This is a genomic window from Pseudomonas halotolerans (genome assembly GCF_039581215.1).
Lineage (GTDB): Bacteria > Pseudomonadota > Gammaproteobacteria > Pseudomonadales > Pseudomonadaceae > Aquipseudomonas > Aquipseudomonas tehranensis.
This window is the reverse complement of sequence record NZ_JBCNTJ010000013.1, coordinates 57672-170149: the sequence shown is the minus strand read 5'-3', so window position 1 is coordinate 170149 and position 112478 is coordinate 57672. Positions and strand designations below refer to the sequence as shown.

Sequence of the window (112478 nt, the reverse complement as noted above, 5' to 3'; positions counted from 1 at the left end):
TAGAAACCGACATAGATGACAAAACCGATCACCGCGAACAGTGCGGCCAACGGATTGGCTACCCAATACAGCAGCGCCACACCGGCCACACCCAGTACCGAGGCGAACGCCAGGGCCAGTTGCACCGGGATCAGGCCCTGGACCAGGGCGCGGTTCTTGGTGCGCTCCATCTTGATGTCGATGTCGCGGTCGATGCAGTTGTTGAATACACAACCGGATGCCACCACCAGGGAAGTGCCGATCATCGCGGCCAGGAAAATGGCCAGATCGACATGCCCTTTCGAGGCCAGGAAGAACCCGCCTGCCACTGAAAGCACGTTACCGAAAATGATCCCCGGTTTGGTGATTTGGATAAAGTGCTTGAGCGACATCGGGTCTACCTCACTTCGCCATCATGTTGGTGTGAATGCTGAACATGATCCACAACGACAGGCCGACCAGCAGAACAATCACAATCGCGGCAAAGACAAATGCGACCACGTTGTTACGCTGGGCTGCAGAGCGGTCCAGGTGCAGGAAGTACACCAAGTGCACCAATACCTGGACCACGGCGAAGATCAGGATGATCCACAAGGTCAGGCTCTTGGGCAATGACGGGTACATCACCAGGCCGAACGGGATAACCGTCAGGATCACCGACAGAATGAAGCCGATGGCGTAGGACTTGACGCTGCCGTGGCCGGCGTCGTGGCCATCGTGGGAATGTGCGTTAGCCATTTACAGGGTCCCCATCAGATAAACAACGGTGAATACGCAGATCCACACCACGTCCAGGAAGTGCCAGAACAGGCTCAGGCAGCTCAGGCGCGTCTTGTTGGTGGCGGTCAGGCCGTTTTTGTGGACCTGGTACATCATGATCGCCATCCAGATCAGACCGCTGGTCACGTGCAGACCGTGGGTGCCGACCAGGGTGAAGAACCCGGACAGGAAGCCACTGCGGCTAGGGCCGTAGCCTTCGGCGATCAGGATGTGGAACTCGTTGATCTCCATGGCGATAAAGCCGGCGCCCAGCAGGAAAGTCATGGCCAGCCAGCCCAATACCTGGGTTTTCTTGCCCTTGAACAACGCCAGCATGGCGAAGCCGTAGGTGATCGAGCTGAACAGCAGCAGTGCGGTTTCACCCAGCACGTACGGCAGCTCGAAAATGTCGTGGCCCGACGGGCCACCGGCGACGTTGTTAACCAGCACCGCGTACACCGCGAAGATCGACGCAAACAGAATGCAGTCGGTCATCAGGTAGAGCCAGAAACCGAATACGGTCATCTCGCCCGAGTCGTGGTGATGGTCATCGTGCCCATGGTCATGACCATGGGCGTGTCCAGCAGTGGTCACTAAATTCGACATGGTTTAAGCCTGTTCCAACGAGGTTTCAACACGGGTGGCGGAGGCTGGGACTTTCCCGGCCGCGACCAGACGTTTGTGCTGCTCGGCTTCGATGCGTTCGATGACATCCACCGGCACCATGTAGCCCTGATCGTCACGGGCAGCATGAATGGTGAAATACACCACGGTGCCGACCAGACTGGCGATGGCCAGCCACCAGATGTGCCAGATCATCGCGAAACCGAACACCGTCAACAGCGCCCCCATGACCACACCGGTCGCGGTGTTGTTGGGCATGTGGATCGGTGCGTACTTGGTCGGAGTCTGGTACGCGGTCCCGTTTTCCTTGGCTTCGGTGAACGGGTCGATAACGTCCGCTTTCGGCAGCACGGCAAAGTTGTAGAACGGTGGTGGCGAGGAGGTCGACCATTCCAGGGTATGGGCATTCCACGGGTCGCCGTGCTCGCACATGTTCTCTGGCTTTTTGCGGTCACGCACGCTGACGTACAACTGAATCAGTTGGCAGGCGATACCCACGGCAATCATCACCGCACCGAACATGGCGACGTACAGGTACGGCACCCACTCAGGGTTGGTGGTGGCGTTCAGACGACGGGTCATGCCCATGAAGCCCAGTGCATAGAGCGGCATGAACGCGACGAAGAAGCCCGAGATCCAGAACCAGAATGCAGCCTTGCCCCAGCCCTCGTGCAGCTTGAAGCCGAACGCTTTCGGGAAATAGAAGGCGAAGCCGGCGATGTAGCCGAAGACAGCGCCGCCGATGATCACGTTATGGAAATGCGCGATCACGAACAGGCTGTTGTGCAGCACGAAGTCCGCACCCGGGATGGCCAGCAGTACGCCGGTCATGCCGCCGATGGCAAAGGTCACCATGAAACCCAGGGTCCACAGCACATGGCTGGTGAAACGCAGACGGCCCTGGTAGATGGTGAACAGCCAGTTGAACAGCTTCACACCCGTCGGGATCGAAATCAGCATCGTCGCCAGACCGAAGAAGGCGTTGACGCTGGCACCCGAACCCATGGTGAAGAAGTGGTGCAGCCAGACCATGAAGCCCAGCACCGAGATCGCGCCGCTGGCGTAGATCATCGAGTGGTGGCCGAACAGCTTCTTGCCGGAGAACGTTGAGATGACTTCGGAGAAAATCCCGAACGCCGGCAGAATCAGGATGTACACCTCGGGGTGACCCCAGGCCCAGAACAGGTTGACGTACATCATCGGATTTCCACCCAGTTCATTGGTGAAAATGTGGAAATCCATGTAACGGTCAAGCGTCAGCAAAGCCAGGGTCGCGGTCAGGATCGGGAACGAAGCGACGATCAGGACGTTGGCCCAGGTGCAGGTCCAGGTGAAGATCGGCATGTCCATCAGCTTCATGCCCGGGGTACGCATCTTCAGCACGGTTGCCAGGAAGTTGACCCCCGTTAGCGTTGTCCCAAGCCCCGATAGCTGTAGCGCCCAGATGTAGTAATCCATCCCCACGCCCGGACTGTATTGCAGACCCGACAGAGGCGGATAGGCAACCCAACCGGTCTTGGCGAATTCGCCAACGCCCAGGGACAGGTTGATCAGCACCACGCCGGACACCAGCAGCCAGAAGCTCAGGGAGTTCAGGAACGGATAGGCGACGTCACGCGCGCCGATCTGCAGCGGCACTGCAAGGTTCATCAGGCCGGTGAAGAATGGCATCGCCATGAAGATGATCATGATCACGCCGTGGGCGGTGAAGATCTGGTCATAGTGTTCAGGCGGCAGGTAGCCAGGCGAACCCTCGGTGGCCATGGCCAACTGGGTACGCATCATGATGGCGTCGGCAAAACCACGCAGCAGCATGACCATGGCAACGATGATGTACATCACGCCGATTTTCTTGTGGTCGACCGACGTCAGCCACTCGGTCCACAGGTAGGTCCACTTCTTGAAGTAAGTGATCCCGGCGAACAATGCCAGACCACCGAGCGCGATGATGGCGAGGGTCACCATGACAATCGGCTCGTGGAACGGAATCGCTTCCCAACTTAATTTACCAAACATCGTTTACTCCTCTGCCCCGGCAGCTGAATGCGAACTCGAATCCAACCCTTGCGTGTTGTGGGCCACTTCTTTCTCTTTCTTCTCGTGGATCAGCTTGCCCGGTTTCATGCCCTCATATTTGTCGATGATGGTCTGGAACAGGTTCGGCGTGACCGAGGAGTAGAGCTCGACTGGGTTGTTCTGGCTTGGCTTGGAAAGGGCTTCGTATTCAGCTTTTTCAAGCTGTTTAGGTGCCTTCTTCACATCGTTGACCCAGGCGTCGAACTCTTCCTGGGTCGTGGCGATTGCTTTGAACTTCATGCCGGTGAAGCCCGCGCCGCTGTAGTTGGCGGAGATACCGTCGAGTTCGGCGTTCTGGTTGGCGATCAGGTGCAGCTTGGTCTGCATGCCCGCCATCGCGTAGATCTGGCCACCCAGGCCCGGGATGAAGAACGAGTTCATCACAGTGTCGGAGGTGACTTTGAAATTGATCGGCGTGTGGGCCGGGAACACGATCTTGTTGACGGTGGCGATGCCTTGTTCCGGATAGATGAACAGCCACTTCCAATCCATGGAGACCACTTCAATGGTGATCGGCTTGACGTCGGAATCCAGCGGACGATACGGGTCAAGGGCATGGGTGGACTTGTAGGTGATGTAACCCAGGGCAATGATGATCAGTACCGGGATCGTCCACACCGCCACTTCGATCTTGGTCGAATGCGACCACTTGGGTGTGTACGTGGCACTGGTGTTGGACGCGCGGTATTTCCAGGCGAACAGGAAGGTCATGACGATAACCGGCACGACGACCAGCAACATCAACAGCGTAGCGGTGATGATCAGATTACGTTCATCCAGGCCGACCTGACCCTTGGGATCGAGCAAGGTCATGTTGCAGCCTCCCAGCAACAACGTGCCGAGCAAAGGCAACAAGCCTAGTAATCGGGGGTACCTGTTTTTACTCATCTCACGACCTCTAAAGCAGCTTGCGCAATGCAGTTGGGTTTTGATCGCCAACACTTCACCCTGCCAAGGGTTGGCATTTTTCTTGGATTGAATAAGGGCTGACCGTCGCAGCGTCAGACGCTGTTCGACACATCCCGGGCCAGCAGTGAGTTCTTATTCGAATTCGTAGGTCAAAGGCCTTGTTACAGCCCAATTCCATTTGGTGCGGGTAGTTGGAAGGCACCGACACCTGGGGTCGCATGGGGCTTTGGGCCCTTCGACCACCTCACGAGCTCAAGCCTGAGCCGGGTCGGAAATTCGGTGCGGGCGATTGTAGTGAGCTGAGGCGCCGGAGACCATGTCTTATCCTGAAATAATTTTCATCAAACTGAGCAACAATCTTCCGCAGAATTCGAAACCAGCCCGCATCTTATCGAAATTCATTCTCAACAAGAACCCCAGAAAACGTAGGCCTACTACGCCCGTTTTAGACAGCTTGCGCTGATTAAAGAGGGTTTTCATGGCCGTAGACGCCCCGTTATTCGGGGCTTGAGCGGCAAGGCAGCCGATTGTTAGAAATGCCTGCTCCACGCGCAGGCACGCAGCCGGATAGAGTTCGCAACGGCAGATTTTTTATTGCAGGACGAGGCGTTTATTCGCGTAGCGAGTGGCCAGATGACAGCAACTGTGTGACAACGTGTCGCACGCTGTCGCAGCCCATTGTTGTCTCGAATCAAGGCTGGAACGCCTTAAGACTGAAACGCAAAACGCCCCGGCTTCATACAGCAAACCGGGGCGTTTGATTGAAGCGTTCTAGTGCAATGGTTTGCGATTGCGCGATACCAGCAACGGCACCAGGATCACCGTGAGGACGAACGCCACCAGCGCCCATTGTGCCAGGGACAAACCCAGGATCGGCGGATACGGGGTGGAGCAAAAGCCATCGACCTGGAAACCCAACGGAAAGATCTTCGCCAGCGGGAGGTCATCGACAATCGGTTGCAGCACGTCGACGCCACAGCTGACCGCCGGGAAGAACTGGGTGTACACGTGATGCCCCGCTACCGCCGCACCGGCCAGGGCACTGAGCACCACCAGGCCTTCGAAAATCGTCAGGCTGCGACGGGTACGCATGGCCGCGCCAATGAAAGCGAAAATGGCGATCAGCAACAATGCATAGCGCTGCAGGATGCACAGCGGGCACGGCGCCTCTCCGAGCGCCACCTGCATATACAGCGCACCCCCGATCAGCGCCAGACAGATCAGCCCCAACAGCACCAGATAGCGCCGTTCACGGCCTAAGCGCAGCATTTGCTCATTCATTGCGTTTCCCTTTGTATGCATTGGATCGACGCGCAGCCTGGAGAGCCTCGGCGCGCTATCGGATGGCCAAAGTCTACACGCAGACCCTGACAGAGAACGAGCGGCTGCCGCCCACATTGAAGGGAATAAACAGGAGGGAGGTTAAGTACGGATTAATTTTGCTTGAGAGAGTCAGTCGGGGCGGGGATTGAGCATGCCGCCGTCCTCGTTCGCACAGGGGCCAGCGATGGTCACCAGCCCTGTGCAATCCCTGTGGGAGCGGGCTTGCTCGCGAAAGCGGTGGGTCAGTTTCATTGATGTTGAATGCACTGCCGTCTTCGCGAGCAAGCCCGCTCCCACAGTTTTCTTCGCGGCGGCCACGAAAATCATGTCACTGCAAATCCCCTTGTGGGAGCGAGCCTGCTCGCGATGCAGACGAACCGGTCCCCGGCTCGCCCTACCGTTATTCCAGTGCCGCCGCCGGGCCGAAGAATTCGTAGCGGCTTTGCCCGTCCGGCACGCCCAGTGCCTTGAGGTGGCGCTTGACGGCGGCCATGAAGCCTTTGGGCCCCAGAAAGTAAGCATCCAGGTCACGCTGCGCCGGCAACCACTGCGCCAGTTGCTCCTGGCTCAACAACCCGACCTTGTCAGCCGCCGGGCTCACGCCATCGTCTTCGTCGTAGCAATAGAAGCGCTTGAGCTGTGAATGCCGCTGAGCCAGGTCATCGATCCAGTCGCGAAAGGCATGTGCGCCGCCGTTGCGGGCGCAGTGGATAAAATGCACCGGCCGCTCGGTTTGCAGTGCCGCCTGCAACATCGCCAGGGTCGGAGTGATGCCGACGCCGCCGCTGATCAGCACCAGCGGTTTGTCGCTCTGGGTCAGGAAGAAGTCCCCTGACGGTGGAAACAACTGGATGCTGCTGCCGATCGGGAAATCATGGTGCAGGTAGTTGGAAACGCGCCCGCCCGGCTCGCGCTTGACGCTGATGCGATACTGACCGTTGTCCGCCAGGGCCGACAGCGAATAATTGCGGCGCACTTCCTCGCCCTCCAACACCAGTTTCATGCCGATGTACTGGCCTGGTTCGGCCACCAGGATCGCGCCCTTGTCCGCCGGCTCAAAGTAGAACGAAGTGATTTCCGAACTCTCCTGCACCCTGTCTGCCAGGATGAATTCACGCTCCCCCCGCCAGCCGCCCGGCGCTGCGGCTTTCTGCTCGTACAGGCCGGTTTCGGCACCGATCAGGATATCGGCCAACTGGTTATAGGCAGCGCCCCATGCGGCAATCACTTGCGGCGTGGCGATCTCTTCACCCAGCACCTCGGCGATCGCCCGCAACAGGCAGGCCCCCACAATGGGGTAATGTTCGGGCAGGATTTGCAGGGCGACGTGCTTGTTGACGATTTTGGCCACGAGATCGCCCAACTGATCGAGCTGGTCAATGTGCCGGGCGTACATCAATACGCCGTTGGCCAGGGCGCGGGGCTGATCACCGCTGGCCTGGTGAGCCTGGTTGAACAACGGGCGCACTTGCGGGTATTCAGACAGCATCATGCGATAGAAATGAGTAATGAGCGCTTCACCACCGCTTTCGAGCAAGGGCACGGTGGAGCGGATGATGGCGCGTTCTTCTCGGCTGAGCATAAGGTGACTCCTGGCGTATTACGAAAAACTGATACCCATGCCTATCAGGTTTCATGCCATAAAATTTATTATTGTTTTTCAATGATTTAAGAATTACGTAGTCATAAAGACATGGCACGCCTTATAGTCTTAAAGACAACATGGAGTCATTATGACCGCAACCGCTCTGCTGACCGCCCTGCTCCCACTGGTGGCCGACCTCTCGCGTGAGTTGCCTGAAGGCGAGCGCTATCGTCGCCTGCTTGGCGCGCTGCGAGCCCTGCTGCCTTGCGATGCCGCCGCGCTGTTACGCCTGGACGCAGACTGCCTGGTGCCGCTGGCGGTGGATGGCTTGAGTACCGATACTCTGGGCAGACGCTTCCGGGTCAGCGAACACCCCCGTTTCCAAGCACTGCTGGCCAACCCGCAGCCGACCCGCTTCGCCGCCGACAGTGACCTGCCCGACCCGTACGACGGGTTGGTCGAGGGGCTTGATGAGCATCTGGAAGTCCACGACTGCATGGGCTGCCCCCTGTTCGTCGACGAGCAGCCGTGGGGGCTGCTGACCCTCGACGCGCTGAACCCGGAACGCTTTGAGCCCATTGACCTGAGCGCGTTGCAGGCCTTTGCCAGCCTGGCCGCCGCCACGGTCAGCGCCGCCGAACGCATCGATCGCCTGGCCTTGAAAGCCGAAGACGAACATCGCCGCGCCGAGGTCTACCGCCAGGCCAGCGGCCAGCAACACCGCGACATGGTCGGCCAGAGCAAGGCTCACAAGCGATTAGTAGAAGAGATCAATCTGGTGGGGGGCAGCGACCTGACGGTGCTGATTACCGGCGAAACCGGGGTCGGCAAGGAGCTGGTCGCCCAAGCCATACACGCTGCTTCCAAGCGCGCCGAGCAGCCGCTTATCAGCCTCAACTGCGCCGCCCTGCCGGATACCCTGGTGGAAAGCGAACTGTTCGGCCATGTACGCGGCGCCTTCACGGGCGCCACGAACGACCGAAGCGGCAAATTCGAACTGGCCGATGGCGGCACGTTGTTCCTCGATGAAGTGGGCGAGTTGTCCTTGACCGTGCAGGCCAAGCTGCTGCGAGTGTTGCAGAGCGGCCAGTTGCAACGCCTGGGCTCGGACAAGGAGCATCGGGTAGATGTACGCCTGATCGCGGCCACCAATCGCGATCTGGCCGAAGAAGTGCGCAACGGGCGATATCGGGCCGACTTCTATCATCGCCTGAGCGTGTACCCGTTGCTGGTGCCGGCACTACGGGATCGCGGGCGCGATGTGCTGCTGCTCAGCGGTTTTTTCCTGGAGCAGAACCGTTCGCGCATGGGCCTGGGCAGCCTGCGCCTGACCAGCGACGCCCAAGCCGCATTGCTGGCGTATGACTGGCCGGGGAACGTGCGTGAACTGGAGCACCTGATCGGGCGCAGTGCCTTGAAGGCCTTGGGCCGGTGTCCGGTGCGGCCAAAGATCCTCAGCCTCAGCGCCGAAGATCTGGATTTGCCCCGCAGCCCGGAAGAAAACCCGGCACCTTCATCCGCCAGCCCTGCCCCGACCCTGGAGGGCGTCACGGGTGACCTGCGCGAAGCCATGGACGATTTTCAGCGCCAGATGATCATCGCCAGCCTGCAACGGCATCAGCACAACTGGGCCAGCGCCGCCCGGGAATTGGGCCTGGATCGGGCGAACCTGGGGCGGATGGCCAAGCGGTTGGGGCTCAAGTGATCAACCCCGTGGCGAGGGAGCTTGCTCCCGCTCGGACGCGCAGGGGCCGCTAAATTGCCCATCGCGCCGGCGGCTGGGGAGCGCTTCGCACTCCAGCGGGAGCAGGCGCCCTCGCCACATAACTCTCTGCGACAGGGTGCTTGTTACAACGATCCCAGCTGTCGACAGCTTTCGCCCTAAAGCCAGCCCCCAACAGGTCGATAACCCAATATCAAAAGCTGTTTTGGCGTTCTTCACGCTCGCCCCACCTTTTTCCACAGAAGGTTTTTATGTCTTCCAACAAAGCCCGCGCAGATTCACTTTCGCTTCTGCTGTTTACCTTGCGCAGCGGCAAGCTGATGGCAATCAACCTGCTTAAAGTCAGCGAAATCATTCCCTGCCCGCCGCTGACCAAACTGCCGGAGTCGCACCCGCACGTCAAAGGCATCGCCACCCTGCGCGGGGCCTCACTGTCGGTGATCGACCTGAGCCGCGCCATCGGCGAACGCCCCCTGGAAGATCCGGATGGCGGTTGCCTGATCGTCACCGACGTGAGCCGATCCAAACAGGGTTTGCATGTGCAGGCAGTGAGCAAGATCGTGCATTGCCTGACCACCGACATCAAACCACCGCCGTTCGGCTCAGGCGGCGTACGCGCCTTCATCACAGGCGTGACTTCGGTAGATGGCACGCTGGTGCAGGTGCTGGACATCGAAAAAGTCATCCACGGTATCGCCCCGGCGCAAATTGAAACGGCGCCCACCGAACTGAGCATGGAAGACGCCGAAGTCCTGGGCAACGCGCGGATCCTGGTGGTCGATGACAGTCAGGTGGCGTTACAACAATCGGTACACACCTTGCGCAATCTGGGCCTGCAATGCCACACCGCCCGCAGCGCCAAGGAAGCCATCGAATGCCTGCTAGAGCTGCAAGGCACGGCGCAACAGATCAACCTGATCGTATCCGACATCGAAATGTCGGAGATGGACGGCTATGCCCTCACCCGAACCCTGCGGGAAACGCCGGACTTCGCCCACCTCTACGTGTTGCTGCACACCTCGCTGGACAGCGCCATGAACAGCGAAAAGGCTCGGCTATCCGGCGCCAATGGAGTGCTGACCAAGTTCTCATCACCGGAGCTGACCAAGTGCCTGATCACGGCCGCCAAGGCCGTCGCCGAGCAAGGTCACTGAGATCCGACGCAGCCCGTCGCGGGCAGGCCTTGCCCGCGATAACGCACCAAACCCCCAACCCAACCTCAGGCATACTCCCGTCCTGGCTTCCCAGAACAAGGATCTTGCTGATGAAAATCCACGCACTCATGTTTTTGGGCTTCACGGCCCTCGCCGCCCAAGCCCACGCCTCCAGCCCAGAAGCCTGGGCCATCCATGACAAAGCCGTGCTTGCCAGTTGCATCAAGGCCAGCGGCCTGAAGAACGCCGAGCCTGTGGGCACGGCTGCACAGTTCGATGACCGGGTGGGCTACACCGCGCTGTTGCTGCAAGGTCAATACCCGCAGAAACACATGAAAGGTGCGACCGGCACCGAACTGTGCCTCTACCGCAAGAAATCCAAAACCGCCTACGTGACCGAGTGGGACGCGATCCGCCCGCCGACACCGCCCGGTGATGGCGCATAACTTGCTTTGCAACGGCTAATCGCGGCGTTTTTCTGTCGCCGCTTTCCAGCTTTTGACCGGGCGCTCAATGAACACAACGTTTTCCTGCGTAGGCTGCGGCAAATGCTGCACCGATCACCATGTCCCCCTGACCCTCGATGAGGCTCGGATGTGGGCTGACGACGGCGGCCAGGTGATTGTTCTGGTGGAAGCCTTCCTGGCCAATGGCCTGGGCCTGCCGGCGGCCCAACGCGAGCACGCTGAACGCCGTTCAGCGCGGGTCCACAGCGGCACCGCCGAAGCCCTCGTGGCGATCACCTTCGCCGCCTATAACGCTGGTCGCTGCCGCAATCTTGACGAAGAAAACCTGTGCCGCATCTACGAACGCCGCCCCTTGGTGTGCCGCATCTATCCGATGGAAATCAACCCGCACATCCCGCTCAACATTGCCGTAAAGGAATGCCCGCCGGAGTCGTGGGAGACCGGACCGCAGCTGATACTCGGCGGTGAACTCGTCGACAGGGAACTGGCGCGGTTGATCGAACGCTCACGTCAGGCCGATCGCGAGGAAATCCGGATCAAGGATCGAGTCTGTGCGTCGCTGGGCATTCGCACCACAGCGTTGAAGGGTGATGGGTTTACCGCGTACCTGCCGGACATGAGCGCATTCGCCACGGCCATCGATCAAGTGCGTTTGCAGCCGCTGGAGCCGGCCGTTAGCGAATGGCAATTCCATTTGTCCGGTGATGACGTGGCCTGCCAGGTCATGGCCAGCGGGGCCCTGGTCGCCACTGAAACACCGGTCAATTACGCGTTTATTTCGCTCCGGGCGGCGTAAGCCCGTCGCTCCCGCAGAGAATTTTCAGCGAAGACAAAATCAACGCCTACCACGGAGCAATTGTGGGAGCGGGCTTGCTCGCGAAAGCGGTGGTTCAGCTTGCATTGATGTTGGACGTGCCGAAGCCTTCGCGAGCAAGCCCGCTCCCACAGCTTTGGCTCGCGTCTGCCACGTTCCCTCTCGCCTAACCCTCATCGAGAATGTTAGCGTGCTTGCTATTCCTTGCCTGATGAGCCTTCTGCGATGAAAAAAACCGTACTTGCCTTCAGCCGTGTCTCACCCGAGATGGTCGAACGTCTGCAACAGGATTTCGACGTAATCGTGCCAAATCCGTCGAACGGCGACATCAATGCGCAGTTCAATGAAGCCTTGCCCCACGTGCATGGCCTGATCGGTGTCGGGCGCAAGCTCGGCCGCGAACAACTGCAGCACGCCGCGAATCTGCAAGTGGTGTCCAGTGTGTCCGTGGGTTACGACAACTATGACCTGGCCTACTTCAATGAGCGTGGAATCATGCTCACCAACACCCCTGACGTGCTCACCGAAAGCACCGCCGACCTGGCCTTCGCCTTGTTGATGAGCAGCGCCCGGCGCGTCGCTGAACTGGACGCCTGGACCAAGGCCGGCCAATGGCAGGCGACGGTCGGCCCGCAGCTGTTCGGCACTGACGTGCACGGCAAGACCCTGGGCATCGTCGGCATGGGCAACATCGGCGCCGCCATTGCCCGGCGTGGCCGGCTGGGGTTCAACATGCCGATTCTCTACAGCGGCAACAGCCGCAAGACCGAACTGGAAAATCAGTTGGGTGCACAATTTCGCGAGCTGGATCAGTTGCTGGCCGAAGCGGACTTTGTTTGCCTCGTGGTGCCATTAAGCGAGAAAACCCGCCACCTGATCGGCCAGCGTGAACTGGCCCTGATGAAACCGAGTGCCATTCTGGTCAATATTTCCCGCGGCCCGGTGGTGGATGAGCCGGCGCTGATCGAAGCCTTGCAGAACAACCGCATCCGCGGCGCCGGGCTGGATGTATACGAGAAAGAACCCTTGGCCGAGTCGCCGCTGTTCCAGCTGAAAAACGCCGTCACCCTGCCCCACATCGGCTCGGCGACCCACGAAACCCGTGAAGCCATGGCCAATCTTGCGGTGGATAACTTGCGCAGCGCTTTGCTGGGCGAGCGACCGAAGAACCTGGTCAACCCACAAGTCTGGAAATAAATTCTCCGCAAAAGCCCCCAGGGGAACACACCGTGGCGAGGGAGCTTGCTCCCGCTGGGCTGCGCAGCAGCCCCTTACGGTTTGTCTGATGCACTGCGGTGGCTGGTACATCTTGGGGCTGCTGCGCAATCCAGCGGGAGCAAGCTCCCTCGCCACGGGTTTATCTCTAGACGTTATATCTCAGCGTGCGCCCAAGGCGACATTCGTAGCCACAGGCTTCGGCTTGCGGAACACCAGCACGTTCCCCAGCATCACCAGTACCAGCCCGACCAGTGCTGGTGCGGTCCATTGGTAACCCTCGACCAACGCCGAGACGTTCAACGCCACCACCGGAAACAGCACCGTGCAATACGCCGCCCGCTCCGGGCCCATGCGCCCCACCAGCGTCAGGTAGGCGGTGAAGCCGATCACCGAACCTGGGATCACCAGGTACAACAGCGAGCCGACATAGCGCGCGTTCCATTCCATATCGAACGGGATGCCTTTGAGGAGACACCACGCCGCCAGCATCGCCGCACCATAAGCCATGCCCCAGGCGTTGGTAGTCAACGGTTTGAGACCGGCCTTCTGCTGCAAACTCGAGAGCATGTTGCCCGCCGAGAAACACAAGGTGCCCAGCAGCGCCAACGCCAACCCGAACAACGTTTGCGGGCTCGCGCTATGACCCGCCAGCTCCGGCCAGAACAGCAGCGCCAGCCCCAGCAACCCCAAGGCGCCGCCCAGCAGCACGTTACGCGCAATCCGCTGACCGAAAAACACCCGGGCATTGAGGGCATTCCAGAGCGTGGCCGTAGAGAACACCACCGCGACCAACCCGCTGGGAATCCATTGGCTGGCAGTGAGGAAACACATGAAGTTGATGCAGAACAGGCACAGGCCCTGGGCGACGCAAATCAGATGGCCACGCCGGTTCATCACTTGCAGGCGCCGGCTGAGCAAGAGCATCACAAACAGGATCAGCGCCGCCAGGCCGAAGCGATAGACAATCGACACGGGGATGGCGACAACGCCCAACTGCAATTTCAGCGCGATCCAGGTAGTGCCCCAGATGAGCACGGTAAGCAGATACAACGAGAGGTTCATGACGGCAACTCCTGACAATGACCGCCAGTGTTGCGCCACCAACCACCGGGCGCTTGCGTAAACTTGCGGTTTTGTCGGCTTGCAGGCTGGCATGGGCCGATCGACGGAGTAGGATGCAAGGCGTTGGAGAGAAGCGATCATGCCCACACTGCAAACCCTGCAAGTCTTTCAAGCCCTCAACAGCTCGCCCAATGCTCGCCTCGAGCACAGCGCCGAGCTTGGAGACGGCATGGCGGCCGCTTTGTGGAGCAACCATCACGACGCCCAAGACTATGAAGCGCCGACGCACCACACGCTGTCGTGCTACATCGCCGGTGGTACCGGCACGTTTCGCCGCGAACGACCCGACACCACCGGGGCACCCGGCAAACTCTGCGTCCTGCCGGCCGGGCATCAATCGGCCTGGGTCATCAATGGCGACATTCGCCTCGCCCACTTGTACTTCAGCCCTGAACAATTTGCCCTCGGTTGCGTCACCTTACTGGATCGCGAGCCCCGGCAAGTGCAACTGCGCGAAGCCACCTTTCTCGACGACCCGCAACAGGCACAGCGCTTTCGCCAGTTGATCGCCCTGAACTGGGATGAGCCCGGTGAACGCTTGCTGACCACCAGCCTGGCCCATGACTTGCTCAACCATCTGCTATTGAGCCAGGTCGGCCAGCGCCAGGGGCTTCGCCTCAAGGGCGGGCTGGCCGCTCACCAGCGGCGAATGTTGGTGGACTACATCGACAGCCACCTGGCCGATGCCATCAGCCTCGGACAACTGGCAGCCCTGTGTGCGCTGTCCGAATACCACTTCGCCCGGATGTTCCGCGAAAGCTTCGGCTTGCCGCCCCACCAATACGTGCTGGCTCGACGCCTGGCACATGCGCGGCACTTGCTACGCAGCACTTCGCAACCGTTGGGCGAGGTGGCGCTGGCCTGTGGATTTGCCAGCGCCAGCCACTTTACGAATCGCTTCCGCCAGGCTTTGAGCGCGACGCCCGGCGAATATCGACAGGCGTTTTTGCGCTAGCGAACAAAGTGCCCCCCGGCTATCGCCATCGCGAGCAGGCTTGCGCCTCCTTTGATCGCATGCCCAAGTTACGTATAAAAACAAAACGGGCCTGCAATAGCAGGCCCGTTTTCGGTAGGTCAGTAAAAAGAATTAGGCTCAGCCGTTGAGGGCAGCCCGTTCGTTCTCCAGGAATTCTTCTTCCAGCATCGCATCGGCCAAGGCCACCGACTCGGTCGGTGTCTCCACGGTGGCGCGTTTGACGCGAAGTTTGCCGAACAGATGCTCCAGGGCATGTTCCAGCTTGGTGGCCGCCCCTTCGATGGCCAGTTCCAGTGTATCGGCCTTGTGTGTCACCGATACCGGTTGCAGGCCCTTTGGCCGCGCTTCCAGCTGACAACGCAAGTCATGGGGACCGGGCTTGTCGCCGTTCTCGTCCCGCAAATGAACCTCGACCCGTGTCAGGTCTTCCTCATAACGTTCGAGCGTGCTTTCGATGGTAGTACGTACCCACTCCTCCAGTCGGATGCTGCTTTGAATATGGTTATCGCTGTTGACTTGGATTTGCATAGTTCATCCCTTATTTCGGCTAGCTCGCCAGGGGCCAATCGACGGTAGCGCGACGACCCCTTGAATACAGAGTCGGGCTGGCGACAGAACAATTCAACCCCTTCGAAAAGATAAATATTCATATGCAAATAAAGCCGGACAACGGACAAAAGCACTGTTAATGTCGGGAGTTGCCTCGCCTTGCTTACCCCGCGAAAAATCCGCGTTCAGCCTGCACCGTCAGCGACCATTCGCCCATTCCTGCACAGAAACGGGCAGCCCCCCGGGCCGCAGGCCAGGGCCTTCAGCGCCTATGCGCCGTGATCATTGTCCGACAGTTTTTCCGGCATGCCCCTTGCTACCTCTGGGTAGGAGCTGCTGCAGGCTGCGATCGTCTGATCCAACACCTGCATGGCCCTGGATGAAGCACGATCATGGAATGGCCGGTGGTCCGGTATCGCGAACTAATCCCGATCACGGCCGGTCAACAACTGCACGTTCAATCAGGCGGTGACGCATCATGGACAACCCTTTTCAGCTCATTACCGACGCTTTTGCGCCGCAGTATCAAATCAATCTGAGCATCCAGGGCCTGGACGGCAGCATCATGCTGACCCTCTCCAAGGCCGGACGCATCGTCGCCAAACGTATGATCAGCGCCCAGCAACGCAATGACCCGGAACGCCTGCGGCGCCTGGTCCAGAGCATTCAGTTCGGCATCGCCATCGAGCAGGGCCATAGCGCCGTGGCGATCCTCGAAGCCATGACCGGCGGTGACAACGTCAAGCTGCCACCACCGCAGACGCAGGGCGCGACATCCGCCCCGGCGCGCCTCTAGATCTCGCCCTTCTCCACTTCGGCATGCTCGCTGGAACCCGCGCCAACCTTACGGTGCGGGTGCTCGATTTTCACCGAAGGGAACTGCGACGAGGCGTAACGCACCACCAGGATCGCGAACGCCAGCAGCAAGATGCCGCCGCACAGGTAAATGATGCCCAGGTCGGGCGGACTGTGGTGGGAAACGTTGGAAATCAACAAGCGCGTCAACGCCGTGATCGCCACGTAGATCAGAAACCGCACCGGCATGTGGTTGGTCTTGAAGTAGATCCCGACCATCGCTCCCAATTCCAGATAGATGAACAGCAGCAGGATGTCATCGATCTTGATGTGCCCCTGCTCGAGCATCTGCAAAAACTCCATCACCGCCGCCCACGCGGTCACCGCTCCGATGGCAAACAGTGCCAGGTAATGGAACGTCTCGACGAACAGATTGCCCAGGGATTCGGCCAACTGATGTACGTTCTGGCGCAGGTTCTCGGCCCAGTTGATTTTCACGATGTAGTTTTCCTTAGGTCGACTCGACCGGATGATGCGGGTTGGACGTGACGGTTGTTCTGCATGCAGAAAAAAGGCCAGCGGCTGAGGGTGAGATGGCAATGGGCCGCAACCGGACACTTTTTCTGAGGCTGGTCCTGTTGCGCGCAGGCTCGCTCCCACACCAGCGCTGCCTCGCGACAAATACGGAAACCGGTCTACATTAAAAAGCCACTATCCAAAGGGAAGGGATTCGCTTATCCTTTTGGCTGTATATAAATACAGTAGTCACAAAGATAACCAATGTGAAGGCATGTGAGGTGGTGAATGGCCGTCGAAGTGGTATACCGCAGCAGCCGAGATCTGGAGCGCTTGTTCATGGATAAAGCCGAAGCTGACCGTCATGACAAAATGCTGGAACTCGCCGAATTGCTGGCCGAAGTGTTGCAAAAAGCCGTTCCCTCGCTGAGCGAGCAACAGGTGGAAGAAGCCGGTATCTACATGGCGAAGAATCGCGATGTGTTCGCCAAGGCGTTCAAGAGTCAGCCGGACGCCTTGTCCGAACTGCTCAATGCCCCTGCTGAATAAGCCTTGAAAGATCGCAGCCTTCGGCAGCGCCTGCAGGGAATACACCTGGAGGCGCTGCCGAAGGCTGCGATGTTTTTTTTATCGGTACAACAAACGCTCTGCCAATTCATCGGCCACCCTGGCCGGTGAGCGTTTTTCTGCCTGGGCGTGGGCAAAGACTTCCGTAAGCCGGGCGCCGATTTTCGACAGGTGCGCGGTAATGGTCGGCAAATCCTCACCTCGATGCTTCAAGGCGACATAGATCAGGCCACCCGAGTTGATCACATAATCCGGCGCATAGAGGATCCCGCGCCGTTCCAATTGATCGGCCACTTGCAGGTTGCTCAACTGGTTATGGGCCGACCCGGCAACCGCCGAGCAGCGCAGCTGCGCCACGCTCTGGCTATTGAGCACCCCGCCCAGACCGCAGGGCGCGAGGATGTCGCAGGGGGTACTGAGCAACGCGTCGTTGGCAATCGGATGGGCGCCCAGTTGCTCCATCGCCAGTTGAACCTTGCCGGGGTCAATGTCGCTGACCAACAGTTCGGCCCCTGCGGCGTGCAACTGTTCGGCCAGGGCGAAACCGACATTGCCCAGCCCTTGGATCGCCACCCGCAGACTTTCCAGGTTATCGCTGCCCAGACGGGCCATGGCCGTGGCACGGATACCGGCAAATACCCCCATCGCCGCGTGGGGCGCAGGGTCTCCCGAAGCCGTGGTGCTGGTCACATGACGGGTCTGTTGGGCGATGCAGTCCATGTCCGCCACCGAGGTGCCGCTGTCGATGGCGGTGATATAGCGCCCATCCAGTTGCTCGATGCAGCGTCCAAATGCCTCAAACAGCGCAGCGCGGCTTTCGACATGGGCCGGGCGCATGATCACTGCCACGCCGCCGCCCACCGGCAAGCCGGCCAAGGCGGCTTTGTAGCTCATGCCCTGGGCCAGGCGCACGGCGTCCACCACGGCACTTTCATCGTCGGGGTAGGACAGATAACGACATCCACCCAAAGCAGGCCCGGGACGGCTGCAATGAATGGCAATCACCGCCTTCAACCCGGTGGCCGGGTCTACGCTCAGGTGCAGCGATTCAAGGCGGGAGCTTTGCATGAGAGCAAACATCGACAGGCTCCCGAATCACTTTTGTTTGTTCCGCCAGTATAGGCGTGCGCTCAAAATTTGCTGGAGCGCGCCGGAATAAGTCGTCCCGGTGGCCAGTCTTTTGGGCATAACCTGACGCCTTCGCCGGACGAGACTGGACGAAAGCCCGCAGCAGAGCTAAAAACGAGGCATAGTCCGGAGACTGTGATGAAACCGCGCCAAGCCTTTTTTGATTGCCTGCACCGCTCCCCACCGGCGCTGTTCGAAGCGGCGTTGTGGATTGCTGCCGAACATGATCGCGAAGTGGACGTAGCGGCCTTGCTCAAGGATTTCAAGGATCTGCAACAGCGTGTCAGCCATGGCCTGCCAATGCTGCCCGTCAGCGAACTGGGCCAACCCTTGCTGCGCCGCCTCAATGACCTTGGTTTCGCTCAGGACGATTTCACCCCTCTGCGCCCACGGGCCGCGTTGCTCGACAAGGTGCTGACGCGTAAACGTGGACAGCCTCTGGCCCTCGGCCTGATCGCCCTGGAGCTGGCTCGTGGCCTGGAAATTCCGATGGTCGGTGTCAATTTCCCCGGTCACTTCCTGTTGCGGGTACCCGGTGCCGATCATCTGCTCGACCCGTGTGGCGGGCGTCGGCTGTATCCCAACGACTGTCGGGAATTGCTGCAACGCCAATACGGCGCCAACATGCCCCTCAAAGCCGAGCACCTGGTCAGTGCCGAGCCCATGCAGATGCTCCAGCGCCTGTCGCGCAATCTTCGCCAATTGCATCTGACGAACGACGACTACATTGCGGCGCTGATCGACGCCGAACGGGTACTTGAACTGGGCAACGCCAGCGCCGCCGATTACCTGGCCCGCGCCAGCCTGTACCAGCGGCTTGACTGTCCCAACGCTGAACGTTTCGACCTGGAACATGCACTGATGCTCAGTGACGATCCAATCCAACGAATCCGGCTGACGGAACGGCTGGGGCATCTGCCGCCCAATTCCATTGTGCATTGAGCGGGTGTGGTGATGGTTACCACACACCCTGTGGGAGCGAGCCTGCTCGCGATGAGGCAAGCCGCTTCACCATCGTCGTATCTGATCCACCGCCATCGCGAGCAGGCTCGCTCCCACAGGGGAATCAAGGTGTATCGGGCTGATTTGCCGGATGCGCCTGTTGAAACGCTGGATGCGCGGCCGCCAACGCCGCAACGCGACGGATCCGTGGATACGCCTCCAGGGAGGCATTGAACCGTTCGGCCGCGTACAACTGCGGGATCAGGTACACGTCCGCGACCCCAGGTGTCGTACCAAAGCAGTAGCCATCATCCCCGATCAACTGCTCCACCGCTGCCAGTCCCTGGCCGATCCAATGCCCAATCCACTGCGCCACCTGCGTTTCATCGTGACCCCACTGTCGCAGTTGGTTGAGCACGCTGACGTTGTGCAACGGGTGAATGTCGCAACCGATCAGCGCCGCGACACCCCGCTCCCGAGCACGAAGCGCCAAGTCTGCGCTGAGCAGCGGCACCTGTGGATAACGTTCCTCCAGGTATTCGATGATGGCGGGTGACTGCACCAGCAACACGCCTTCGTCGGTACGCAGCGCCGGCACCCGGCCCTGAGGGTTGATCGCCAGGTAGGCCGGTTGACGATGCTCGCCTCCCGGCGGAGCGATCAGGTTGATCGGCAGAGCCTGGTAATCCAGGCCCTTGAGCGCCAGGGCGATGCGCACTCGATAGGACGAAGTGGAACGGTAGTAAGTGTAGAGTTCCATGCCCAGTTCCCTCACCGCGCCGGCAGGATCTTGCCCCGGCATTCGCCGAAGCCGATGGAGGCAAAGCCCTCGCGACTGCAACGGGCCCGCAGGATGATTTCGTCACCGTCTTCCAGGAATTTGCGCACTTCGCCAGAAGCCAGCTCGATTGGCTTTTTACCGCCCTCGGTAATCTCCAGCAGGCTGCCGAACTGACCACTTTCAGGCCCCGACAAGGTGCCCGAACCGAACAGGTCACCGGCCTGCAACTGGCAACCATTGACGCTGTGGTGGGCGACCATCTGCGCGACGGTCCAGTACATGTACTGGGTGTTGCTCAACGTCAGGCGATGGGCCGGCAGGTTCTGCTCGCGCATGGCTTCGGTCAGCAGCAGGACTTCCAGCTCGATGTCAAAGGCCCCACCGGCCTGGTCACGCTTGTCCAGCAGGTACGGCAATGGCTGTGGATCGCCTGCCGGACGCGCCGGTTGCGGGCGGCGGAAGGGTTCGAGGGCTTCGGCCGTCACCACCCATGGCGAGATACTGGTCAGGAAACTTTTGGACAGAAAGGGCCCCAGCGGCTGATATTCCCAGGCCTGGATATCCCGGGCCGACCAATCGTTGAGCAGGCAGAAGCCGCCAATGTGCTCGGCGGCATCGCCGATGGCAATGGCTTCGCCCAGTGCATTGCCCTTGCCGATCCAGATGCCCAGTTCCAGTTCATAGTCCAGCCGCGCGCACGGGCCAAAGGTCGGCTCGCTCTGGCCGGCGGGCAGCGTCTGGCCCTTGGGCCGGCGCACGTCGGTGCCGGACGGGCGAATGGTCGAGGCACGCCCGTGATAACCAATGGGCACGTACTTGTAGTTGGGCAACAGCGGATTGTCGGGACGGAACAACTTGCCGACGTTTTGCGCGTGTTCGATGCCTACGTAGAAGTCGGTGTAGTCGTTGATTTTTGCCGGCAGGTGCATCTGGCAGTCAGCGGCGAGAACCAGCAGCTTCGAGCCCTGGGCTTCGATCTTGCCCTGCAACGGGCTGTCTTCGCGCAGCAGGTCCAGCAGCCGTTCACGCAAGGCCACCCGAGCATCGCGCCCGAGCTCAAAAAATTCATTCAACTGGCCGCCACTCATGGCTTCCACAGCGGCGCGCGCGGCGCCGTCAAACAGGCCCGCCTGCAGCGCGGCCTGCAAATCGAAAATCCGCTCGCCGATGGCCACGCCGCTACGAGGGCTGTCGCCTTGAACGCTGAAAACACCCAGCGGCAGGTTTTGCAGAGGGAAATCGGCATGGCCGTTGGCGCAGGCAACCCAGCTACGGGCAGGGGGAACGTGAGTCATGGGTTATCTCCGGGTCGGGTCGAAGGTGACCGGCAGCGAGGCCCAGCAGGCGTCGTAGTCAGTTTGCAATTGTGGGCAATCCAGGGCGAAACGGCTCGGGCGCAGCACTTGGCTGGTCTCGAACATGAAGGCCATGGTGTTGTCGATTTTCACCGGTTCAAGCGCGGCATTGATCGCCCTGGTGCAGGTTTCGCCGTCCGGGCCATGGGCACTCATGCAACTGTGCAAGGACGCACCACCCGGCAGGAAACCTTCGGCCTTTGCATCGTAGGCGCCCTGGATCAACCCCATGAACTCGTTCATCAGGTTGCGGTGAAACCACGGCGGACGGAAGGTGTTTTCAGCGACCATCCAGCGCGGCGGGAAGATCACGAAGTCGAGATTGGCCAGCCCATGGACGCTGGTGGGTGACGTCAGCACGGTGAAAATCGAGGGGTCCGGATGGTCGAAACTGACCGTGCCGATAGTGTTGAAACGGCGCAGGTCATATTTGTATGGCACGTTGTTGCCATGCCAAGCCACCACATCAAAGGGCGAATGATCCAGCTCGCAACCCCACAACTCACCGAGGAATTTCTGCACCAGCGCAGTCGGTCGGGCGAGGTTTTCGTAATGAGCAACCGGCGCCAGAAAATCCCGTGGGTTGGCCAGGCCGTTACTGCCGATCGGCCCAAGGTCCGGCAGGCGCAACGGCGCACCATGGTTTTCGGCGATATAGCCGCGGGCGTTTGGATCAAGCAGCTCGACGCGAAATTTCAGGCCCCGGGGGATGACGGCGATTTCCAGCGGTGCCAGTTCCAGCAGGCCCAGTTCGGTGGCGATGCGCAGCCGTCCCAGTTGCGGCACGATCAACCATTCCCCGTCGGCATTGAAAAACACCCGCTCCATGGAACGGTTGGCGCGGTAATGGTAGAGGCTGATGCCGGCCGGTTTGTCCGAGCCGGCATTGGCCGCCATGCGCACCAGCCCATCGATGAAATCGGTCGGTTCAACGGGAATATCCAACGGGTTCCAGCGCAGGCGATTGGGCGTGACCTCACCCAGAGGACCGCCTGCTATCTGATGTTCAAGCTTGACGAAGGCCGGATGATTGGCCGACGGCCGGATGCGATACATCCAGGTCCGCCGCGCTTCGCTGCGAACCATGGTGAAGGCCGTGCCGGAGAATAATTCGGCATAGAGACCGTAAGGGGCTTTTTGCGGGGAATTCTGGCCAACGGGCAAGGCGCCGGGCAGCGCCTCGCTGGCAAATTCATTGCCAAAGCCTGACTGATAAGCCAGGTCCGACACTGTGGAATCGAGGGTCATGGAGCCTCCTGAACACAGGACTGGGTACGACCTCGTCGTTCCACGAAGAAACGTCAGGCGCACAGGTTATTTTTATCGTAATTCAATTACGCATAACGTAATTTGCTCGGCAGCGACCGTCAAGCTATAAAGACGCCCATTCGCCTCTGGACTCAGCGCCGCCATGGAAACCCCGCTCAGCAACGGTAAACAGAAAGTCCGCTCGGCCGAAGTCGGCACCGACATCCTCAAGGCCCTGGCCGAGCTGTCGCCCTCCACATCGCTCTCGCGCCTGGCCGAACACGTGCAAATGCCGGCGAGCAAGGTTCATCGATACCTGCAGGCCTTGATCGCCAGTGGTTTCGCTGAACAGAACACCTCCACCAACCACTACGGCCTCGGGCGCGAAGCCTTGCGCGTGGGCCTGGCGGCGTTGAACGGCATGGACGTGTTGCAAGTGGCGGCCCTGCCCTTGGCCGAACTGCGCGATGACTTGAACGAAACCTGTTTCCTGGCGGTGTGGGGCAATCATGGCGCCACCGTCGTACGGATCGAGCCCGCCGTGCGGGCCGTGACCGTGGTGACACAACTGGGCTCGGTGCTACCGCTGCTCAGCTCGTCCACGGGACTGGTGTTCAGCGCTTATCTACCAGCGCGCGAGACGATCGGCCTGCGCGAGCAGGAAGTGAGCGCCTCCACGGCCCATGCCCTGGCCGACGACCAGGCCTATGCCGCCCTGTGTCAGCAGATTCGCAGCCGTGGCCTGCACCATGTGCATGGTTTGCTGCTGCCCGGCGTGGATGCCTTGTCCGCCCCGGTCTTCAATGCAGTCGGCGAGGTCAAGGCAGTGATGACCATCGTCGGCCCGACCTCGCTGTTCCACGCCGACGAAAACGGCCCGGCGGCGCAACGACTGTTGGCGGCGACCCGGGCCGTGAGTTGGCGGATGGGGTATGAGGCGGGTCCAGGATCAGCCCAGGAAATCCGGGACAATCCTGATCACTAGATCATTGAGATGCGGGGTGATCAGTTGCGGATGGAGGTAGCGCTCTTCCCCGCTGAAACCGACGGTATAAATACCTTGGTGGCTGCCCTGCGAATGGTAGGGAATCACATCGTTCTTGAAGTGGCCGAGTAGATACTCAACCAGCCTCTCGGAAGACAACACCATGCGCCTGCCGAGGCCATCATCAATAAAACTGGTCACGTACACGCCCTCCGGATAGAGGTTGGGCGCGTGAACTTTCAAGGCACCCTGCACATCCTCGGCGGTCAATGGCCTGAGGGAACGCGGGGATAAATCGATTGCAGGTTTTTCCGTCAAACTTGCAACGATGTCTATGACGATTTTTTCAAAGGCTATCAAGTCCAGCGTTTTTATCCGGTCTTCGGCAGCAAAGGAATAACGCCGGCTGAACACATTACTGATTCCTTGCGTATACGTTGGCAGGCTTTGCTTTTCAACGCAGGCCAGCGTTTCCTCGAATAACGTTCTAGAAGTTACTGTTTCGAGCTTGGGGAAGTCCATCAACGTATTCACATAGGCAGTGAATGGGTTGACGTCCAATGGCTCCAGGTAATGAGCCAATAGCACCTGCACGGCAAAATCTGCGCGCGTATTCTTCAGGGCCAGAAGTCTTTCGGAGTGAGAAGAAAACAACGGGGTATTCATAAGACATCCTTGTCATTTCATGGGCTCGAACTTCCTGTGCGAGCCGTTACGGGTTGTACGCCTGATGCAACAACACGGCATCGGGTCAACTGAAGCGGCAACTTAAGACTTGAACTTCAGCCAGGCCGTTATACACAGGCCCGCGCCCGACTGTAAAAAAGCAAGTGTAAGCGTGCGTGAAGTTTCGAATCATTGCCTCTAACCCATCACCCCCATGACCTTGGCTTTTGCCACTGCCTGGGTACGTCGCTGTACACCCAACTTGCTGTGGATGCGACGCGCATGGGTTTTCACCGTGTGCAACGAGATGAACAACTGTTCGGCAATCTGTTGGTTTGAATATCCCTGGGCAATCAGCTCCAGGACCTCCAGCTCGCGATGACTGAGCAACGTCTCCTCGGCGGTGGCGGCCGACTCGACCTGTTCTGCCGATTGGCCCCAGCGCAACAGCTCGGGCTGGCGCAAGCGCAGCTCGCACAACGCTTGCTGGGCCCGCCAACAGGTGACTCGCTTGAGCCCCTCTTGCAGCAATGACCGGGCCTGGACACGATCGCCGGATAACCAGACGACCTCCGTCAGCACCAGGTGCAGTTCGGTTTCCAGACTGTGCATTTCGCCGTGCTGGGCCTGGGCGATCATGGCTTGCAGGTGCACTTGTGGCGCCTGCGCCCGGTGCAAGTAGACCTCGGCCAGCACCAGCGAGTACTCAAGTCGCGCAATCAACTCCAGGGTCGCGGGAGGCGCGTGCTTAGCCTGCGGTCCACGAAAATGCCGCAAGACGCGGGTCAGGGCTTCATGGGCCAGTTCCGCCCGTCCCTGTTGCAACCAGAACTGGCAGCTGGTCTGCAACAACACGCCCCGGTAAACGGTGTCGGGGATGTGCCGCTGCTGCATGATCCGCTCGGCATCGCGCAGATGCATGAAGGCCTCGCCATAGTCGCCTTGGTTGGCCGCCAGGCAGGCCTTGCCGAGAAAGCCATAGAGCACCTGTTTGTCCTGGCTGTGCAGGCCCGTTTCCAGGCCTGTTTGAAAGTGCTCGGCAGCCCGCTCCTCAAACCCCATGCGCAGCGCCAGGCGCCCGCGCCGCAGGGCAATCCGTCCCAACAACGGAGAAAAGTCCTGACCCGGTTTATCCAGCAGTGCCTGGACGGCGGCCAGCAAATGGTCGGCCCGATGCGGCGCGCCGCGTTGCTCCAGGATTTGGGCATGGTCCAGCTCCAGCAAGCCCTCGAAGACCAGCGAGCCTTGCGCACGCGCCAGGCATAACGCCTGGCGGTTGATCCATTGCGCCGAGGCCAATTCGCCGGCCAGCAGCGCCTGCTGCGTCAGCCCACCCAGGCATAGCACCCGTTGGGCCCAGGCCTCGGGGTCCAGGCTGGCCTGGGCCTCGAGGAAATGCTCGCGCGCCGGTTCGCCATCGCCCGAGAGGTGCAGCAACCAGCCGCGCAAGACCAGCCACCTTGCCAGCACCTGTCGCTGCCGACAGGCCGAAGGCTGCGGCAGGAATCTGGCCAGTTGCTCGATGCAGATCGACGCCTGATCGAAGCGTCCGGCGAACAAGAGTGCGGCGGTGACCAACCCCACCGATTGCGGCGTACCGAGGGTCAGCGCCTCGCCTTGCCGGTCGTGCAAGCCCAGCAACAGCACTACGTTATGGCGCTGCAAAACGTGCTCGAAACTCAAATGCTGCAAGAAACTGACGGCGGTCTCGAACTCCTCGGCCAACATGGCTTGTTCGAACGCCATTTGCCAGTCCTGCTCAGCAGCAAACCACTGGCAGGCCCGTCGATGCCAGGAACGGCCCTGGGGCCAAGGTTCTTCACGTACCAAACGGGCCAGGGCCGGGAAAATCTGCAACCAATCCGAGGTCTGCTCCCACGGCTCGATGAAACAACCCAGGTCCAGCAACAACGGCAGGCATTGCGCGCCCACCGTGTCGCCAAACAGGTGCTCGCACAGCCGGGCATTGAACCGCGGCAGATGCGCCAGCACACGCCAGGCCTGGGCCAGGTCCGGGGTCAGCGTGCTGAACAGTTCGTACTCCAGGTAGTCGAGCAAGGTTCCCGGGCGTCCTGGCGATGCATGACTGCGCGCCCATTCGCAGCGCTCAAGCAGGCTGATACGCACCCCGGCGCACCAGCCACCATTACGCTGAATCACCTCGCGGGCCGTGCGGGCAGCCTGTGGAGCAGGCAGATGACGAAGCAGTGGCTGGATATCGTCAGGGCTGAAGAACAACGCCTGCGGGTCAAACTCGTACAGCTCGTCATCGAGCAACAGCCGCGGCCAGTTGCAGTGAGGACGCCGCCGGCCATTGAGCCACAGGTGCAACGCCGGACTGCTGGTGTTCAACAGACGGTCGAGCAACTGGTCCAGCTCGGGATTCGGCACCCGGCAATAGTCGTCAAGGAATACCCAAGTGGGCGTTTGCAAACGGGCCAGGTGGGCCAGCAGCCCCGCCTCATCCAGCACCGGCAGCCCGAGGGTCTGTGCCAGGCGCTCGCACATTTGCACCGCGCTCAACGCCGCGCCCCCCAGTGGCAACCAATGCAGCCGACAATCGGTGGGGGCTTGCAGGAAGCACTCGGCGAACAACGCACTCTTGCCGCTGCCCGCCGGTGCGCAGAGCAGCTTTACCCGCGCTTCGGACGTCAGCAGCGGCTCGCTCAGGGACCGCCGTGGTACATGCGTCGAGGACAGGCGGGGCAGCAATCCTGGACGGTCCGGACACGGGGTCATGGCGGTCATGGGAGAAGATCCTGTTTATTGTTATCTCTCCACCCTAGTCCTGTGTCGCCGACCTTTGGAGAAGTATTCAGCACGCTGATTGGCGCCCATAAAAAAACGACCGGCAGAGGGGCTGCCGGTCGTCATGCCGGTTCAAATCAGACTCGGTCCCGCTGGCCGTAGGAGCTGGCGGAGCCTGCGATCTTTTGGTCTTTCGCTTGGGATTCAAGCGCCAAGGGAAAGATCGCAGCCTCGTTGCACTCGACAGCTCCTACACAGCTTCTACATGGCTCCTATACCTCAGTGGGTTGCGGTGTCTCGTCCGAAGGGTTAGCGAACCCCGGACGAGCGCAGCGCCGCCGGCGTGTAGTCGGCGGCCCGGGCTTCGAAGCCGTACTCGTAGCTGCGCTTCTCTTCGTTCTTCATCCCCAGTGCAATGTAGCGGCCAGCGATGATGTCGTAGAGCGCCTCAAGGGTGTAGCCCGGATTCTGGTTGGCGTAGTAGAACTGGGCATGACCTTCGGCCACCCGCCACAGTTGACCGCGACCGTCGTAGTGATCCACCAGCGCCGCCTGCCAGCTATCCTCGTCGAAGTACATGTGGCGCTTGGCGTAGATGTGACGTTCGTTTGGCTTGACCGTACCCACCACTTCCCAAACCCGATGCAGTTCATAGCGGGTCAGATCCTGATTGATGTGGCCAGCCTTGATCACGTCGTCGTACTTGAGGCTGGGGGAGTCGAGTTTGTAGCTGTTGTAGGGAATGTACATTTCCTTCTTCCCCACCAACTTCCAGTCGTAGCGGTCCGGCGCACCGGAGAACAAGTCGAAGTTATCGGAGGTACGCAACCCGTCGGCGGCGGTACCCGGGCCGTCGTAGGCCACTTGCGGGGCACGACGCACACGGCGCTGGCCGGCATTGTAGATCCAGGCCAGGCGCGGCTCCTTCACCTGGTCAAGGGTTTCATGCACCAGCAGCACGTTACCGGCCAAACGCGCCGGCGCGGTGACCGACTGTTTGAAATAGGTCAGCACGTTGCTGGCTTTTTCCGGATCGGCGTCTTTGATCAGGAACGGCACGGCGATCTCTTCTTCGAAGCGGATCGGCGTGAAGCTGCCGTTGGTTTGCGGGGTGGCCTGGGTGATGATGCGCCGCACGTTGCCGCCGTGATAACGGGTGATGTGGTTCCACAGCACTTCTACGCCGCTCTTGGGAATCGGGAACGCGTAATAACGGTTGCCGGTGAAATTGGCCAGGCCGTTGCCGTCATTGATGGTGGTGACGTTGAGGGCGCTGCGCTTGGCCGACTCGTAGATCTCGGGCGGTAGTGAGACGCTGCGATGGGTCGGATAGACCGGAATTTTATAGGTTTGCGGATAACGCTTGAACATCGCGATCTGACCTTCGGAAAGCTTGTCCTTGTACTTGTCCACGGTCTGGGCGGTGATGGTGAACAGCGGTTTTTCACCGGCAAAGGGGTCGGCCAAAAAGCCTTTACTGTCCACCGCCCCGGCGTCTTTGGCGATGCCACCGGTCCAGGCCGGAATCGAGCCATCAGCGTTGCCTGCCTTTTCCGCGCCCAGCGGTGTGAGGCTGGTGCCCAATTTGTTCGCTTCATCTGGCGAAACCGCCGCCATCACGTTCGCGGCCAGCAGGCTCAGGGCCAGGGCACCGCATTGCAGAATCATCTTGCGCATTGGTTTTTCCTTGTCAGCCGGATCAGAAGTTCACGCCAAAGCTCAACGCGAGGAAGTCGCGGTCTTCGAGGACGTTGTAGTCGCCGCCGAAAAAGTCGGTGTAACTCAGGCTGGCGGTATAGGTGTTGCGGTAGTCGGCATCGACACCCAGGCTGATGGCCTTGGCGCCCTCGTTGAACAAGCCGTTGGGGCCGTAGCCGGCCACGTCATGGGACCAGGAGACGTTGGGTTTGAAGTTGATACCGGCCACGACGTTGGAGTAGTCAAGAATCGCCCGGGCACGATAGCCCCAGGACGTCGAGGTGACGAAACCGTCGGTGTCACCGCCGAACCCGTACTGGCCGTAAACCGAGTCACGGCCATAACGCAGCGTGTCCTTGGACTCCAGCCCGCCGACATGCACCACCGCCGCCTCGCCCACCAGGGTCAGGCGATCGGCACCCATGACCTGATCGACGAAGTGCGTCAGGGTGCTCTGGATCTGGGTTATTTCCTTGCGCCGGTAACCGGTGTTATCAGCACCGGGCGAGGTCGCGATGGGCGATGCCGCGCCACCGGCAATCGGATTGACAAGGGCCAGGGTCAGGTCGTTGGTATTGATCTGCACCGGCGCGTTGGGACGGTAGCTGATTTCCCCGGTCCAGGCGGTGCCGGTGGGCAACGTCGTGGAGAAACTGGCGCCGTACAGGCGGATGTCTTCCGGGTATTCAAGGTAGTACCCACCGCGGCCCAGCATCACGCTTTGCGCCAGCCCCGCACCGCTGCCAGGAGCAAGCCCTTCTGCAATCGCGACCATTCCCGGCAGTGCCGACAACGTAGAGAGGCCGGCGGTGGTGGTGCCCACGGTCGGCGTGCGGCTGTGGTAGTTCATGAAGTACAGGCCGTACTCGGTGTCATCGCCCAGCCAGCGCAGTGCCGTGCCCCACTGGCCGGAGTCGCGGGCGTCGCGGTCGCCACCACGGGGAATGATCACCCCTTCGCTGGATACCTGGATGTCCTGGCCAAATGCCTGGGTCAAGGGCACGAACGGCGCAATCGCCGGACTGCCCACGGTGTAGCCGCTGGTGCAGCCATCGGCCACCACGTCGTTGCCGAAGAACGTGCCGCAGTTATCCACCACGGTCTGGTCCCACTCCAACTGGTAGAAACCTTCGATGGTGAGTTTGTCGGTCAAGCCCTGGGAGGCGAACAACATGTTCACCGGGATCAGGCCTTCCTTGATCTCGGCACCCGGACGGCGAAACGCGGAGACGTCCACCGGGTTGATGCTGTTGATGGAGTTACCGATGAAGGTACTTTCACCCCAACTGACCACCTGCTTGCCCGCACGCACCGTACCCGGCAAATCGGCGATGGAGTAATTGTGATAGACAAACGCATCGAGCAACTGCGCCCCTGACGACTGGGAGCCTTCCTTGCGGTTGCTGTCGCTGATGTCCTTGAACGGGCGGCTTTCGTCCTTGAGTTCGAAGTCATACCAGTACTTGCCGCGCACGAACACGCCCGTATCACCATACTTGAGCTCGAGATCGTGCAGGCCTTTGAATATCTTGGAAAAGGTCTCGCCCTTCCTGAAGTTCAGCCGCCCATCGTCACCGGTGGAGGACTGCCCGGTACCGCCGTTGACGCTGCCGACCAAGTCCCTGTCGGCATCGCGCATGCCCCAGCTCGCGCCCACGGACAACGAGGAGTCGAACTGCCCCTCGATCTCGCCAATGTTGAATGAAACGGCCTGGGCCTGGGCAGAGCAGCCCAAGGCCACCGCGACGGCCAGCGCCTGCGGCTTGAAGATGGCGCGCATTGTTATTGTTGTCATGCGTCTTCCCCGGTGAGTGACAGAGCCTTCACCCTACTGCCGCACGACATGGGCGATAAGCGCACCAAGGAGGTATTCGCGCTGTACCCCGAAAGGATTACAGCCCATGACATACGCGGCTTTGCGCCGCGCATGGACGCACTGGATGATGGGTTATCAGCGCCGCGCATACTCATCGGATCTTTTCAACTGTTGCATGCCCTGCAACGGTGCATGTCCGGATCCGGGCTGTTTCCCCTGATGCCCAATCCCTATGCTGGCCGGGCTTTCAGGACAACGGGCCTGCAGGTACAAGCCGCCATCGCATCCCTCGCGACCGGCGCACCGTCATTCGGATGGATTGGCGCATCGGTCCATCACCCCCCGTGTTCACTGACGTTGGTTTTTTGCTCCTTTGCAACGTCATTTTCAGGCCGCCGCTTTTTGCAGCGGCCTTTTTTATGTGGGTTTATTTCCTGCGTGAAACTTCTCGTTTCCTACAACATGGTCGGAATCTCTCACCTGCCCAGTTTATGCAATCAAACTTATAGTCTTCTTCACGTCTTGATGGCGATGAGACAAATGAACATGAACGGCGGCAAACAGTGAATGCCGACAGGGACATTTGAAATGCACTTATCGAAAAGGAAATCGATATGCAACAAGAAAAAAACATCCTTGTGAATAGAGGTATACCTCGTACTCCTTCGTCGTCTCCTGGATACGGATTCAGTGCAAGGGGCGTGTCAGGCCCCGACCACTCCGATCGTGCATACGACGCAGTTGATTATGCCATTGACTGGCTGATTGAAAGCAATGACTCCACCGAAGCATTATTCAAAGATAATATAAAAAACATCAAGCACATAACCGATTCTGAACTCGCAAAAACACGAGCAGCCGTTCGTGCGGTGGTCCCCCGTGAAACCGATGCTCTCGAAGTTGATTTACGAACACTGAAACTACAGCTTTTTAAAGCAAGAACAGATTTTCAAAAACAAACAGAAACGGCCAATCTTTATTATGGGCATGATCCACTCACCCACAAAACTCGCGATCCGTCCTATAAGGGTTTTGAGCTTCTTGGTCGTCGCGGAGGGCAAAGACGCTATTACAACGCAATAGCCAAATGGAATATTTCTTACGCCGCAGCTTTCCAAGCGAAGTTTCTTGCTGAGCAGATAAAACTATTGGACGCTCGCTTAGCCACGCACAACAAAGCCATTGCCAACGTCAAGGCGAAAGCAGCTGCCGCTCAGGCAAAAGCCCAAGCCGAAGCCAAACGTGTGGCTGTTGAGAAGGCACGCAAGGCAGCCGAGACGGAGACCCAACGCGTAGCTCAGGAACAAGCGTTGCGCCACGCCCTGGCTGGCGGAGCATTCCCCGTACTGGGCGCCGCAGTCGCAGCCGGTCCAGTGTTCACCCTCGCTGGCAGTAGCCTGATCACAAATCCGGCAACAACCTCGGCAATCCAGGCTGCATTACGAACCGCGATCGCGATGGCCATCGAATCGACCATCGCGGTAGCAGCACCGGCTCTGGCAGGATTTGCGGCCCTGCTTTATCCATCGGAACTGGGCAACGGTGATCTCTATGCCTTGAGCGTCCCGCTGTCCGAACTTGCACCGAGTAATTCCGACGATCTGTACGCCATCGCGGCTGCGCAGGGTGAGGTCAACCTACCGGTCGTCATCGGCTCCAGGACTGCGGGTAACAGAACGGAATTTGTCGTGACAGGCGGCAACAGTACCTCGGCGCACTCCAAAGCACCGGTGCTATTCGCCACGCCTGATCCCGTCGGTAATTTCTACAGGTCCTACAGCCCCGACGCCGCGTCCTCCAGCATGATCTGGACGCCCATAGTGAAACCGGGTAGCACGTCCACATCACTGCCGGCGGCCATGCCACACGTGACCGCCTACAACGGCCCTACCCCGGTGGCGGTAGACGGGCGAATCGATACGCACCCGGAGTTTGATCTCTACAGTTTTGGTGGGTTTGTCACAGTGTTCCCCGTTGAATCGGGTCTTCCACCGATCTATACCGTCTTCAACAGTCCTTATGAGGGAGCGACTACCAAGGGTGAACACAGTGGACGCGAATTTAATCCGGAGCAGGCAGGTGGACCGATTCTTGAGCTGGATTGGCGGACAGCGACGATTACTCAGGAAGGGATAGACGCCGTGAAGCTGCATATCGCGCGGCTGGATCAGTCAGATGCGAATGATGTCATGATTGAGCGGCTTGAGAGAATTATGAAAGGAGCGTTGATAACAACTGATGTTGACAAACGCTTTTACACCCACGAGACACGAGAACTGGAAAGGTTTAGAGCTCAAGGGCTCGCTGACAATTTCATTCCGAGCAACGGTTCCCCCGAATGGAACAACGCCCATACTGCTACATTGGAAGACTATAAACTGAGCAGCAGCGAATCATTGCTGTATTCCCCGGAAGCGCTTGAGGCAGGAAAAAAACAAATGCATCAGATATACAAGCGCCTTTTGAAAGGAGAATATTAATGAGTAGCATCGAGCAAATTGTAAAAAACGAGTCGATCACAGATATTGTTTCTGCTTTCGGTATCAGCTTGGCTTACCCATCGCTCGACCGAATGATCGGTCGCTATAGATTTGAGGCAGTCGCAAATGGAGAGTTACTAAGGACCTACGCAAGACTTTTTGAGGAAGGCGTATTGGCAAACGGTGAAGGCCCAGTTGCCATCAAAGGTCCAAACTGGAAACCCCCAACATTCGTGCTCGAAAAAAAATATACCTGACCTCGCAAACCGACTTTGCTAGCCGCTGCCTTGCCGCGGCTTCTACTTAACCGTCCCCCTGATAGTTCACTAACGCACCAAACATCTTCTCGATTCATAGCCAATTCCTACACCCGAATGAATTAATAGCCATACCGCAACGCTCGAAGATTATCAGATCCCAGATCGCGAGTTTTTTATACGTCGGATGCCTTAGCAAAAGCAAACCTACAGGACGAAAGAGATTACCAGCAGCTTCTGAAGGAGATGTCGCAATGAACACTGTTGAGCAAATAGTCAAGAACGAGCCATTGGAAGAGCTCGTCACGGTATTTGCGTTACTGAGAGCGCACCCACATTTAGACATACTGATCAGACGCCACAATCGTGAGCTTATCCAGCATGGAGAACTTGAAAAAACCTACATCAAACTTTTCGACGCAGGCGTGCTGGCAAGCGGTGAAAAAGGGCTATGTATCAAAGGTCCAAACTGGAAAGCGCCTAAATTCATGTTAGCGAAGAGATACACCTGATCCATATCGTACCCAAGCAGCTTGGCCGCCGAAGTTTCAGCGGCACTTTTTAAATACTACAAGATTATTTTTGTGCCTTATTCTTACCAGCAGTAGACTCCTAAACCTTCTAAGACCTGTTCCTACAACAAACCAAGAAACCCGCTACGCCCCCATTAAAAATTCACTGTTAGGCTGAAAGTCAGTCACCGCATTCCGCTTCGACTTTAAACTTCAGTGAGTTTTCATGACACTTATCAACTACAACCGCTATCGCTCGGTGAAAGGCTTCAACGACAGAATTCGTTTTCTAGTGTTTCATTACACCGCCGCGAACTTTTCATCCTCCATCAACGCACTGACCGGCCCCTCTGTCAGCGCCCACTACCTCATCCCGGACTTCAACGACCCGAGTTACTTGAAAACCGGTTTCCAGGAACCGCAGGTTTTCAACCTGGTGGACGAGAACCAACGTGCCTGGCACGCGGGAGTCAGCAGTTGGGCTGGTCGCACGAATCTGAACGACACCTCGATCGGTGTTGAAATCGTCAACCTGGCCACCGATAACCAAGGGCAATTGACCTTCCCGCCTTATCCGCCGGAGCAAGTCGAGGCGATCGAATACCTGGCGTTGAACATCCTCAAGCGCTATCCGGACATCAGCCCGGTCAATGTGGTGGGACATTCGGATATTGCGGCTGGCAGAAAAAGCGATCCCGGCCCGATGTTCCCCTGGCACGCGCTGTATCTGAAGGGCATCGGCGCCTGGTTCGATGAACCCACGCAGAAGGCTTACACCCGCGCCTACCAATGCAACGGCCTGCCGACACGCGAGCAACTGCTCGGGTTGTTCCGCAAATATGGGTATGACACGTCGGCAGCCGCCACAAGTGTGGGTTTTCAGCGTTTGGTGCGAGCCTTTCAGTTGCACTTTCGTCCAGCGAAATACGACGGTGTGATGGACATCGAGACGGCCGCAAATCTGGCGGCGCTGGTGAAGAAATACGTCCCCTGACCACCGTTGCCGCGTGTGACGGCAACGGGTCGAGGCCGCAAGGTCAAACGGTGTAGCGCTGCAAATTCGCCATCATTTCCTTCAACGCTTCAAGATTGTCATTGGGGTGTACCGCGCCCTCGAAATCACAGATCTGCTGCCAGTGGGCCGCGACGTCTTCGGGCGAGAAACCTTTGCTTGGATCGAAGCCGGCCCCCAGGCTGCGCTCCCAACGCACCTTGCCCATCCAGCCGCCGCCCACTTCGAACAGCCCGGAGGTTTCCTGGCAGGCCTCGCTGGCCAGGTACACCACCAATGGGCTGACGAGTTCCGGCTTGAGCTGTTCAAACACCTGTGGCGGGATCAGGCCTTCGGTCATGCGGGTACCGCCGGTGGGGGCGATGGCATTGACCAGAATATTGTTCTTGCGACCTTCGATGGCCAGGGTGCGCGTCAGGCCATAAAGGCCGAGCTTGGCCATGCCGTAGTTGGATTGGCCAAAGTTGCCGTAGATGCCGGACGTGGAGGCGGTAAAAATCACCCGTCCGTAATTCTGCTCACGCAGGTGTGGCCAAGCGGCGCGGGTGACTTTGTAGGCACCCTCGACATGCACGCGGTAGACCAGGTCCCAGTCGGCGTCCTCCATTTTGTGGAAGGTCTTGTCCCGCAGGATCCCGGCGTTGTTGACCACGACATCGACCCGGCCAAACACGTCGAGCGCATTTTGAACAAGCTTGTCACCATCGGTGACGGAGTCGTGGTTCGCCTCGGCAATCCCGCCGGCCTGGCGAATTTCAGCGACCACCCGATCCGCCGCCGAGGCGTTGGCCCCTTCTCCCTGGGCAGAGCCGCCGAGGTCGTTGACCAGCACTTTGGCCCCTTGCCTGGCGAACAACAGGGCATGGGCTCGCCCCAGACCACCACCGGCACCCGTGACGATCACGACTTGATCTTCGAAGCGTACAGATTCATTCATGGGCAGAACTCCAGCAGGCAATAGGACAATGCCCCGAGTGTCGGGCACAGGGCGACCGCTCACAATCAACAGGGTTGGGAGTGAATGGTGGGCAATAAGGTGAGGGGATGATGAGAGGCGGCTCTGCTGTGGAAACCGCGGCCCTCATCAGGAGGCGAACCTGCTCGCGACAGTGCTCCAACCTTCAGGGCCTATGAGCAGACCACCTGCCTGAGCGGCGTGGCCCTGTTTTCGCGAAACGCCAGGTAATGCTTGAGTACCTGCACAGGGGCTTCGGTGTGTGGGTAATGGCCGATATCGGGCAGCAGCACGGTGTCAGGGTTGGGGATCAGCGCCTCGTAGCGCGCCACCATGTGCTCACCGGAAATAGGATCGACCGCCCCGTCGATCACCCGCATCGCCACCTCGCCGCGCTGCATGGCTTGCACCCAGCGGTCACGCTGCACCCGCCGCTCGGGGATATAGGCGATGAGTTTGTGCATGATCCGCGGTCCGTGATGGGTTTGGACCAGGCTCCAGTAATCGTCCAGCTCGCTTTCGGTCGGGCCGGTGCTGGGGCCGAATATCTGGCGAAAGCTCTTGACCAGGCCTTCTCGGGAAAAAGCCCGGCCCAATAGCCAGCCCAAGGGGCTGAGCAACAGTTTTTGCATCAGCACCGGGCGATGGGTTTCGGGGAACAGGCCGCCGTTGAGAAAGACACAACTGGCGAGTTCGATGCGCGCTTCGTAGTGCCGGGCAAGCAGTTCCTGGGCCACGCTGTCACCATAATCATGGGCCAGTACGTGTACGGCTTGCTTCACATTCAAATGTGCCAGCAAGGCCTGCTGCAGGTCAGCCTGCTCCAACAGGCTGTAGACATGATCCGTCGGCTTGGCCGAGTCGCCAAAACCGAGCATGTCGCAGGCGATCACCCGATATCGCTGCGCCAATGGTTGCCACAGATAATGCCAATCCCAACTGGCGGTGGGGAAACCATGGATAAGTAGCAGCGGCTCGCCGTGCCCCGCCACCCAATACCGGATAGCGTGGCCACGGAACATCATTGTCTGGCCGCGCTGGCGCCAGATACGCAGGGGAATCTGGACCAGAGGCATCAGCTTCTATAACCCGAATCTTGTTGATCGAGTTTGCGCAGCAACGCCGGCCACGCCAGCGCGCCTCCCATGCCTTGGGCGCTTTTGGTCACCCCGGCAATCATCGCTCGGGCGCCGGCCAGTATCTGCGGCTCGATGGGGATCAGTTCAGCCCCGCCATTTTGGGCCAGGACCTGAATGTCGCAGGCTCGCTGGAAGGTAAACATCATCAGGAAGGTGTCGGCAATGGTGTCGCCGCAGGTCAGCAGACCGTGGTTGTGCAGCATCAGGAAATTGTTGTCGCCCAGATCCGCCTGCAGGCGGGCCTTCTCTTCGTGATTGAGGGCCACGCCTTCATAGGCGTGATACGCCAGACTCGACAATACAAACAACGATTGCTGGCTGATGGGCAACACACCCTGCTTCTGTGCAGACACGGCGACGCCGGCTGCGGTGTGGGTATGCAGCACACAAACCACATCGTGCCGCACCTCATGCACCGCACTGTGGATGGTATAGCCGGCGGGATTGATCTCGTAGGGGCTGTCCATCAGCTTGTTGCCGGCCTGATCGACCTTGACCAGGCTCGAGGCGGTGACCTCATGGAACATCAACCCGAACGGGTTGATCAGAAAATCATCGGTACCAGGGACCTTGGCGGAGATATGCGTGAAGATCAGATCATCCCAGCCATGCAAGGCGACAAGCCGGTAGCAGGCCGCCAGATCGACGCGGGTTTGCCATTCGGCGGCACTGACCTGATCTCTGATGCTGAGTGTCGATGGGACGGGCGCTACGCTCACGGCTCTGACCTCTGCTTTCTAGTTATAGGTACTTGTTCCGAAACAGTCATGAACAAGCTAACCAAGTCTAGTCAGCTCCAGCGGGGTCGGTAGTTGCATTGGCAGCCAGCTTACTGGCCGAGCGAGTCATCGACGCGGTGGCCCGTACCCACCATCGCATCAACCACGCAGCGCGTCGATCAACGCCTCCAGCCAGGGTTCGGCATCGGTTTCCGGGGTGACGCTTTCGCTGGCATCCAGCCGCAACATGGGCAGTACCTCACGCACGCCCAGCTCGGCGAACAACTCGCGCATCTGTTCGCCACCGCCGCAGAAGGTATCGCCGTAGCTGGCATCGCCCAGGCCTATCACGGCGCCAGGAAGGTCACGAAAAGAAGCTGGCAATTGGTCGCGCATCGTCGAATATAATGGCATCAAGTTGTCCGGCAACTCTCCCATGCCCGTCGTGGAAGTCACCGCCAGCAAGGCCGTCGGGCCAAATGCCTGAATGTCCGCCAGGCTTGCGCGCGGGTTGTGCAAGGTTTCGAAACCCGCGTCACCGAGCAGTTTGGCGGCGTGCCGGGCGACTTCTTCGGCGGTCCCGTAGACGGAACCCGAAAGGATGGCGACTTTCATCAATCTGATCCTGAACCTGAATAAAAAGAGCCGCGATAGTAACAGGCTCAGACGCAAGGTTGCGATTGACTCTCAACAACCAATAATGGCCAGTGGACATCGCGCCAGGTTCTTCTAAAATGCAGCGCACACAGGGATGTTCAAGGGATGTCGCCCCATGATTAACGCTCAACTGATGCAACTGGTCATCAACGCTTCGAACGACGGCATCGTCATCGCTGAAAAAGAAGGCGACGAAGACAATATCCTGATCTACGTAAACCCGGCTTTCGAACGGCTGACCGGCTACAGCAGCGACGAAATCCTTTATCAGGACTGCCGTTTCCTGCAGGCGGGGGATCGCGACCAGCCGGCCCTGGACCAGATCCGCGCGGCCCTGAAGCACAATGGTTCCTACCGGGGAGAGCTTCGCAATTATCGCAAGGACGGCACACTTTTCTGGAATGAGTTGTCATTGTCCACCGTAAAAAACGAGGCTGACGGACGCACTTATTTCATCGGTGTGCAAAAAGACGTGACGGCGCAGGTCAAGGCTCAGCAGCGCGTCAGCCATTTGGAAAAGGAACTGGCTGAAGCGAGAGCCACCATCGCCCGACTCGAAGCGACGAACGGCGCAAACAAAACGGCGAATTAGCGGTCAGTCACTACAATCACCAGTGAAAATGTACATATTCCTTTCGAGCACACCATGCAGCGCGACGCCCTACTGACGCAGGATGAATTGGATTTCATCCGGACCATGCAGCACAACCCGCAGTTGAACGAGCGGGATGTAACGTCGAGCTTGCTGGTAAACGGCGGGTCGCAGATCCGTGATTTGCTGACGCGCCTGGCAGCTAACGAGCAGGTCACGTTGCACGCCAACTTCGAAAACCAGCAAATGACGTTTCCGTTGCATCTGGTGGAAGACGAATTCCACGCGATGCACCTGCGCTTGGGCGTGCCCAGCATCTACGAAGACGGACCGAAGATTCGTCCATGGCGCCTGACACTTGATGAACCGGTGGCACTGGAGAATGCCAGAGGCCAGCCGGGTCCGTTCTGGGTCCATGAGGTGTCCTGCAAAGGTATCCTGTTGGAAAACCGCAGTCGCACCAAGCCACCCAAGCAATTTGCCTTGTGGTTCAGCCCGTCAGGTTATGAAAGGATTTCCCTGCGCGGCACTCTGGAACGGGAAAACGATCAGGGTCTGTACGCCTACCATCTGGGCCAGACTGACGAGGATGAGACCGAACGCCTGCGCCAATACATCCTTCAGCAACACCGCCTGACCCATCCGGCCATGCATATCTAGCGCGACCTCACCAGCCGCTCATCAGGTATCCAGATTACCCGCCAAGAGCTGTCGCAACCTCTGGTACATCAACGTCCCTTCACTGCCCAGGCAACCGATCGACGACCCCGCCAGGCTGTCCTGGAGCAGATCGGACGCGTCGCCGGCCAGCATCAGCGGGCAGTCCAGGCCCATCGCCAACTTGTTCAGGCGCTTGGGTAACTCGGCAAGCGGTGCATGATTGGAAACCAGCACCAACGCCAACGGCTGGATCTTCTGGCACACCAGGGCCAGTTCGTCGAATGGCAGGCCAATGGTCAACACCCTGACGCCGACTTCCGCCCTGGAGACGAACAGCGCCGTGACCAGCAACTCCAGCTCTCGACATTGACCGACAAGGCCCACAACCAACACCCGCCGTGAGTGGGCTTCGCGCTTGAGCAAGAGTCGCTGAATGATGCGTGAGCGCAAGAACCCATCGAAAAACACCCACTCGCTGGTTTGTCCGAACTCGTGTTGGCGTTGCTGCAACTGTCGCCAGACCGGCATCAGAATGTCCTGAAATACAATCGGCACGGCGTAGGTGGAAAATATCTGCCCATAGAGACGGTCCAGCTCTATATCGTCAAAGTTGCCAACCGCGCCAGCCACCTGTTGTTGCCACTGGGCATAATCGGCTCTCACCAGATCCGAGGAAATAAGCGCGGAAACCGGTCGCACCGATTCGGTCTTGGTCAGAATCTTTCCCACTTTGCTCACGGCGACCCCGCGTTCGATCCAGGCGAGGATGCTGCGCACCTTTTCGATATCGCCCAAGGAGTACAAGCGATGCCCGCTTTCGGTGCGTGTGGGCTGGATCAGACCGTAGCGACGCTCCCATGCGCGCAAGGTCACAGGGTTCACGCCGGTCAACCGCGCGACTTCGCGGATGGGGAACAATTCCTCCTGCTTCAAGGCAGTGGCGGCCTGGAAAACGAAGTTATCCTCTGTGATTACGCTCATTTTGGCAGACAGTTCCGGCTGGCAAATTGGATCCCAGTGTACTCCCTCTGAGTCATAGGATGACAAGAACAAACACAGCTGATGCGCGATTTTGTTGCTTTTCACTCAAGAAGGAATAAACCTTGCGTGCTTTTTGGCGAACGGACGCGCCCCACCACCCTGGGGCGTTCCCGCGAATCTCCTACCCGGAGTAACGCACCTGTTTTACGGAGATACATAATGTCTACCTCACCCGTCACCTTGATGGTTGCCCGTCGTGTCGCCAATGGGCGCTATCAGGATCTGATCGCCTGGTTGCGCGAAGGCGAACAATTGGCCACCGACTTTCCCGGCTACCTGGGTTCCGGCGTACTCGCGCCACCGCCCCAGGACGATGAATTCCAGATTATTTTCCGTTTTGCCGACGAGCAGACCCTGCATGCCTGGGAGCACTCAGCCTCGCGCACGGCCTGGCTGGGACGAGGCAGCGATCTGTTTGCCCATCCTTCGGAACACAGGGTGCGGGGGATCGATGGTTGGTTCGGCGCCAGTGGTCAACGTCCACCGCGCTGGAAACAGGCCGTGGCCATCTGGCTCGCATTCTTTCCAGTGTCGCTGCTGTTCAACTTCCTGCTGGGACCGTTGCTCAGTGAGCTGGGGACGATAAGCCGCGTGTTGATCAGCACGCTCATTCTGACGCCGCTGATGGTCTATCTGTTTATCCCGATGTCGACTCACCTGCTGGCGGGTTGGTTGAACGGTGCAGCGCAGCAAGCACTGCCGGCCAAGCCGTCTACACAGAATCAGTGACGCTGCGTAGTCTTCGCCGATCGCAGCGTTCGGCATCAGCAATGATTCCCGTGCTCGCGAAGGTGGCCTGTCAGTCGACATCGGTTTGACTGACACACCGTTTTCGCGAGCAAGCCCGCTCCCACAGAGTCGTCGCTGCCCTGCTTGGCTGTTATAGTTTTGCGATTGCCGTGAACCGAGCCTTCCTATGCCCAGCGCCACCGCTCCGATCCTGATCACCGGCGCAGCCCAGCGCGTCGGTTTGCACTGCGCCCGTCGACTGCTCGAAGACGGTCATCCAGTGATCGCCACCTACCGCACCGAGCGCCCGGGCGTGCAGGCGTTGCGGGATCTGGGGGCGACCATGCTGTTCGCTGACTTTTCCAATGAAACCGGGATTTTGGCCTTCATTGAGCAGCTCAAGCAGCACACGGACCGATTGCGCGCCATTGTCCACAACGCCTCGGCATGGCTGGCCGAGACGCCCGGCAACGAAGCGGCCGCATTCAATGCCATGTTCGCCGTGCACATGCTCGGGCCCTACCTGATCAATCTGCAGTGTGCCGAGCTGCTGCAACGCTCAACGCCGGCGGATATCGTGCACATCAGCGATGACGTCACGCGCAAGGGCAGCAGCCGGCATATCGCCTATTGCGCCACCAAGGCCGGGCTCGAAAGCCTGACCCTGTCGTTCGCAGCAAAGTACGCGCCGCACATCAAGGTCAACGCAATTGCCCCGGCCCTGCTACTGTTCAATCCCGAAGACGACGCGGCCTACCGGGCCAAGGCCTTGGCCAAGTCGGCACTGGGCATCGAGCCCGGCAGCGAAGTGATCTATCAGAGCCTGCGTTATCTGCTGGACAACCCCTACGTCACCGGCACGACCCTGACCGTCAACGGCGGCCGGCACGTCAAATAGCCTTGCTTCGAGGATGCACCATGGCGTTATCGCCCCAGCACTATCGCGAGATCCTCATCGGCCTGGGCGAAGACCCGGAACGCGAAGGCCTGCTGGATACTCCGGTGCGCGCAGCCAAGGCCATGCAGTACCTTTGTCACGGCTATGAACAAAGCATCGAACAAATCGTCAACGGCGCGCTGTTTGCCTCCGACAGCGATGAAATGGTGATCGTCGCCGACATCGAACTCTATTCCCTGTGCGAACATCACCTGCTGCCCTTCATCGGCAAGGCTCATGTGGCTTATATTCCTACGGGCAAGGTCCTGGGGCTGTCAAAGATCGCCCGGCTGGTGGACATGTTCGCCCGGCGCCTGCAAATCCAGGAAAACCTCACCCGGCAAATTGCCGACGCGGTGCAGCAGGTCACCCAGGCCGCCGGCGTTGCAGTGGTGATTGAGGCCCAGCACATGTGCATGATGATGCGCGGTGTCGAAAAACAGAACTCGACCATGAACACCTCGGTGATGCTCGGCGTCTTTCGCGAATCCAGCACCACCCGCCAGGAGTTCCTGCAATTGATTCGACGGAGCAAGTAAATGCCACAACTTCAACCCGCCATGGCGCGCATCAAGGTCAAGGACTTGCGCTTGCGCACGTTCATTGGCATCAACGAGGACGAAATCCTCAACAAACAGGATGTGCTGATCAACCTGACCATCCTCTACGCGGCCCAGGATGCGGTGCGCGACAACGACATCGACCACGCCCTGAACTACCGCACCATCACCAAGGCGATCATCGCCCACGTGGAAGGTAACCGTTTCGCCCTGCTCGAACGTCTGACCCAGGAACTGCTTGACCTGGTCATGGCCAACGAATCGGTGCTGTATGCCGAAGTCGAAGTCGACAAGCCCCACGCCTTGCGATTTGCCGAATCGGTGTCGATTACTTTAGCAGCAAGCCGGGCCGCTTCGTAGCAGCTACAAGCCTCAAGCTGTAAGCTTCAAGCCTGACCACCGCAAACCCACTCTTGCAGCTTGAAGCTTGCCCCTCGAAGCTGCCTCGCAGAGACCACCATGAACGACCAACAACGCCTCGAACTTGAAGCCGCCGCTTTCCGTCGGCTGGTTGCCCACCTGGACAGCCGCAAGGATGTGCAGAACATCGACCTGATGAACCTCGCCGGCTTCTGCCGCAACTGCCTGTCCAAGTGGTACAAGGCTGCTGCCGATGAACGCCAGATCGAGGTCAGCCTCGATGACGCCCGCGAAGTGGTTTACGGCATGCCCTATGCCGAGTGGAAAGCCCAATACCAGAAAGAAGCCAGCGCCGAACAGCAAGCGGCGTTCGCCAAAGGAAAACCCGATGCCTGACCTGAACACCCTGCGCGCCAGCCTCAAGAGCGGCGAACACATTTTTGCCGACACCCTGGCCTTTATCGCCAATGGCTACGACTATCAGCCTCAGGCTTTCAAAAACGGTGACGTCGACAACGCCGCCGGGCAGAACGAAGGCTCTTGCAAGACCCTGGGCCTGGCCCTGCTCGAAGGCTTGAGCGATGAAGAAGCGCTGCTGGCGTTCGGCGAACATTACCGCTCAGTACTGGCCACGCCTGAGGGCAGCGACCACGGCAATATCCGGGCGCTGATGGCCCATGGCTTGACGGGTGTGAAGTTCGAGACACAGCCGTTGCGGCGGCGCTGACCGACCTTGCCTGGGATCCGCTTTTGTGGCGAGGGGATTTATCCCCGCTGGGCTGCGTAGCAGCCCCAAAGCAGTTACCCCATCAGTCTGACACACCGAGGCAGCAGGTCTTAGGGCTGCTGCGCAGCCCAGCGGGGATAAATCCCCTCACCACAAGGGCCGCGCTCCTCCTGGCTGACCAACACATTCCCACATCCCGACTTTTAAGATTGACCCGGCAACTTTATTTCGTTTGCCGGGCGCCTATGCTCGCGGCTTAGATAAAGGGAAATCTTTCCTTCTTCCGAGCCGTCATCCATGAGCAGTGAAACCATCAGCCAATCGATTTCCATCGTGCACCCCGTCAGCCTCAGCCACGGCAAAAATGCCGAGGTCTGGGACACCGACGGCAAACGCTACATCGATTTCGTGGGCGGCATCGGCGTGTTGAACCTCGGGCACTGCCATCCCCGTGTCGTCGAAGCTATCCGCGAACAGGCAACCCGGCTGACGCACTACGCCTTCAACGCTGTCCCACACGCGCCCTATATCGACCTGATGGAGCGTCTGACGGCGTTTGTCCCAGTGGATTACCCGGTCAGCGGCATGCTCACCAACAGCGGCGCCGAAGCCGCGGAAAACGCCTTGAAGATCGTGCGCGGCGCCACGGGGCGCACGGCCGTCATCGCCTTTGATGGCGGTTTCCACGGCAGAACCCTGGCCACCCTCAACCTCAACGGCAAGGTGGCTCCCTACAAGCAGAAAGTCGGCGTACTGCCCGGACCGGTCTATCACCTGCCCTACCCCAGCAAGGACAACGGCGTCACCTGCGAAGAGGCGCTGAAGGCCATGGAGCGGTTGTTCAGCGTCGAGATCGACGTGAATGACGTGGCGTGTTTCATCGTCGAACCGGTGCAGGGCGAAGCCGGTTTCCTGACGATGGATATTGCCTTTGCCCAGGCCCTGCGGCGGTTCTGCGACGAGAAGGGTATCGTGCTGATCATCGATGAAATCCAGTCCGGCTTCGGCCGCACCGGCCAGCGCTTTGCGTTCTCGCGACTGGGCATCGAGCCAGACCTGATCCTGCTGGGTAAAAGCATTGCCGGCGGCGTCCCCCTGGGAGCCGTGGTGGGGCGCAAGGCGCTGCTGGACAATCTGCCCAAAGGTGGCTTGGGCGGCACTTATTCCGGCAACCCCATCGCCTGCGCCGCCGCCTTGGCCACCCTGGAGGCAATGACCGATGCGAACCTGCAGGCTTGGGGCACACAACAGGAAGAGGCAATTGTCAGCCGCTATGAGTCATGGCGCAGCCGCGGGCTGTCACCTTACCTGGGCCGCCTGACCGGCGTTGGCGCGATGCGCGGCATCGAATTGGCCCATGCCGACGGCAGCCCGGCATCGGCGCAACTGACCCAATTGCTGGCCCTGGCGCGGGAGTCTGGCTTGTTGCTGATGCCCAGCGGTAAATCACGGCACATCATTCGACTGCTGGCGCCACTGACGACTGAGGCGACGGTGTTGGAAGAAGGGCTGGATATTCTGGAAGCTTGCCTGGCGAAGCTGCCTTGAAATACAGATTCTCCTGACCACACAAAACCCTGTGGGAGCGGGCTTGCTCGCGAATGCGGTGGGTCAGCCAGCACAGTGTTGACTGACGCGCCGCCTTCGCGAGCAAGCCCGCTCCCACAGGGTTTGCGTGGAGCCTAAGTACAAAAAAACCGGCCGAAGCCGGTTTTTTTGTGCCTGTTGAATCAGAACGAAGCGTTCTGCAGACCGTCCAGGTAACGCTCGGTGTCCAGGGCTGCCATGCAACCGGCACCCGCCGAGGTAATCGCCTGACGGTAGACGTGGTCTGCCACGTCGCCGGCCGCGAAGATACCTTCCACGCTGGTGGCGGTGGCGTTGCCGTCGCGGCCGCCCTTGACCACCAGGTAACCGTCCTTGAGTTCCAGCTGGCCGTCGAACAACGAAGTGTTCGGGGTGTGGCCGATGGCGATGAATACGCCGTCGACTTTGATTTCGTCAAAGCTGCCGTCGTTGTTCTTCAGACGGGCACCGGTCACGCCCATGTTATCGCCCAGCACTTCGTCCAAGGTGGCGTTGAGCTTGAGGATGATCTTGCCTTCGGCCACGCGGGCATTGAGCTTGTCGATCAGGATCTTCTCGGCGCGGAAGGTTTCGCGACGGTGGATCAGGGTGACGGTGCTGGCAATGTTGGCCAGGTACAAGGCTTCCTCGACGGCGGTGTTACCGCCACCGACCACGGCCACGGGCTTGTTGCGATAGAAGAAACCGTCGCAGGTGGCGCAGGCGGAAACGCCTTTGCCCATGAAGGCTTCTTCCGATGGCAGGCCCAGGTAACGCGCGCTGGCGCCGGTTGCAATGATCAGGGCATCGCAGGTGTAGGTCCCACTGTCGCCGGTCAGGGTGTACGGCTTGGCGGCGAAGTCCACAGCATTGATGTGGTCGAAAACGATCTCGGTCTCGAAGCGCTCGGCGTGCTCTTTCATGCGCTCCATCAACACCGGGCCGGTCAGACCATGGACGTCGCCCGGCCAGTTGTCGACTTCGGTGGTGGTGGTCAATTGACCGCCGGCCTGCATGCCGGTAATCAGCAATGGCTTGAGGTTGGCACGGGCGGCATAAACCGCAGCGCTGTAACCGGCAGGGCCGGAACCGAGAATAATCACTCGCGAATGACGCACTTCAGACATGACCTGCTCCTGTTGACCGGACCTTGCGGGCCGGAACGCCGGGTGAGCGGCGCGAATAAAAAGGGACTGTTGACGCACTTGGGGAAGGCTTGGGTTCGACAGTCCTGAAAAAGAATGGGTGCAGCGTATCGAGGGAGCGAAGATTAAGGAAATACGGTTTAACAATCCAGCTCATAGGTGAGCTCTATCCAGACCGGTCAGTTCAATAAACTCGGCAAACGTTGTTACACGCCATGTCGATGCTTTCCCGAGCCCGGCAAAGCCGGTATGGTCGGCGCGTTCATCTTCGCTCGGAGCCTCCTATGCCCGCCCCCGTCCTGTCCGGCCCGCAATATTTGCGAGAAGGCCTCAATCTGGTATTAAGCCCGGGTCTGCGATTGTTTGTGCTGTTGCCGTTGGCGATCAATCTGGTGCTGTTCGTCGGATTGATTTACCTGGCCGGCCATCAATTCAGTCTGTGGGTCGACACGCTGATGCCATCGTTACCGGATTGGCTGAGCTTCCTCAACTATGTTCTGTGGCCGCTGTTCGTGGTGCTGGTGGTGCTGATGGTGTTTTTCACCTTCACCATGCTCGCCAATGTCATCGCCGCGCCGTTCAACGGGTTTCTCGCGGAGAAAGTCGAAGTGGTGATCCGTGGCACCGACGATTTCCCGGCCTTCAGTTGGGCTGAACTGGTCGCCATGATCCCGCGCACCTTGGCCCGGGAGGCACGCAAGCTCGGCTACTTCCTGCCCCGCGCCCTGGGCCTGCTGGTGCTGTCCTTCATTCCGGTGATCAACATCGTGGCCGCGCCGTTGTGGCTGCTGTTCGGGGTGTGGATGATGGCGATCCAGTACATCGACTACCCGGCGGACAACCACAAGCTGGGCTGGAACGAAATGCTCGCCTGGCTGCGGGAAAAACGCTGGCAGAGCCTGGGCTTTGGTGGCAGCGTTTACCTGGTGCTGCTGATCCCGGTGGTCAACATCCTGATGATGCCAGCGGCGGTGGCCGGGGCGACCTTGTTCTGGGTGCGCGAGCAAGGCGCCGAGACCGCTTTGGCCCGCCAGGGCTGACCGGTCACAAATCCATCATCCGAGCGTCACAATGGCGAAATGACCCCGGCCGACACTGGGGTCATGACCACACATCTGCATATCACCCTCATCACCGAAACCTTCCCGCCGGAAATCAATGGCGTGGCCAATACCCTGGGCCGCCTGTGCGACGGTTTGCGCGCCCGCGGGCATCAGGTGGAATTGATACGGCCCCGTCAGGTTGACGACCAACGCCAGGCCAGTGACGAGCAGTTGTTGCTGTGCCGCGGCTGGCCGTTACCGGGGTATCCGGGTTTGCAGTGGGGCCAGGCTTCGATGCACAAGCTGCTGCGGCGTTGGAAACGTCATCGCCCGGACGTGCTGTATATCGCCACGGAAGGACCGCTGGGTTTATCGGCATTGCGGGCGGCGCGGCGCCTGGGCATCTCGGTGGTCAGTGGCTTCCACACCAATTTCCAGCAATACACCCAACAGTATGGCCTCGGGTTGCTGAGTCGCGCCCTCACCCATTACCTGCGCTGGTTCCACAACCGCTCCAGCCTGACCCTGGTGCCGAGCCTGAGTCAGCGGATGGAACTGGAACGCCGGCATTTCGAGCGCGTGGCGCTGTTGTCTCGCGGTGTGGACAGCCAGTTGTTCCAGCCAATGAAGCGCTCGACAGCCCTGCGTGAAGCCTGGGGCTTGGGCGATGATGACATCGCCGTGATCCATGTCGGGCGCTTGGCACCGGAGAAAAACCTGGGGTTGCTCAAGCGCAGTTTCGACACGCTGTGCAGCGCTTTCCCGGAGCGGCGGATGAAACTGGTGGTGGTCGGTGATGGCCCGCAGCGACTCACCCTGGAGCAGGAACTGCCTGACGCGATCTTCTGTGGTTCACAACGTGGCGAAGCGCTGGCCTGCCACTATGCGTCCGGGGATGTATTCGTCTTTCCGAGCCTGACCGAGACCTTCGGCAATGTCGTGTTGGAGGCGCTGGCGTCCGGGTTGGGTGTGGTGGCCTATGATCAGGCCGCTGCGGCGCAACACATCCGCCATGGTCACAACGGCGTGCTGGCCATGCCAGGGGACGAAGAAGCGTTCTGCGAAGCGGCCCGATGGCTACTGGAGGAGCGTGAAACCTTGCGTTGCGTGCGGCTCAATGCGCGCCAGCATGCCAGTCGCCAGGGCTGGCCATCGGTGATCGAGCAGTTCGAGACGCAATTGCGTGGGGTTTGTCAGATCGAGTCATCGTTGCCCCAGGTGGTGTCGCCGCGCTGAAAAGCATCGCGGGCAAGCCTTGCTCCCACATTTATCTTCAGTAAGCACACTATTTGTGAGCGACTGATAGCTGTGGGTGCCAGACTTGCCCGCGATGAGGCCCTATTAAAGCGCCGCTTAAACCAGCGTCATCAACGCTTCACGGCTGAACGGCAAGATCTCCTGTTCCCGCCCTTCACGCACTTTTTGCGCCCAATCCGGATCTACCAGCAGCGCTCGCCCCACCGCCACCAGGTCGAACTCATCATTGTTCAGCCGCTCCAGCAATTTCTCCAGGCTGGCCGGCTGCGCGACTTTGTCGGTGTTGACCATAAATTGCAGGAACTCGCCATCCAGGCCAACGCTGCCGACGGTGATGGTGGGCTTGCCGGTCAGCTTGCGGGTCCAGCCCGCCAGGTTCAGTTCGGAGCCTTCGAATTCAGGCTCCCAGAAGCGACGTGTCGAGCAGTGGAAAATATCCACGCCGACTTCGGCCAACGGCTTGAGGAATTCGCCCAGGGCTTCTGGCGTCTGCATCAGGCGCGCGGTGTAATCCTGCTGTTTCCATTGGGAGAAACGGAAGATGATCGGGAACCCTTCGCCTACCGCTGCACGCACAGCGCGGATCAATTCGATGGCGAAGCGCGAACGGTTGGCCAGATTTCCACCGTAACCGTCGGTGCGCTGGTTGCTGCCCTCCCAGAAGAACTGGTCCACCAGGTAGCCGTGGGCACCGTGGATCTCCACGCCGTCCATGCCGATGCTCTGGGCGTCTTTCGCCGCCTGGGCGAACGCTGCGATGACTTCGTCGATATCCGCTTGGGTCATGCCGTGAACCACGACCTGGCCGTCCTTGAGTTTTTCCGACGGGCCATAGCCCGGCACGCTGGCGTCCGGCTCGGTGCCCAAGCGCCGCACGTTACCGACATGCCAGAGCTGCGGAACGATCTTGCCGCCTTCGGCATGCACTGCATCAACCACTTGCTTCCAGCCGGCCAGCGCGGCCTCGCCGTAAAAATGCGGCACGTTCGGATAACCGTTGGCGGCCTTGTGCCCGACGGTCGTGCCTTCGGTGATGATCAGACCAACGCCGGCCGCCGCACGACGGCGGTAATACTCCACGACCTTGGCGTTCGGCACACCGCCTGGGGAAAAGGAGCGAGTCATCGGCGCCATCACTACCCGGGTCGGCAGCTCCAGCGCACCGAGATGGAAGGGTTTGAACAAGGCTTTTACAGGCATGGGACACTCCACGGAAACAGGGTCGAAGGTCGAATATGACAGCGATAATATGAACCGTGGAGAGCAATGGCCAGCACTATTGATTTGAATGATTGTGGATCAAAAGGGAGGTGTGTAGGCGCTGTCGAGTGCAACGGGGCTGCGATCTTTCCCCTGACACTTGAGTCTCAAATGAAAGAGCAAGATCGTCCGAACGCGGCCCGAGCCTTCGGCAGTTCCTACATCTGCACGTTCCCGGGAATCAAGCCAACGCTTTTTCGATAGCCTGGATCACGGCCGGATCATCCGGCGTCGTGCGCGGCGAGAAACGCGCCAGCACCCGACCGTCCTTGCCCAGCAGGAACTTCTCGAAGTTCCAGGTGATGTCCCCCGGAAACTCGGCCCCCTCGCCCGCCAGCAGACGGTACAACTGATGACGGTCATGCCCGTTCACTTCCAGCTTGCTGGACAACGGGAACGTCACGCCATAGTTGAGGCTGCAAAATTCCTGGATGTCCTGTTCCGTCCCCGGTTCCTGTCCGGCGAACTGGTTGCAGGGCAGGCCCAGCACACAGAAGCCCTTGGCCTTGTATTGCTGATAGAGGTTTTCCAACGCAGCGTACTGAGGTGTCAGGCCACATTTGGAGGCGACATTGACCACCAGCACGACTTGCCCCTTGAACGGCGCCAGATCAAGCTCCTGACCATCCAGGGCTTTAAGTTTAAGGTCGTGAAAAGCACTCATGACGAACTCCAGGTTTGCGGATCTTTTCGAACAGCCAAGGACGATGCTACCAGCAACCGACTAAAAAGGCGCCGTAAGGCGCCTTTCCAGTTCACTTGAGCGTAGCGCAGAAATCAGTGGTGATGACCACCTTCGCCATGGACGTGACCATGAGCGATTTCTTCCTGGCTGGCTTCACGAATGTCGACAATCTTGACCTGGAAATTCAAGCGCTGACCGGCCAACGGGTGGTTGCCGTCAACGGTGACGTCATCGCCTTCCAAGTCGCGGATGGTGACGATCTGCATCTGGCCATCGGGCGCCGAAGCGTGGAACTGCATGCCTACTTCCAGCTCATCCACGCCCTCGAACATGCTGCGGCTCAGGGTGCTGACCAGCTCGGCGGAGTATTCGCCATAAGCATCTTCCGGCTCAACGGTAACGTTCAGCTCGTCACCGGAAGTCTTACCTTCCAGGGCTTTTTCCAGACCCTGGATGATGTTGCCTGCGCCATGCAGGTAGACCAGCGGAGCGCCGCCGGCAGAGCTGTCGATGACCTCACCAGCGTCGTTGGTCAGGGTATAGTCGATGGAGACAGCCTTATTGGCGGCGATCAGCATGGGGCGAGACCTTTTGCATAAGAATGAAGAACGGACAAGTCTAAACAAGGATTTGCCCGAAAGCGAACGGAACCCGGACAAACGGCCCTGCTCGAACAGACCGACGGTCACAGGTTTTCATCAGGACGAGGACGGGCACTGGGTCGCCGAGCTGTCCTGCGGCCATACCCAGCACCTGCGCCACCAGCCACCGTGGCAATCACGCAGTTGGGTGCTGGACCCTGTCCAACGTACTGAAAAAATTGGCCAGCCCTTTGACTGCGGCTGGTGCGCACAGGCCCCGGTTAGCGATAACCTTGGCGCCTGAATTTGATGGTAGACGGCCAGACATAGGCCGCGCCTTATGCCCCCCCTAGGGAAACCGCATGCAAACTTTTTTTATCGCGCCCACCGATTTTGGTGTGGGTCTGACCTCCATCAGTCTCGGGCTGGTGCGTACACTCGAACGGGCTGGGCTGAAAGTCGGTTTTTTCAAACCCATCGCCCAGCCCCACCCCGGCGATACCGGACCGGAACGCTCCACCGAACTGGTGGCCCGCACCCACGGCCTCAAGCCGCCACAGCCCTTGGGCCTGGCACACGTCGAACGCATGCTGGGCGACGGCCAGCTCGATGAGCTGCTGGAAGAAATCATCACCCTCTACCAACAGGCCGCCATCGGCAAGGACGTGCTGGTCGTCGAGGGCATGGTCCCGACCCGCAACGCCAGCTATGCCGCGCGGGTCAACCTGCACCTGGCCAAGAGCCTGGACGCCGAGGTCATCCTGGTGTCGGCGCCGGAGAACGAAGTGCTGACCGAGCTTTCCGGGCGCGTCGAGCTGCAAGCGCAACTGTTCGGCGGGCCCAAAGACCCGAAAGTCCTCGGCGTGATCCTGAACAAAGTCCGTACCGAGGAAAGCATGGAGGCCTTCTCCGCACGGCTCAAGGAGCACTCGCCGCTGTTGCGCAGCGGTGATTTCCGCCTGCTCGGCTGCATCCCGTTCCGCCCCGAACTCAACGCCCCACGCACCCGCGACGTAGCCGACCTGATGGGCGCGCAGGTGCTCAATGCTGGCGATTATGAAACCCGGCGCATGAGCAACATCATTATTTGCGCGCGCACCATGCGCAACACCGTGGAGCTGCTCAAGCCCGGCGTGCTGGTGGTGACCCCCGGTGATCGCGACGATATCATCCTGGCCGTGAGCCTGGCAGCGCTCAATGGCGTACCGTTGGCCGGCCTGCTGCTGACCAGTGACACCCTGCCCGACCCGCGCATCATGGACCTGTGTCGAGGCGCCTTGCAGGCGGGGCTTCCGGTGCTGTCGGTCAGTACCGGGTCTTACGACACCGCCAACCTGCTCAATGGCTTGAACAAGGAAATTCCAATCGACGACCGCGAACGTGCTGAGATCATCACCGATTTTGTCGCCAGCCACCTGGATGCCAAATGGCTGCACCAGCGTTGCGGTACGCCACGGGAGATGCGGCTGTCGCCAGCGGTGTTCCGCTACCAATTGATCCAGCGCGCCCAGGCCGCCGACAAACGCATTGTGCTGCCTGAAGGCAGCGAACCGTTGACCGTTCAGGCCGCCGCCATTTGCCAGGCCCGAGGCATCGCACGCTGCGTGCTGCTGGCCAAACCGGCGGACGTCGAGGCGGTGGCTCGTGCCCAGGGCATCGAACTGCCGCCGGGACTGGAGATTCTCGACCCGGATTCGATTCGCGAGCGCTACGTCGAACCGATGGTGCGGCTGCGCAAGAGCAAAAGCCTGAACGCGCCGATGGCCGAGCAGCAACTGGAGGACACCGTGGTGATCGGCACCATGATGCTTGCACTCGATGAGGTCGACGGGCTGGTGTCCGGCGTTATCCACTCCACCGCCAACACCATCCGCCCGGCCTTGCAATTGATCAAGACCGCCCCGGGATGCTCGCTGGTGTCTTCGGTATTTTTCATGCTGTTTCCCGAAGAAGTGCTGGTCTATGGCGACTGTGTGATGAACCCGCATCCCAGTGCCGCGGAACTGGCGGAGATTGCCCTGCAAAGCGCCGACTCGGCTGCCGCATTCGGCATCACGCCACGGGTGGCCATGCTCAGCTATTCCAGCGGCGAGTCGGCCAGTGGTGAAGAAGTGGAAAAAGTCCGCGAAGCCACCCTGCTGGCCCACGAAGCCCAGCATGGCCTGCTGATCGACGGTCCGCTGCAATACGACGCCGCCGCCAACGAAACCGTGGCCCGACAACTGGCGCCCAACAGCCAGGTGGCCGGCCGGGCGACGGTGTTCATTTTCCCGGACCTGAACACCGGCAACACCACCCACAAGGCCGTGCAACGCAGCGCCGATTGCGTCAGCCTCGGGCCCATGCTGCAAGGCCTGCGCAAACCGGTAAACGACTTGCCGCGCGGCGCTCAGGTAGACGACATCGTGTACACCATCGCCCTGACCGCGATCCAGGCCGCCAACCGACCCATGGATATTTAAATGCTCGATTTCCTGCCTGCTCCTGTGCGCGGCGTCATTGCCTCGCTGCTGTTGGCGTTGAACACCATCGCCTGCTGCACCCCGCTGTTCATCGTGGCGATCTTCAAGCTGTTGCTGCCCTTCCCCACCGCCCAGCGTTTCACCGACTGGCTGATGAGCCACATTCATGAAGCCTGGATCAGCAACAACAAGGCCTGGATGAATCTGCTGCGCCGCACCCGCTGGCACCTCAGCGGCCTGGAAAGCCTGGACTACCAGCATTCATACCTGATCACCAGCAACCACCAGAGCTGGGTCGACATCATGGTGTTGCAGTACGTACTGAACCGGCGCATCCGTCCATTGAAGTTCTTTCTCAAGCAGGAACTGATCTGGGTGCCGGTGATCGGCCTGGCCTGGTGGGCCCTGGGGTTCCCGTTCATGAAGCGCTACTCCAAGGCCTACCTGGAGAAGTACCCGGAAAAGAAAGGCAAGGACCTGGAAACCACCCGCAAGACCTGCGCGAAATTTCGTAACAACCCCGTGGGCATCTTCAACTTCGTCGAAGGCACGCGCTTCACCGAAGGCAAGCATGCCCAGCAACAGTCACCGTTTCGCTACCTGCTCAAGCCCAAGGCCGGGGGCATTGCGTTTGTGCTCGATGCCATGGGCGAACAGCTGGAGTCGATCATCAACGTGACCATCCACTATCCAAGCGGCCGACCGGGGTACTGGGATTTACTGTGCGGAAAAGTTGACGAAGTGGTGGTGCATTTCCAGGAACTGAAGATCCCGCCGCAGTTCATTGGCAGGAACTACGACCAGGACGGCGCCTATCGCTTGGAGTTCCAGGGCTGGATCAACCAGCTGTGGCAGGACAAGGATGCGTTGCTTGAGCAGATGCATCGCGAATACCCAAGCCATCACTAACTCCCCCTGTGGGAGCGGGCTTGCTCGCGAAGGCGGAGTGTCAGACAGCATATTTGTTAGCTGATACACCGCTTTCGCGAGCAAGCCCGCTCCCACAGTTGACCGAGTTGAGCTCCAGACAAATAAAAAGCCCGCAGATGATCACTCATCTGCGGGCTTTTGCTTGCCGCTTGCAGCTAAAAACTTACAGCTGCATCGCTTAGATCACCCCACGCTTGCGCAGCAGATCCAGCACTTGCTTGACGCTCTCATCCAGCGACAGCGACTGGGTGTCGATCACCAAATCGGCGTCCAGCGGCACGTCATACGGGAAGGACTCACCCGGGATGTTGTCGCCAGCAGCAGCGTACAGCCCTTGCGGATCGCGCTGGGCACAGACCGCTGGCGAGGCCTGGACATAGACCGTCAGCAGACGCTCCTTGCCGATCAGGTCCTTGGCCTGCTCACGGCCTTCAGCATTCGGGGCGACGAACGCGGCGAGGGTCAGCAGCCCGGCTTCGTTGAACTGACGGGCGACATGAGCCGCACGGCGCCAGTTTTCGGTACGCCCGGCACGGTCCTGTGGCAAGCCTTTGTTCAGGTCATGACGCAGGTTCTGGCCATCGAGCACGAAGACCGCACGGCCCATGTCGAATAGCTTGCGTTCCACCGCATAGGCCAGCGTGCTTTTGCCAGCGCCCGACAGGCCGCTGAACAGCACCGTGGCCGGTTGCTGGCCGAAGCGCTGGGCGCGCTCTTCCACCGACACATGGGCCAGTTTGCCGTGGTGCGTGCTGCTGCCGTGGGTCAGCGGCTGGGCGACAATCATCCCGGCGCCGACCGTGCCATTGGTCAGGCGATCAATGATGATGAACGCGCCGGTGGTGCGATTGCTCTCGTAACCGTCCAGGGCGATCGGTGCATCCAGGGCGATCTTCACCTTGCCGATTTCGTTGAGCTGCAACGCGCTGGCCGGGCCTTCTTCCAGGGTGTTCACGTCGACCTTGTTGACGATGCTGGCAATCGAGCCCGGCACGTAACTGGTGGCGCGCTTGATGTCGTATTTCTTGCCCGGCAGCATCGGCTCTTCGGCCATCCACACCAGCATCGCTTCGAAGCTGTCGGTGACCGGCGGCACGCTGTCGGCATGCACCAGCAGGTCGCCACGGGAGATGTCGATCTCGTCTTCCATGGTCAGCGTCACCGCCTGGCCAGGGCCCGCGTGTTCCAGCTCGCCCTCGAAGGTGACGATGGATTTGACGCGGCTGCTCTTGCCCGATGGCAGCACCACCACTTCGTCGCCCTTGTGCACGATGCCGCTGGCCAGGGTGCCGGCGAAACCGCGGAAGTTCAGGTTCGGACGGTTGACGTATTGCACCGGGAAACGCAGGTCGGTGAAGTTACGGTCGCCCGCCACCTCCACGGTCTCGAGGATTTCCATCAGCGACTGGCCGGTGTACCACGGCGAGCGCTCGGACTTGTTCACCACGTTGTCGCCCTTGAGGGCCGACATCGGCACGAAGTGCATGCTGGTGGGTTTCATCTTCAAGCCTTCGGCGAACTTCAGGTAGTCGGCCTTGATCGACTCGAACACACCTTGATCGAAGTCCTTGAGGTCCATCTTGTTGATGGCCACGACGATATGCTTGATGCCCAGCAACGAAGCGATGAAGCTGTGGCGACGGGTCTGGGTCTGCACGCCGTAGCGGGCATCCACCAGAATGATCGCCAGGTCACAGGTGGAAGCACCGGTGGCCATGTTGCGGGTGTACTGCTCATGGCCGGGGGTGTCGGCGATGATGAATTTGCGCTTGGCGGTGGAGAAATAGCGGTACGCGACATCAATGGTGATGCCTTGCTCACGCTCGGCCTGCAGGCCGTCGACCAGCAACGCCAAATCGATATCGTCACCGGTGGTACCGACTTTCTTCGAGTCGCGGGTGATGGCTTCCAGGTGATCTTCGTAGATCATCTTGGAGTCGTGCAGCAGGCGCCCGATCAGGGTGCTCTTGCCGTCGTCGACGTTACCGCAGGTCAAGAAACGCAGCAGCTCTTTGCGCTCGTGCTGGCCCAGGTAAGCGAGGATGTCCTCGCTGATCAAATCAGATTGATGCGACATGACAGCCCCTTAGAAATAACCTTGACGTTTCTTATCTTCCATCGAGCCTGCGCCATCGTGATCGATGACCCGGCCCTGGCGCTCGGAAGTTCGCGTCAGGAGCATTTCCTGAATGATGTCCGTCAGGCTTTCGGCCTCGGACTCCACCGCGCCCGTCAACGGGTAGCAGCCAAGGGTACGGAAACGCACTTTCTTTTTGACGATACGGGCTTTGTCTTCATCGGACAGGTGCTCGAGGATGCGCTCGTCGTCAATCATGATCAGCGTGCCGTTCTTCTCGATCACTTCACGCTCGGCGGCGAAGTACAGCGGCACGATCGGGATGCCTTCGAGGTAGATGTACTGCCAGATGTCCAGCTCGGTCCAGTTCGACAGCGGGAATACCCGGATCGACTCGCCTTTGTTGACCTTGCCGTTGTAGACGTTCCACAGCTCCGGGCGCTGGTTCTTCGGATCCCAGCGATGCTTGCTGTCGCGGAACGAGTACACGCGCTCCTTGGCGCGGGACTTCTCTTCATCGCGACGGGCACCGCCGAACGCAGCGTCGAAACCGTACTTGTCCAAAGCCTGCTTGAGGCCTTGGGTCTTCATGATGTCGGTGTGCTTGGCACTGCCGTGGGTGAACGGATTGATGCCCTGCGCCACGCCGTCCGGGTTCACGTGAGTGATCAGGTCCAGGCCCAGTTCCTCAACCATGCGGTCGCGGAACTTGTACATTTCCTGGAATTTCCAGCGGGTGTCGACGTGCATCACCGGAAACGGCAGCTTGCCGGGGAAGAACGCCTTGCGTGCCAGGTGCAGCATCACGGCAGAGTCTTTACCGATGGAGTACAGCATCACCGGGTTATCGAACTCGGCGGCCACCTCGCGGATGATGTGGATGCTTTCCGCCTCCAGCTGTTTCAGATGCGTCAGTTTGTCGACCATGGCTACTCACGAAAACTTTCTTATGAACGGCCAGCGGGCCGTGTTCGAGCGAGGAATCCTAGCACAGCAACCTCTTCTAATCAGGGCGCCAACTAGATCGAAACAGCATATGGATATGCCTGGGGGTTCGGCCGTTGCGGTGGACTCTGTGGGAGCAAAGCTTGCTCGCGATGACGTCGGCACACACCACACCGCTATCGCGAGCAAGCTTTGCTCCCACAGGTCTGCTCCCACATCAGCTTCGGCGTTGGTCAGATCGGATTCGGGCAATCTATGAAGATATGCTCCAAAGCAAAGCGCCGCGCCAGGTAATCGCCCAATGCCTGCACACCATAGCGCTCGGTCGCATGGTGCCCGGCGGCGATGAAGCTGATGCCGTTTTCCCGGGCGCTGTGGAAGGTCTGCTCGGATGCTTCGCCGCTGAGGTACAGATCAACCCCGGCCAGCACGGCCTGATCGATATAACCCTGGCCTCCGCCAGTGCACCAGCCGACCCGGCGGATCATTTGCTCGCCTTCGATCAGCAAGGGCTCGCGGCCCATGACTTCCTGCACTTTACGGGCGAAATCCCGAGGCGTCATCGGTTCGGACAAGGAGCCCACCAGGCCGACTACCTTGGGGTTGTCCGGGTCCAGCGGCCCTTCGACGGTAATGTCCAACTGGCGTGCCAATTGCACGTTATTGCCCACCTCGGTATGCACATCCAGCGGCAAGTGATAGGCCAACAGACTGATGTCGTGCTTGAGCAAGGTTTTGAGGCGACGCTGCTTCATGCCGGTGACGCACGGATTCTCGCCTTTCCAGAAATACCCGTGATGCACCAGCACCAGGTCAGCGTCAGCCTCCACCGCAGCATCGAGCAACGCTTGGCTGGCGGTCACGCCGCTGACAATGCGCGTGACCTGAGGGGCCCCTTCGACCTGCAAACCGTTGGGGCAGTAATCGGCAATCCTGGCGGCGGCCAGGTAACGATCCGCTTCTTCTACCAGGGTGTTCAGGGCTACGGCCATGAAAAGACTCCTAAATATCCCGTTCAGAGGCGCGCGCGGCCTCGTATAATGCGCGACATTATGGGCGGTCTCACTCCGTCTGCAACCTTCGTAGGACGTGCTTAATGCTCAAGGCGCTGCGTTTTTCCGGCTGGCCTCTGTTGGCCGGCGTGCTTGTCGCTCTACTGATTATCCAGCGTTATCCGGAGTGGGTCGGCCTGCCGAGCCTCGATGTCAACCTGCAGCAGGCGCCGCAGACCAAGGCTGTGCAGCAAGGACCGGTGTCCTATGCCGACGCCGTGACGATCGCCGCACCGGCCGTGGTCAACCTGTACACCACCAAGGTCGTCAACAAGTCCAGCCATCCACTGTTCGAAGACCCGCAGTTCCGGCGCTTCTTCGGCGACAACTCGCCCAAGCAGAAACGCATGGAGTCGAGCCTGGGTTCGGGCGTGATCATGAGCCCGGAAGGTTATATTCTGACCAATAACCACGTCACCAGCGGCGCCGACCAGATCGTGGTGGCCCTCAAGGATGGTCGCGAAACCCTGGCCCGGGTGATCGGCAGCGACCCGGAAACCGACCTGGCGGTGCTGAAAATCGACCTGAAGAACCTGCCGGCCATCACCATTGGCCGTTCCGACAGCATCCGCATCGGCGACGTCGCCCTGGCCATCGGCAACCCCTTCGGCGTTGGTCAGACCGTGACCATGGGCATCATCAGCGCCACTGGGCGCAATCAGTTGGGCCTGAACAATTACGAAGACTTCATCCAGACCGACGCGGCGATCAACCCTGGCAACTCCGGCGGCGCACTGGTGGATGCCAACGGAAATCTGACCGGGATCAACACGGCGATCTTCTCCAAGTCCGGCGGCAGCCAGGGCATCGGATTTGCGATCCCGGTGAAGCTGGCCATGGAAGTGATGAAGTCCATCATCGAACACGGCCAGGTGATTCGGGGCTGGCTGGGCATTGAAGTCCAGCCGCTGTCCCAGGAGCTGGCGGAGTCCTTCGGCTTGTCCGGGCGTCCCGGGATCGTGGTAGCAGGCATTTTCCGCGATGGCCCGGCGCAGAAGGCCGGCTTGCAGCTGGGCGACGTGATCTTGAGCATCGACGGCGAACCGGCTGGCGATGGTCGCCGCTCAATGAACCAGGTGGCGCGGATCAAACCCACCGACAAGGTCACCATCCAGGTGATGCGCAATGGCAAGGAGCTCAAGCTCACCGCTGAAATCGGTTTGCGCCCACCGCCGGCACCGGTGGTGCTCAAGGAAGAAGAGTAAGTCCGTGGCGAGGGAGCTTGCTCCCGCTGGGCTGCGCAGCAGCCCTAAACGCCTCCCCTCAGAACATCAGACTGATCACATTCAATTCTCCGGGGCTGCTCCGCAGCCCAGCGGGAGCAAGCTCCCTCGCCACAAAAACAGTGTCCGGCTTTTTCTTTAAACATAGATAGCATGAATTCTCATTAGTAGTGTTATATTGTTTCAAATATAAGATTTGGAACAACATAACATGTCATCCCTAACACGGCTTTCCCTCGCCAGCCTGGCCCTGGGCCTACTGGGCGATCCAGCCTACGCCGAAGAAAACCAACCGCTGGAACTGGACGCCATCAGCGTGACGTCCGAGTACGAATCCCCTACCGGTCCCGTAACGGGCTATCGCGCCACCCGCTCGGCCAGCGCCACCAAAACCGACACCGCCCTGCGGGACATCCCGCAATCGATCAGCGTGATCCCCGCCAGCGTTCTCAAGGACCTGGGCAGCACCCACGTTGAACGAGCCCTGGAATATGCCGGCGGCGTGTCGAAGCAAAACAACTTCGGTGGCCTGACGCTCTACGAATACAGCGTGCGCGGTTTTACCACTTCGGAGTTCTACAAGGACGGTTTCAGCGCCAACCGGGGTTATCCGAGTACGCCGGACACGGCCAACATCGAACGCATCGAGGTGCTCAAAGGGCCGGCAGCCAGCCTTTACGGACGCGGCGACCCCGGCGGCACGGTGAACATCGTCACCAAGAAACCCCAGCCCGAAGCCTTCACCACCCTGCAAACCAGCGCCGGCAGCTGGGATCGCTACCGCACCGCCCTGGACGTCAACACGCCGCTGGACGCTGAGGGCAATCTGCTGTCGCGGGTCAACCTGGCGGTCGAGGACAACCACAGTTTCCGCGATCACGTCGACAGCAAACGGGTCTTCGTCGCGCCCTCCATCAGTTGGCAACTGAATCCCGACACCCGCCTGCTGGTGGAAAGCGAAATCGTGCGCCACAGCTCGACATTCGACCGCGGCATCGTCGCACCGAACAACCGCTGGAGCGGCGTTTCCCGCTCGACCTTCCTGGGCGAACCCAACGACGGCGACATCGACAACCACAACAACATGCTCCAGGCTGCCCTCGAACATCAGCTCAACGATGCCTGGCAACTGCGCCTGGCCAGCCATTACAAACAGGGTGAACTCTGGGGCTTTGCCTCCGAGGCACGCCCGCTGAACGCCGACGGCCACACGGTGAACCGCCGCTACCGCGAACGTGACAACAATTGGCACGACAGCATTACCCAGCTGGAACTGCGAGGCCTGTTTGACCTGGGCCCCTGGCAGCACGAACTGCTGATCGGCACTGAGTACGAGGACTACCGCAAGAACGAGCGCGTGACCACGATCAACGGTGGCACTTACCCCATCGACATCTATCAACCGGTCTATGGTCAGCCGAAACCTGATGGTCAACGTACCGGCACCGATTTTTTCGAGCGTGTGAAAAGCCGTGCGCTGAATCTTCAGGATCAGATCGTGTTCACCGACAAGCTGCGCGGCATGCTCGGCGTACGCTACGAGCATTTCGAGCAGAGCATTGACGACCACACCACCCGCTTCACCAGCCGCCAACGTCATGACGCCTTCACGCAACGGGCCGGTTTGCTGTATCAACTGACGCCCGAAGTCGGGCTGTTCGCCAACGCCTCCACCTCGTTCAAACCCAACAATGGCCTGGATGCCGGTGGCAAAACCTTCGACCCGGAGGAAGGCGTTGGCTATGAAGTCGGGATCAAGAGCGAGCTGTTCGACAACCGCCTGAGCACCACCCTGGCGGCGTTTCATATAGAGAAGGAAAACGTCCTGGCGCTCGACCCGGCGACTGACTCCAGCCGCGCCATGGGCAAGGCCCGCAGCCAGGGGTTCGACCTGCAGATCACTGGACAGGTGACTGACGCCATCCGGGTGATCGGCGCCTTCGCTTACATCGATGCCGAGGTAACCAAGGGTGACGAAACCATTCCCACCGGCAGCCGGATCCTTGGTGTCGCCAAGCGCAGCGGCAGCGTGCTGGGGGTCTACGAATTTCAGAACGGGCACCTGCGCGGTTCGGATGTCGGCGCGGCATTCACCTACGTCGGGGATCGCTCGGGCGAAGCCGGCACCGATTTCGAACTGCCGGCTTACCACACCGTCGACCTGCTGGCCCACTACAAGGCCAGCGAAACCGTCACCGTGGGCCTGAACCTGAACAACGTCTTCGACGAAAAATACTACGAGCGCTCCTACAGCAACTACTGGGTCAACCCCGGCGAGCCACGCAACTTTACCGTCAGCCTCACCCTTGATCTGTAAAAAGGAAAATCAATGAAATACCCCAAGACCTTCGCCCTTCTCAGCCTGTTCCTGGCCACGCAAGCCTCGGCCCACGGCCTGTGGACCGAACAACGGCGCGGCAACATCGAAGTGATCTATGGCCACGGTGCCGAGGACAATGCCTTCAAGGCGCAGAAAATCAGCGGTGCGTGGGCCTATGACCTGGGCGGCAAGATGATCCCGGTCACCGTGGAACGCTTGCCCGACCATGCTCGCCTGCAACCCCTCAAGCCACCCGCCGTGATGGCCGTGGAACTGGACAACGGCATGTGGTCCCAGACCGCCGACAAGAAGTGGATCAACGAAGGCCGCAGCAAGGTGCCCGGAGCGATTGAATCGACCCACACCTTCAAGTACTGCCTGGCGATCTACGAGCCGGGGGCGAAGTTGCCGAAACTCGATCAGGTCAAATTCCTGATCCTGCCGGAAGTCGACCCGCTGACCGTAGGCCCGGGCCAGCCATTGCCGGTGCGAGTACTGCTGGACGGTAAACCGGTGGCAGGGGTGAAGCTAGTGGGTGATTACCGCAGCGCACCAGACACCGTATCGACTGAAACCGACGCCGAAGGCCGGGCCAAGGTGCTGGTGCGTAACGAGGGGTTGAATGTCATCGCCGCGCAGATGGAGATCGCGCTCAAGGACAACAAGGACGTGGCAACCCGTGGGGTATTCACCTCGCTGACCTTCCTGGGTGAAGAGCATCACGAATAACCCACACTGAAGGCGCCTTGATCAGTGGGAAAGATTGACCTGTGGGAGCAAGGCTTGCCCGCGATAGCGCAGTGTCAGTCAACTTAAATGCTGACTGAACCACCGCCATCGCGGGCAAGCCTTGCTCCCACAGGGATTTTCACCGGGCTCTTAGAGTTCGCCGAGGGCGTCGACCAACGCCTGGTTCTGTTCCGGTGTGCCAATGCTGATCCGCAGGAACTGGGCAATCCGCTCCTGCTTGAAGTGGCGCACGATCACCCCTTGCTCGCGCAATTTTGCCGCCAGCCCTGCCGCATCGTGCCGGGGGTGACGGGCGAAGATGAAGTTGGCCACCGAAGGCAACACGTCAAAGCCCTTGGCCTGCAACTGCGCCACCACCCATTCACGGTGCTCGATGACCAACCGGCAGGTCTGCTCGAAATACTCCCGATCGTCGAACGCCGCCGCGCCACCGACGTTCGCCAGGCGATCCAGCGGGTAGGAGTTGAAGCTGTTCTTGATCCGCTCCAGGGCTTCGATCAGGTCCGGATGACCTACCGCCAGGCCCACCCGCAACCCTGCCAATGAGCGGGACTTGGACAGGGTCTGGGTGACCAGCAGGTTAGGGTAGCGGTCCACCAGACTGATGGCTGTCTCGCCTCCAAAATCGATATAGGCTTCATCAACCACCACCACCGAATCCGGGCTGGCCTTGAGGATTTGCTCGACCGCCTCCAGGGCCAACAGGCAACCGGTCGGGGCATTCGGGTTGGGGAAGATGATCCCGCCGTTTGGTTTGGCATAGTCCGCCGGGTCGATCTGGAACTGCGCGTCCAGCGGCACCGCGTCGAACTGGATGCCGTACAACCCGCAATACACCGGATAAAAACTGTAACTGATATCCGGGAACAACAGCGGCTGATCGTGTTGCAACAGGCCGTGGAAAATGTGCGCCAGCACTTCGTCCGACCCATTGCCCAGGAACACCTGATTGGTTTGCACACCGTAATAGCCGGCCACGGCGTTTTTCAGCAGATCGCTGTTGGGGTCCGGATACAAGCGCAGGTTGTCGTTCAGCTCGGTTTGCATCGCCGCCAAGGCCTTGGGCGATGGACCGTAGGGGTTCTCGTTGGTGTTGAGCTTCACCAGGCGGGTCAGCTTCGGCTGTTCGCCCGGCACATAAGGCACCAGGTTCTTGACGAACGGGCTCCAGAATTTACTCATGCTCAATCTCCTTGCTCGTCATCAAGAATGCGGTATTCGGCACTGCGGGCGTGGGCGCTCAGCGACTCGCCACGGGCCAGCACCGAAGCGGTCTTGCCCAGCTCGGATGCGCCCTGCTCGGAACAGAAAATGATCGACGAACGCTTCTGGAAGTCATACACCCCCAGCGGCGACGAGAAACGCGCCGTACCGGAAGTCGGCAACACGTGGTTGGGACCGGCGCAATAGTCGCCCAGGGCTTCGCTGGTGTGGCGGCCCATGAAGATCGCTCCGGCGTGGCGGATCTGCGGCAGCCAGGCTTGCGGGTCAGCGACCGACAACTCCAGGTGCTCCGGCGCGATGCGGTTGGCGACCTCGATAGCCTGCTCCATGTCCTTGACCTTGATCAGCGCGCCGCGACCGTTGATCGAGGTGCTGATGATCTCGGCGCGCTCCATGGTCGGCAGTAACTTATCGATGCTGGCGGCAACCTTGTCGAGGAACTCGGCGTCCGGGCTGACCAGGATCGCCTGGGCGTCTTCGTCGTGCTCGGCCTGGGAAAACAGGTCCATGGCGATCCAGTCCGGGTCGGTCTGGCCATCGCACACCACCAGAATCTCCGACGGGCCGGCGATCATATCGATACCGACCTGACCGAACACATGGCGCTTGGCGGTGGCGACATAGATGTTGCCCGGCCCCACCACCTTGTCGACCCGCGGCACGCTCTCGGTGCCATAGGCCAACGCGGCCACGGCCTGGGCGCCACCGATGGTGAACACCCGGTCCACGCCGGCGATGCAGGCGGCGGCCAGCACCAGTTCGTTGATTTCACCGCGTGGGGTCGGCACCACCATGACCACTTCGGTCACGCCGGCGACCTTGGCCGGAATGGCGTTCATCAGCACCGAGGACGGATACGACGCCTTGCCACCCGGCACGTACAGGCCGGCGCGGTCCAGCGGCGTGACTTTTTGGCCCAACACCGTGCCGTCGGCTTCGGTGTAGGTCCAGGAATCCTGTTTCTGCTTTTCGTGATAACTGCGCACCCGGGAGGCGGCTTTTTCCAGGGCTTCGCGCTGCGGCACGGTGATCCGGGTCAGGGCCAGCTCCAGACGCTCGCGCGGCAGGATCAGGTCAGCCATGGACGCCACCTGCAGGCCGTCGAATTTCTGGGTGAACTCCACCAACGCCTCATCACCACGCTCACGCACGGCCTTGATGATGTCCAGCACCCGCTCGTTGACCGAGTCGTCAGACACACTTTCCCAGCTCAGCAGATGATCCAGATGATGCGCAAAATCCGGATCGGCAGCGTTGAGTCGGCGAATCGAAGTGGGAGCGGTCATAGCGAGGGCCTCATTAATGGCAAATGCTCAGGCGCCCTAAGCTACCAGTCCATTCGCGTGGGCACCTGAGAAAATTGGCTATGACACGGATAGACGGGCGCGACTCAAGGTCGCGCAGGTGAATCAGCCGCGGTGTCGCGATTCCACTGCCTTGCGCAGGGTATCGATCAAAGCCTGGATACGGGCGTGCTGCATTTTCATCGAAGCCTTGTTGACGATCAGCCGGGAGGTGATGTCAGCGATGAAATCCTGGGGCTCCAGGCCATTGGCCCGCAGGGTATTGCCGGTGTCGACCACATCGATGATCTTGTCCGCCAGGCCGATCAGCGGCGCCAGCTCCATCGAACCGTACAACTTGATGATGTCGACCTGACGGCCCTGCTCGGCGTAATAACGCTTGGCAATGTTGACGAACTTGGTCGCCACCCGCAAACGGCCCTTGGGCTCTGGCGCGCCGACTTTACCGGCGGTCATCAGTTTGCAGCGGGCGATCCGCAGGTCCAGAGGCTCGTACAGGCCCTGGCCGCCATACTCCATCAGCACGTCTTTACCGGCAACGCCCAGGTCGGCGGCGCCATGCTCAACGTAAGTCGGAACGTCGGTGGCGCGCACGATCAGCAGGCGTACATCGGCTTGAGTCGTGGGGATGATCAGCTTGCGGCTCTTGTCCGGATTCTCGGTCGGCACGATGCCCGCTTCAGCCAGAAGCGGCAAGGTGTCGTCAAGGATGCGGCCCTTGGACAGTGCAATGGTCAACATGGGAAACGTCAGTCCTTATCAAGGTACTCATGCCCGGTCGCAAGCGGCGCCAGACACACATCGAGGGTGTTACCACCCTCGACCTGAAACGAAATCAACAGGCGCGTCCCTGCGCCCATGCAGCCGGACCTAGCCCGGTACGCGGCGGATCTTGGCGCCGAGCATCTGCAGTTTCTCTTCGATGCACTCATAACCACGGTCGATGTGGTAGATGCGATCGATCAGGGTGTCGCCCTCGGCGACCAGAGCCGAAATCACCAGGCTGGCCGAGGCCCGCAGGTCGGTGGCCATCACTGGCGCGCCCTTGAGCTTCTCGGTACCGGTCACGATGGCGGTGTTGCCTTCGACCTGGATCTTGGCACCCATGCGGTGCAGTTCGTACACGTGCATGAAACGGTTTTCGAAGATCGTCTCGATCACCGCACCGGTGCCTTCGGCAATGGCGTTGAGGGAGATGAACTGCGCCTGCATGTCGGTCGGGAACGCCGGGTACGGAGCAGTCCGCACGTTGACGGCTTTGGGCCGCTTGCCGTGCATGTTCACTTCGATCCAGTCTTCGCCGCAGGTGACTTCGGCACCGGCTTCCTTGAGTTTCTCCAGGACGGCCTCAAGAATGGTCGGATCGGTGTCCTTGACCTTGACGCGGCCACCGGTGACGGCAGCAGCCACCAGATAGGTGCCGGTTTCGATCCGGTCCGGCATCACTTTATAAGTGGCCGAGTGCAGGCGCTCGACGCCATCGATGGTGATGGTATCGGTGCCAGCACCACTGATCTTGGCGCCCATGGCGATGAGGAAGTTCGCAAGGTCCACCACTTCAGGTTCACGAGCGGCGTTCTGCAGCACGCTACGGCCCTTGGCCAGTGCCGCGGCCATCATGATGTTCTCGGTGCCGGTCACGCTGACGGTATCGAAGAAGAAGTGCGCACCACGCAGGCCGCCTTCAGGTGCCTTGGCCTTGATGTAGCCGCCTTCGACATCGATGATCGCCCCCATGGCTTCCAGGCCACGGATGTGCAGGTCCACCGGACGCGAGCCGATGGCACAACCGCCAGGCAATGCGACTTCGGCTTCACCGAAACGGGCAACCATCGGCCCCAGTACCAGGATCGACGCACGCATGGTTTTCACCAGTTCGTACGGGGCGATCAGGGTCTTGATGGTGCGCGGGTCGATCTCGACGCTGAGCTTTTCGTCGATCACCGGTTCAATGCCCATGCGACCGAACAGCTCGATCATGGTGGTGATGTCGTGCAGGTGCGGCAGGTTCGCCACGGTCACCGGGCCATCGCACAGCAACGTTGCGGCCAGGATCGGCAGGGCGGAGTTCTTTGCCCCGGAGATGCGGATTTCGCCATCAAGACGAACGCCGCCGGTAATAATCAGTTTATCCATAAGAATCTCGACGCCCTTGGGCTCAGGTGCGCTCGGCCCAGGCCGCGCGGCTGAAAAATTTCATAGTGACCGCATGGATGCTGCCATCGGCGATCCACGGGTTCAAATGGGCATAGATCTGCTGCTGACGCTTCACCGGGCTCAACGCCGCCAGTTCATCGCTAATCACGTTCAGCTGAAAGTTGCAGCCTTCGCCCTCAACTTCAATGACAGTTCCGGGCAGCTTTCCTTCAAGGAAGCTCTTCACTTCTACGGCCTGCATGCTCAACCTCTATCGGCGCCCTGTGCGCACGGGTCGCACATCATACAAAAAAGCCCCGCGCCTGCGAACCCCGCGAAGCAGGACTCTGACGGGGGGCTTTTTCAGGGATGTGGGTCAGGAGTGCACCAACAGCTCGGTCAGTTCGCTGACCTGGGCTATTTCGCGCATGTCTTCGGGCATCCCACGGATGCTCCAGGTTTTTCCGGCAGCCTTGGCGTCACGCATGAAGCACAGCAGTAGCGACAGGCCGACACTGCTGGACTTCTGCACCGCCGAGCAGTCAATGACCAGCTCAGCGGCACCAGCGGACCTGATCAGCGCCTGCCCCTGCTTGCGCAGTGCCGGACCGGTGCGATAGTCCAGCACGCCACTGAGCAACAGCTCGCCAGATTCGCCCAGACGAATGGCCGACTCACTCGCCAACTCGCTCATTGCGCCTGCTTCTCTTGAGCATCCTGGGCAACTTCCTTGGCCTTGGCGACTTCACCGGCCCAACCGTCGATGGTTTTGTCCAGATCATTGCCGTTGTGCTGCATCGCATCAGCGAACTGATCGCGGAACAGCTTGCCGATGTTGATGCCATTGATGATCACGTTACGCACCTTCCACTCGCCGTTGATCTTCTCGAGGGTGTAGGACACGGGGTAGACCGCGCCGTTATTGCCCTTGACCTGCATATCAACGCTGGTGCGGTTACCGCTTTCCTCCTTGGCCGGCGAAACGGTGATGCCCTGGTTGTTGTATTCGAGCAAGGCGTTGCCATAGAACTGCATCAGGCTGCGCTTGAAGTTTTCCTGGAAGCGCGTCATCTGCGCCGGGGTCGCCTTGCGCGAGTACTTGACGGTCATGATGCTTCGGGAAATACCGTCGGCATCCACCACGGGACCGACGATGCCGTTCAGCGCGTCGTAGAACGCCCCCGGATCCTGCTTGTATTTCTCTTTGTTGGCGGCCAGGTCTGCCAGCAACCGGGTGGTAGTGTCCTGGATGATTTCATGGGCCGAAGGCGCGGCCACGGCGTTGGCCATCAGCGGCAGCGCCGCGAGCAGCACCAACAGGCTACGTCGCAAGATAGAGATCATTCAAAAGCTCCTCATTTGGCGTCTTTGCTAACGGTATTGAGCAGGAATTTACCGATAAGGTCCTCAAGCACCAGTGACGATTGCGTATCGTGAATGGTCCCGCCGTCCTTGAGCAAAGCCTCTTCGCCGCCGACGCTGATGCCGATGTATTTCTCGCCCAGCAGCCCAGCGGTAAGGATCGATGCAGTGGAGTCAGTCGGCAGGTTATCCACGCGCTTTTCCAGCTGCAGCGTCACCCGTCCGGTGAAACTGTCGCGATCTAGATCGATGGCCGTGACCTTGCCGATGGTTACACCCGCCATGGTCACCTTGGCTCTGACCGTCAAACCGGCGATATTGTCAAAGTAAGCATAAAGTTTATAAGTATCGGTGCTTGCGGTCGGCGCCAGGCCACTGACCCGCAGGGCCAACAGCAGCAAAGCCAGGATGCCAGCCAGCAAGAATAGGCCGACACCGATTTCCAGGGTGCGGTTTTGCATCAGAAATCTCCAAACATCAAGGCGGTCAGAATAAAGTCAAGGCCCAGGACCGCCAGCGAGGCGTACACCACGGTCTTGGTTGTGGCACGGCTGATCCCCTCTGACGTGGGCTCACAGTCATAGCCTTGAAACACGGCGATCCAGGTCACCACGAAAGCGAATACGGCACTTTTGATCACGCCGTTGAGCACATCATCGAGAAAGTCGACGCTGTTCTGCATGTTGGACCAGTAGGAGCCTTCATAGACACCCAGCCAGTCGACAGCCACCCACGAGCCGCCCCAGATCCCCACGACACTGAAAATGATCGCCAGCACCGGCAGGGAAATGAAACCGGCCCACAGGCGCGGGGCAATGATGTATTTGAGCGGGTCGACCCCGATCATTTCAAGACTGGACAACTGCTCGGTGGACTTCATGTTACCGATTTCGGCCGTCAGCGCCGAACCGGCACGCCCGGCGAACAGCAGCGCCGTCACCACGGGCCCCAGCTCGCGCAGCAATGTCAGGGCGACCATCTGTCCGACCGCTTGCTCCGAGCCGTAGCTGGACAAGATGTTGAATCCTTGCAGCGCCAGGACCATGCCGATGAAGATCCCGGAGACCACGATGATCACCAGGGACATCACGCCCACCGAGTGCAACTGCTTGACCAGCAGGCCAAAGCCGCCGCCCGTCGCGTTGCGGCCGAGCAAGGCATGCATCAGGAACAGCGAGGAACGACCCAGCACCGCCACCACATCGATGCCGGAGCGACCGAACAGACGAATTCTTTCCAACAGTGATTTCTTGCGCATCAGCGCTTCCCCAGCAGATCGGTACGGTAATCCGTGGCCGGAAAATGGAACGCCACAGGTCCGTCCGGATCCCCCTTCATGAATTGACGAATGCGCGGGCTGTCTGAAGCGTTCAATTCCTGGGGCGTGCCCTGCCCCAATACCTGGCCATCGCCGATCACGTAGATGTAATCCGCAATGCTGGCGGTTTCGGCCAAGTCATGAGACACCACGATGCTGGTGATGCCCAGCGCATCGTTGAGCAGACGAATCAGGCGCACCAGTACGCCCATGGCGATCGGGTCCTGGCCGACGAAGGGTTCGTCATACATGAGGATCTTCGGATCAAGGGCAATCGCCCGGGCCAGGGCGACGCGGCGCTTCATGCCTCCGGACAGCTCGTCCGGCATCAAGTCCAGGGCACCACGCAGTCCGACCGCCTGCAATTTGAGCAGGACGATGTCACGAATCATCTCTTCCGGCAGGTCGGTATGGACCCGCAAGGGGAACGCCACATTCTCGAACACATCAAGATCAGTGAACAACGCACCGCTCTGAAACAGCACGCCCATGTGCTTGCGTGCATCGAACAGATCGCTGCGCGACAGCTTTGGAATATTCTGCCCATTGACCCAGACTTCACCGGCACTGGGGCGCAACTGTGCGCCCATCAGCCGCAACAGCGTGGTCTTGCCGCACCCGGAAGGCCCCATGATACCGGTGACCTTGCCGCGGGGAATGCGGATATCGATGTCATTGAAAATGCTGCGCGTCCCTCGCTTGAAGGACAATCCCTTCAGCTCGACCGCGTAGGCGTTGTCGGCACTCATCTAAACTCCTTGCGATGCAGCCTCACATCCGAATACCCAGGCCAACCGGCAAACGCCGGACTGCCGGGCACCCGAACCGGCGGCGAACTATATCACTGCAACTGTCGCGCGCCCAAGGGTTACCCCTGTCCCGTTAAGGGTGGATTAAGGTGAAAGTCCCGGCTTCAGGGCAAACCTTTGTGGGGTGTTCGCATAAAGCATGACGAACTAACGTGAGGGAATTGTTCATTGCCGCTATAATCGCCGCCTTTTCACCGAGCCATACGATCTCTGACATGAACCAAACCAGCGACCTGATTCAATCGGCACAACGCACCATCCGCCTCGAGCTCGAAGCCGTACAAGGCTTGCTGCCCCATATCGATGCTGATTTCGTACGTGCCTGCGAGATGATTCTGGCCAGCAAGGGTCGGGTGGTCGTGGTCGGCATGGGCAAGTCCGGGCACATTGGCAACAAGATTGCGGCCACCCTGGCCAGCACAGGAACAACGGCATTTTTTGTCCATCCGGCCGAAGCCAGCCATGGCGACATGGGCATGATCACCCGGGACGATGTCATCCTGGCCCTGTCCAATTCCGGCTCCACCAATGAGATCATTACCCTGTTGCCGCTGATCAAACGCCTGGGCATTCAAATGATCAGCATCACCGGCAACCCGGATTCGCCCTTGGCCAAGGCCGCCGAAGTGAACCTCAACGTGCATGTCGAGCACGAGGCCTGCCCGTTGAACCTGGCACCGACCTCCTCCACGACCGCCGCCCTGGTCATGGGCGACGCCCTGGCCGTCGCCCTCCTGGAGGCCAGGGGCTTTACTGCTGAGGACTTCGCTTTCTCGCACCCCGGCGGCGCCCTGGGCCGTCGCTTGCTGCTGAAAGTCGAAAACGTGATGCATGCAGGCCAGGAGTTGCCGCAAGTACAACGCGGCACGCTGCTCAAGGATGCGCTCATGGAAATGACCCGCAAGGGCCTGGGCATGACAGTCATTCTCGAAGCCGACGGCAAGCTTGCCGGGATCTTCACAGACGGTGACCTGCGCCGCACACTGGACCGCGCCATCGATATTCGCCACGCGACCATCGACGAAGTCATGACCCTCCACGGCAAGACCGCTCGCGCCGACATGCTGGCCGCCGAAGCCTTGAAAATCATGGAAGACCATAGAATCAACGCACTGGTGGTGGTGGACAGCGAGGACCGTCCGATCGGCGCCTTCAACCTCTCCGACCTGCTGCGCGCTGGAGTAATGTGATGACTACCGATCTGCTGCTGCGAGGCAAGAACATCAAGCTCGCCGTGTTCGACGTCGATGGTGTTCTGACTGACGGCCGTCTTTATTTCCTCGAAGACGGCAGCGAATTCAAGACCTTCAACACCCTCGACGGCCAAGGCATCAAGATGCTGATGGCCGCCGGCGTGCAGACCGCCATCATCAGCGGCCGCAAGACCCCGGTGGTCGAGCGGCGCGCAAAGAACCTCGGTATTCCCCACCTTTATCAGGGACGCGAAGATAAACTGGTGGTGCTGGACGAGCTTCTGGGCCAACTCAACCTAAGCTATGAACAGGTCGCCTACCTCGGTGACGACCTGCCGGACCTGCCGGTGATTCGTCGGGTCGGCCTGGGCATGGCGGTGGCCAACGCGGCCGGCTTCGTGCGTGAGCACGCCCACGGCATCACCACGGCACGGGGTGGCGAAGGCGCCGCCCGTGAATTCTGTGAACTGATCTTGCGCGCCCAAGGCCGTCTTGAAGCGGCCAACGCCGCGTACCTGTGAGCCATTTATGCTAAGCAAGAAAATTCGCACCATCGTGGTGTTCGGTTGCATCGCAGCGATTTTCGCGGCGGTGGGCTATTGGAACATCAGCCCTGAACGCTTTCTCGACCGCCCCGCGGTCAAGGTCCAGGAAAATGATATCGACTGGTATGCGACCAACACGCATACCTTGCAATACCTGCCCGATGGCAAAGTGCAGTATGAAATGACGTCCGACAAGGTCGACCACCTCAAGGCCAGCGAGATCACACTGGTCACCAAGCCAGACCTGAACATCTTCAGGGGCACCGAGTTTCCGTGGCACGTGCAAAGCGAGCGCGCCGAAGTCAATCCCGACGGGACCGAGGTAGAGTTGATTGACTCCGTACGCATCGCCCGGACCGATGAGAAAAACCGCACCACCATCATTACCAGCAGTCGTATGACAGTCTTCCCGCAGCGAGAATATGCGCAGACCGAGCAACCCGTTAGAATCGACGGCGCCGGTGGTGTATCGACCGGCACGGGAATGAAAGCGTATTTGAAGGAAAGCAGGATACACCTGCTATCGAACGTAAGAGGACAGTATGAAGCTCGCTAAAACCCTCCCTATTTTGCTCAGTCTGGGCGCAGCACTGGGAAGCGCGAGCGCCTGGGCCCTCCCGACCGACCGCGACCAGCCTATCCGCATCCAGGCCGACGATGCCCAACTGGACGACAAGAACGGTGTGGCCACCTACAAGGGTGACGTGATCATCACCCAAGGCTCGATGAAGGTCACCGGCAATACCGTGACCATCACTCGTACCCAGTCCGGCGATATCGACGTGGTGACCTCGGTGGGCAACCTGGCCTACTTCGAACAGATGCAAACCGCCGGCGACACCAAGCCAGTTCAAGGCTATGGGGTCACCATTCAGTACCACGCCGCCAAAGACCGCGTCGTGCTGATCGATCGCGCCAAGGTCATCGACAAGGACGGCAACACCACCCAGGGCGAGAAAATCGTCTACGACACGAACAAAAAGCTGGCCAGCGCCGGTCGTGCCACTGGCAGCAAGGTCACCGAGCAGCGTCCACGGATCGACATGGTCATCCAGCCGAAAAAGAAAACCGACGAGCAGAAGGCCCAGTAATGGCAACTCTGAAAGCTCAGCACCTGGCCAAGAGCTACAAGAGCCGTCAAGTCGTGCGTGATGTCAGCCTGTCCATCGACAGCGGCCAGATCGTCGGCCTGCTCGGCCCCAACGGTGCAGGCAAGACCACCTGTTTCTACATGATCGTCGGCCTGGTCCAGGCCGATCAGGGCCGCGTCCTGATCGACGACCTGGATGTCAGCCACCAGCCAATGCATGGCCGGGCGAAGGCCGGTATCGGCTATCTGCCGCAAGAAGCATCGATCTTCCGCAAACTGTCGGTTGCCGACAACATCATGGCGATCCTCGAGACCCGCAAGGAACTCGACAAGGCCGGCCGGCGCCAGGAGTTGGAAAGCCTGCTGCAGGAATTCCACATCAGCCACATCCGCGACAACCTGGGCATGAGTCTGTCCGGTGGCGAACGGCGCCGCGTGGAAATCGCTCGCGCCCTGGCCACCGCACCGAAATTCATCCTGCTGGACGAACCATTCGCCGGCGTGGACCCGATTTCGGTGGGCGATATCAAGCAGATCATCCACCACCTCAAGGCCAAGGGCATCGGCGTATTGATCACCGACCATAACGTACGCGAGACGCTGGATATCTGTGAAACCGCCTATATCGTCAATGACGGCCAGTTGATCGCCGAAGGCGACTCCGCGACCATCCTGGCCAATGAACTGGTCAAGGAAGTGTATTTGGGCCATGAATTCCGCCTGTAAGCGAAAAGTGTCTGGTCAATCGCCCCGGCGTCGCTAATTTTATTACGCGGCGCCCTAGGCAAACACTTCAGTTTCAGGCATATAATTTGCTTAAGTTTGGCGCTTCGGCGCCCTGTAGTGGATGGCGCATGTGCGCCGGCGAATAAGGTGTTAAGCCCCAGCCATGAAACCATCGCTAGTCTTGAGAATGGGCCAGCAGCTGACGATGACACCGCAGCTGCAACAGGCCATCCGCCTGCTCCAATTGTCGACCCTGGACCTGCAACAGGAAATCCAGGAGGCCCTGGAGTCCAATCCGATGCTCGAACGCCAGGAAGAAGGCGACGACTTCGACAACACCGATCCGCTGGCCGATAACGTCGAGCAAAAGACCAACACCGAAATCCCGGAACCGTCCTACCAGGAAACCGCCCCGACGGTGGACAACCTCGAGGATGGCGAATGGAATGAACGCATCCCTAACGACCTGCCCGTGGATACAGCCTGGGAAGACGTCTACCAGACCAGCGCCAGCAGCCTGCCCAGCAGCGATGACGACGAGTGGGACTTCACTACCCGCACCTCCACCGGCGAAAGCCTGCAGAGCCACTTGCTGTGGCAACTGAACCTGGCACCGATGTCCGACACCGATCGTCTGATTGCCGTGACCCTGATCGACTGCATCAACAATCAGGGCTACCTGGACGAGACGCTCGAAGAAATTCTCGAAGCTTTCGACCCGGAACTGGACATCGAGCTGGATGAGATCGAAGCCGTCCTGCACCGCATTCAGCAGTTCGAACCGGCCGGCATCGGCGCCCGCAACCTGGGCGAGTGCCTGTTGCTGCAACTGCGCCAGTTGCCCGCCAAGACACCTTGGCTGGCCGAAGCCAAGCGCCTGGTCACCGATTACATCGACTTGCTGGGCGGTCGCGACTACAGCCAGTTGATGCGTCGCATGAAGCTCAAGGAAGATGAACTGCGCCAGGTGATCGAACTGGTCCAGAGCCTCAACCCGCGCCCGGGCTCGCAGATCGAGTCCACCGAACCCGAATACGTGGTTCCCGACGTCATCGTGCGCAAGCACAACGACCGCTGGCTGGTGGAACTGAACCAGGATTCGATGCCCAAGTTGCGGGTCAACGCCCAGTACGCCGGCTTCGTAAAACGTGCCGACACCAGTGCTGACAACACCTTCATGCGCAACCAGTTGCAGGAAGCGCGCTGGTTCATCAAGAGCCTGCAAAGCCGCAACGAAACCCTGATGAAAGTAGCCACCCAGATCGTCGAACATCAGCGCGGCTTCCTGGAGTACGGCGACGAAGCGATGAAACCGTTGGTCCTGCACGACATTGCCGAGGCAGTGGGCATGCACGAGTCGACCATTTCGCGGGTGACCACCCAGAAATTCATGCATACCCCCCGGGGCATCTATGAGCTGAAATACTTTTTCTCCAGCCACGTCAGCACCTCCGAAGGCGGTGAATGCTCGTCCACAGCCATCCGTGCGATCATCAAAAAACTGGTGGCTGCGGAAAATCAGAAAAAGCCGTTGAGTGACAGCAAGATCGCTGGTTTACTGGAGGCACAAGGCATTCAGGTGGCCCGCCGTACCGTCGCCAAATACCGCGAATCCCTCGGGATCGCACCTTCGAGCGAACGCAAGCGGTTGATGTAACAGGCCACGCCACAGCGTTCCAGTGGCAGGCATTTCTGCCTGCCGCTTTATGCACTGGCAACGAAGGAGAAGCTGTATGCAAGTCAACATCAGTGGACACCAACTGGAAGTGACCGAACCTCTGCGCGAATACATCGGCGAAAAACTCGAACGATTGGAGAGGCATTTCGACAAGATCACCAACGTGCAAGTCACGATGAACGTCGAAAAGCTGCTGCAGAAAATCGAAGCCACGTTGCATATCCCCGGCGGAGAAGTGGTTGCCAACGCTGCGCATGAAGACATGTATGCCGCCATCGACCTGCTGACCGACAAGCTGGATCGCCAACTCAAAAAGCATAAGGAAAAGACCCAGAGCCTCCTCCAGGGCGCGACCGGTCGTTAACCCCCCTAATCCATGATCCGACTAGAATCCATCCTGACCCCCGGCCGTTCCCAGGTGAACGTGCCGGGTGGCAGCAAAAAGAAAGCCCTCGAACAAATTGCCAACCTGATCCACCGCGAGGTCCCGGGTCTGGAAATGCAGGACGTCTTCGAGGCCCTGTTTGCCCGTGAAAAACTGGGCTCCACCGGCTTTGGCAACGGTATCGCCATTCCTCATTGCCGCCTCAAGGCCTGTACAGCGCCGATCAGTGCGCTGCTGCACCTTGAAGCCCCCATAGATTTCGATGCCATCGACGGCGAACCGGTCGACCTGCTGTTTGTACTGCTGGTACCGGAAGCGGCGACCGATGCGCACCTTGAGCTGCTGCGCCAGATCGCCAGCATGCTGGACCGCAAGGAAGTGCGCGAGAAATTGCGCAGCGCGCCGAGCAACCAAGCCTTGTATCAGGTTGTCCTGGACGAGCAGAACGGTCATTAAACATGCGCATGATCATTGTCAGCGGACGCTCCGGCTCCGGTAAAAGCACGGCGCTAAACGTGCTTGAGGACAGCGGCTACTACTGCATCGACAACCTGCCGGCCGGCCTGCTGCCGGAACTGGCCGAGCGCGCCCTGATCCATACCGAACTGGCGCAACCGCTGGTGGCGGTCTCCATCGACGCACGTAATCTGCCGAGCCACCTGTCGCGGTTCCCGGAACTGCTGGCGGAAGTGCGCAATCGGCATATCCAGTGCGACGTGCTGTATCTGGATGCCGACGAGGAAACGCTGCTCAAGCGCTTCTCCGAAACCCGTCGGCGTCACCCCCTGAGCAACGCAAGCCGCTCCCTGGCCGAAGCCATCCATGACGAGAGCCAACTGCTGGGGCCGATCGCCGACCTGGCGGACCTGAAGGTCAACACCACCCACCTGAACCTGTATCAACTGCGCGACACCATCAAGTTACGCCTGCTGAACCAGCCGGAACCGGGTACGGCGTTTCTGGTGGAATCGTTCGGTTTCAAGCGCGGAATGCCGGTAGACGCCGACCTGGTGTTCGATGTGCGCTGCCTGCCCAATCCTTATTGGAAACCGGAACTGCGCGAACAATCGGGGCTCGACCAGCCGGTGATCGACTACCTGGCCGCCCAGCCGGATGTCGAGGAAATGTACCAGGACATCTCCAGCTACCTGCTCAAATGGCTGCCGCGCTTTGCCGCGAGCAACCGCGCCTATGTCACGATTGCCATTGGCTGCACCGGTGGCCATCACCGCTCCGTCTACCTGACCGAACGTTTGGGTCAGCTCCTGCAACAGTCCCTGAAGAACGTCCAGGTTCGCCACCGCGACCTCAGCTAAAGGATTCACATCGCGATGCCTGCTCTGGAAATTGAAATCATCAACAAGCTGGGCTTGCATGCCCGCGCGTCAGCCAAGTTCGTCGGTGTGGCCGGTCAGTTTCCTTGTGAGATCAGCGTGGGCCGTGATCCTGAGAAGATGGTCAACGGCAAAAGCATCATGGCGATGATGATGCTGGCCGCCGGCCAAGGCACCAAAATCCATCTGCGAACCGAAGGTGAACAGGAGCAGGAGGCGATGGATGCGCTGGCGGCGCTGATCAACAACTACTTTGACGAAGGCGAGTAACCCCTGCTCCCCTCGCCACGTAGGCATTGCGTCACGCCAAGGCCGTGTCCATCACCATCATCAGACAAAACCCCACCAGCAATCCCAGGCTCGCCAGTTTGTCGTAGCCATGACGGCGTGACTCGGGAATCACCTCATGGGTGACCACCAGCAGCATCGCCCCGGCCGCAAGCGCCAACCCCAGGGGCAATAACATCTCAGCCAAGCTCACCAGCCAGGCGCACAACAGCGCGAAGACTGGCTCGACCAGCCCGGACGCGGCGCCAATGGCGAACGCCTTGAGCCGCGACATGCCGGCGGCAGCCAGCACCAGCGCAATCACCAACCCCTCAGGCACATCCTGCAAGGCGATACCCATCGCCAGGCTGTCGGCATCGGGCATGCCGCCCCCCGCTGATACGCCGACGGCCATCCCTTCAGGAATGTTGTGGGCCACGATGGCGAACACAAACAGCCAGATCCGCGGCGCGATAATTGGACGTCCGGGCACCTCGACCAGTCTTTCAGGACTGGCTGACACTTTGCGGTCCACCAGATATAGCCCGAATGCCCCCAGCAGGATTCCAAAGCTGACCAGACCACTGGCCGCCCAAGGCGTGAGTCCCAATTGTTCGGCTGCGGCAATGCCCGGCACAATCAACGAAAATGCCGTGGCGGCCAGCATCACTCCGGCACCGAAGCCCAGCAGCGAATCGCTCACAGCCTGGGGCATGCGCCGGATAACCAGCACCGGCACCGCGCCCAATGCAGTGCCCAAGGCACAAAGGCCACCGCCCTGGAGCGCACGCAGCAGTTTCGGCTCCAGCTCAAGCCACGCCAGCCCCTGAGCCGCGAGCAACGTCATCCCCGCCAACAGCAACAGCGACCCCAAGGCATAACGGAACAACCGTGCGCTAGCTATCGCCAGTATTTGAGTATCCATAATCAGCCTTGGATTGTTTTTATGAAGTTCAGGCAAGGGCTGCCTGGTAGCGGCGTGCTACTTCCGGCCAGTTGATCACGTTGTAGAAAGCGTTGATGTATTCAGGTCGACGGTTCTGATACAGCAGGTAATAGGCGTGCTCCCACACGTCCAAGCCTAAAATCGGCGTATGGCCGCTCATCAACGGGCTGTCCTGATTGCCGCTGCTTTCCACCACCAGCGTCTTTTGCGGGGTCACACTCAACCAGGCCCAACCACTGCCGAAACGGGTCAGCGCCGCTTGGGTGAAAGCCTCCTTGAATCGTTCGAGCCCCCCCAGTTGCGCCTCGATCGCTGCGGCCAGAGCGCCCTCGGGTTGACCGCCGCCTTGGGGCGACATGACCTCCCAAAACAACGAATGATTGGCATGCCCGCCACCCTGGTTGATCACCGCCCCCCTCAGGCTTTGCGGCAACTGCTCGACCCTGGACAGCAGCGTTTCGACAGACCACTCAGCGTATTCGGTGCCGTCCACCGCAGCGTTGAGATTGTTGATGTAAGTCTGGTGATGCTTGGTGTAATGGATCTCCATGGTTTGCGCATCGATGTGCGGCTCCAGGGCATCATAGGCGTAAGGCAATGCAGGCAAGGTAAAAGCCATTTTCAATGAACTCCAAAATGAACAGGGGCGTTGCGCTGCCGGAGTGAAGCGGCATCGCAATGCAGCAGGCGTTGGGTGCGTGGGTATTCACCATGCTCGCTGATGAAACTCAGCAGTTCGACATAGGTCTTGTGGCTGTGACGCATCGCGGCCGCGCGCAGAGCAGGGGCAAGACGCTCGTCTTGCATGGCCTGCAATAGGCGCTGATGGATGGCACACAAGTACTCGGCACTCTCCTCCGGTTGGTTCAGACGCAAGTGCAGATCCGCCAGGTTGTGATGGGAGACGACGCAGGCGGCGACCGCTTCATCGGCGTCAGCCCAGCGCTCAAACAACACTTGGGCCAGGGCCAACGCTTGCAGATAGCCTTCGCGGGCATCCACCAGTTCACCTAGCATGAAACAGCGATTGGCCCGTTCGATCGTGCGTTTCCAGTGCTCCATGATGAGTACCTCCACAAAGGTGTCGGGTTACACACCGCCGGCGGTGAGCTTTTCCGGGTCCAGCAGGACCTCAAGTTCGCTTCGCGACAGGTCGGTGTGCTCCAGGGCGACATCGATGACCGGACGGCCCTGCTGATAGGCCTTCTTGGCAATCTCAGCAGCCTTCTGATAACCGATGATCGGGTTCAACGCCGTGACCAGGATCGGGTTGCGCGACAGCGCCTCCTTGAGCCTGGCCTCGTTGACCTTGAATGTGGCGATGGCTTTGTCGGCCAGCAGTCGGCTGACGGTGGACATCAGTTCGATACTGTTCAGCAGGTTCTGGGCGATGATCGGCAGCATCACGTTCAGCTCGAAGTTGCCAGACTGACCGGCGACGGTGATCACCGTGTCGTTGCCAATCACCTGGGCCGCCACCATCGCGGTGGCTTCAGGAATGACCGGATTGACTTTGCCAGGCATGATCGAGGAGCCCGGCTGCAGGCCTTCGAGCTCGATCTCTCCCAGGCCCGCCAGCGGACCGGAGTTCATCCAGCGCAGGTCGTTGGCGATTTTCATCAGCGACACCGCTGTGGTCTTCAACTGACCGGAGACCGCCACCGCGGTGTCCTGGGAACCGATCAATGCGAACAGATTCTTGCCCGGGGTGAATTGCACCTGGGTCAGTTGCGTCAGTTGCTGGCTGAACAGCTCGGCAAAGCGTGGATGAGCATTGACCCCAGTGCCGACTGCCGTCCCCCCCTGGGCCAGGGATTGCAGACTGGGCAACAAGGCTTGCAGATGCTCGACATTGGCTTTGAGTTGTTGTGCCCACCCCTCCAGCACCTGGCTCAAACGCACGGGCATGGCATCCATCAGGTGAGTGCGACCCGTCTTGATGAATGGGTGGACTTGCTCAGCCTTGCGTTCGATCACCTGTACCAGGTGCGTCAGCGCCGGCAGCAATTGCTCATGCAAGGCCAACGCAGCACTGACGTGAATACTGGTGGGAATGATGTCGTTGCTGCTCTGGCCGCAATTAACGTGATCATTCGGGTTGACCGGCTCACCCAGCAGACGGCTGGCCAGCGTCGCGATCACCTCGTTGGCGTTCATGTTGGAGCTGGTGCCGGAACCGGTCTGGAAGATATCCACAGGGAAATGCTCCATGAAGTTGCCTTCGAGCAACCCCTGTGCCGCATCGACAATGGCCTTGCCTTGGGCCGCGCTGATTTGTTCCAGCTCCACGTTCGCCCGAGCGGCGGCGGCCTTGGCCAGGATCAGGGCGCGAATGAACTGCGCCGGCATGCGTTGACCGCTGACAGGAAAATTATCCACGGCGCGCTGGGTCTGCGCACCGTAGAGGGCCCCCATCGGGACCTGCAGTTCGCCCATGCTGTCGCGTTCGATACGGGTATTACTCATCAGGGAATCCTTGCACCAGTTCATTAAGAGGGATTGATGGCTCCAAGGCGCAGGTCGCCAGCGCCCAGGCATGGCGCTGCCAGCGCTTGAGGCGGCAACGGCAAAGCGATTGTTGTTCGAGGTCGCGCAGTGGACGCCACGCCTGGTCGATACACAGCGTGCGCCAATGCCAGGGCAGCGCCGTGTCGGAGGCCGTGTCGAGCAGCAAACGAAACGCTGTTTCGGCGACCATCCACGGCGAAGTGGCGGTGCAGCAGGCCAGATATCGGCCTTCGGCCAGGTAGTGTTCGATCAGCCGCGGCTCGTCAGGGCTCATCGCACAGCGGATCTGGCGGCTCATCCAGCGCCAGCTTTCAAGATAGGGTTGTTCGTGCAGGGCGGCACTCATGACCGGGGCTCACTCGGCGAATGAGATTCATTATTAGATGATAATAAGACGCAACACAAGAGTTGCGAGAGCCCTGGAGGTCATGAGCAAAAAAGGCGCGGCATCCCATGGATGACGCGCCTTCTTTTGTGGCGATGGGAAATCAGCTACCGGCCACGGTCATCCGCTCGATCAACACTGAGCCGGTACGGATATTACTGCGCAGCTCCAGGTCGTTCCCTACCGCCAGGATCTGCTTGAACATATCGCGCATGTTACCGGCGATGGTGACTTCCTGGACCGGAAACTGAATCTCCCCATTCTCGACCCAGAACCCCGCCGCACCACGGGAATAGTCCCCGGTGACCATGTTCAGGCCGTGGCCCATCAGTTCCGTCACCAGCAGGCCACGGCCCATACGACGCAGCAAAGCCGCCTGGTCCTCTTCGCCATGGGTCACGAAAAGGTTGTGCACGCCACCGGCATTGGCGGTGCTGGGCATGCCGAGCTTGCGACCTGAATAGGTGCCGAGAATGTAGGACACCAGTTCACCCTTCTCCACGAATGGCTTGGCGTAGGTGGCCAGGCCATCGCCGTCGAAGGCCGAGCTGCCCATGGCCTGCATCAGGTGCGGACGCTCATCGATGGTCATCCATTCCGGGAACAGTTTCTGTCCGAGCGCGCCTTCAAGAAACGATGATTTGCGATACAAATTGCCGCCGGACACCGCCGACAGGAAACTGCCGAACAACCCACCGGCCAGCTCGGCGGCAAACAGCACCGGCACTTCACAGGTCGGCACCGGCCGCGCGCCCAAGCGACTGGCCGCCCGCTGCGCGGCTTTACGGCCAATACTCACCGGGTCCGCGAGCCGATTGCCCTGGCGGTTCACGTCATACCAGTAATCGCGCTGCATCTGGCCGTCGGCTTCAGCGATCATGACGCAACTGAGGCTGTGGCGGGTCGATGCATAACCGCCGATAAAACCGTGGCTGTTACCGTATACGCGGCAGCCCTGATGGGTATTGAGGGTCGTGCCGTCGGCGTTTTTGATCCGCGGGTCGGCGTCGAAGGCCGCCGCCTCGCAGCGCAACGCCTGCTCGATGGCCTGTTCCGGGGTGATGTCCCAGGCGTGGAACAGGTCGAAGTCTCGCAGCTCCTTGCACATCAGCGCGGCATCGGCTAGGCCCGACGCTTCGTCTTCAGAGGTATGCTTGGCGATCGCCAGCGCCGCGGCAACGGTTTCACGGATCGCGTCAGGACCACTGGCCGACGTGCTGGCCGAGCCCTTGCGCTGGCCGGCGTACAAAGTGATGCCGAATCCCTGGTCGCGATTGAATTCGACGGTCTCCACCTCGCGCTGGCGAACCGATGTCGACAGCCCTTGTTCCAGAGAGACCGCCACCTCACACGCAGTGGCGCCCTGTCGCTTGGCTTCGGCAAGGATCTGCTCGACTTGTTCCTGCAGTGCCGGCAATGCTTGCGGGCCGACGCTCTGAACTGCACTCATGGTGTTCTCTCCACTCAAATTCTGCTTTCGGTCAGGGTTTGTGCGAACAATGCTTGCGCAACTTTGCGGACAAACCTGAAGCCTTCTAACGACCGGGCCGGACAAGCGGCCCCCGACTGGTTATCATGGCGGCGTTTCTTTGCGGACTGCCACCATGGTTGATTCTTACGACGACTCCCTCTACGAGGGTGAAAAAAGCAAATCCCAGGTCAAACGCGAGCTGCATGCTCTGGTTGACCTCGGCGAGCGCCTGACAACACTCAAGCCTGACTTGCTGGCCAAACTGCCTCTGACCGACGCCTTGCGCCGGGCCCTGGCCGATGCGCCCAAGCACACCGCGAATATCGCGCGTAAACGGCACCTGCAATTCATCGGCAAACTGATGCGCGACCAGGACACTGACGCCATCCTGGTTCTGCTCGATCAACTCGATGCCTCCACCCGGCAGTACAACGAACGTTTCCATGGCCTGGAACGCTGGCGCGATCGCCTGATCGCAGGCGATGACGGCGTGCTGGAAAAATTCGTCATCGACTACCCGGAGGCTGACCGTCAGCAATTGCGCTCCCTGATCCGTCAGGCCCAGCACGAACTGGCGCATAACAAGCCACCCGCCTCGAGCCGTAAAATCTTCAAATACATTCGCGAGCTGGACGAGACCCAACGCGGTCTGCGCTGAGTGTTCACTGGCTCACCAATCCCTTGCCGGGGTCACAATTACTGTGGCGAGGGAGCTTGCTCCCGCTGGGCTACGCAGTAGCCCCAATGCGGTCGCTGCGCAACCGAGCGGGAGCAAGCTCCCTCGCCACGGGGATTCATGCAAGCCCCCGAATATTTTCATGCGCCCGTGCCACCCACGGTAATCGCATCGATCTTCAGGGTCGGCTGACCGACACCCACCGGCACCGATTGCCCATCCTTGCCGCACGTCCCCACGCCACTGTCCAACGCTAGATCGTTACCGACCATCGACACCTTGCTCATCGCCTCGGGCCCGTTGCCGATCAGGGTCGCGCCCTTGACCGGCGCAGTGATCTTGCCGTCTTCGATCAGGTAAGCCTCACTGGTGGAAAACACGAATTTGCCGCTGGTGATGTCCACCTGGCCGCCGCCGAGGTTGGCGCAGTAGATGCCTTTTTTTACCGAGGCGATGATTTCCGCCGGATCGCTCTGGCCACCCAGCATGTAGGTGTTGGTCATGCGCGGCATCGGCAGATGTGCGTAAGACTCGCGGCGACCATTGCCGGTACGGGCCACGCCCATCAAGCGGGCATTGAGTTTGTCTTGCATATAGCCCTTGAGCACGCCGTTCTCGATCAGGGTGGTGCACTCGGTCGGGGTGCCTTCATCGTCGACGCTCAGGGAGCCGCGACGCCCGGCCAGGGTGCCATCATCGACGATGGTGCAGAGTTTCGAAGCGACCATTTCGCCCATGCGGCCGCTGTAGGCCGAGCTGCCCTTACGGTTGAAGTCGCCTTCCAGACCATGCCCTACCGCTTCATGCAGCAGCACACCGGACCAGCCGGAGCCCAGCACCACTGGCAATGTGCCGGCCGGCGCCGGGATCGCTTCAAGGTTGACCAGGGCCTGGCGCAGCGCTTCGCGGGCGTAACCCATGGCGCGGTCTTCGCTGAGGAAATAACGGTAATCGGTGCGTCCGCCGCCGCCATGGCCGCCGCGCTCGCGACGACCGTTCTGCTCCACGATCACACTGACATTGAAACGCACCAGAGGCCGGACGTCCGCCGCCAGACCGCCGTCGGTGGACGCCACCAGGATCCGCTCCCAGACCCCAGCCATGCTCACCGATACTTGCTGGATGCGTGGATCAAGGGCGCGAGTGGCGACGTCGATGCGCTTGAGCAGCTCGACCTTTTCGGCGCGGCTCATGACTTCCAGCGGGTTGTCCGGCGCATACAACTGCGTCACGTCCTGGCTACTGAAGGCCTGTACCCTGCCGTTCTGCCCGGCCCGGGAAATCGAACGTGCGGCACGGGCTGCGGCGCCCAGTGCTTCAAGGGTGATGGCGTTACTGTAGGCAAAGCCGGTCTTTTCCCCGGACTGGGCACGCACGCCCACGCCCTGGTCAAGGTTGAAACTGCCCTCCTTGACGATGCCGTCTTCCAGCGACCAGGACTCGGATATCTGCCCCTGGAAATACAGGTCGGCTGCGTCGATACCCGGGCCGGCCAGGTCGCCCAACACGCCTTGCAGGCTGTCCAGGGTAACGCCACCGGGGGCTAGAAGGTGTTCACTGACTGAGGATAACAACCCGCTCATATGTTCTACGCCTTGAATTCGTCGTCTTGGACAGGCCGCTGTCGAGCGCCCTGCGAGAAAAAGCGCCGATGGCTGGCCACCGGCATGCGCGCCCGGATGGACGCCTGTTCGCTGCTGTCGCGCTCGGCCACCAGCACGGCCTCGCCTTGATCCTGTTGAGCCAGTATGCGACCCCATGGGTCGACAATCGCTGCATGGCCAAAGGTTTCCCGTGGCCCCGGATGCACCCCGCCCTGGGCGGCGGCCAGCACGTAACACTGGGTCTCGATGGCCCGGGCGCGAATCAGCACCTCCCAATGGGCGGCGCCGGTCACGGCGGTAAATGCCGAGGGCGCGGTGATCAATTCAGCCCCGGCGGCGCGCAGCTCGCTATAGAGTTCCGGGAAACGCAAGTCATAACAAACCGACAGGCCAACCCGTCCTACAGGTGTATCGGCCACTACCACGTTGTAGCCATAAGCATAGTCATCAGACTCGCGATAACGGCCGCGATTATCCGCCACGTCCACGTCAAACAGATGCAGCTTGTCGTAGCGCGCGACGATCTGGCCCTGATCGTCGATCAGCAATGAACAGGCATGTACCCTGGCGTCCGGTTGGTCCACCGGCGGCAACGGCAGCGTGCCGGCCACAATCCATAACTTGAGGTCACGGGCGGTCTGTTTCAACCAGGGCAGGATCGGCCCCTGACCAAAGGCTTCGGCGCGACCGATGTCCGCCACATCCCGCCGGCCCATGGCCGCAAAGTTTTCAGGCAGCACCGCCAGCCTTGCGCCGCCAGCGGCAGCCTGTTCCAGCAGCACACGAGCGCGGGCCAGATTGGCGAGCACATCGCTTTGGCTGACCATTTGAATCACTGCCACTGGCATGGTGCTTCCCCGTTGCTTGGTAGTGCCCTCTGTGGGAGCGAGCCTGCTCGCGATTGCGGTGGATCAGTCGGCATCTCTTTTACTGATCCACCGCAATCGCGAGCAGGCTCGCTCCCACAAGGGGATTTTCATCGCCTGTCAGAACGGCTTGTCGAAGGTAATCTTCGGCTCTTTCCACGGGCCCTTGACGTCGTATCTTACGCTGGCAAAGCGCGCCACACGGTCGCCAATCAGCTTGTCGATCAGAAACAGCGCCCCACCCACCGCTGGTGCGCCGACAATCAGCGCTGCAATGGGCAGGTTGTTGGTCACCGGCAGCGTCACCTGCAACTTGGCGTCGACCCGATCGGCGACCATATCCAGTGTGCCGTTGAGCTCCAGGTTGCTCGACGGCCCCGTCAGGGTGATCGGCTCACGGGTCACATAGACACCGTCGCTGGCCACCAGCAGTCCCTTGACCCGATCGTAGCTCAAGCCTTTGCCGAACAGGTCTGAGAAGTCCAGACGCAAGCGTCGGCCGATGGAGTTGAAATTCAACAGACCGAACACCCGCAACGCTTGAGCGCCCCCTTCTACCTCGACGAACTGCCCCTTGTTCAGCGACGCATCGAGACTCCCGGAAAAACGTTTCGTGGCGACCCATGCCGGTGAGCCAGGCCAGCGCCCATCGACATCCAGATGGAATTTCTGGCTGGTCACGCTCGGCGCATAGCCCCAGCCCTTGAGCACATCGGCCAGGTTCTTGCCACCGATGCGGCCTTTGTACCAACTGCTGGTTGAGCCGGGGACACCTTCCCAGCCGCCACTGCCGCTCAAGACCATGCCCTTGAGGCCCATATCCAGGTTGTTCAAGGCAATGCCCTTGCCTGTCGGACGCACCTTCAACGACCAGGCACCAATCAGGTCGGGCCCCTGGAACAACTGGTCAATGACAATATCCATGGCCGGAATATTGCTGGGGTCGACCGAGGCCAGCGGGTCCGGTGCGTTTTCATCGGTCTGAACCGTCGGGTCGGCGGCCGGCAGACGAATGTAGTCAAGCTTGATACCGATCGGTGCGGCCTTCGCGTCCGGCAGACTGGCGGTGCCCTTGGCCTGCTGGCTGGTCAATCGCAAAGCCCAGGCGTCAGGCTTGCGGTCCAACTGCACCGACGCCCGGTCCAGGGTGGTGCCCATGGCGGTGAGCTTGCCAATGTTCAGATCAACGCTGCTGAGCAATTGTTTGGCGCTACCGCCCGGATCCTGCCCCGCATACTTGCCCACCAGATCCTGCCACGGGCTCACGTCCAGTTCCGACAGCGTCCCGCGCAGGCGCAGGCCCTTGCCTCCTGGCAGAATCGCATCACCGCTACCGAGCAAGAGCTCACCGCGACCGTCAGCCACCTGCCCGCTCGGCGCCGCGTAGGTGAAACTGGCCAGATCACCATAATCGACCCAGTAACGGCGCTCCGGCCCTTGCAGGGTCATGCGAAACACCGTGTCACGCCCGGCATCGGCCGCCAGGCCGAAGGGCGCGGGCAGATCCACGGCCACGCCCTTGAGACTGGAACTGACCGACAGTTGGCTGTCAGCACCGTCGAGGATCACCTGCAGCTGATACGGCACCACCCCGGCCACCGGCAATGGCTGCGTAACCTTCAGCCAGTCAGTGAGTTTCTTGACCTCTACCTGTCCGGAGGCGGCCACCCGCGTCGTCAGCTCACCAGCACGGCCTTCGGCAAAAATCTGCGCGGTCACGGGCCGGTCGAACGCCCGGGCCGCGATATTTTTGCCGCTCAACCCCTTGTTGCTGTCGAAACGGAAATCGCCCTTGAGCTGGGTCAGTTCCAACTCCGGCTCGCTGAGCTTGAGCCGGGCCTTGTCGGTCTTGAAGTCCACCAGAATCTTCGGCTGTTCGCCTCTGGCCAGGGGAATATCCAGCTTCACATTACCTTGCAGATCGCCCTCGCCTTCCCAGCCGGCGAACGTCTGCGCCGTACCAATCGGCGCCGTCTGCAGGATTTTCAAACCGTCGCCCAAACCGCCGGCGAACTCGCCGTCCAACAGCAGATGGGAGTTCTGGCCGCTGGGCACATGGGGGATGTTCACCGAAACATTCCTGACCTGGGTGTCCAGCAACTGGCCCTGGCTTGCAAAGATGCGCACGCCGCTGTCTTCGACGAAAACATCACCGCTGACCTTGCTCACCGAAGGCCAACCCGGCTGGAAGGCCAGCTCGGCATCATGCACCTTGAAGAACAGGCTGATACTGCGAGCCGCGTCTTCGGCGCCCTGGTTCAGCGAACCTTGATACTGGAAAAACCCCTGATCCACCGCGCCCTTGACGATGGCGGTGCGCAGCCACTCATCCAGCGCCGGGCTCAGAACAGCCGGCAGGTACTTGGCGGTATAGCGCCCGTCGCCATCCACCAGGCCGACCCGCAGGTCCATGTAGTCTTCCTGGCTGTGGTCAAAATGCAGGCGAATCAGGAAGTCACCGGCAATCCGGCCCTCCTCTCCCAGTACTTTCAGGTACGGCGCAATCAGCGTGAAACCTTGTTTGTCCAGCTTCCAGGTCAGGCGGGCGTTGGCCTGCAAGTATTGCCAGGGCTTGGCGAAGATGGGGTCCAGGTGCAGGGAAAAATCCTTGCTGTCCATGCGCAGCTCGCCGCCGCCCAGGTCGCCGCTCAGGCTCCCGGACACATTGCGCGCCGCCGGGGCGCCGCGATAGGCATCAAAGCCCACGGTGTCCAGGTTCGTGGCGAAGCTGACTTTTTGATCACCGCTGTTCTGGGGGCGGTAGTCCACCAGCACGTTGCGCAGGCCGCCCGTGAACTTGAGCCGGTCGATCGCCGTGGCAACGCCTTCGGGCAACGGCGCCAGGGCATGGAGCAACGGTGTGAGCGGTGCGAGGTCGAGACGATCAGCCTGCACGTGCCAGAGTTCTTCGGTTTTTTCGGTGGCGTTGTTCTGTTGCAACTGCAGGCGCGATTCCCAACGGGTTTCGCCCAGGCTCATTGCCAGGGAATCGAAGGTTGCGGTGAAGCCCTGGCCACTGCGCTGGAAATACCCATTGAGCGCCAGGTTATGGATCTGTACCGGTTTGCGCTCGGCATAGGCGCCCTGGATGTCCGGCGCGTTCAGTCGAATGGCCGCACTTTGCACGGTGCCCGCCCCCCAGCTCAGCCAGACCTCTGCGCCCGCCTTGATCCGGGAAAAATGCCATTGTCGGGTCAAGCGTTCCGGCAGCCATTTGGACCAATCGCTTTGCGGCAGGCTCAGGTAAGCATCGGCCTGACCGTTCTTCCAGTCGCTGGCACGGATACGGGTGCGCAGGTTGATCGCGACGGGCTGGCCGTCAGGCAGGGTCAGGCGTGCATCCAGACGCTGACGGGCGGCGCCGGTCTTGAGGCTCAGGCCGACGTAGGTCAAGGTGAGCGGCGGTTGCTCCAGCGGCTGCAAGGTGACTTGGCTGTCGAGCACCGATAGCTTCGCGACCATCTGCATACGTTCGAGCAGGTGCTGGGGATCCAGCGGCTGATCGTCCTGCACCGGCAGCCCCTCCAGGGCCCATTTGCCGTCTGCGCCTTCCTTGAGGCTGATCTTCAAGCCGCTGAGTTCCAGGTGAGCAATGCGCACCTGGCGCGCTACCAGGCTGCCCCACAAGTCCGGCACGGCCCGTACCTGATCCAGGTGCAAGGCGTTGGCGCCTTCGCCGATCATGACGTCCTGGGCCAGCAAAATGGGCGCCAGGGCGCTCCAGCGACCGTCCAGGCTGCCGATATGCACGGGGATCGCCAATGCTTCGCTGGCGCGGGCCTGGACCTCGGCGCGGTACTCGGCCACCAGCGGAGACAGTTCCCGTCCGAGGCTGACATACAGTGCCACCAGCACCAACAGCAGCGCGCACAGGCCCAGGCCCCAACGGGTCAGCGCGGCCAAAATGCGTGTCAGACGCTCCATGTCAGCAGGCTCCCCTGGCAAAGGTATTCACATCCGCGGGGCTGCCGCTCATGAAGCCACTTCAGAGCAGCACCACGTCGTATTGTTCCTGGGAATACATGGTTTCCACTTGAAAACGAATCGTGCGACCGATAAAGGCCTCCAGTTCCGCAACGTTCCCTGACTCTTCATCGAGCAGGCGGTCCACCACTTTCTGGTTTGCCAACACTCTATAACCTGTGGCCTGGTAAGCGCGTGCCTCCCGGAGGATTTCCCGGAAGATTTCGTAACACACGGTTTCCGGGGTCTTGAGCTTGCCCCGGCCCTGGCAACTGCTGCACGGTTCGCACAGCACCTGCTCAAGGCTCTCGCGGGTGCGCTTGCGGGTCATCTGCACCAGGCCCAGCTCGGTGATACCGATGATGTTGGTTTTGGCGTGGTCGCGCTCGAGTTGTTTTTCCAGGGTCCGCAGCACCTGGCGCTGGTGCTCTTCATGCTCCATGTCGATGAAGTCGATGATGATGATTCCGCCCAGGTTGCGCAGACGCAGTTGGCGAGCGATGGCGGTGGCAGCCTCCAGGTTGGTCTTGAAAATGGTTTCTTCCAGATTGCGATGGCCAACGAACGCCCCGGTGTTGACGTCAATGGTGCTCATGGCCTCGGCCGGGTCCACCACCAGGTAGCCGCCGGACTTGAGCGGCACTTTGCGCTCCAAGGCCTTCTGGATTTCGTCTTCGACGCCGTACAGGTCGAAAATCGGCCGCTCGCCGGGGTAATGCTCGAGACGATCGGCGATTTCCGGCATCAGCTCCGCGACAAACTGGGTGGTTTTCTGGAAGGTTTCCCGGGAGTCGATGCGGATTTTCTCGATCTTGGGGCTGACCAGGTCCCGCAGGGTCCGCAGCGCCAGGCCGAGGTCTTCGTAGATCACGCTGGGGGTGGCAATGGTCTTGATCTGATCGGCGATCTGGTCCCAAAGCCTGCGCAAGTAGCGGATGTCCATGAGAATCTCATCGGCCCCGGCCCCTTCGGCGGCGGTGCGCAAGATGAAACCTCCAGCTTCCTTGATACCCTCTTTCTCCACGCAATCGCTGACCACCTGTTTGAGGCGTTCACGCTCGGCTTCGTCTTCGATCTTAAGGGAAATACCGACGTGAGCGGTACGCGGCATGTACACCAGGTAGCGCGACGGAATCGACAACTGCGTGGTCAGGCGCGCGCCCTTGGAACCGATGGGGTCCTTGGTGACCTGGACCACCAGGCTCTGGCCTTCATGAACCAGGGCACTGATACTCTCCACGGCCGGGCCTTCACGCATGGAGATTTCCGAGGCATGAATGAAGGCCGCGCGGTCCAGGCCAATGTCGACGAACGCCGCCTGCATGCCTGGCAACACCCGCACCACCTTGCCTTTATAGATATTGCCGACGATGCCACGTTTTTGCGTGCGCTCGACGTGAACTTCTTGCAGAACACCGTTTTCAACCACCGCCACGCGCGACTCCATCGGCGTGATGTTGATCAGGATCTCTTCACTCATGGCTGGGTCTCGTTCAGGCGTGTTCACGATAATGGCCGCATCAAGTCAGACGGCGCTCAGCGCGCGCTCAGGGTTTGCCAACAGGGTATGCCGAAATGGCCCAACAGCTCCGAGGTTTCGCACAGCGGCAGGCCGACCACGGCTGAATAGCTGCCTTCAAGCCCGGCGACAAATACCGCCCCCAAGCCTTGAATACCATAGCCGCCGGCCTTGTCCCGGGGCTCACCGCTGTTCCAATAGGCTAGCGCTTGTTGTTCGGTGATGGCGCGAAAGCTCACCCGACTGCGGACCACAAGGGACTCGCAACGTTGCCCGTCCAGTACCGCAATGGCAGTCAGCACGTCATGGTCACGACCGGACAGGCTCAAGAGCATCGCCATCGAGTCGGCCTGATCCAGCGGCTTGCCCAGAATCCGCCCGTCCAGCACCACGGCGGTGTCGGCGCCCAGCACGCAGCCGTCCACGCCTGCGGCCAAAGCACGTCGCCCGGCCTCGGCCTTGCCGCGCGCCAGGCGCTCGACATAGGCCGACGGGGTTTCGTCATCCAGGGGCGTTTCGTCGATGTCCGCGCTGACAACGGTGAACGACACACCGATCTGCGCGAGCAACTCACGCCGACGCGGCGAGCCTGAGGCGAGGTACAGCGGTTTCATCAGGACATCTCCCTCTCAAGGTGCGGGCCAATGCCTGACCGAATCAGTTGATTTTGAAACGCAGGCGCAAGCCACGCAAACCGAAGCTGACCCACGGCCAGAGCAAGGCACTGACCAGCGCCGGCAACACCAGCGCCAAGGTCGGCTGGCGATTGCCGGTCAGCGCGCTGAGCCACAGCTGTACCAACTGCGCCAGGCCGAAAATCACCAGGATCACCAGGCACTGTTGCCACATGGGGAACATCCGCAGGCGTTGTTGCAGCGACAGCACCAGGAACGTGATCAGCGTCAGGATCAGCGCGTTCTGCCCCAGCAACGTGCCATACAGCACGTCCTCGGCCAGCCCCAGGCACCAGGCGGTGACCATGCCGACCTTGTGCGGCAGCGCCAGCGCCCAGAATGCCAGCAGCAGGGCCAGCCACAGCGGGCGCAGGATTTCCATGAATTGTGGCAGCGGCGAAACGCTGAGCAACAGGCCGATGGCGAACGTCAGCCAGACTATCCAGCCGTTACCGGAATGTGTACGGCTCATTTATTCTCGTGCTCCCCTGGTGGCTGGCGCGGCGGCCGGCGTGGAGACAGGCGGTTTGGCCGCGGGCCTTGCGGGTTGAGTCGCCGGCGCTTGCGTGGCCGGTGACGTAGCCGGAGCGGCGGGTGGCGTCGTAGCCGGGGTCGATGAAGGTGCGTGAGGTGCCGGTGTCGTGCCCGGGACCGTCGCTGGGGTAATCGGGGACGCGGTCGACTCGCCACTCTGCCGTTCCTCGGCCTCCTGGGCCACGGCGGCGTCGTTGGCGCGCTCTTCCGGGGTACGGGGGTCGCTGAAAACCAACAACAGGTATCGGCTGCGATTCAACGCCGCGGTCGGCACCGCACGCACGATGGCGAATGGCTGGCCGGAGTCGTGTATGACCTCCTTGACCGTCGCCACCGGATACCCGGCCGGGAATCGCTGGCCGAGACCGGAGCTGACCAGCAGGTCACCCTCCTTGATGTCGGCGGTGTCCGCGACATGCCGCAGTTCCAGACGCTCCGGATTACCGGTGCCACTGGCAATTGCCCGCAAGCCGTTGCGGTTGACCTGCACGGGAATGCTGTGGGTGGTATCGGTCAGCAACAGCACGCGCGAGGTATAGGGCATCAGCTCCACCACCTGCCCCATCAGACCGCGGGCATCGAGCACCGGCTGGCCGAGGACAACACCATCGCGCTCGCCCTTGTTGATGATGATGCGGTGGGTAAAGGGGTTGGGGTCCATGCCGATCAACTCGGCCACTTCAACCTTCTCGTTGACCAGCGCCGAAGAATTGAGCAACTCGCGCAGCCGCACGTTCTGCTCGGTGAGGGCCGCCAGCTTCTGCATGCGCCCCTGCAACAGCAGGTTTTCGGTCTTGAGTTTTTCGTTTTCGGCCACCAGCTCGGTCCGGCTGCCAAACTGGCTGGCCACACCCTGCCACAAGCGCTGCGGCAAATCGGTGATCCAGTAGGATTCCATCAATACCAGCGACATTTGGCTGCGCACTGGCTTGAGCAGCGTGAAACGGGCATCGACCACCATCAGCGCAACCGATAGCACGGTCAGCACCAGCAGGCGCACACCCAGCGAGGGGCCTTTGGTAAAAAGCGGTTTAATAAGCCGCTCCTCCCAGGCAAATGTTTTCTTTATTCATACGGCATCAAACCGGCCTGGATACGAATGACAGAAGATAAACGTCAACGGGCAGCACTGCAAAGTGCTGCCCGGGAGCGAACAACATAGACCATCCAGGCGGGCTTATTCGCTGGAGAGCAGATCCATGGTGTGCTTGTCCATCATTTCCAATGCACGGCCACCGCCGCGGGCCACACAAGTCAGCGGGTCTTCGGCAACGATCACCGGCAGGCCGGTTTCCTGGGCCAGCAACTTGTCGAGGTCACGCAGCAGCGCGCCACCACCGGTCAGCACCAGGCCGCGCTCGGCGATGTCCGACGCCAGTTCCGGCGGCGACTGCTCCAGAGCACTCTTGACCGCCTGCACGATGGTCGCCAGCGACTCTTGCAGCGCTTCAAGCACTTCGTTGGAGTTGAGGGTGAATGCACGTGGAACGCCTTCAGCCAGGTTGCGGCCGCGAACGTCGACTTCACGCACTTCGCCGCCCGGGTAGGCCGTGCCGATTTCCTGCTTGATACGCTCGGCGGTGGACTCACCGATCAGGCTGCCGTAGTTGCGACGCACATAAGTGATGATAGCTTCGTCGAAACGGTCGCCGCCCACACGTACGGACTCGGCGTAAACCACGCCATTGAGGGAGATCAAAGCGATTTCAGTGGTACCGCCGCCGATGTCGACGACCATCGAACCACGGGCTTCTTCGACCGGCAGGCCGGCACCGATGGCAGCAGCCATCGGCTCTTCGATCAGGAACACTTCACGGGCACCGGCGCCAAGGGCCGATTCACGGATGGCACGACGCTCCACCTGGGTGGACTTGCAGGGCACGCAGATCAGCACGCGAGGGCTGGGCTGCAGAAAACTGTTTTCGTGAACTTTGTTGATGAAATACTGCAGCATCTTTTCGCAGACGCTGAAGTCGGCGATCACGCCGTCCTTCATGGGGCGAATGGCTGCAATGTTGCCCGGTGTACGGCCCAGCATGCGCTTGGCTTCGGTACCGACAGCCACGACACTCTTCTGGTTACCGTGGGTGCGGATGGCCACGACCGAGGGTTCATTCAGGACGATACCGCGCTCGCGCACGTAAATAAGGGTGTTGGCAGTGCCCAGGTCAATGGAAAGATCGCTGGAAAACATGCCACGCAGTTTCTTGAACATGGGAAAGGGACCCTAGGCAACGCGTGGGTAAAAAAGTGCGGCAAACTCTAACAACGACAGGGATTTTGGGCAAGGCGCCAATATGTTAAATTGGCCGCTTTTCTGTGCACCAAACCCCACAATCGCGGCCAGTGCCCTGTTTCGCAGGTACGTTCCTTTCTTGACGAGTGGCTATTGTCGTCAGGCAAGGCGCCGCGACGAGTCATAGCCCGCTATGGCGAGAAGCGGCAACGCAGCATGATGGCAATAGACGCCGTCAAAAAGGAACAGTATCTGTGATACAGGGCACTGGACCGTAGAAATGCGGTAGTGTTCCGACAATCTAACACACGGACAGACTGCGTCCGTTTTGTTTTCCACTGGAGAATCCCATGGCGCTTGAACGCTCCGACGTGGAAAAAATCGCTCATCTGGCCTGTCTGGGCCTCAATGAAGCCGATCTTCCACACATTACTTCTGCCCTGAACAGCATTCTGGGGCTGGTCGACGAGATGCAGGCGGTCAACACCGACGGCATCGAACCACTGGCCCACCCACTGGAAGCCAGCCAGCGCCTGCGTGCCGACGTCGTGACCGAGTCCAATCACCGCGAGGCCTACCAGTCCATCGCACCAGCGGTCGAAAACGGCCTGTACCTGGTTCCGAAAGTCATCGACTAAAGGGAAAGAGCCTCTCATGCATCACATGACCCTGGCCGAGATCGCCCGCGGACTCGCCGATAAAAAATTTTCCTCCGAAGAGCTGACCCAGGCCCTGCTGGCGCGCATCGCCCAGCTCGACCCGCAGCTCAACAGCTTCATCAGCCTCACCGAAGAACTGGCCCTGAGCCAGGCCAAGGCCGCGGACGCCCGTCGCGCCAACGGTGAGAGCGGCGCCCTGCTCGGCGCACCGATTGCCCACAAGGATCTGTTCTGCACCCAGGGCATCCGCACCAGTTGCGGCTCGAAGATGCTCGACAACTTCAAGGCCCCGTACGACGCCACCGTGGTTGCCAAACTGGCCGCCGCCGGCGCCGTGACCCTGGGCAAGACCAACATGGACGAATTCGCGATGGGCTCGGCCAACGAGTCGAGCTACTACGGCGCCGTGAAAAACCCGTGGAACCAGGAACACGTACCGGGTGGTTCGTCCGGCGGTTCCGCCGCCGCCGTGGCCGCGCGCCTGCTGCCGGCCGCCACCGCCACCGACACCGGCGGTTCGATTCGCCAGCCGGCGGCATTCACCAACCTCACGGGCCTCAAGCCGACCTATGGCCGCGTATCGCGCTGGGGCATGATCGCCTACGCCTCCAGCCTCGACCAGGGCGGCCCGCTGGCCCGCACCGCCGAAGACTGCGCGATCCTGCTGCAAGGCATGGCTGGCTTCGATCCGAACGACTCCACCAGCATCGATGAACCGGTGCCGGACTACAGCGCCAGCCTCAATGGTTCGCTGCAAGGCCTGCGTATCGGCGTGCCGAAGGAATATTTCAGCACTGGTCTGGACCCGCGCATCGCCGAACTGACCCATAACAGCATCAAGGCGCTGGAAAAGCTCGGCGCGGTGATCAAGCCCATCAGCCTGCCGAACATGCAGCACGCGATTCCCGCGTACTACGTGATCGCCCCGGCGGAAGCGTCCTCTAACCTGTCGCGTTTCGACGGTGTGCGCTTCGGCTATCGCTGCGAAAACCCGGACAACCTGATGGACCTGTACAAGCGTTCCCGTGGCGAAGGCTTCGGCGCCGAAGTGCAGCGCCGGATCATGGTCGGTGCCTACGCACTGTCCGCCGGCTACTACGATGCCTACTACCTCAAGGCGCAGAAAATCCGTCGGCTGGTGAAGAACGACTTCATGGCCGCCTTCAACGAGGTCGACATCATCCTTGGCCCGACCACGCCGAACCCGGCCTGGAAACTCGGCGCCAAGAGCAGCGACCCGGTCGCTGAGTACCTGGAAGACGTCTACACCATCACCGCCAACCTCGCTGGCCTGCCGGGCCTGTCCATGCCGGCCGGTTTCGTCGATGGCCTGCCGGTAGGCGTGCAGTTACTCGCGCCGTATTTCCAGGAAGGTCGCCTGCTCAATGTGGCGCACCAGTACCAGTTGAACACCGACTGGCACACCCGCACCCCAACCGGCTTCTGAGGAGAAACACATGCAATGGGAAGTCGTGATCGGGCTGGAGATTCATACCCAGCTCACCACCCGGTCGAAAATCTTTTCCGGTAGCTCCACCACCTTCGGTTCCGAGCCCAACACCCAGGCCAGCCTGGTCGACCTGGGCATGCCCGGCGTGCTGCCGGTGCTCAACGCCGAAGCCGTGCGCATGGCGGTGATGTTCGGTCTGGCGATTGACGCCGAGATCGGCCAGCACAACGTATTCGCCCGCAAGAACTACTTCTACCCGGACCTGCCCAAGGGCTACCAGATCAGCCAGATGGAGTTGCCGATTGTCGGCAAGGGCCACCTGGACATCGCCCTGGAAGACGGCACGGTCAAGCGCGTCGGCATCACCCGTGCGCACCTGGAAGAAGACGCCGGCAAGAGCCTGCACGAAGAATTCAACGGCGCTACTGGCATCGACCTGAACCGTGCAGGCACGCCGTTGCTGGAAATCGTCTCCGAACCGGACATGCGCAGCGCCAAGGAAGCCGTGGCCTACGTCAAGGCGATCCACGCGCTGGTGCGCTACCTGGGCATTTGCGACGGCAACATGGCCGAAGGCTCGCTGCGTTGCGACTGCAACGTGTCGATCCGACCCAAAGGCCAGGTTGAATTCGGCACCCGCTGCGAGATCAAGAACGTCAACTCGTTCCGTTTCATCGAGAAAGCGATCAACAGCGAGATCCAGCGCCAGATCGAACTGATCGAGGACGGCGGCAAGGTCATCCAGCAGACCCGCCTGTACGACCCGAACAAGGACGAGACCCGTCCAATGCGCAGTAAAGAGGAAGCCAACGACTACCGTTACTTCCCCGACCCGGACCTGCTGCCGGTGGTGATCGAAGACTCGTTCCTCAATGACGTGCGTGCCACCTTGCCGGAACTGCCACCCCAGAAACGCGAGCGCTTCCAGGCGCAGTTCGGCCTGTCGAGCTATGACGCCAACGTCCTGGCCACCAGCCGCGAACAGGCCGATTACTTCGAAAAAGTCGTGAGCATCGGCGGCGACGCCAAGCTGGCGGCCAACTGGGTGATGGTCGAGTTGGGCAGCCTGCTGAACAAGCAGGGCCTGGAGATCGAGCAGTCGCCGGTGTCAGCCGAGCAACTGGGCGGCATGCTGTTGCGGATCAAGGACAACACTATTTCCGGCAAGATCGCCAAAATGGTCTTCGAAGCCATGGCCAATGGTGAAGGCAGCGCCGATGAGATCATCGAGAAACGCGGCTTGAAGCAAGTCACCGACACCGGTGCGATCAGCGCCGTACTCGATGAAATGCTCGCGGCCAACGCCGAGCAAGTCGAGCAATACCGCGCGGCAGACGAAGCCAAGCGCGGCAAGATGTTCGGCTTCTTCGTCGGCCAGGCCATGAAAGCCTCCAAGGGCAAGGCCAACCCGCAACAGGTCAACGAACTGCTTAAAAGCAAGCTCGAGGGCTGATGACCATGGGGCCAGTCTTGCTGTCTGGCTCAATTCCCTGTGGGAGCGAGCCTGTGGGAGCAAAGCTTGCTCGCGATGAAGACGCCTCGATCTGTCAGTGGACCGCGTTATCGTTCGTCGCGAGCAAGCTTTGCTCCCACAGGGTTTGCTCCAGCATTTTGTTTTCGGAATCCTTTCCATGAAGCGTCTTCTCGGCGCCTGCGCCCTGCTGTCCCTGCTGGCCGGTTGTGCCAGCCAGAGCGGGACGGTCGATCCACACGGCTATGACCAGACCGGCGTCGCCTCTTATTACGGTGCCAGGCACCATGGCAAGCGCACCGCCAGCGGCGAGCGCTTCAACCAGCATGGCCTGACCGCCGCCCATCGCCAGTTGCCGTTCGGCACACGGGTGAAAGTCACCAACCTGAAAAACAACGACAGTGTCGTGGTCCGCATCAACGACCGTGGCCCCTACACTCGTGGCCGCCTGATCGATGTATCCCGCGCTGCGGCCGAACAACTGGGCATGTTGCGCAGCGGCACCGCACGAGTGCGCGTGCAAGCCCTCGACGATTGATAGACGGAGCCCGGTCATTTCCCTACTCAATGCCATCCCGCTGCTGAGCCTGATCGAACTGTTCGGTGGCCTGCTGTTGCTGATCGCCGGTGCAGAACTGCTGGTGCGCGCCGCCGTGGGCCTGGCGGCGCGCTTGCAGGTGCGACCGCTGATCATCGGCTTGAGCGTGGTCGCCTTTGGCAGCAGCGCCCCGCAAATGGCCGTCAGCCTGCAAGCGACCCTGGCGCAGAACGCCGACATCGCCGTGGGCAGCGTAATCGGCAGCAGCATCTTCAACATCCTCGTCACCCTCGGGTTGTCCGCCCTGATCATTCCGCTGCGTGTCTCGCGTCAACTGGTGCGCCTGGACATCCCGCTGATGATCGGCGCCAGCCTGCTGGTGTTCGTGCTGGCCTGGAACGAGGAACTGACGCAACTGGACGGCGTGCTGCTGTTGATGGCCCTGGCGGTGTACTTGGGCCTGCTGCTGCGCCAGTCGCGGCATTCGGGGCGACCGCATGGGATGGGCGTGGACGTGGCACAAGTGTCATGGCCCAAGAGCCTGTCGATGATGGTCGTGGGCCTGGCGATGCTGATTTTCGCCGGGCACTTGCTGCTGGGCGCGGCGGTGGAAGTGGCGACGGACCTGGGGCTTTCGGAACGCATCATCGGCCTGACCATCGTCGCCGTCAGCACCTCGCTGCCGGAACTCGCCACCTCGTTGATCGCCGCCCTGCGGGGCCAGCGAGACATTGCCGTGGGCAACGTGATCGGCAGCAACCTGTTCAACCTGCTGGGCGTGCTGGGGGTGACGGCCCTCGCCGCCCCATCGCCGCTGTCGGTGTCCCCCAATGCGTTGGATTTCGACCTGCCAGTGATGCTCGGCGTGGCGGTGCTGTGCCTGCCGGTGTTCTATTCCGGCTACCGCGTCACCCGCGCCGAAGGCCTGCTGTTTTTGAGCTTGTACCTGGCCTATGGACTCCATGTCGTCTCGTTCACCACCGGCATGCCCCTGGCCGGGCAACTGGAACGCCTGATGCTGTTCTATGTGCTGCCGGCCTTGCTCGCGTTCTTGCTGTTCACCTCCTTGCGCGCCTGGCGCCGTCAACACCACAAGAGGGATTTGCCATGACCGACACCCCAAAGACCGGCCTGGACATGCGTCGCCAAGTGATGGGCGACGCATTCGTCGACCGAGCCCTGGGCAACGCCACCGAATTCACCCAGCCGCTGCAGGACTTCGTCAACGAGCACGCCTGGGGCAGCGTCTGGAGCCGAGAAGGCCTGCCGCTCAAAACCCGCAGCCTGATCACCCTCGCCGCCCTCACCGCCCTCAAATGCCCGCAGGAACTCAAAGGCCACGTGCGCGGGGCCTTGAACAATGGCTGTACGGTTGAAGAGATTCGCGAGGCATTGCTGCATTGCGCGGTGTATGCGGGAGTGCCGGCGGCCATCGATGCATTCAGGGCGGCGCAGGAAGTGATCGAGGCGTATCAAAAGCCGGAGTAAGGCGTCGGGTTTTATAGTGGCTGGCCGGGCCTCTTCGCGAGCAAGCCCGCTCCCACATTAACTGCGTTCTCCAATGGGAATACGGTCGACTGTGGGAGCGGGCTTGCTCGCGAAGAGGCCCCTGAGAACACCACAATCTCAGCGCTTAGATCCACCCACCCCACTGCAACACAAAAATCCCCAGGTTGGTGGTAACCGCCGCCATCAGCGTGGTGATGACGATGATCGCCGCGGCCAGTTCATGGTTGCCATCGGCGGCCCGGGCCATGACGTAGCTGGCGGCGGCGGTGGGGCTGCCAAAGTACAGGAACAGAATCCCCAGCTCCGCCCCGCGAAACCCCCAAAGCCAGGCGCCGAGGGTGGCCAGCAGCGGCAGGCCGATCATTTTTACCAGGCTCGAACTCAGGGCCATCTTGCCGCTTTTGCGCAGCGCCGCCAGCGACAGCGTGCCACCGATGCAGATCAGCGCCAGGGGCAACGTCATCTGGGCAAGGTATTGGGCCGAGGTTTCGAACCAGTTCGGCAGGCCGATCTGCCAATAGGCCAACGGCGTGGCCACGACCACACTGATGATCAGCGGGTTGCTGACCACACTTTTGCAGATGCTCCAGGGATCGGACTTGATCACCGGGCTGTAGACCGCCAACACGATGGTCGACAACGTGTTGTAGAACAGAATCACCAGCGCCGCGAGAATCGACCCCAGGGAAATCCCGTAATCGCCATACATGCTCGCCGCCAGTGCCAGGCCGATCACGCCGTTGTTGCCGCGAAAAGCGCCCTGGGTATAGATGCCACGGTCCTCACGCGGACACCGCCAGATCGCCCAACCCCAGGCCACGCCAAAGCACACCAGGGTGGCAATGGAGAAATAGATCAACAGGTCCGGCTGCAATGCCGCGTGGAGATCGGCATGCAGGATGCCGAGGAACAACAGCGCCGGCATGGTGACGTTGAACACCAGGGACGAGGCGATGTGAATGAAGTTGTCGTTGATCCAGTAAATGCGCTTGAGCAGTGTCCCCAGAAACAACATGGCAAACACCGGGGCGGTGATGTTCAGGGTTTCGAGGAAAATTGCCAGCATGCCGGGGACCTTGAGAAGGGTGTCGTTAGGTGGCTAATGATAGCCACTAACGACGTTGGCGTCTGGTGAAGCGCTATCGTCGGATCGCCGTCCGGAGCAAGCTTGCTCCCACATTTTGTTCTTGGGTGAGCACAGCATCTACATTCACCGCAAATCCCCTGTGGGAGCGGGCTTGCTCGCGAAGGCGGCGGCACATCCAACCTCAATGCCAGCTGGACCACCGCATTCGCGAGCAAGCCCGCTCCCACACTGGATCTCCAGCGATCACGCAATCATCAAGTAATCGGCGCCGGGTTGAACAAGGTGATGTCGTTGTACAGCTTGTGCCGCTCGGCCCAGGTCTGTTTCTTGCCGCTGGCCACGTCAAGGTAGTAATGGAACAGTTCCCAGCCCAGCTCCTCGATGGAGGCGCGCCCGGTGGCGATGCGGCCGGCGTCGATATCGATCAGGTCCGGCCAGCGCTGGGCCAGTTCGGTGCGGGTCGAGACCTTCACCACCGGCGCCATCGCCAGGCCGTACGGCGTGCCACGGCCGGTGGTGAACACGTGCAGGTTCATCCCCGCCGCCAGTTGCAGGGTGCCGCAGACAAAATCACTGGCCGGGGTCGCGCAAAAGATCAGCCCTTTTTGCTTGACGCGCTCGCCCGGGCCAAGCACGCCGTTGATCGCGCTGCTGCCGGACTTGACGATCGAGCCCAGGGATTTTTCGACGATGTTCGACAACCCACCTTTCTTGTTGCCCGGCGTGGTATTGGCACTGCGATCAGCCTCGCCCTTGGCCAGGTAACGGTCGTACCAGTCCATTTCGCGTACCAATTCCTGGGCGACTTCCTGGGTTTGCGCGCGGGAAGTCAGCAGATAGATCGCATCGCGTACTTCGGTGACTTCGGAAAACATCACCGTCGCCCCGGCCCGCAATAACAAGTCCGAGGCATAACCCAAGGCTGGGTTGGCGGTGATGCCGGAGAACGCATCACTGCCGCCGCACTGCATGCCCAGGATCAGCTCCGACGCCGGCACGGTTTCGCGGCGGCGCAGGTCAAGTTTCTTCAGGCGGGTTTCGGCCAGTTCCATGATCTGCTCGATCATTTCGGTGAAGCCGTGGCTGGAATCCTGCAAGCGATACAGCCACGGCTCGCTGAGGTCCACCGAGCTGTCGTTCTCATGCATCACCTGCCCGGCCTGCAATTTCTCGCAGCCCAGGCTGATCACCAGCGCTTCGCCACCCAGGTTCGGGTTGCGCGCCAGGTTGCGCACAGTGCGAATCGGGATGTACGCGTCGGTGGCGGTGATCGCCACACCGCAGCCGTAGCTGTGGGTCAGCGCCACCACGTCATCGACGTTCGGGTACTTGGGCAGCAATTCGTCCTTGATGCGCTTGACGGCATGGTCCAGCACTCCGGTCACGCACTGCACCGTGGTGGTGATGCCCAGAATATTGCGCGTGCCCACGGTACCGTCGGCGTTACGATAGCCTTCGAAGGTGTAGCCCTCCAGCGGCGCATCGGCCACCGGCACATCGGTGGACAGCGGCAGGCTGTCCAGCGGCGGCGCGGTGGGCATGCGCAGTTGGTCTTCTTTGACCCAACTGCCACGGGGGATCGGTTGCAGCGCATAGCCAATGACCTGGCCGTAACGAATCACCTCGCCGCCCTCAGGAATGTCTTCCAGGGTGACCTTGTGGCTCTGCGGTACAAAGTCCACGGTAACCAGGCCATCCGGGAACTCGGTTCCGGCTGGAACGCCCTGGTCATTCACCACAATGACCACGTTGTCCCGCTCGTTCAGGCGGATGTAACGGGGCGAATCGGCATGTTCAATCAGTTGCATCGACATCGCTCCTTCAGGATTTCGCTTCAGACAGGCTGGAAAGTTGATCATCCCGGGCCGTGGGCTCTTTGAGCACGACACGTTTGATCGGCCCGACGATCACCAGGTAACTGAACACCGCCATCAGCGCGTTGCAGCCCACGAACACCAGCGCCCATTTGAACGAACCGGTGGAGCTGATGATGTAGCCGATGACGATCGGCGTGGTGATCGATGCCAGGTTGCCGAAGGTGTTGAACAGGCCGCCGCTCAGACCAGCGATCTGTTTTGGCGAGGTGTCGGACACCACGGCCCAACCCAGTGCGCCTACACCTTTACCGAAGAAAGCCAGGGCCATGAAGCCCACCACCATCCACTCGATGTCCACGTAGTTGCATGCCACGATGCTGCTGGACACCAGCAGACCAGCGATGATCGGCGCCTTGCGGGCGAAGGTCAGCGAGTGGCCCTTGCGCAGCAGGTAGTCGGAAATCACCCCACCGAGCACGCCACCGATGAAACCGCAGATCGCCGGCAAGGAGGCAATGAAACCGGCCTTGAGGATGGTCATGCCGCGCTCCTGCACCAGGTACACCGGGAACCAGGTCAGGAAGAAGTAGGTGATGCCGTTGATGCAGTATTGGCCCAGGTACACGCCGAGCATCATGCGGTTGGTCAACAGTTGGCGGATGTAATCCCACTTCGGACCGTCGCTCTTCTTACCCCTGCCCTTGTCCTGGTCCATGTCGACCATCGCGCCGTTGGCGGCGATGTGATTGAACTCGGCCTCGTTGATCATCGGGTGCTGACGCGGGCTGTGGATAACCTTCAGCCAGACCAGCGAGAACACGATACCGACCACGCCCATCACGATGAACACGTGCTGCCAGCCAAAGCGGTAGACGATCCAGCCCATCAGCGGCGCAAACAACACCGTGGCGAAATACTGGGCCGAGTTGAAAATCGCCGAAGCGGTGCCGCGTTCAGCGGTGGGGAACCAGGCCGCGACGATGCGGGCGTTACCCGGGAAGGAAGGCGCTTCGGCCAGCCCGACCAGAAAGCGCAGCATGAACAGCGCCACCACGGCGGTGGAGACGCCGAATTCACCGACATAGCCTTGCAGCACGGTGAACAGCGACCAGGTAAAAATGCTCAAGGCATAGATTTTTTTCGACCCGAATCGGTCAAGCAGCCAGCCGCCCGGGATCTGCCCGGCCACGTAGGCCCAGCCGAAGGCGGAGAAGATATAACCGAGGGTAACGGCATCGATGCCGAGGTCTTTCTGCAGGCTGGAGCCGGCGATAGCGATGGTTGCGCGGTCGGCATAGTTGATCGTTGTCACCAGGAACAGCATGAGCAGGATCAAATAGCGGACACGAGTCGGCTTGGTTTCTTGCATGTAAATCTACTTCCACTATTTATTTTTATACGGGAAATCTGGTTGTACGGCCGGGCGGGTTGTCCCGCTCCGGCCGGTGTCGCAATTACGATCCGATGTAAGCAGTTTTCACCACGGTGTAGAACTCTTGCGCATAGCGACCTTGCTCGCGCGAGCCGTAGGACGAACCTTTGCGGCCGCCGAACGGCACATGGTAATCCACGCCGGCGGTCGGCAGATTGACCATCACCATGCCTGCCTGGGAATGACGTTTGAAGTGGTTGGCATATTTGAGCGAGGTGGTGGCGATACCGGCGGACAGACCGAACTCGGTGTCGTTGGCCATCGCCAACGCCGCCTCATAGTCAGCCACGCGCACGACGTTGGCCACCGGGCCAAAGATTTCTTCGCGGCTGATGCGCATCGAGGCTTCGCTGTCGGCAAACAGCGTCGGCGCCAGGAAGTAACCTTCGGTGTCGCATGTCACCAGGCCACCACCGCTGACCAGCCGAGCGCCTTCGCTCTGACCGATGTCGATGTACTTCAAGTCCTGGTTGAGCTGGGCCTCGGAAACCACCGGCCCGATATCGGTGCCGGCCTTCAAGGCATGACCGACCTTGATCGACTGCATGCGCTCGGCCATGGCGGCCACGAACTTGTCGTGGATGCCGGCGGTCACGATCAGGCGGCTCGACGCCGTGCAACGCTGGCCGGTGGAGTAGAACGCGCTCTGCACCGCCAGTTCGACGGCCTGCTTGAGGTCGGCGTCGTCGAGGATAATCTGCGGGTTCTTGCCGCCCATCTCCAACTGCACCTTGGCCTGGCGCGCCACGCAATTGACCGCGATCTGCCGCCCCACGCCCACGGAACCGGTGAAGCTGATACCGTCGACCTTCGGGCTGTTGACCAGGACTTCACCAACCACACGGCCGCTGCCCATCACCAGGTTGAACACACCGGCCGGGAAACCGGCGCGGGAAATGATGTCCGCCAGGGCCCAGGCACAACCGGGCACCAATTCGGCGGGCTTGATCACCACACAGTTGCCGTAGGCCAGCGCCGGGGCGATCTTCCAGGCAGGGATTGCGATCGGGAAGTTCCACGGCGTGATCAGGCCGACCACACCCAGCGCTTCACGAGTGACTTCGACGTTGACACCCGGGCGCACCGACGGCAGGTAATCGCCCGACAGACGCAGGCACTCGCCCGCAAAAAACTTGAAAATGTTGCCGGCGCGGGTCACTTCGCCAATGGCTTCGGGCAGGGTCTTGCCCTCTTCCCGGGCCAGCAGTTGGCCGAGTTCTTCGCGGCGGGCGAGGATCTCGCTGCCGACTTTGTCCAGCGCATCGTGACGGGCCTGGATGCCCGAGGTCGACCAGGCCGGGAACGCGGCGCGGGCGGCTTCGATGGCGGCATTGACTTGAGCTGCATCAGCCTTGGCGTATTCACCAATGACATCGGACAAGTCAGACGGGTTGATGTTGGTGCAATAGTCGGCACCGGCCACCCACTGACCGTTGATGTAGTTATCGAAACGCTTTGAATCTGCCACGGAGCTACTCCTTCTACAATAGCTGTCTAGGAACGCAGAGCGTCCCTGGCTGCGTTCCCACGCAGAGCATGGGAACGATCAAGCCTTACGCAAAAAGCCGCTGATTGCTCAGCGGCTTGTCGGGTCTGTTACTGCTTGCCTTGCTTGTCGATCAGCGCGGCCAGGGCTTCGTATTCTTCTGGCAGCAGGTCGGTCAGCGGTGTACGCACAGGACCTGCGTCATAACCCACGATCTTCGCGCCCGCCTTGACGATGCTCACTGCATAACCGGCCTTGCGGTTACGGATGTCCAGGTAAGGCAGGAAGAAGTCGTCGATGATCTTGCCGACGGTCTCGTGATCGTCACGGGCAATGGCGTGGTAGAAATCCATCGCGGTTTTCGGAATGAAGTTGAACACCGCCGAGGAGTAGACCGGCACGCCCAAGGCCTTGTAGGCCGCGGCATAGACTTCTGCGGTCGGCAGGCCGCCCAGGTAGCTGAAACGATCGCCGAGACGACGGCGGATCGACACCATCAGTTCGATATCGCCCAGGCCATCCTTATAGCCGATCAGGTTCGGGCAGCGCTCGGCCAGTTGCTCCAAGTGCGTGGCGTTCAGGCGGCAGACGTTGCGGTTGTACACCACCACGCCGATCTTCACCGATTTGCACACGGCTTCAACGTGAGCGGCTACGCCGTCCTGGCTGGCTTCGGTCAGGTAGTGCGGCAGCAGCAACAGGCCCTTGGCGCCCAGACGCTCGGCTTCCTGAGCGTACTCAATGGCCTGGCGGGTCGCGCCGCCGACACCGGCAAGGATTGGCACGCTGGTGGCGCAGGTATCAACAGCGGTCTTGATGACTTGCGAATACTCGCTGGCGGCCAGAGAGAAAAACTCACCGGTGCCACCAGCCGCGAAAAGTGCCGAGGCGCCATACGGGGCCAACCACTCGAGGCGCTTGATGTAGCTGTCGCGATTGAAATCGCCTTGAGCCGTGAAATCGGTGACCGGGAAAGACAGCAGGCCAGACGAGAGGATGGACTTCAGTTCTTGTGGATTCATTATTCGAACACCCTGGACGCAAATGTTGTGTTGTAGGAAACGGTTCAGCTTCAAGAGAAGTTGTAAGTCATCGTACAACTTAAAATAAGAACGTCAACTGCATTTCGTCTTTTGCCGGAGTCGAGGCGTGCGGGGTTTGGCGCGGAGCCTTTTAGATCGGGCGTTTGAGGGTTGCGCGCAGACGGATGAATCTTGCCCTGCGAGGGGCACCGGATCGCTCATCAAGTTGCGGCTTAAGGTGTAGGGCTTATTGAACTCGATCCCAGCACGGGACCGCTGTGGCGAGGGAGCTTGCTCCCGCTCGGTTGCGCAGCAACCGCCAAAAACCTGGGGCTGCTGCGCAGCCCAGCGGGAGCAAGCTCCCTCGCCACAAGAGCTTCCTTACCCTGAAACGGGCGGCCAGCATGATACTCGTTGCCTGATCTGGCTTTTTAGCATGCTCCCACCACAAGAGCAGTGAAGCGCCTCTAACCCTGCGCTTGCGCCTCTTCATGCGCCTGGCGCAGCCGTTCGCGGCTGTTGGTCAGGTGCAAGCGCATGGCCGCGCGGGCGGCGTCGGAGTCCTGGCGGGCGATGGCTTCGTAGATTTCCTCGTGCTCACGGCTCAGGCGGTCCATGTAATGCTGGTGGTCGTCGTGGGCCAGGCGCGCCGAGTTCAGCCGGGTACGCGGGATGATGCTGGTGCCCAGGTGGGTCATGATGTCGGTGAAGTAGCGGTTACCGGTGGACAGGGCGATTTCCAGGTGGAAGGCGAAGTCCGAGGCCACCGCGTCGCTGGCGTGGGCGGCGCTTTCGTTCAGCGCATCCAGGGCCGCGCGCATCGCCGCCAGTTGCTCGTCGCTGCGGCGCTGGGCTGCAAGGCCTGCCGATTCCACTTCCAGGCTGATACGCAACTCCAGGATCGCCAGCACGTCACGCAAGGTGACCACCGTCGCCGGGTCGATGCGAAAGCCGCTGGGGCTGGGCGTATCCAGCACAAAGGTGCCGATGCCGTGGCGGGTTTCCACCTGGCCGGCGGCCTGCAAACGGGAAATCGCCTCGCGCACCACGGTGCGGCTGACGCCATGGGCTTCCATGATCGCCGACTCGGTGGGCAATTTATCGCCACGCTTGAGCAGGCCGTCGCGAATCTGCTCGGACAGCACCGTCACCAGTTCCTGCGCCAGGCTGCGGCGCTTGCGGGGAAGGCGGGGTACGTCGATCGGTCTTTCCATGTGTCTGTGTCTCGGCAAGCGGCTGAATGCGCATCATGATAGCGCAACGTGGTTGTACGATCACTTTTACAAAGTGGGCCTTTTGTTTTGTCCGCGTGCATAACCATCAGGCTCACCCAAAACTCAATGTGGGAGCGGGCTTGCTCGCGAAGGCGGTGTGTCAGCTCATCTAATGTGTCTGCCACACCGCCTTCGCGAGCAAGCCCGCTCCCACAGGTTTTGCAGTGCTCAGGCGGTTACGGTGCGCTCCACCAGTTGGCCATTTTCGATACGCACATGTCGCGGATGGAACCGTTTCAAGCTGCTGCGATGGCCAACGCTGACAATGCTCAGCCCCGGCAACTGGTCAATCAGCGCCTGGTACAGCGTCGCTTCATCCTCTTCGTCCATCGCCGACGTGGCTTCATCCATATACAACCATTGTGGTGCGTAGAGCAATGCGCGGGCGAAGGCCAGGCGTTGCTGCTCGCCGGGCGAGAGCATGCGCTGCCAGTGGTTGGCTTCGTCCAATCGCGCCACCAGATGCGGCAGGCGACAGGTTTCCAGCACTTGGGCATAACGCTCTGGCGGGTATGTGTCGCCCGGCTGTGGATAACTCAGCGCCTCGCGCAACGTGCCAATGGGCAGATAGGGTTTTTGCGGCAGGAACAGATAACGCGCCGCAGGCAGCCGGATTGCGCCGTGCCCTTCGGGCCATAAATGCCCCATTGCCCGGAACAGGGTGGACTTACCGCTGCCCGAACGCCCGCTGAGCATCACCCGCTCACCCGGCTCGACAGTCATATGGGCATTGCTGAGCAGATGACGGCCATCGCCCAGGTCCAACCCCAGATCCTGCACCTCCAATGCGTCGCCTTGGTTCTGCACGTCGATGGCCGGCACGCGGTCTTCGTTGTCGCTCATGGCCTGGCGGAAGCTCAGCAGACGATCACACGTGGCGCGCCACGCGGCCAGGTCGGTGTACGCGCTGATGAACCAACTGAAGTTCTCCTGCACATTGCCGAATGCCGAGTTGATCTGCATGAGTTCACCCAACTGGATCTTGCCGGCGAAGTAACGCGGCGCGGCGACGATGAACGGGAAGATGATCGCGATCTGGCCGTAGCCGGAGGTGAAGAAGGTCAGGCGCTTGGACACCCGCATGATGTCCCAGAAGTTGTGCCAGACCAGGCCGAAGCGGCCACTGAGCCGCCGGTTCTCGTTGGGTTCGCCGTTGTACAAGGCAATGCTCTCGGCATTCTCGCGCACCCGCACCATGGAAAAACGCAGGTCGGCTTCAAAGCGTTGCTGGTTGTTGTTCAGGCCGATCAAGCGACGGCCGATCAGGTGCGTCAGCCAACTGCCCACCGCCGCATACACCAGCGCACACCAGAACATGTAGCCGGGGATGGTGTAGCCCAACACCTGGATGCTGCCCGACACCCCCCACAAAATGATCGAGAACGACACCAGGCTGACCACGGTGCGCAACAGTCCCAGCCCCAGTCCCAGGGTGTTGCTGGTGAAACTGTTGAGGTCTTCGGAAATCCGCTGGTCCGGGTTGTCGGTGTAGCCGCCCTGCTCCAGCCGGTAGTAATTCTTGTCATTGAGCCAGCGGGCGAAGTGTTTCTCCGTGAGCCAGGCTCGCCAGCGGATGGTGAGCATCTGCGTGAGGTACAAGCGGTACACCGCGCCCAGGATCGCCACCGCGGCGATGCCGCAGAAATACAGGATCAACCGCCAGAACGCGACGCTGTCCTTCTCCTGCAAGGCGTTATAGAAATCCTTGTACCAACTGTTGATCCACACCGAAATCGCCACGCTGAACAGCGACAGCACGATGACGGCAATCAACAGCGTCCAGGCCTTGCCCTTCTCTTCACTGCGCCAGTACGGCGTGGTCATTTGCCAGACACGGCGGAAAAACTGCCCGCGCACCGCATCATTGACCGCGGAATATTCAGCGTTCTGATTCATGGTTAAGGCTCAATAAAGAAAAAACCCGGGCCGATCATAGAGCAACGGCCCGATTTGCTGCGAGGGTGGACACCATCTGTTCAGCGCAGGTTCAGCGACGCACGGGGCGCTTCTGCAATTTGCGCTGCAAGGTGCGCCGGTGCATGCCCAAGGCGCGGGCAGTGGCGGAGATGTTGCCTTCGTGTTCGGTCAGCACCCGCTGGATGTGCTCCCATTGCAGGCGGTCCACCGACATGGGGTTTTCCGGCACCAGCGTGTCCAGGTCCGCGTGCTCGGACAACAGGGCCGCCAGCACGTCATCGGCGTCGGCCGGTTTGCACAGGTAATTGCAGGCGCCGCGCTTGATGGCCTCGACCGCGGTGGCGATGCTCGAATAGCCGGTGAGGATCACCACGCGCATTTCCGGGTCCAGCTCCAGCAGCTTGGGCAACAACACCAGGCCCGAGTCGCCGTCCATTTTCAGATCCAGGGCGGCGTAGTCCGGCAGGTCGGCCTGGGCGATGCTCAAGCCCTCCTCGGCGGAACCGGCGGTGCTCACGCGAAAGCCCCGGCGGGACATGGCCCGGGCCATCACACGGGTGAAGGTGGCGTCGTCGTCCACCAGCAACAGATGCGGCAGTTCTTCGCCGTCGACTTGGATCTCGTCACTCATGTTCGTCTCCTCGGTCGGCATGGGGCAGGCGCAGCTCGGTGAGCGTGCCGCCCTCCTCATGGGGGTAGAGTTTCACCGAGCCGCCGGCGCGTGTCACGCTGGCCTTGCTCAAAAACAGGCCCAGGCCAAAACCTTTGCCCTTGGTGGTGTAGAACGGCTTGCCGATTTGCTCGGCAATCGCCAGCGGCACACCGGCGCCGTGGTCGCGGATGCTGATGGTCAGCTCGTAGGCATTCCAGTCCAGCGCCACTTCCAGGCCTTCGGGGCAGGCGTCGG

At 60.4% G+C, this 112478-nt stretch carries 112 protein-coding genes (2 of these 112 cut by a window edge); 49 read left to right on the top strand and 63 right to left on the bottom strand.

Annotated features, from left to right (window positions below; genetic code table 11):
- The 7 genes from cyoE to hmpA form a co-directional block, all read right to left on the bottom strand.
- A protein-coding gene (cyoE, locus tag AAIS01_RS18260) for a heme o synthase (protein WP_092393901.1) crosses the window boundary here: on the bottom strand, positions 1 to 371 show its beginning. It extends 517 nt beyond the left edge of the window; the window shows 371 of its 888 coding nt (coding positions 1-371); it begins with the start codon at positions 369 to 371; its stop codon lies beyond the left edge, outside the window.
- A gap of 10 nt (positions 372 to 381) precedes the next feature.
- Complete coding sequence (gene cyoD, locus AAIS01_RS18255) at positions 382 to 717, bottom strand: cytochrome o ubiquinol oxidase subunit IV (protein ID WP_214963438.1); 336 nt, start codon at positions 715 to 717, stop codon at positions 382 to 384.
- Positions 718 to 1344: a cytochrome o ubiquinol oxidase subunit III gene (locus AAIS01_RS18250; protein ID WP_343470090.1), complete on the bottom strand. Its 627-nt coding sequence runs from the start codon at positions 1342 to 1344 to the stop codon at positions 718 to 720.
- Between the two features lie 3 nt (positions 1345 to 1347).
- Positions 1348 to 3378: a cytochrome o ubiquinol oxidase subunit I gene (gene cyoB / locus AAIS01_RS18245; RefSeq protein ID WP_343470089.1), complete on the bottom strand. Its 2031-nt coding sequence runs from the start codon at positions 3376 to 3378 to the stop codon at positions 1348 to 1350.
- A 3-nt stretch (positions 3379 to 3381) separates the two neighbouring features.
- Positions 3382 to 4326, bottom strand: coding sequence for a ubiquinol oxidase subunit II (gene cyoA / locus AAIS01_RS18240; protein ID WP_343470088.1), 945 nt, complete (start codon positions 4324 to 4326; stop codon positions 3382 to 3384).
- A 792-nt stretch (positions 4327 to 5118) separates the two neighbouring features.
- The gene (locus tag AAIS01_RS18230; RefSeq protein WP_343470087.1) at positions 5119 to 5628 is read right to left on the bottom strand and encodes a disulfide bond formation protein B; all 510 of its coding nucleotides are present in this window, start codon (positions 5626 to 5628) and stop codon (positions 5119 to 5121) included.
- A gap of 442 nt (positions 5629 to 6070) precedes the next feature.
- The gene (gene hmpA / locus AAIS01_RS18225) at positions 6071 to 7252 is read right to left on the bottom strand and encodes an NO-inducible flavohemoprotein (protein WP_343470086.1); all 1182 of its coding nucleotides are present in this window, start codon (positions 7250 to 7252) and stop codon (positions 6071 to 6073) included.
- Between the two features lie 151 nt (positions 7253 to 7403).
- Between hmpA and norR the strand changes: the two genes are divergently transcribed.
- The 5 genes from norR (at position 7404) to AAIS01_RS18200 (ending at position 12610) form a co-directional block, all read left to right on the top strand.
- Complete coding sequence (gene norR / locus AAIS01_RS18220; RefSeq protein WP_343470085.1) at positions 7404 to 8960, top strand: nitric oxide reductase transcriptional regulator NorR; 1557 nt, start codon at positions 7404 to 7406, stop codon at positions 8958 to 8960.
- 269 nt (positions 8961 to 9229) lie between these two features.
- Entirely contained in the window at positions 9230 to 10132 is a 903-nt protein-coding gene (locus tag AAIS01_RS18215) for a chemotaxis protein CheV (RefSeq protein WP_214963456.1), read from the top strand.
- Between the two features lie 110 nt (positions 10133 to 10242).
- The gene (locus tag AAIS01_RS18210; protein ID WP_343470084.1) at positions 10243 to 10578 is read left to right on the top strand and encodes a hypothetical protein; all 336 of its coding nucleotides are present in this window, start codon (positions 10243 to 10245) and stop codon (positions 10576 to 10578) included.
- Positions 10579 to 10645: 67 nt separating this feature from the next.
- Entirely contained in the window at positions 10646 to 11395 is a 750-nt protein-coding gene (locus AAIS01_RS18205) for a YkgJ family cysteine cluster protein (RefSeq protein WP_343470083.1), read from the top strand.
- Between the two features lie 243 nt (positions 11396 to 11638).
- Positions 11639 to 12610, top strand: coding sequence for a 2-hydroxyacid dehydrogenase (locus tag AAIS01_RS18200; protein WP_343470081.1), 972 nt, complete (start codon positions 11639 to 11641; stop codon positions 12608 to 12610).
- A 180-nt stretch (positions 12611 to 12790) separates the two neighbouring features.
- Here AAIS01_RS18200 and AAIS01_RS18195 read toward each other — a convergent pair whose 3' ends face one another.
- Positions 12791 to 13693: a DMT family transporter gene (locus tag AAIS01_RS18195; RefSeq protein WP_343470080.1), complete on the bottom strand. Its 903-nt coding sequence runs from the start codon at positions 13691 to 13693 to the stop codon at positions 12791 to 12793.
- A gap of 139 nt (positions 13694 to 13832) precedes the next feature.
- On the opposite strand from AAIS01_RS18195, the gene AAIS01_RS18190 reads away from it, so the two are divergent.
- Positions 13833 to 14708: a helix-turn-helix domain-containing protein gene (locus tag AAIS01_RS18190; protein WP_343470079.1), complete on the top strand. Its 876-nt coding sequence runs from the start codon at positions 13833 to 13835 to the stop codon at positions 14706 to 14708.
- Between the two features lie 138 nt (positions 14709 to 14846).
- Here the strand turns inward: AAIS01_RS18190 and AAIS01_RS18185 are convergent, their stop codons facing one another.
- Positions 14847 to 15257, bottom strand: coding sequence for an HPF/RaiA family ribosome-associated protein (locus AAIS01_RS18185; protein ID WP_256232428.1), 411 nt, complete (start codon positions 15255 to 15257; stop codon positions 14847 to 14849).
- Between the two features lie 499 nt (positions 15258 to 15756).
- On the opposite strand from AAIS01_RS18185, the gene AAIS01_RS18180 reads away from it, so the two are divergent.
- Positions 15757 to 16074, top strand: coding sequence for a DUF3509 domain-containing protein (locus AAIS01_RS18180; RefSeq protein ID WP_343470078.1), 318 nt, complete (start codon positions 15757 to 15759; stop codon positions 16072 to 16074).
- Here the strand turns inward: AAIS01_RS18180 and AAIS01_RS18175 are convergent.
- Complete coding sequence (locus AAIS01_RS18175) at positions 16071 to 16571, bottom strand: phosphate-starvation-inducible protein PsiE (protein WP_076383585.1); 501 nt, start codon at positions 16569 to 16571, stop codon at positions 16071 to 16073. The two genes, AAIS01_RS18180 and AAIS01_RS18175, sit on opposite strands and share 4 nt — an antisense overlap.
- 306 nt (positions 16572 to 16877) lie before the next feature.
- Between AAIS01_RS18175 and AAIS01_RS18170 the strand changes: the two genes are divergently transcribed.
- On the top strand, positions 16878 to 17138 hold the full coding sequence (locus AAIS01_RS18170; protein WP_012722374.1) for a YebG family protein: 261 nt from the start codon (positions 16878 to 16880) through the stop codon (positions 17136 to 17138).
- A 78-nt stretch (positions 17139 to 17216) separates the two neighbouring features.
- Here AAIS01_RS18170 and AAIS01_RS18165 read toward each other — a convergent pair whose 3' ends face one another.
- On the bottom strand, positions 17217 to 18236 hold the full coding sequence (locus tag AAIS01_RS18165) for a Glu/Leu/Phe/Val dehydrogenase family protein (RefSeq protein WP_343470076.1): 1020 nt from the start codon (positions 18234 to 18236) through the stop codon (positions 17217 to 17219).
- A 186-nt stretch (positions 18237 to 18422) separates the two neighbouring features.
- Between AAIS01_RS18165 and AAIS01_RS18160 the strand changes: the two genes are divergently transcribed.
- Positions 18423 to 19226, top strand: a complete 804-nt coding sequence (locus tag AAIS01_RS18160) for a SirB1 family protein (RefSeq protein ID WP_343470074.1) — start codon at positions 18423 to 18425, stop codon at positions 19224 to 19226.
- Between the two features lie 124 nt (positions 19227 to 19350).
- Here AAIS01_RS18160 and maiA read toward each other — a convergent pair whose 3' ends face one another.
- From maiA to hmgA, 3 genes are read right to left on the bottom strand one after another with little or no spacing between them, the layout of a single operon-like run.
- Complete coding sequence (maiA, locus tag AAIS01_RS18155) at positions 19351 to 19986, bottom strand: maleylacetoacetate isomerase (protein ID WP_343470073.1); 636 nt, start codon at positions 19984 to 19986, stop codon at positions 19351 to 19353.
- 11 nt (positions 19987 to 19997) lie between these two features.
- Positions 19998 to 21302, bottom strand: coding sequence for a fumarylacetoacetase (gene fahA, locus AAIS01_RS18150; protein ID WP_343470072.1), 1305 nt, complete (start codon positions 21300 to 21302; stop codon positions 19998 to 20000).
- A gap of 3 nt (positions 21303 to 21305) precedes the next feature.
- Positions 21306 to 22610, bottom strand: coding sequence for a homogentisate 1,2-dioxygenase (gene hmgA, locus AAIS01_RS18145; RefSeq protein ID WP_092456165.1), 1305 nt, complete (start codon positions 22608 to 22610; stop codon positions 21306 to 21308).
- A 163-nt stretch (positions 22611 to 22773) separates the two neighbouring features.
- On the opposite strand from hmgA, the gene AAIS01_RS18140 reads away from it, so the two are divergent.
- Positions 22774 to 23595, top strand: a complete 822-nt coding sequence (locus AAIS01_RS18140; protein ID WP_343470071.1) for an IclR family transcriptional regulator — start codon at positions 22774 to 22776, stop codon at positions 23593 to 23595.
- Here AAIS01_RS18140 and AAIS01_RS18135 read toward each other — a convergent pair.
- From AAIS01_RS18135 to AAIS01_RS18120, 4 genes are all read right to left on the bottom strand, one after another.
- Positions 23560 to 24261 carry a hypothetical protein gene (locus AAIS01_RS18135; protein WP_343470069.1) on the bottom strand — a complete coding sequence of 234 codons (702 nt, stop codon included), beginning with the start codon at positions 24259 to 24261 and terminating at the stop codon, positions 23560 to 23562. The genes AAIS01_RS18140 and AAIS01_RS18135 overlap by 36 nt on opposite strands.
- 198 nt (positions 24262 to 24459) lie before the next feature.
- Positions 24460 to 27009 carry a helix-turn-helix transcriptional regulator gene (locus AAIS01_RS18130; RefSeq protein WP_343470068.1) on the bottom strand — a complete coding sequence of 850 codons (2550 nt, stop codon included), beginning with the start codon at positions 27007 to 27009 and terminating at the stop codon, positions 24460 to 24462.
- Between the two features lie 309 nt (positions 27010 to 27318).
- On the bottom strand, positions 27319 to 28686 hold the full coding sequence (locus tag AAIS01_RS18125; protein WP_343470066.1) for a DUF1329 domain-containing protein: 1368 nt from the start codon (positions 28684 to 28686) through the stop codon (positions 27319 to 27321).
- Positions 28687 to 28708: 22 nt separating this feature from the next.
- Positions 28709 to 30502 (bottom strand): DUF1302 domain-containing protein, encoded by a 1794-nt coding sequence (locus tag AAIS01_RS18120; protein WP_343470064.1) that lies wholly within the window; start codon positions 30500 to 30502, stop codon positions 28709 to 28711.
- A 48-nt stretch (positions 30503 to 30550) separates the two neighbouring features.
- Between AAIS01_RS18120 and AAIS01_RS18115 the strand changes: the two genes are divergently transcribed.
- The 5 genes from AAIS01_RS18115 (at position 30551) to AAIS01_RS18095 (ending at position 34766) form a co-directional block, all read left to right on the top strand.
- Positions 30551 to 31090 carry a hypothetical protein gene (locus tag AAIS01_RS18115; protein WP_343470063.1) on the top strand — a complete coding sequence of 180 codons (540 nt, stop codon included), beginning with the start codon at positions 30551 to 30553 and terminating at the stop codon, positions 31088 to 31090.
- Positions 31091 to 31137: 47 nt separating this feature from the next.
- Positions 31138 to 33003 carry an S-type pyocin domain-containing protein gene (locus AAIS01_RS18110; RefSeq protein WP_343470062.1) on the top strand — a complete coding sequence of 622 codons (1866 nt, stop codon included), beginning with the start codon at positions 31138 to 31140 and terminating at the stop codon, positions 33001 to 33003.
- Complete coding sequence (locus AAIS01_RS18105) at positions 33003 to 33260, top strand: immunity protein (protein ID WP_343470061.1); 258 nt, start codon at positions 33003 to 33005, stop codon at positions 33258 to 33260. Before AAIS01_RS18110 ends, AAIS01_RS18105 begins: the two co-directional genes overlap by 1 nt.
- A 254-nt stretch (positions 33261 to 33514) precedes the next feature.
- Complete coding sequence (locus tag AAIS01_RS18100) at positions 33515 to 33772, top strand: hypothetical protein (RefSeq protein ID WP_343470060.1); 258 nt, start codon at positions 33515 to 33517, stop codon at positions 33770 to 33772.
- Positions 33773 to 33998: 226 nt separating this feature from the next.
- On the top strand, positions 33999 to 34766 hold the full coding sequence (locus tag AAIS01_RS18095) for an N-acetylmuramoyl-L-alanine amidase (protein WP_343470059.1): 768 nt from the start codon (positions 33999 to 34001) through the stop codon (positions 34764 to 34766).
- A gap of 43 nt (positions 34767 to 34809) precedes the next feature.
- Here AAIS01_RS18095 and AAIS01_RS18090 read toward each other — a convergent pair whose 3' ends face one another.
- The 4 genes from AAIS01_RS18090 to AAIS01_RS18075 all read right to left on the bottom strand — a co-directional run bounded on the left by AAIS01_RS18090 (position 34810) and on the right by AAIS01_RS18075 (position 38212).
- Entirely contained in the window at positions 34810 to 35721 is a 912-nt protein-coding gene (locus AAIS01_RS18090) for an SDR family oxidoreductase (protein WP_343470058.1), read from the bottom strand.
- 191 nt (positions 35722 to 35912) lie between these two features.
- Entirely contained in the window at positions 35913 to 36815 is a 903-nt protein-coding gene (locus AAIS01_RS18085) for an alpha/beta fold hydrolase (RefSeq protein ID WP_343470057.1), read from the bottom strand.
- On the bottom strand, positions 36815 to 37597 hold the full coding sequence (locus AAIS01_RS18080) for a class II aldolase/adducin family protein (protein ID WP_343470056.1): 783 nt from the start codon (positions 37595 to 37597) through the stop codon (positions 36815 to 36817). The genes AAIS01_RS18085 and AAIS01_RS18080 overlap by 1 nt, the downstream gene beginning before the upstream one ends.
- A gap of 159 nt (positions 37598 to 37756) precedes the next feature.
- Positions 37757 to 38212, bottom strand: coding sequence for a flavodoxin (locus tag AAIS01_RS18075; RefSeq protein ID WP_343470054.1), 456 nt, complete (start codon positions 38210 to 38212; stop codon positions 37757 to 37759).
- Between the two features lie 157 nt (positions 38213 to 38369).
- On the opposite strand from AAIS01_RS18075, the gene AAIS01_RS18070 reads away from it, so the two are divergent.
- A complete protein-coding gene (locus tag AAIS01_RS18070) occupies positions 38370 to 38846 on the top strand; it encodes a PAS domain-containing protein (protein WP_343470053.1) in 477 nt (158 codons plus the stop codon).
- 54 nt (positions 38847 to 38900) lie between these two features.
- Entirely contained in the window at positions 38901 to 39506 is a 606-nt protein-coding gene (locus AAIS01_RS18065; protein ID WP_343470052.1) for a hypothetical protein, read from the top strand.
- Between the two features lie 21 nt (positions 39507 to 39527).
- Here the strand turns inward: AAIS01_RS18065 and AAIS01_RS18060 are convergent, their stop codons facing one another.
- Positions 39528 to 40487: a MerR family transcriptional regulator gene (locus tag AAIS01_RS18060; RefSeq protein WP_343470051.1), complete on the bottom strand. Its 960-nt coding sequence runs from the start codon at positions 40485 to 40487 to the stop codon at positions 39528 to 39530.
- A gap of 219 nt (positions 40488 to 40706) precedes the next feature.
- On the opposite strand from AAIS01_RS18060, the gene AAIS01_RS18055 reads away from it, so the two are divergent.
- From AAIS01_RS18055 to AAIS01_RS18025, 7 genes are all read left to right on the top strand, one after another.
- Positions 40707 to 41276, top strand: a complete 570-nt coding sequence (locus tag AAIS01_RS18055; protein WP_343470050.1) for an antibiotic biosynthesis monooxygenase — start codon at positions 40707 to 40709, stop codon at positions 41274 to 41276.
- Between the two features lie 187 nt (positions 41277 to 41463).
- Positions 41464 to 42174 carry a dihydromonapterin reductase gene (gene folM / locus AAIS01_RS18050; RefSeq protein WP_343470049.1) on the top strand — a complete coding sequence of 237 codons (711 nt, stop codon included), beginning with the start codon at positions 41464 to 41466 and terminating at the stop codon, positions 42172 to 42174.
- A gap of 20 nt (positions 42175 to 42194) precedes the next feature.
- Positions 42195 to 42752, top strand: coding sequence for a GTP cyclohydrolase I FolE (gene folE, locus AAIS01_RS18045; protein WP_343470048.1), 558 nt, complete (start codon positions 42195 to 42197; stop codon positions 42750 to 42752).
- Positions 42753 to 43133, top strand: a complete 381-nt coding sequence (gene folX / locus AAIS01_RS18040) for a dihydroneopterin triphosphate 2'-epimerase (protein ID WP_092394011.1) — start codon at positions 42753 to 42755, stop codon at positions 43131 to 43133. It begins immediately after the preceding gene.
- 99 nt (positions 43134 to 43232) lie between these two features.
- A complete protein-coding gene (locus AAIS01_RS18035) occupies positions 43233 to 43529 on the top strand; it encodes a DUF1244 domain-containing protein (protein ID WP_063324421.1) in 297 nt (98 codons plus the stop codon).
- Positions 43522 to 43860: a HopJ type III effector protein gene (locus tag AAIS01_RS18030; RefSeq protein WP_343470047.1), complete on the top strand. Its 339-nt coding sequence runs from the start codon at positions 43522 to 43524 to the stop codon at positions 43858 to 43860. The genes AAIS01_RS18035 and AAIS01_RS18030 overlap by 8 nt, the downstream gene beginning before the upstream one ends.
- Before the next feature lie 297 nt (positions 43861 to 44157).
- Entirely contained in the window at positions 44158 to 45408 is a 1251-nt protein-coding gene (locus AAIS01_RS18025; RefSeq protein WP_343470046.1) for a 2-aminoadipate transaminase, read from the top strand.
- Positions 45409 to 45590: 182 nt separating this feature from the next.
- Here AAIS01_RS18025 and trxB read toward each other — a convergent pair whose 3' ends face one another.
- Positions 45591 to 46553, bottom strand: a complete 963-nt coding sequence (gene trxB, locus AAIS01_RS18020; RefSeq protein WP_343470044.1) for a thioredoxin-disulfide reductase — start codon at positions 46551 to 46553, stop codon at positions 45591 to 45593.
- Positions 46554 to 46855: 302 nt separating this feature from the next.
- On the opposite strand from trxB, the gene cysZ reads away from it, so the two are divergent.
- Positions 46856 to 47611, top strand: coding sequence for a sulfate transporter CysZ (gene cysZ / locus AAIS01_RS18015; protein WP_343470043.1), 756 nt, complete (start codon positions 46856 to 46858; stop codon positions 47609 to 47611).
- Positions 47612 to 47650: 39 nt separating this feature from the next.
- Complete coding sequence (locus AAIS01_RS18010) at positions 47651 to 48850, top strand: glycosyltransferase family 4 protein (protein ID WP_343470041.1); 1200 nt, start codon at positions 47651 to 47653, stop codon at positions 48848 to 48850.
- A 117-nt stretch (positions 48851 to 48967) separates the two neighbouring features.
- On the opposite strand, the gene AAIS01_RS18005 is transcribed toward AAIS01_RS18010, so the two are convergent.
- From AAIS01_RS18005 to AAIS01_RS17995, 3 genes are all read right to left on the bottom strand, one after another.
- Complete coding sequence (locus tag AAIS01_RS18005; RefSeq protein ID WP_343470040.1) at positions 48968 to 50071, bottom strand: NADH:flavin oxidoreductase; 1104 nt, start codon at positions 50069 to 50071, stop codon at positions 48968 to 48970.
- Between the two features lie 241 nt (positions 50072 to 50312).
- Entirely contained in the window at positions 50313 to 50795 is a 483-nt protein-coding gene (locus tag AAIS01_RS18000) for a glutathione peroxidase (protein ID WP_343470039.1), read from the bottom strand.
- A gap of 113 nt (positions 50796 to 50908) precedes the next feature.
- Positions 50909 to 51394, bottom strand: a complete 486-nt coding sequence (locus AAIS01_RS17995; protein WP_256232459.1) for an FKBP-type peptidyl-prolyl cis-trans isomerase — start codon at positions 51392 to 51394, stop codon at positions 50909 to 50911.
- Here AAIS01_RS17995 and AAIS01_RS17990 point away from each other — a divergent pair.
- Genes AAIS01_RS17990 through yihG form a run of 3 tightly spaced genes read left to right on the top strand, consistent with a single transcriptional unit; the run spans position 51363 to position 54768 of the window.
- Positions 51363 to 51701, top strand: coding sequence for a DUF3565 domain-containing protein (locus tag AAIS01_RS17990; RefSeq protein WP_092394906.1), 339 nt, complete (start codon positions 51363 to 51365; stop codon positions 51699 to 51701). The genes AAIS01_RS17995 and AAIS01_RS17990 overlap by 32 nt on opposite strands.
- Before the next feature lie 58 nt (positions 51702 to 51759).
- A complete protein-coding gene (gene pta / locus AAIS01_RS17985) occupies positions 51760 to 53859 on the top strand; it encodes a phosphate acetyltransferase (RefSeq protein WP_092394032.1) in 2100 nt (699 codons plus the stop codon).
- Positions 53860 to 54768 carry a 1-acylglycerol-3-phosphate O-acyltransferase, YihG family gene (yihG, locus tag AAIS01_RS17980; RefSeq protein WP_343470038.1) on the top strand — a complete coding sequence of 303 codons (909 nt, stop codon included), beginning with the start codon at positions 53860 to 53862 and terminating at the stop codon, positions 54766 to 54768.
- A gap of 199 nt (positions 54769 to 54967) precedes the next feature.
- Here yihG and cysN read toward each other — a convergent pair whose 3' ends face one another.
- The 3 genes from cysN to AAIS01_RS17965 form a co-directional block, all read right to left on the bottom strand.
- Positions 54968 to 56866, bottom strand: a complete 1899-nt coding sequence (gene cysN, locus AAIS01_RS17975; protein WP_343470037.1) for a sulfate adenylyltransferase subunit CysN — start codon at positions 56864 to 56866, stop codon at positions 54968 to 54970.
- 9 nt (positions 56867 to 56875) lie between these two features.
- Positions 56876 to 57793 carry a sulfate adenylyltransferase subunit CysD gene (cysD, locus tag AAIS01_RS17970; RefSeq protein ID WP_343470035.1) on the bottom strand — a complete coding sequence of 306 codons (918 nt, stop codon included), beginning with the start codon at positions 57791 to 57793 and terminating at the stop codon, positions 56876 to 56878.
- 251 nt (positions 57794 to 58044) lie between these two features.
- On the bottom strand, positions 58045 to 58803 hold the full coding sequence (locus AAIS01_RS17965) for a Nif3-like dinuclear metal center hexameric protein (protein ID WP_343470033.1): 759 nt from the start codon (positions 58801 to 58803) through the stop codon (positions 58045 to 58047).
- A gap of 104 nt (positions 58804 to 58907) precedes the next feature.
- Between AAIS01_RS17965 and algW the strand changes: the two genes are divergently transcribed.
- The 3 genes from algW (at position 58908) to AAIS01_RS17950 (ending at position 63135) form a co-directional block, all read left to right on the top strand.
- On the top strand, positions 58908 to 60068 hold the full coding sequence (gene algW, locus AAIS01_RS17960) for a Do family serine endopeptidase AlgW (protein WP_214963569.1): 1161 nt from the start codon (positions 58908 to 58910) through the stop codon (positions 60066 to 60068).
- Positions 60069 to 60297: 229 nt separating this feature from the next.
- Entirely contained in the window at positions 60298 to 62403 is a 2106-nt protein-coding gene (locus tag AAIS01_RS17955; RefSeq protein WP_343470030.1) for a TonB-dependent siderophore receptor, read from the top strand.
- 12 nt (positions 62404 to 62415) lie between these two features.
- On the top strand, positions 62416 to 63135 hold the full coding sequence (locus AAIS01_RS17950) for a DUF4198 domain-containing protein (RefSeq protein WP_343470028.1): 720 nt from the start codon (positions 62416 to 62418) through the stop codon (positions 63133 to 63135).
- Between the two features lie 150 nt (positions 63136 to 63285).
- On the opposite strand, the gene hisC is transcribed toward AAIS01_RS17950, so the two are convergent.
- The 10 genes from hisC to AAIS01_RS17900 all read right to left on the bottom strand — a co-directional run bounded on the left by hisC (position 63286) and on the right by AAIS01_RS17900 (position 71249).
- Positions 63286 to 64338 (bottom strand): histidinol-phosphate transaminase, encoded by a 1053-nt coding sequence (hisC, locus tag AAIS01_RS17945; RefSeq protein WP_343470026.1) that lies wholly within the window; start codon positions 64336 to 64338, stop codon positions 63286 to 63288.
- A 2-nt stretch (positions 64339 to 64340) separates the two neighbouring features.
- Positions 64341 to 65666, bottom strand: a complete 1326-nt coding sequence (gene hisD, locus AAIS01_RS17940) for a histidinol dehydrogenase (protein ID WP_343470025.1) — start codon at positions 65664 to 65666, stop codon at positions 64341 to 64343.
- Between the two features lie 123 nt (positions 65667 to 65789).
- Positions 65790 to 66425 carry an ATP phosphoribosyltransferase gene (gene hisG, locus AAIS01_RS17935; protein WP_047228656.1) on the bottom strand — a complete coding sequence of 212 codons (636 nt, stop codon included), beginning with the start codon at positions 66423 to 66425 and terminating at the stop codon, positions 65790 to 65792.
- A 129-nt stretch (positions 66426 to 66554) separates the two neighbouring features.
- The gene (gene murA, locus AAIS01_RS17930; RefSeq protein ID WP_256232469.1) at positions 66555 to 67820 is read right to left on the bottom strand and encodes a UDP-N-acetylglucosamine 1-carboxyvinyltransferase; all 1266 of its coding nucleotides are present in this window, start codon (positions 67818 to 67820) and stop codon (positions 66555 to 66557) included.
- Positions 67821 to 67842: 22 nt separating this feature from the next.
- A complete protein-coding gene (locus AAIS01_RS17925; protein ID WP_343470023.1) occupies positions 67843 to 68082 on the bottom strand; it encodes a BolA family protein in 240 nt (79 codons plus the stop codon).
- 114 nt (positions 68083 to 68196) lie between these two features.
- Positions 68197 to 68514 (bottom strand): STAS domain-containing protein, encoded by a 318-nt coding sequence (locus tag AAIS01_RS17920; protein WP_343470022.1) that lies wholly within the window; start codon positions 68512 to 68514, stop codon positions 68197 to 68199.
- The gene (locus AAIS01_RS17915) at positions 68511 to 69164 is read right to left on the bottom strand and encodes an MlaC/ttg2D family ABC transporter substrate-binding protein (protein ID WP_343470021.1); all 654 of its coding nucleotides are present in this window, start codon (positions 69162 to 69164) and stop codon (positions 68511 to 68513) included. The genes AAIS01_RS17920 and AAIS01_RS17915 overlap by 4 nt, the downstream gene beginning before the upstream one ends.
- An 11-nt stretch (positions 69165 to 69175) precedes the next feature.
- Positions 69176 to 69643, bottom strand: a complete 468-nt coding sequence (gene mlaD, locus AAIS01_RS17910) for an outer membrane lipid asymmetry maintenance protein MlaD (RefSeq protein WP_047228660.1) — start codon at positions 69641 to 69643, stop codon at positions 69176 to 69178.
- A complete protein-coding gene (gene mlaE, locus AAIS01_RS17905) occupies positions 69643 to 70440 on the bottom strand; it encodes a lipid asymmetry maintenance ABC transporter permease subunit MlaE (RefSeq protein ID WP_343470020.1) in 798 nt (265 codons plus the stop codon). The genes mlaD and mlaE overlap by 1 nt, the downstream gene beginning before the upstream one ends.
- Positions 70440 to 71249 (bottom strand): ATP-binding cassette domain-containing protein, encoded by an 810-nt coding sequence (locus tag AAIS01_RS17900; RefSeq protein ID WP_343470018.1) that lies wholly within the window; start codon positions 71247 to 71249, stop codon positions 70440 to 70442. The genes mlaE and AAIS01_RS17900 overlap by 1 nt, the downstream gene beginning before the upstream one ends.
- Before the next feature lie 275 nt (positions 71250 to 71524).
- Between AAIS01_RS17900 and AAIS01_RS17895 the strand changes: the two genes are divergently transcribed.
- From AAIS01_RS17895 to AAIS01_RS17850, 10 genes are all read left to right on the top strand, one after another.
- The gene (locus tag AAIS01_RS17895) at positions 71525 to 72499 is read left to right on the top strand and encodes a KpsF/GutQ family sugar-phosphate isomerase (protein ID WP_343470017.1); all 975 of its coding nucleotides are present in this window, start codon (positions 71525 to 71527) and stop codon (positions 72497 to 72499) included.
- Positions 72499 to 73023 carry a KdsC family phosphatase gene (locus AAIS01_RS17890; protein ID WP_092394083.1) on the top strand — a complete coding sequence of 175 codons (525 nt, stop codon included), beginning with the start codon at positions 72499 to 72501 and terminating at the stop codon, positions 73021 to 73023. Before AAIS01_RS17895 ends, AAIS01_RS17890 begins: the two co-directional genes overlap by 1 nt.
- Before the next feature lie 7 nt (positions 73024 to 73030).
- The gene (lptC, locus tag AAIS01_RS17885) at positions 73031 to 73603 is read left to right on the top strand and encodes an LPS export ABC transporter periplasmic protein LptC (RefSeq protein WP_343470016.1); all 573 of its coding nucleotides are present in this window, start codon (positions 73031 to 73033) and stop codon (positions 73601 to 73603) included.
- Positions 73590 to 74138, top strand: a complete 549-nt coding sequence (gene lptA, locus AAIS01_RS17880; protein ID WP_047228666.1) for a lipopolysaccharide transport periplasmic protein LptA — start codon at positions 73590 to 73592, stop codon at positions 74136 to 74138. Before lptC ends, lptA begins: the two co-directional genes overlap by 14 nt.
- Positions 74138 to 74863: an LPS export ABC transporter ATP-binding protein gene (gene lptB, locus AAIS01_RS17875; protein ID WP_047228667.1), complete on the top strand. Its 726-nt coding sequence runs from the start codon at positions 74138 to 74140 to the stop codon at positions 74861 to 74863. The genes lptA and lptB overlap by 1 nt, the downstream gene beginning before the upstream one ends.
- Before the next feature lie 163 nt (positions 74864 to 75026).
- On the top strand, positions 75027 to 76520 hold the full coding sequence (locus AAIS01_RS17870) for an RNA polymerase factor sigma-54 (protein WP_343470015.1): 1494 nt from the start codon (positions 75027 to 75029) through the stop codon (positions 76518 to 76520).
- A gap of 76 nt (positions 76521 to 76596) precedes the next feature.
- Positions 76597 to 76905, top strand: coding sequence for a ribosome hibernation-promoting factor, HPF/YfiA family (gene hpf / locus AAIS01_RS17865; RefSeq protein WP_047228669.1), 309 nt, complete (start codon positions 76597 to 76599; stop codon positions 76903 to 76905).
- A gap of 12 nt (positions 76906 to 76917) precedes the next feature.
- Positions 76918 to 77382, top strand: a complete 465-nt coding sequence (gene ptsN / locus AAIS01_RS17860) for a PTS IIA-like nitrogen regulatory protein PtsN (protein WP_343470012.1) — start codon at positions 76918 to 76920, stop codon at positions 77380 to 77382.
- Between the two features lie 2 nt (positions 77383 to 77384).
- Positions 77385 to 78242: an RNase adapter RapZ gene (rapZ, locus tag AAIS01_RS17855; RefSeq protein ID WP_047228671.1), complete on the top strand. Its 858-nt coding sequence runs from the start codon at positions 77385 to 77387 to the stop codon at positions 78240 to 78242.
- A gap of 15 nt (positions 78243 to 78257) precedes the next feature.
- On the top strand, positions 78258 to 78530 hold the full coding sequence (locus AAIS01_RS17850; protein ID WP_343470011.1) for an HPr family phosphocarrier protein: 273 nt from the start codon (positions 78258 to 78260) through the stop codon (positions 78528 to 78530).
- A 31-nt stretch (positions 78531 to 78561) separates the two neighbouring features.
- On the opposite strand, the gene AAIS01_RS17845 is transcribed toward AAIS01_RS17850, so the two are convergent.
- From AAIS01_RS17845 to pmbA, 6 genes are all read right to left on the bottom strand, one after another.
- Positions 78562 to 79452 carry a ZIP family metal transporter gene (locus AAIS01_RS17845; protein WP_343470009.1) on the bottom strand — a complete coding sequence of 297 codons (891 nt, stop codon included), beginning with the start codon at positions 79450 to 79452 and terminating at the stop codon, positions 78562 to 78564.
- Between the two features lie 28 nt (positions 79453 to 79480).
- On the bottom strand, positions 79481 to 80092 hold the full coding sequence (locus AAIS01_RS17840; RefSeq protein WP_343470008.1) for a superoxide dismutase: 612 nt from the start codon (positions 80090 to 80092) through the stop codon (positions 79481 to 79483).
- A 2-nt stretch (positions 80093 to 80094) separates the two neighbouring features.
- On the bottom strand, positions 80095 to 80535 hold the full coding sequence (locus tag AAIS01_RS17835) for a DUF2753 family protein (RefSeq protein WP_092456082.1): 441 nt from the start codon (positions 80533 to 80535) through the stop codon (positions 80095 to 80097).
- 27 nt (positions 80536 to 80562) lie between these two features.
- On the bottom strand, positions 80563 to 81939 hold the full coding sequence (locus AAIS01_RS17830) for a class II fumarate hydratase (RefSeq protein ID WP_343470007.1): 1377 nt from the start codon (positions 81937 to 81939) through the stop codon (positions 80563 to 80565).
- A complete protein-coding gene (locus tag AAIS01_RS17825; RefSeq protein WP_343470006.1) occupies positions 81932 to 82327 on the bottom strand; it encodes a FagA protein in 396 nt (131 codons plus the stop codon). Before AAIS01_RS17825 ends, AAIS01_RS17830 begins: the two co-directional genes overlap by 8 nt.
- A gap of 142 nt (positions 82328 to 82469) precedes the next feature.
- On the bottom strand, positions 82470 to 83816 hold the full coding sequence (pmbA, locus tag AAIS01_RS17820) for a metalloprotease PmbA (RefSeq protein WP_343470005.1): 1347 nt from the start codon (positions 83814 to 83816) through the stop codon (positions 82470 to 82472).
- 154 nt (positions 83817 to 83970) lie between these two features.
- On the opposite strand from pmbA, the gene yjgA reads away from it, so the two are divergent.
- On the top strand, positions 83971 to 84495 hold the full coding sequence (yjgA, locus tag AAIS01_RS17815; protein WP_092394115.1) for a ribosome biogenesis factor YjgA: 525 nt from the start codon (positions 83971 to 83973) through the stop codon (positions 84493 to 84495).
- A gap of 158 nt (positions 84496 to 84653) precedes the next feature.
- Here the strand turns inward: yjgA and tldD are convergent, their stop codons facing one another.
- From tldD to mreB, 8 genes are all read right to left on the bottom strand, one after another.
- Complete coding sequence (gene tldD, locus AAIS01_RS17810; RefSeq protein WP_343470003.1) at positions 84654 to 86096, bottom strand: metalloprotease TldD; 1443 nt, start codon at positions 86094 to 86096, stop codon at positions 84654 to 84656.
- A 5-nt stretch (positions 86097 to 86101) separates the two neighbouring features.
- Positions 86102 to 86965 carry a carbon-nitrogen hydrolase family protein gene (locus tag AAIS01_RS17805; RefSeq protein ID WP_343470002.1) on the bottom strand — a complete coding sequence of 288 codons (864 nt, stop codon included), beginning with the start codon at positions 86963 to 86965 and terminating at the stop codon, positions 86102 to 86104.
- 138 nt (positions 86966 to 87103) lie between these two features.
- Entirely contained in the window at positions 87104 to 90907 is a 3804-nt protein-coding gene (locus AAIS01_RS17800; protein WP_343470001.1) for a YhdP family protein, read from the bottom strand.
- Positions 90908 to 90968: 61 nt separating this feature from the next.
- Positions 90969 to 92426, bottom strand: coding sequence for a ribonuclease G (rng, locus tag AAIS01_RS17795; protein ID WP_047228677.1), 1458 nt, complete (start codon positions 92424 to 92426; stop codon positions 90969 to 90971).
- Positions 92427 to 92482: 56 nt separating this feature from the next.
- The gene (locus AAIS01_RS17790) at positions 92483 to 93079 is read right to left on the bottom strand and encodes a Maf family protein (RefSeq protein ID WP_343470000.1); all 597 of its coding nucleotides are present in this window, start codon (positions 93077 to 93079) and stop codon (positions 92483 to 92485) included.
- A gap of 43 nt (positions 93080 to 93122) precedes the next feature.
- Positions 93123 to 93611, bottom strand: a complete 489-nt coding sequence (gene mreD / locus AAIS01_RS17785) for a rod shape-determining protein MreD (protein WP_214963638.1) — start codon at positions 93609 to 93611, stop codon at positions 93123 to 93125.
- Positions 93612 to 94661 (bottom strand): rod shape-determining protein MreC, encoded by a 1050-nt coding sequence (mreC, locus tag AAIS01_RS17780; RefSeq protein ID WP_431191935.1) that lies wholly within the window; start codon positions 94659 to 94661, stop codon positions 93612 to 93614. It lies immediately after the preceding gene.
- Between the two features lie 189 nt (positions 94662 to 94850).
- Complete coding sequence (mreB, locus tag AAIS01_RS17775; protein WP_002555108.1) at positions 94851 to 95888, bottom strand: rod shape-determining protein MreB; 1038 nt, start codon at positions 95886 to 95888, stop codon at positions 94851 to 94853.
- 371 nt (positions 95889 to 96259) lie between these two features.
- On the opposite strand from mreB, the gene gatC reads away from it, so the two are divergent.
- From gatC to AAIS01_RS17745, 6 genes are all read left to right on the top strand, one after another.
- Positions 96260 to 96547: an Asp-tRNA(Asn)/Glu-tRNA(Gln) amidotransferase subunit GatC gene (gene gatC, locus AAIS01_RS17770; RefSeq protein ID WP_003197816.1), complete on the top strand. Its 288-nt coding sequence runs from the start codon at positions 96260 to 96262 to the stop codon at positions 96545 to 96547.
- A 16-nt stretch (positions 96548 to 96563) separates the two neighbouring features.
- Positions 96564 to 98015, top strand: coding sequence for an Asp-tRNA(Asn)/Glu-tRNA(Gln) amidotransferase subunit GatA (gene gatA / locus AAIS01_RS17765; protein WP_343469998.1), 1452 nt, complete (start codon positions 96564 to 96566; stop codon positions 98013 to 98015).
- A gap of 10 nt (positions 98016 to 98025) precedes the next feature.
- Entirely contained in the window at positions 98026 to 99471 is a 1446-nt protein-coding gene (gene gatB / locus AAIS01_RS17760; RefSeq protein ID WP_343469997.1) for an Asp-tRNA(Asn)/Glu-tRNA(Gln) amidotransferase subunit GatB, read from the top strand.
- Between the two features lie 178 nt (positions 99472 to 99649).
- Positions 99650 to 100027, top strand: coding sequence for a septal ring lytic transglycosylase RlpA family protein (locus tag AAIS01_RS17755; RefSeq protein WP_092394136.1), 378 nt, complete (start codon positions 99650 to 99652; stop codon positions 100025 to 100027).
- A 49-nt stretch (positions 100028 to 100076) separates the two neighbouring features.
- Positions 100077 to 101138: a calcium/sodium antiporter gene (locus AAIS01_RS17750; RefSeq protein ID WP_343470107.1), complete on the top strand. Its 1062-nt coding sequence runs from the start codon at positions 100077 to 100079 to the stop codon at positions 101136 to 101138.
- Positions 101135 to 101515 carry a carboxymuconolactone decarboxylase family protein gene (locus AAIS01_RS17745; RefSeq protein ID WP_041024440.1) on the top strand — a complete coding sequence of 127 codons (381 nt, stop codon included), beginning with the start codon at positions 101135 to 101137 and terminating at the stop codon, positions 101513 to 101515. Before AAIS01_RS17750 ends, AAIS01_RS17745 begins: the two co-directional genes overlap by 4 nt.
- Positions 101516 to 101660: 145 nt before the next feature.
- Here the strand turns inward: AAIS01_RS17745 and AAIS01_RS17740 are convergent, their stop codons facing one another.
- The 9 genes from AAIS01_RS17740 to AAIS01_RS17700 form a co-directional block, all read right to left on the bottom strand.
- Positions 101661 to 102602 carry an AEC family transporter gene (locus tag AAIS01_RS17740; protein WP_343469995.1) on the bottom strand — a complete coding sequence of 314 codons (942 nt, stop codon included), beginning with the start codon at positions 102600 to 102602 and terminating at the stop codon, positions 101661 to 101663.
- Between the two features lie 275 nt (positions 102603 to 102877).
- Entirely contained in the window at positions 102878 to 104431 is a 1554-nt protein-coding gene (gene garD / locus AAIS01_RS17735) for a galactarate dehydratase (protein ID WP_343469994.1), read from the bottom strand.
- A 13-nt stretch (positions 104432 to 104444) separates the two neighbouring features.
- Positions 104445 to 105809 carry an MFS transporter gene (locus AAIS01_RS17730; RefSeq protein ID WP_186656175.1) on the bottom strand — a complete coding sequence of 455 codons (1365 nt, stop codon included), beginning with the start codon at positions 105807 to 105809 and terminating at the stop codon, positions 104445 to 104447.
- Positions 105810 to 105894: 85 nt separating this feature from the next.
- Positions 105895 to 107340 (bottom strand): aldehyde dehydrogenase family protein, encoded by a 1446-nt coding sequence (locus AAIS01_RS17725; RefSeq protein ID WP_092394148.1) that lies wholly within the window; start codon positions 107338 to 107340, stop codon positions 105895 to 105897.
- 128 nt (positions 107341 to 107468) lie between these two features.
- The gene (gene kdgD / locus AAIS01_RS17720) at positions 107469 to 108380 is read right to left on the bottom strand and encodes a 5-dehydro-4-deoxyglucarate dehydratase (RefSeq protein WP_092394151.1); all 912 of its coding nucleotides are present in this window, start codon (positions 108378 to 108380) and stop codon (positions 107469 to 107471) included.
- A 467-nt stretch (positions 108381 to 108847) separates the two neighbouring features.
- Positions 108848 to 109594, bottom strand: coding sequence for a FadR/GntR family transcriptional regulator (locus AAIS01_RS17715; RefSeq protein ID WP_092394154.1), 747 nt, complete (start codon positions 109592 to 109594; stop codon positions 108848 to 108850).
- A gap of 228 nt (positions 109595 to 109822) precedes the next feature.
- Positions 109823 to 111550: an ABC transporter ATP-binding protein/permease gene (locus AAIS01_RS17710; RefSeq protein ID WP_092394157.1), complete on the bottom strand. Its 1728-nt coding sequence runs from the start codon at positions 111548 to 111550 to the stop codon at positions 109823 to 109825.
- Positions 111551 to 111641: 91 nt separating this feature from the next.
- Positions 111642 to 112202 carry a response regulator transcription factor gene (locus AAIS01_RS17705; RefSeq protein WP_047229017.1) on the bottom strand — a complete coding sequence of 187 codons (561 nt, stop codon included), beginning with the start codon at positions 112200 to 112202 and terminating at the stop codon, positions 111642 to 111644.
- On the bottom strand, positions 112195 to 112478 hold the 3' portion of the coding sequence (locus tag AAIS01_RS17700; RefSeq protein WP_047229018.1) for an ATP-binding protein. 979 nt of this gene lie beyond the right edge of the window; the window shows 284 of its 1263 coding nt (coding positions 980-1263); its start codon lies off the right edge, out of view; its stop codon occupies positions 112195 to 112197. Before AAIS01_RS17700 ends, AAIS01_RS17705 begins: the two co-directional genes overlap by 8 nt.

Excerpts from the sequence above, each read along its gene's own strand:
- fahA (WP_343470072.1), bottom strand. The coding sequence starts at position 21,302 with ATGACTCACGTTCCCCCTGCCCGTAGCTGGGTTGCCTGCGCCAACGGC.
- cyoB (WP_343470089.1), bottom strand. The coding sequence starts at position 3,378 with ATGTTTGGTAAATTAAGTTGGGAAGCGATTCCGTTCCACGAGCCGATT.
- AAIS01_RS18010 (WP_343470041.1), top strand. The coding sequence starts at position 47,651 with ATGACCCCGGCCGACACTGGGGTCATGACCACACATCTGCATATCACC.
- cyoA (WP_343470088.1), bottom strand. The coding sequence starts at position 4,326 with ATGAGTAAAAACAGGTACCCCCGATTACTAGGCTTGTTGCCTTTGCTC.
- hpf (WP_047228669.1), top strand. The coding sequence starts at position 76,597 with ATGCAAGTCAACATCAGTGGACACCAACTGGAAGTGACCGAACCTCTG.
- trxB (WP_343470044.1), bottom strand. The coding sequence starts at position 46,553 with ATGTCTGAAGTGCGTCATTCGCGAGTGATTATTCTCGGTTCCGGCCCT.
- AAIS01_RS17845 (WP_343470009.1), bottom strand. The coding sequence starts at position 79,452 with ATGGATACTCAAATACTGGCGATAGCTAGCGCACGGTTGTTCCGTTAT.
- AAIS01_RS17870 (WP_343470015.1), top strand. The coding sequence starts at position 75,027 with ATGAAACCATCGCTAGTCTTGAGAATGGGCCAGCAGCTGACGATGACA.
- AAIS01_RS18140 (WP_343470071.1), top strand. The coding sequence starts at position 22,774 with ATGGAAACCCCGCTCAGCAACGGTAAACAGAAAGTCCGCTCGGCCGAA.
- AAIS01_RS18130 (WP_343470068.1), bottom strand. The coding sequence starts at position 27,009 with ATGACCGCCATGACCCCGTGTCCGGACCGTCCAGGATTGCTGCCCCGC.
- norR (WP_343470085.1), top strand. The coding sequence starts at position 7,404 with ATGACCGCAACCGCTCTGCTGACCGCCCTGCTCCCACTGGTGGCCGAC.
- AAIS01_RS17950 (WP_343470028.1), top strand. The coding sequence starts at position 62,416 with ATGAAATACCCCAAGACCTTCGCCCTTCTCAGCCTGTTCCTGGCCACG.
- tldD (WP_343470003.1), bottom strand. The coding sequence starts at position 86,096 with ATGAGCGGGTTGTTATCCTCAGTCAGTGAACACCTTCTAGCCCCCGGT.
- AAIS01_RS17900 (WP_343470018.1), bottom strand. The coding sequence starts at position 71,249 with ATGAGTGCCGACAACGCCTACGCGGTCGAGCTGAAGGGATTGTCCTTC.
- AAIS01_RS17895 (WP_343470017.1), top strand. The coding sequence starts at position 71,525 with ATGAACCAAACCAGCGACCTGATTCAATCGGCACAACGCACCATCCGC.
- mlaD (WP_047228660.1), bottom strand. The coding sequence starts at position 69,643 with ATGCAAAACCGCACCCTGGAAATCGGTGTCGGCCTATTCTTGCTGGCT.
- AAIS01_RS18165 (WP_343470076.1), bottom strand. The coding sequence starts at position 18,236 with ATGTTTGCTCTCATGCAAAGCTCCCGCCTTGAATCGCTGCACCTGAGC.
- AAIS01_RS17920 (WP_343470022.1), bottom strand. The coding sequence starts at position 68,514 with ATGAGCGAGTTGGCGAGTGAGTCGGCCATTCGTCTGGGCGAATCTGGC.
- AAIS01_RS18060 (WP_343470051.1), bottom strand. The coding sequence starts at position 40,487 with ATGAGCGTAATCACAGAGGATAACTTCGTTTTCCAGGCCGCCACTGCC.
- AAIS01_RS18160 (WP_343470074.1), top strand. The coding sequence starts at position 18,423 with ATGAAACCGCGCCAAGCCTTTTTTGATTGCCTGCACCGCTCCCCACCG.
- AAIS01_RS17805 (WP_343470002.1), bottom strand. The coding sequence starts at position 86,965 with ATGCCAGTGGCAGTGATTCAAATGGTCAGCCAAAGCGATGTGCTCGCC.
- cyoD (WP_214963438.1), bottom strand. The coding sequence starts at position 717 with ATGGCTAACGCACATTCCCACGATGGCCACGACGCCGGCCACGGCAGC.
- AAIS01_RS17715 (WP_092394154.1), bottom strand. The coding sequence starts at position 109,594 with ATGGAAAGACCGATCGACGTACCCCGCCTTCCCCGCAAGCGCCGCAGC.
- AAIS01_RS18120 (WP_343470064.1), bottom strand. The coding sequence starts at position 30,502 with ATGACAACAATAACAATGCGCGCCATCTTCAAGCCGCAGGCGCTGGCC.
- AAIS01_RS18125 (WP_343470066.1), bottom strand. The coding sequence starts at position 28,686 with ATGCGCAAGATGATTCTGCAATGCGGTGCCCTGGCCCTGAGCCTGCTG.
- AAIS01_RS18035 (WP_063324421.1), top strand. The coding sequence starts at position 43,233 with ATGAACGACCAACAACGCCTCGAACTTGAAGCCGCCGCTTTCCGTCGG.
- AAIS01_RS18105 (WP_343470061.1), top strand. The coding sequence starts at position 33,003 with ATGAGTAGCATCGAGCAAATTGTAAAAAACGAGTCGATCACAGATATT.
- AAIS01_RS18205 (WP_343470083.1), top strand. The coding sequence starts at position 10,646 with ATGAACACAACGTTTTCCTGCGTAGGCTGCGGCAAATGCTGCACCGAT.
- AAIS01_RS17825 (WP_343470006.1), bottom strand. The coding sequence starts at position 82,327 with ATGAGTGCCGCCCTGCACGAACAACCCTATCTTGAAAGCTGGCGCTGG.
- AAIS01_RS17925 (WP_343470023.1), bottom strand. The coding sequence starts at position 68,082 with ATGCAGGCCGTAGAAGTGAAGAGCTTCCTTGAAGGAAAGCTGCCCGGA.
- AAIS01_RS18000 (WP_343470039.1), bottom strand. The coding sequence starts at position 50,795 with ATGAGTGCTTTTCACGACCTTAAACTTAAAGCCCTGGATGGTCAGGAG.
- AAIS01_RS17850 (WP_343470011.1), top strand. The coding sequence starts at position 78,258 with ATGCCTGCTCTGGAAATTGAAATCATCAACAAGCTGGGCTTGCATGCC.
- maiA (WP_343470073.1), bottom strand. The coding sequence starts at position 19,986 with ATGGAACTCTACACTTACTACCGTTCCACTTCGTCCTATCGAGTGCGC.
- AAIS01_RS18230 (WP_343470087.1), bottom strand. The coding sequence starts at position 5,628 with ATGAATGAGCAAATGCTGCGCTTAGGCCGTGAACGGCGCTATCTGGTG.
- cysD (WP_343470035.1), bottom strand. The coding sequence starts at position 57,793 with ATGGTCGACAAACTGACGCATCTGAAACAGCTGGAGGCGGAAAGCATC.
- hmgA (WP_092456165.1), bottom strand. The coding sequence starts at position 22,610 with ATGACCCTCGATTCCACAGTGTCGGACCTGGCTTATCAGTCAGGCTTT.
- AAIS01_RS17955 (WP_343470030.1), top strand. The coding sequence starts at position 60,298 with ATGTCATCCCTAACACGGCTTTCCCTCGCCAGCCTGGCCCTGGGCCTA.
- murA (WP_256232469.1), bottom strand. The coding sequence starts at position 67,820 with ATGGATAAACTGATTATTACCGGCGGCGTTCGTCTTGATGGCGAAATC.
- mreD (WP_214963638.1), bottom strand. The coding sequence starts at position 93,611 with ATGAGCCGTACACATTCCGGTAACGGCTGGATAGTCTGGCTGACGTTC.
- AAIS01_RS17835 (WP_092456082.1), bottom strand. The coding sequence starts at position 80,535 with ATGGAGCACTGGAAACGCACGATCGAACGGGCCAATCGCTGTTTCATG.
- lptC (WP_343470016.1), top strand. The coding sequence starts at position 73,031 with ATGCTAAGCAAGAAAATTCGCACCATCGTGGTGTTCGGTTGCATCGCA.
- AAIS01_RS18030 (WP_343470047.1), top strand. The coding sequence starts at position 43,522 with ATGCCTGACCTGAACACCCTGCGCGCCAGCCTCAAGAGCGGCGAACAC.
- garD (WP_343469994.1), bottom strand. The coding sequence starts at position 104,431 with ATGCAACTGATTGAACATGCCGATTCGCCCCGTTACATCCGCCTGAAC.
- AAIS01_RS17800 (WP_343470001.1), bottom strand. The coding sequence starts at position 90,907 with ATGGAGCGTCTGACACGCATTTTGGCCGCGCTGACCCGTTGGGGCCTG.
- AAIS01_RS18070 (WP_343470053.1), top strand. The coding sequence starts at position 38,370 with ATGATTAACGCTCAACTGATGCAACTGGTCATCAACGCTTCGAACGAC.
- AAIS01_RS18065 (WP_343470052.1), top strand. The coding sequence starts at position 38,901 with ATGCAGCGCGACGCCCTACTGACGCAGGATGAATTGGATTTCATCCGG.
- AAIS01_RS17965 (WP_343470033.1), bottom strand. The coding sequence starts at position 58,803 with ATGGCCGTAGCCCTGAACACCCTGGTAGAAGAAGCGGATCGTTACCTG.
- AAIS01_RS18250 (WP_343470090.1), bottom strand. The coding sequence starts at position 1,344 with ATGTCGAATTTAGTGACCACTGCTGGACACGCCCATGGTCATGACCAT.
- lptA (WP_047228666.1), top strand. The coding sequence starts at position 73,590 with ATGAAGCTCGCTAAAACCCTCCCTATTTTGCTCAGTCTGGGCGCAGCA.
- AAIS01_RS18115 (WP_343470063.1), top strand. The coding sequence starts at position 30,551 with ATGGGCGATAAGCGCACCAAGGAGGTATTCGCGCTGTACCCCGAAAGG.
- AAIS01_RS18170 (WP_012722374.1), top strand. The coding sequence starts at position 16,878 with ATGGCCGTCGAAGTGGTATACCGCAGCAGCCGAGATCTGGAGCGCTTG.
- AAIS01_RS18090 (WP_343470058.1), bottom strand. The coding sequence starts at position 35,721 with ATGAATGAATCTGTACGCTTCGAAGATCAAGTCGTGATCGTCACGGGT.
- yihG (WP_343470038.1), top strand. The coding sequence starts at position 53,860 with ATGCTCGATTTCCTGCCTGCTCCTGTGCGCGGCGTCATTGCCTCGCTG.
- rapZ (WP_047228671.1), top strand. The coding sequence starts at position 77,385 with ATGCGCATGATCATTGTCAGCGGACGCTCCGGCTCCGGTAAAAGCACG.
- AAIS01_RS17830 (WP_343470007.1), bottom strand. The coding sequence starts at position 81,939 with ATGAGTAATACCCGTATCGAACGCGACAGCATGGGCGAACTGCAGGTC.
- AAIS01_RS17710 (WP_092394157.1), bottom strand. The coding sequence starts at position 111,550 with ATGAATCAGAACGCTGAATATTCCGCGGTCAATGATGCGGTGCGCGGG.
- AAIS01_RS17740 (WP_343469995.1), bottom strand. The coding sequence starts at position 102,602 with ATGCTGGCAATTTTCCTCGAAACCCTGAACATCACCGCCCCGGTGTTT.
- AAIS01_RS18200 (WP_343470081.1), top strand. The coding sequence starts at position 11,639 with ATGAAAAAAACCGTACTTGCCTTCAGCCGTGTCTCACCCGAGATGGTC.
- AAIS01_RS18110 (WP_343470062.1), top strand. The coding sequence starts at position 31,138 with ATGCAACAAGAAAAAAACATCCTTGTGAATAGAGGTATACCTCGTACT.
- AAIS01_RS18005 (WP_343470040.1), bottom strand. The coding sequence starts at position 50,071 with ATGCCTGTAAAAGCCTTGTTCAAACCCTTCCATCTCGGTGCGCTGGAG.
- algW (WP_214963569.1), top strand. The coding sequence starts at position 58,908 with ATGCTCAAGGCGCTGCGTTTTTCCGGCTGGCCTCTGTTGGCCGGCGTG.
- folE (WP_343470048.1), top strand. The coding sequence starts at position 42,195 with ATGGCGTTATCGCCCCAGCACTATCGCGAGATCCTCATCGGCCTGGGC.
- AAIS01_RS18025 (WP_343470046.1), top strand. The coding sequence starts at position 44,158 with ATGAGCAGTGAAACCATCAGCCAATCGATTTCCATCGTGCACCCCGTC.
- gatB (WP_343469997.1), top strand. The coding sequence starts at position 98,026 with ATGCAATGGGAAGTCGTGATCGGGCTGGAGATTCATACCCAGCTCACC.
- AAIS01_RS17840 (WP_343470008.1), bottom strand. The coding sequence starts at position 80,092 with ATGGCTTTTACCTTGCCTGCATTGCCTTACGCCTATGATGCCCTGGAG.
- lptB (WP_047228667.1), top strand. The coding sequence starts at position 74,138 with ATGGCAACTCTGAAAGCTCAGCACCTGGCCAAGAGCTACAAGAGCCGT.
- AAIS01_RS17755 (WP_092394136.1), top strand. The coding sequence starts at position 99,650 with ATGAAGCGTCTTCTCGGCGCCTGCGCCCTGCTGTCCCTGCTGGCCGGT.
- hisG (WP_047228656.1), bottom strand. The coding sequence starts at position 66,425 with ATGTTGACCATTGCACTGTCCAAGGGCCGCATCCTTGACGACACCTTG.
- AAIS01_RS18075 (WP_343470054.1), bottom strand. The coding sequence starts at position 38,212 with ATGAAAGTCGCCATCCTTTCGGGTTCCGTCTACGGGACCGCCGAAGAA.
- AAIS01_RS18100 (WP_343470060.1), top strand. The coding sequence starts at position 33,515 with ATGAACACTGTTGAGCAAATAGTCAAGAACGAGCCATTGGAAGAGCTC.
- AAIS01_RS18055 (WP_343470050.1), top strand. The coding sequence starts at position 40,707 with ATGTCTACCTCACCCGTCACCTTGATGGTTGCCCGTCGTGTCGCCAAT.
- AAIS01_RS17745 (WP_041024440.1), top strand. The coding sequence starts at position 101,135 with ATGACCGACACCCCAAAGACCGGCCTGGACATGCGTCGCCAAGTGATG.
- ptsN (WP_343470012.1), top strand. The coding sequence starts at position 76,918 with ATGATCCGACTAGAATCCATCCTGACCCCCGGCCGTTCCCAGGTGAAC.
- rng (WP_047228677.1), bottom strand. The coding sequence starts at position 92,426 with ATGAGTGAAGAGATCCTGATCAACATCACGCCGATGGAGTCGCGCGTG.
- gatA (WP_343469998.1), top strand. The coding sequence starts at position 96,564 with ATGCATCACATGACCCTGGCCGAGATCGCCCGCGGACTCGCCGATAAA.
- AAIS01_RS17790 (WP_343470000.1), bottom strand. The coding sequence starts at position 93,079 with ATGAAACCGCTGTACCTCGCCTCAGGCTCGCCGCGTCGGCGTGAGTTG.
- kdgD (WP_092394151.1), bottom strand. The coding sequence starts at position 108,380 with ATGAATCCACAAGAACTGAAGTCCATCCTCTCGTCTGGCCTGCTGTCT.
- gatC (WP_003197816.1), top strand. The coding sequence starts at position 96,260 with ATGGCGCTTGAACGCTCCGACGTGGAAAAAATCGCTCATCTGGCCTGT.
- AAIS01_RS18185 (WP_256232428.1), bottom strand. The coding sequence starts at position 15,257 with ATGCAAATCCAAGTCAACAGCGATAACCATATTCAAAGCAGCATCCGA.
- yjgA (WP_092394115.1), top strand. The coding sequence starts at position 83,971 with ATGGTTGATTCTTACGACGACTCCCTCTACGAGGGTGAAAAAAGCAAA.
- pmbA (WP_343470005.1), bottom strand. The coding sequence starts at position 83,816 with ATGAGTGCAGTTCAGAGCGTCGGCCCGCAAGCATTGCCGGCACTGCAG.
- AAIS01_RS18085 (WP_343470057.1), bottom strand. The coding sequence starts at position 36,815 with ATGCCTCTGGTCCAGATTCCCCTGCGTATCTGGCGCCAGCGCGGCCAG.
- AAIS01_RS18210 (WP_343470084.1), top strand. The coding sequence starts at position 10,243 with ATGAAAATCCACGCACTCATGTTTTTGGGCTTCACGGCCCTCGCCGCC.
- AAIS01_RS18195 (WP_343470080.1), bottom strand. The coding sequence starts at position 13,693 with ATGAACCTCTCGTTGTATCTGCTTACCGTGCTCATCTGGGGCACTACC.
- AAIS01_RS17915 (WP_343470021.1), bottom strand. The coding sequence starts at position 69,164 with ATGATCTCTATCTTGCGACGTAGCCTGTTGGTGCTGCTCGCGGCGCTG.
- AAIS01_RS18215 (WP_214963456.1), top strand. The coding sequence starts at position 9,230 with ATGTCTTCCAACAAAGCCCGCGCAGATTCACTTTCGCTTCTGCTGTTT.
- mreB (WP_002555108.1), bottom strand. The coding sequence starts at position 95,888 with ATGTTCAAGAAACTGCGTGGCATGTTTTCCAGCGATCTTTCCATTGAC.
- AAIS01_RS17705 (WP_047229017.1), bottom strand. The coding sequence starts at position 112,202 with ATGAGTGACGAGATCCAAGTCGACGGCGAAGAACTGCCGCATCTGTTG.
- hisC (WP_343470026.1), bottom strand. The coding sequence starts at position 64,338 with ATGAGTAAATTCTGGAGCCCGTTCGTCAAGAACCTGGTGCCTTATGTG.
- hmpA (WP_343470086.1), bottom strand. The coding sequence starts at position 7,252 with ATGCTCAGCCGAGAAGAACGCGCCATCATCCGCTCCACCGTGCCCTTG.
- folM (WP_343470049.1), top strand. The coding sequence starts at position 41,464 with ATGCCCAGCGCCACCGCTCCGATCCTGATCACCGGCGCAGCCCAGCGC.
- hisD (WP_343470025.1), bottom strand. The coding sequence starts at position 65,666 with ATGACCGCTCCCACTTCGATTCGCCGACTCAACGCTGCCGATCCGGAT.
- folX (WP_092394011.1), top strand. The coding sequence starts at position 42,753 with ATGCCACAACTTCAACCCGCCATGGCGCGCATCAAGGTCAAGGACTTG.
- AAIS01_RS18180 (WP_343470078.1), top strand. The coding sequence starts at position 15,757 with ATGGACAACCCTTTTCAGCTCATTACCGACGCTTTTGCGCCGCAGTAT.
- AAIS01_RS18095 (WP_343470059.1), top strand. The coding sequence starts at position 33,999 with ATGACACTTATCAACTACAACCGCTATCGCTCGGTGAAAGGCTTCAAC.
- pta (WP_092394032.1), top strand. The coding sequence starts at position 51,760 with ATGCAAACTTTTTTTATCGCGCCCACCGATTTTGGTGTGGGTCTGACC.
- AAIS01_RS17730 (WP_186656175.1), bottom strand. The coding sequence starts at position 105,809 with ATGCAAGAAACCAAGCCGACTCGTGTCCGCTATTTGATCCTGCTCATG.
- AAIS01_RS17990 (WP_092394906.1), top strand. The coding sequence starts at position 51,363 with ATGGAGACAGCCTTATTGGCGGCGATCAGCATGGGGCGAGACCTTTTG.
- cysN (WP_343470037.1), bottom strand. The coding sequence starts at position 56,866 with ATGTCGCATCAATCTGATTTGATCAGCGAGGACATCCTCGCTTACCTG.
- AAIS01_RS17995 (WP_256232459.1), bottom strand. The coding sequence starts at position 51,394 with ATGCTGATCGCCGCCAATAAGGCTGTCTCCATCGACTATACCCTGACC.
- AAIS01_RS18135 (WP_343470069.1), bottom strand. The coding sequence starts at position 24,261 with ATGAATACCCCGTTGTTTTCTTCTCACTCCGAAAGACTTCTGGCCCTG.
- cysZ (WP_343470043.1), top strand. The coding sequence starts at position 46,856 with ATGCCCGCCCCCGTCCTGTCCGGCCCGCAATATTTGCGAGAAGGCCTC.
- mlaE (WP_343470020.1), bottom strand. The coding sequence starts at position 70,440 with ATGCGCAAGAAATCACTGTTGGAAAGAATTCGTCTGTTCGGTCGCTCC.
- AAIS01_RS18190 (WP_343470079.1), top strand. The coding sequence starts at position 13,833 with ATGCCCACACTGCAAACCCTGCAAGTCTTTCAAGCCCTCAACAGCTCG.
- AAIS01_RS17890 (WP_092394083.1), top strand. The coding sequence starts at position 72,499 with ATGACTACCGATCTGCTGCTGCGAGGCAAGAACATCAAGCTCGCCGTG.